At 66.4% G+C, this 112,665-nt stretch carries 96 protein-coding genes, 6 tRNA genes, 3 rRNA genes and 20 pseudogenes (1 of these 125 only partly in view); 59 read left to right on the forward strand and 66 right to left on the reverse strand.

Annotated elements, in window-relative coordinates; genetic code table 11:
• Positions 1–391 precede the first annotated feature (391 nt).
• Positions 392–961: a 7-cyano-7-deazaguanine synthase gene (locus AC5FRZ_RS00005; protein WP_493565064.1), complete on the forward strand. Its 570-nt coding sequence runs from the start codon at positions 392–394 to the stop codon at positions 959–961.
• A 319-nt stretch (positions 962–1,280) separates the two neighbouring features.
• Here AC5FRZ_RS00005 and AC5FRZ_RS00010 read toward each other — a convergent pair whose 3' ends face one another.
• The 3 genes from AC5FRZ_RS00010 to AC5FRZ_RS00020 form a co-directional block, all read right to left on the reverse strand.
• Complete coding sequence (locus AC5FRZ_RS00010) at positions 1,281–1,934, reverse strand: hypothetical protein (RefSeq protein ID WP_493563546.1); 654 nt, start codon at positions 1,932–1,934, stop codon at positions 1,281–1,283.
• A gap of 1,581 nt (positions 1,935–3,515) precedes the next feature.
• A tRNA-Ile gene (locus AC5FRZ_RS00015) sits at positions 3,516–3,591 on the reverse strand.
• A gap of 121 nt (positions 3,592–3,712) precedes the next feature.
• Positions 3,713–3,785: transfer RNA gene (locus AC5FRZ_RS00020), tRNA-Asn, on the reverse strand.
• Positions 3,786–3,877: 92 nt separating this feature from the next.
• Between AC5FRZ_RS00020 and cca the strand changes: the two are divergent.
• Positions 3,878–5,214: pseudogene (gene cca / locus AC5FRZ_RS00025) on the forward strand (CCA tRNA nucleotidyltransferase).
• Here the strand turns inward: cca and AC5FRZ_RS00030 are convergent.
• From AC5FRZ_RS00030 to AC5FRZ_RS00050, 5 genes and pseudogenes are all read right to left on the reverse strand, one after another.
• Positions 5,193–5,801, reverse strand: coding sequence for a hypothetical protein (locus AC5FRZ_RS00030; protein ID WP_493563547.1), 609 nt, complete (start codon positions 5,799–5,801; stop codon positions 5,193–5,195). The pseudogene cca and the gene AC5FRZ_RS00030 overlap by 22 nt on opposite strands.
• A gap of 55 nt (positions 5,802–5,856) precedes the next feature.
• Positions 5,857–6,111 (reverse strand): annotated as a pseudogene (locus AC5FRZ_RS00035) (histone deacetylase family protein); the annotation flags it as partial.
• A 79-nt stretch (positions 6,112–6,190) separates the two neighbouring features.
• Positions 6,191–6,627 (reverse strand): annotated as a pseudogene (locus AC5FRZ_RS00040) (histone).
• 55 nt (positions 6,628–6,682) lie between these two features.
• Positions 6,683–8,127: pseudogene (locus tag AC5FRZ_RS00045) on the reverse strand (single-stranded DNA binding protein).
• A 203-nt stretch (positions 8,128–8,330) separates the two neighbouring features.
• Positions 8,331–8,534 (reverse strand): hypothetical protein, encoded by a 204-nt coding sequence (locus AC5FRZ_RS00050; RefSeq protein WP_493563548.1) that lies wholly within the window; start codon positions 8,532–8,534, stop codon positions 8,331–8,333.
• Positions 8,535–8,923: 389 nt separating this feature from the next.
• On the opposite strand from AC5FRZ_RS00050, the gene AC5FRZ_RS00055 reads away from it, so the two are divergent.
• Positions 8,924–8,996: transfer RNA gene (locus AC5FRZ_RS00055), tRNA-Arg, on the forward strand.
• Positions 8,997–9,099: 103 nt separating this feature from the next.
• Here AC5FRZ_RS00055 and AC5FRZ_RS00060 read toward each other — a convergent pair.
• Positions 9,100–9,654: a phytanoyl-CoA dioxygenase family protein gene (locus tag AC5FRZ_RS00060; RefSeq protein ID WP_493563549.1), complete on the reverse strand. Its 555-nt coding sequence runs from the start codon at positions 9,652–9,654 to the stop codon at positions 9,100–9,102.
• Positions 9,655–9,734: 80 nt separating this feature from the next.
• Here AC5FRZ_RS00060 and AC5FRZ_RS00065 point away from each other — a divergent pair, with 80 nt between their 5' ends.
• The 5 genes and pseudogenes from AC5FRZ_RS00065 (at position 9,735) to AC5FRZ_RS00085 (ending at position 11,328) form a co-directional block, all read left to right on the forward strand.
• Complete coding sequence (locus AC5FRZ_RS00065) at positions 9,735–9,881, forward strand: hypothetical protein (RefSeq protein WP_493563550.1); 147 nt, start codon at positions 9,735–9,737, stop codon at positions 9,879–9,881.
• Positions 9,882–9,968: 87 nt separating this feature from the next.
• On the forward strand, positions 9,969–10,151 hold the full coding sequence (locus AC5FRZ_RS00070) for a twin-arginine translocation signal domain-containing protein (protein ID WP_493563551.1): 183 nt from the start codon (positions 9,969–9,971) through the stop codon (positions 10,149–10,151).
• 107 nt (positions 10,152–10,258) lie between these two features.
• Positions 10,259–10,381 carry a hypothetical protein gene (locus tag AC5FRZ_RS00075; protein WP_493563552.1) on the forward strand — a complete coding sequence of 41 codons (123 nt, stop codon included), beginning with the start codon at positions 10,259–10,261 and terminating at the stop codon, positions 10,379–10,381.
• 37 nt (positions 10,382–10,418) lie between these two features.
• Positions 10,419–11,026, forward strand: a pseudogene (locus AC5FRZ_RS00080) (DUF309 domain-containing protein).
• A gap of 58 nt (positions 11,027–11,084) precedes the next feature.
• Positions 11,085–11,328, forward strand: a pseudogene (locus AC5FRZ_RS00085) (DUF8593 domain-containing protein).
• 87 nt (positions 11,329–11,415) lie between these two features.
• Here the strand turns inward: AC5FRZ_RS00085 and AC5FRZ_RS00090 are convergent.
• Together AC5FRZ_RS00090 and azf are read right to left on the reverse strand one after the other, a co-directional pair.
• Positions 11,416–11,538: pseudogene (locus AC5FRZ_RS00090) on the reverse strand (NAD(P)-dependent oxidoreductase); the annotation flags it as partial.
• Positions 11,539–11,633: 95 nt separating this feature from the next.
• Positions 11,634–12,395: pseudogene (gene azf / locus AC5FRZ_RS00095) on the reverse strand (NAD-dependent glucose-6-phosphate dehydrogenase Azf).
• Positions 12,396–12,482: 87 nt separating this feature from the next.
• Here azf and AC5FRZ_RS00100 point away from each other — a divergent pair.
• The 5 genes and pseudogenes from AC5FRZ_RS00100 (at position 12,483) to AC5FRZ_RS00120 (ending at position 14,469) form a co-directional block, all read left to right on the forward strand.
• A pseudogene (locus AC5FRZ_RS00100) lies at positions 12,483–12,829 on the forward strand (dihydroneopterin aldolase family protein).
• A 61-nt stretch (positions 12,830–12,890) separates the two neighbouring features.
• Positions 12,891–13,028: pseudogene (locus AC5FRZ_RS00105) on the forward strand (DUF7544 domain-containing protein); the annotation flags it as partial.
• A 158-nt stretch (positions 13,029–13,186) separates the two neighbouring features.
• The gene (locus tag AC5FRZ_RS00110; protein WP_493565065.1) at positions 13,187–13,324 is read left to right on the forward strand and encodes a DUF7544 domain-containing protein; all 138 of its coding nucleotides are present in this window, start codon (positions 13,187–13,189) and stop codon (positions 13,322–13,324) included.
• Positions 13,325–13,338: 14 nt separating this feature from the next.
• Positions 13,339–13,899 carry a DUF7544 domain-containing protein gene (locus tag AC5FRZ_RS00115; protein WP_493563553.1) on the forward strand — a complete coding sequence of 187 codons (561 nt, stop codon included), beginning with the start codon at positions 13,339–13,341 and terminating at the stop codon, positions 13,897–13,899.
• Between the two features lie 98 nt (positions 13,900–13,997).
• A pseudogene (locus AC5FRZ_RS00120) lies at positions 13,998–14,469 on the forward strand (DUF5790 family protein).
• Between the two features lie 54 nt (positions 14,470–14,523).
• On the opposite strand, the gene AC5FRZ_RS00125 reads toward AC5FRZ_RS00120, so the two are convergent.
• The 5 genes and pseudogenes from AC5FRZ_RS00125 to AC5FRZ_RS00145 form a co-directional block, all read right to left on the reverse strand.
• Positions 14,524–15,243 carry a creatininase family protein gene (locus AC5FRZ_RS00125; protein ID WP_153554692.1) on the reverse strand — a complete coding sequence of 240 codons (720 nt, stop codon included), beginning with the start codon at positions 15,241–15,243 and terminating at the stop codon, positions 14,524–14,526.
• 54 nt (positions 15,244–15,297) lie between these two features.
• Positions 15,298–15,812 (reverse strand): annotated as a pseudogene (locus AC5FRZ_RS00130) (DUF6789 family protein).
• Between the two features lie 169 nt (positions 15,813–15,981).
• Positions 15,982–16,890, reverse strand: coding sequence for an outer membrane protein assembly factor BamB family protein (locus AC5FRZ_RS00135; protein ID WP_493563554.1), 909 nt, complete (start codon positions 16,888–16,890; stop codon positions 15,982–15,984).
• 450 nt (positions 16,891–17,340) lie between these two features.
• A pseudogene (gene trpB / locus AC5FRZ_RS00140) lies at positions 17,341–18,492 on the reverse strand (tryptophan synthase subunit beta).
• A 70-nt stretch (positions 18,493–18,562) separates the two neighbouring features.
• Positions 18,563–19,085: pseudogene (locus tag AC5FRZ_RS00145) on the reverse strand (GNAT family N-acetyltransferase).
• A 151-nt stretch (positions 19,086–19,236) separates the two neighbouring features.
• Between AC5FRZ_RS00145 and AC5FRZ_RS00150 the strand changes: the two are divergent.
• Positions 19,237–20,254 (forward strand): annotated as a pseudogene (locus AC5FRZ_RS00150) (NADP-dependent oxidoreductase).
• A gap of 237 nt (positions 20,255–20,491) precedes the next feature.
• Positions 20,492–21,074, forward strand: a pseudogene (locus AC5FRZ_RS00155) (mechanosensitive ion channel domain-containing protein).
• An 8-nt stretch (positions 21,075–21,082) separates the two neighbouring features.
• Here the strand turns inward: AC5FRZ_RS00155 and AC5FRZ_RS00160 are convergent.
• Together AC5FRZ_RS00160 and AC5FRZ_RS00165 are read right to left on the reverse strand one after the other, a co-directional pair.
• Positions 21,083–21,286 carry a hypothetical protein gene (locus tag AC5FRZ_RS00160; RefSeq protein WP_493563555.1) on the reverse strand — a complete coding sequence of 68 codons (204 nt, stop codon included), beginning with the start codon at positions 21,284–21,286 and terminating at the stop codon, positions 21,083–21,085.
• Between the two features lie 38 nt (positions 21,287–21,324).
• Positions 21,325–21,667, reverse strand: a pseudogene (locus tag AC5FRZ_RS00165) (deoxyuridine 5'-triphosphate nucleotidohydrolase); the annotation flags it as partial.
• A gap of 262 nt (positions 21,668–21,929) precedes the next feature.
• On the opposite strand from AC5FRZ_RS00165, the pseudogene AC5FRZ_RS00170 reads away from it, so the two are divergent.
• The 9 genes and pseudogenes from AC5FRZ_RS00170 to AC5FRZ_RS00210 all read left to right on the forward strand — a co-directional run bounded on the left by AC5FRZ_RS00170 (position 21,930) and on the right by AC5FRZ_RS00210 (position 31,109).
• Positions 21,930–23,902: pseudogene (locus tag AC5FRZ_RS00170) on the forward strand (aconitate hydratase).
• A 368-nt stretch (positions 23,903–24,270) separates the two neighbouring features.
• The gene (locus AC5FRZ_RS00175; RefSeq protein WP_493563556.1) at positions 24,271–25,392 is read left to right on the forward strand and encodes a GNAT family N-acetyltransferase; all 1,122 of its coding nucleotides are present in this window, start codon (positions 24,271–24,273) and stop codon (positions 25,390–25,392) included.
• Between the two features lie 365 nt (positions 25,393–25,757).
• On the forward strand, positions 25,758–26,249 hold the full coding sequence (rimI, locus tag AC5FRZ_RS00180; RefSeq protein ID WP_493563557.1) for a ribosomal protein S18-alanine N-acetyltransferase: 492 nt from the start codon (positions 25,758–25,760) through the stop codon (positions 26,247–26,249).
• 1,228 nt (positions 26,250–27,477) lie between these two features.
• Entirely contained in the window at positions 27,478–27,864 is a 387-nt protein-coding gene (locus AC5FRZ_RS00185) for a DUF5810 domain-containing protein (RefSeq protein ID WP_372480075.1), read from the forward strand.
• A gap of 23 nt (positions 27,865–27,887) precedes the next feature.
• The gene (locus AC5FRZ_RS00190) at positions 27,888–28,301 is read left to right on the forward strand and encodes a DUF5809 family protein (RefSeq protein ID WP_170092814.1); all 414 of its coding nucleotides are present in this window, start codon (positions 27,888–27,890) and stop codon (positions 28,299–28,301) included.
• A 431-nt stretch (positions 28,302–28,732) separates the two neighbouring features.
• Positions 28,733–29,275: an NUDIX hydrolase gene (locus tag AC5FRZ_RS00195; RefSeq protein WP_493563558.1), complete on the forward strand. Its 543-nt coding sequence runs from the start codon at positions 28,733–28,735 to the stop codon at positions 29,273–29,275.
• Positions 29,272–29,841 (forward strand): NUDIX hydrolase, encoded by a 570-nt coding sequence (locus AC5FRZ_RS00200; protein ID WP_493563559.1) that lies wholly within the window; start codon positions 29,272–29,274, stop codon positions 29,839–29,841. The genes AC5FRZ_RS00195 and AC5FRZ_RS00200 overlap by 4 nt, the downstream gene beginning before the upstream one ends.
• 87 nt (positions 29,842–29,928) lie before the next feature.
• A complete protein-coding gene (locus AC5FRZ_RS00205) occupies positions 29,929–30,360 on the forward strand; it encodes a rhodanese-like domain-containing protein (RefSeq protein ID WP_493563560.1) in 432 nt (143 codons plus the stop codon).
• A gap of 3 nt (positions 30,361–30,363) precedes the next feature.
• Positions 30,364–31,109 (forward strand): annotated as a pseudogene (locus AC5FRZ_RS00210) (MBL fold metallo-hydrolase).
• 281 nt (positions 31,110–31,390) lie between these two features.
• Here AC5FRZ_RS00210 and nucS read toward each other — a convergent pair.
• Positions 31,391–32,129 (reverse strand): annotated as a pseudogene (nucS, locus tag AC5FRZ_RS00215) (endonuclease NucS).
• On the reverse strand, positions 32,126–32,692 hold the full coding sequence (locus tag AC5FRZ_RS00220; protein ID WP_493563561.1) for a DUF6735 family protein: 567 nt from the start codon (positions 32,690–32,692) through the stop codon (positions 32,126–32,128). Before AC5FRZ_RS00220 ends, nucS begins: the two are co-directional and overlap by 4 nt.
• Before the next feature lie 96 nt (positions 32,693–32,788).
• On the opposite strand from AC5FRZ_RS00220, the gene AC5FRZ_RS00225 reads away from it, so the two are divergent.
• Complete coding sequence (locus AC5FRZ_RS00225; protein WP_493563562.1) at positions 32,789–33,076, forward strand: DUF7577 domain-containing protein; 288 nt, start codon at positions 32,789–32,791, stop codon at positions 33,074–33,076.
• A 125-nt stretch (positions 33,077–33,201) separates the two neighbouring features.
• On the opposite strand, the gene AC5FRZ_RS00230 is transcribed toward AC5FRZ_RS00225, so the two are convergent.
• Positions 33,202–33,813: a transcription antitermination protein gene (locus tag AC5FRZ_RS00230; protein ID WP_493563563.1), complete on the reverse strand. Its 612-nt coding sequence runs from the start codon at positions 33,811–33,813 to the stop codon at positions 33,202–33,204.
• Positions 33,814–33,891: 78 nt separating this feature from the next.
• Between AC5FRZ_RS00230 and AC5FRZ_RS00235 the strand changes: the two genes are divergently transcribed.
• Positions 33,892–35,061 carry an MBL fold metallo-hydrolase gene (locus AC5FRZ_RS00235; protein WP_493563564.1) on the forward strand — a complete coding sequence of 390 codons (1,170 nt, stop codon included), beginning with the start codon at positions 33,892–33,894 and terminating at the stop codon, positions 35,059–35,061.
• 84 nt (positions 35,062–35,145) lie between these two features.
• Here the strand turns inward: AC5FRZ_RS00235 and AC5FRZ_RS00240 are convergent, their stop codons facing one another.
• Positions 35,146–35,439 carry a DUF6432 family protein gene (locus tag AC5FRZ_RS00240; RefSeq protein ID WP_170092825.1) on the reverse strand — a complete coding sequence of 98 codons (294 nt, stop codon included), beginning with the start codon at positions 35,437–35,439 and terminating at the stop codon, positions 35,146–35,148.
• Between the two features lie 116 nt (positions 35,440–35,555).
• Between AC5FRZ_RS00240 and AC5FRZ_RS00245 the strand changes: the two genes are divergently transcribed.
• On the forward strand, positions 35,556–36,449 hold the full coding sequence (locus AC5FRZ_RS00245; protein WP_493563565.1) for a DUF7093 family protein: 894 nt from the start codon (positions 35,556–35,558) through the stop codon (positions 36,447–36,449).
• A gap of 26 nt (positions 36,450–36,475) precedes the next feature.
• A complete protein-coding gene (locus AC5FRZ_RS00250; RefSeq protein WP_153554729.1) occupies positions 36,476–36,868 on the forward strand; it encodes a DUF5611 family protein in 393 nt (130 codons plus the stop codon).
• 272 nt (positions 36,869–37,140) lie between these two features.
• Here AC5FRZ_RS00250 and AC5FRZ_RS00255 read toward each other — a convergent pair whose 3' ends face one another.
• The 3 genes from AC5FRZ_RS00255 to AC5FRZ_RS00265 all read right to left on the reverse strand — a co-directional run bounded on the left by AC5FRZ_RS00255 (position 37,141) and on the right by AC5FRZ_RS00265 (position 39,314).
• Entirely contained in the window at positions 37,141–37,908 is a 768-nt protein-coding gene (locus AC5FRZ_RS00255) for an ABC transporter permease (RefSeq protein ID WP_015761596.1), read from the reverse strand.
• Positions 37,905–38,864, reverse strand: a complete 960-nt coding sequence (locus tag AC5FRZ_RS00260; RefSeq protein WP_493563566.1) for an ABC transporter ATP-binding protein — start codon at positions 38,862–38,864, stop codon at positions 37,905–37,907. Before AC5FRZ_RS00260 ends, AC5FRZ_RS00255 begins: the two co-directional genes overlap by 4 nt.
• A 93-nt stretch (positions 38,865–38,957) precedes the next feature.
• Positions 38,958–39,314: a cell division protein SepF gene (locus AC5FRZ_RS00265; protein WP_153554732.1), complete on the reverse strand. Its 357-nt coding sequence runs from the start codon at positions 39,312–39,314 to the stop codon at positions 38,958–38,960.
• Positions 39,315–39,420: 106 nt separating this feature from the next.
• Between AC5FRZ_RS00265 and AC5FRZ_RS00270 the strand changes: the two genes are divergently transcribed.
• Positions 39,421–40,152, forward strand: coding sequence for a DUF1028 domain-containing protein (locus AC5FRZ_RS00270; RefSeq protein WP_493563567.1), 732 nt, complete (start codon positions 39,421–39,423; stop codon positions 40,150–40,152).
• Positions 40,153–40,176: 24 nt separating this feature from the next.
• On the opposite strand, the gene AC5FRZ_RS00275 is transcribed toward AC5FRZ_RS00270, so the two are convergent.
• From AC5FRZ_RS00275 to AC5FRZ_RS00295, 5 genes are all read right to left on the reverse strand, one after another.
• The gene (locus AC5FRZ_RS00275; RefSeq protein WP_170092829.1) at positions 40,177–40,917 is read right to left on the reverse strand and encodes an SIMPL domain-containing protein; all 741 of its coding nucleotides are present in this window, start codon (positions 40,915–40,917) and stop codon (positions 40,177–40,179) included.
• Between the two features lie 64 nt (positions 40,918–40,981).
• On the reverse strand, positions 40,982–42,265 hold the full coding sequence (locus tag AC5FRZ_RS00280) for a TIGR00341 family protein (RefSeq protein WP_170092830.1): 1,284 nt from the start codon (positions 42,263–42,265) through the stop codon (positions 40,982–40,984).
• Positions 42,266–42,335: 70 nt separating this feature from the next.
• A complete protein-coding gene (locus tag AC5FRZ_RS00285) occupies positions 42,336–45,509 on the reverse strand; it encodes a PKD domain-containing protein (RefSeq protein WP_493563568.1) in 3,174 nt (1,057 codons plus the stop codon).
• A 190-nt stretch (positions 45,510–45,699) separates the two neighbouring features.
• Positions 45,700–46,947: a Gfo/Idh/MocA family protein gene (locus AC5FRZ_RS00290; protein WP_493563569.1), complete on the reverse strand. Its 1,248-nt coding sequence runs from the start codon at positions 46,945–46,947 to the stop codon at positions 45,700–45,702.
• Between the two features lie 66 nt (positions 46,948–47,013).
• Positions 47,014–48,162 carry a Gfo/Idh/MocA family protein gene (locus AC5FRZ_RS00295; protein ID WP_170092833.1) on the reverse strand — a complete coding sequence of 383 codons (1,149 nt, stop codon included), beginning with the start codon at positions 48,160–48,162 and terminating at the stop codon, positions 47,014–47,016.
• Positions 48,163–48,365: 203 nt separating this feature from the next.
• On the opposite strand from AC5FRZ_RS00295, the gene engB reads away from it, so the two are divergent.
• Positions 48,366–48,983, forward strand: coding sequence for a GTP-binding protein EngB (gene engB, locus AC5FRZ_RS00300; RefSeq protein ID WP_208628907.1), 618 nt, complete (start codon positions 48,366–48,368; stop codon positions 48,981–48,983).
• 43 nt (positions 48,984–49,026) lie between these two features.
• On the opposite strand, the gene AC5FRZ_RS00305 is transcribed toward engB, so the two are convergent.
• The 6 genes from AC5FRZ_RS00305 to AC5FRZ_RS00330 form a co-directional block, all read right to left on the reverse strand.
• Positions 49,027–51,036: an ATP-binding protein gene (locus AC5FRZ_RS00305; protein WP_493563570.1), complete on the reverse strand. Its 2,010-nt coding sequence runs from the start codon at positions 51,034–51,036 to the stop codon at positions 49,027–49,029.
• A 446-nt stretch (positions 51,037–51,482) separates the two neighbouring features.
• The gene (yciH, locus tag AC5FRZ_RS00310; protein ID WP_015761607.1) at positions 51,483–51,776 is read right to left on the reverse strand and encodes a stress response translation initiation inhibitor YciH; all 294 of its coding nucleotides are present in this window, start codon (positions 51,774–51,776) and stop codon (positions 51,483–51,485) included.
• A 43-nt stretch (positions 51,777–51,819) separates the two neighbouring features.
• On the reverse strand, positions 51,820–54,036 hold the full coding sequence (locus AC5FRZ_RS00315; RefSeq protein ID WP_493563571.1) for a transglutaminase TgpA family protein: 2,217 nt from the start codon (positions 54,034–54,036) through the stop codon (positions 51,820–51,822).
• On the reverse strand, positions 54,033–55,010 hold the full coding sequence (locus AC5FRZ_RS00320; RefSeq protein ID WP_208628904.1) for a DUF58 domain-containing protein: 978 nt from the start codon (positions 55,008–55,010) through the stop codon (positions 54,033–54,035). The genes AC5FRZ_RS00315 and AC5FRZ_RS00320 overlap by 4 nt, the downstream gene beginning before the upstream one ends.
• On the reverse strand, positions 55,007–55,969 hold the full coding sequence (locus AC5FRZ_RS00325) for an AAA family ATPase (RefSeq protein ID WP_170092838.1): 963 nt from the start codon (positions 55,967–55,969) through the stop codon (positions 55,007–55,009). The genes AC5FRZ_RS00320 and AC5FRZ_RS00325 overlap by 4 nt, the downstream gene beginning before the upstream one ends.
• Before the next feature lie 204 nt (positions 55,970–56,173).
• On the reverse strand, positions 56,174–56,428 hold the full coding sequence (locus tag AC5FRZ_RS00330) for a DUF7573 domain-containing protein (RefSeq protein WP_493563572.1): 255 nt from the start codon (positions 56,426–56,428) through the stop codon (positions 56,174–56,176).
• A 102-nt stretch (positions 56,429–56,530) separates the two neighbouring features.
• On the opposite strand from AC5FRZ_RS00330, the gene AC5FRZ_RS00335 reads away from it, so the two are divergent.
• The 9 genes from AC5FRZ_RS00335 (at position 56,531) to AC5FRZ_RS00375 (ending at position 61,971) form a co-directional block, all read left to right on the forward strand.
• Positions 56,531–56,887, forward strand: coding sequence for a hypothetical protein (locus AC5FRZ_RS00335; protein ID WP_170092840.1), 357 nt, complete (start codon positions 56,531–56,533; stop codon positions 56,885–56,887).
• 211 nt (positions 56,888–57,098) lie between these two features.
• Positions 57,099–57,587 carry a GNAT family N-acetyltransferase gene (locus tag AC5FRZ_RS00340; protein WP_493563573.1) on the forward strand — a complete coding sequence of 163 codons (489 nt, stop codon included), beginning with the start codon at positions 57,099–57,101 and terminating at the stop codon, positions 57,585–57,587.
• A gap of 56 nt (positions 57,588–57,643) precedes the next feature.
• Positions 57,644–57,717, forward strand: a tRNA-Phe gene (locus AC5FRZ_RS00345).
• 414 nt (positions 57,718–58,131) lie between these two features.
• The gene (locus AC5FRZ_RS00350; RefSeq protein ID WP_493563574.1) at positions 58,132–58,617 is read left to right on the forward strand and encodes a hypothetical protein; all 486 of its coding nucleotides are present in this window, start codon (positions 58,132–58,134) and stop codon (positions 58,615–58,617) included.
• Positions 58,618–58,765: 148 nt separating this feature from the next.
• Complete coding sequence (locus tag AC5FRZ_RS00355; protein WP_493563575.1) at positions 58,766–58,972, forward strand: hypothetical protein; 207 nt, start codon at positions 58,766–58,768, stop codon at positions 58,970–58,972.
• A 195-nt stretch (positions 58,973–59,167) separates the two neighbouring features.
• Positions 59,168–59,317, forward strand: coding sequence for an HD domain-containing protein (locus AC5FRZ_RS00360; RefSeq protein ID WP_493565066.1), 150 nt, complete (start codon positions 59,168–59,170; stop codon positions 59,315–59,317).
• Entirely contained in the window at positions 59,280–59,555 is a 276-nt protein-coding gene (locus AC5FRZ_RS00365) for a hypothetical protein (protein WP_493565095.1), read from the forward strand. Before AC5FRZ_RS00360 ends, AC5FRZ_RS00365 begins: the two co-directional genes overlap by 38 nt.
• Before the next feature lie 104 nt (positions 59,556–59,659).
• On the forward strand, positions 59,660–60,328 hold the full coding sequence (locus tag AC5FRZ_RS00370; protein WP_493563576.1) for a hypothetical protein: 669 nt from the start codon (positions 59,660–59,662) through the stop codon (positions 60,326–60,328).
• A gap of 269 nt (positions 60,329–60,597) precedes the next feature.
• Complete coding sequence (locus AC5FRZ_RS00375) at positions 60,598–61,971, forward strand: sulfatase (RefSeq protein ID WP_493563577.1); 1,374 nt, start codon at positions 60,598–60,600, stop codon at positions 61,969–61,971.
• A 12-nt stretch (positions 61,972–61,983) separates the two neighbouring features.
• Here AC5FRZ_RS00375 and AC5FRZ_RS00380 read toward each other — a convergent pair whose 3' ends face one another.
• Positions 61,984–62,496, reverse strand: coding sequence for a hypothetical protein (locus tag AC5FRZ_RS00380; protein WP_493563578.1), 513 nt, complete (start codon positions 62,494–62,496; stop codon positions 61,984–61,986).
• An 86-nt stretch (positions 62,497–62,582) separates the two neighbouring features.
• On the opposite strand from AC5FRZ_RS00380, the gene AC5FRZ_RS00385 reads away from it, so the two are divergent.
• The gene (locus AC5FRZ_RS00385; protein ID WP_493563579.1) at positions 62,583–63,617 is read left to right on the forward strand and encodes a Gfo/Idh/MocA family protein; all 1,035 of its coding nucleotides are present in this window, start codon (positions 62,583–62,585) and stop codon (positions 63,615–63,617) included.
• Between the two features lie 6 nt (positions 63,618–63,623).
• Here the strand turns inward: AC5FRZ_RS00385 and AC5FRZ_RS00390 are convergent, their stop codons facing one another.
• Positions 63,624–63,968, reverse strand: a complete 345-nt coding sequence (locus AC5FRZ_RS00390; protein ID WP_493563580.1) for a hypothetical protein — start codon at positions 63,966–63,968, stop codon at positions 63,624–63,626.
• Complete coding sequence (locus AC5FRZ_RS00395) at positions 63,965–64,159, reverse strand: hypothetical protein (RefSeq protein WP_493563581.1); 195 nt, start codon at positions 64,157–64,159, stop codon at positions 63,965–63,967. Before AC5FRZ_RS00395 ends, AC5FRZ_RS00390 begins: the two co-directional genes overlap by 4 nt.
• Positions 64,160–64,264: 105 nt before the next feature.
• Between AC5FRZ_RS00395 and AC5FRZ_RS00400 the strand changes: the two genes are divergently transcribed.
• Both AC5FRZ_RS00400 and AC5FRZ_RS00405 read left to right on the forward strand, forming a co-directional pair.
• Positions 64,265–64,609, forward strand: coding sequence for a winged helix-turn-helix domain-containing protein (locus AC5FRZ_RS00400; RefSeq protein WP_170092849.1), 345 nt, complete (start codon positions 64,265–64,267; stop codon positions 64,607–64,609).
• Positions 64,610–64,906: a DUF7521 family protein gene (locus tag AC5FRZ_RS00405; RefSeq protein WP_153552269.1), complete on the forward strand. Its 297-nt coding sequence runs from the start codon at positions 64,610–64,612 to the stop codon at positions 64,904–64,906. It begins immediately after the preceding gene.
• Positions 64,907–64,924: 18 nt separating this feature from the next.
• Here AC5FRZ_RS00405 and AC5FRZ_RS00410 read toward each other — a convergent pair whose 3' ends face one another.
• From AC5FRZ_RS00410 to AC5FRZ_RS00420, 3 genes are all read right to left on the reverse strand, one after another.
• Positions 64,925–66,139, reverse strand: coding sequence for a Gfo/Idh/MocA family protein (locus AC5FRZ_RS00410; protein WP_493563582.1), 1,215 nt, complete (start codon positions 66,137–66,139; stop codon positions 64,925–64,927).
• 49 nt (positions 66,140–66,188) lie between these two features.
• Positions 66,189–67,001, reverse strand: coding sequence for an aldo/keto reductase (locus AC5FRZ_RS00415; RefSeq protein ID WP_493563583.1), 813 nt, complete (start codon positions 66,999–67,001; stop codon positions 66,189–66,191).
• 81 nt (positions 67,002–67,082) lie between these two features.
• Positions 67,083–67,835: a DUF429 domain-containing protein gene (locus AC5FRZ_RS00420; protein WP_493563584.1), complete on the reverse strand. Its 753-nt coding sequence runs from the start codon at positions 67,833–67,835 to the stop codon at positions 67,083–67,085.
• A gap of 208 nt (positions 67,836–68,043) precedes the next feature.
• On the opposite strand from AC5FRZ_RS00420, the gene AC5FRZ_RS00425 reads away from it, so the two are divergent.
• Both AC5FRZ_RS00425 and AC5FRZ_RS00430 read left to right on the forward strand, forming a co-directional pair.
• The gene (locus AC5FRZ_RS00425) at positions 68,044–68,238 is read left to right on the forward strand and encodes a cold-shock protein (protein WP_018256778.1); all 195 of its coding nucleotides are present in this window, start codon (positions 68,044–68,046) and stop codon (positions 68,236–68,238) included.
• Positions 68,239–68,408: 170 nt separating this feature from the next.
• A complete protein-coding gene (locus AC5FRZ_RS00430) occupies positions 68,409–69,098 on the forward strand; it encodes a carbonic anhydrase (protein WP_493563585.1) in 690 nt (229 codons plus the stop codon).
• On the opposite strand, the gene AC5FRZ_RS00435 is transcribed toward AC5FRZ_RS00430, so the two are convergent.
• The 4 genes from AC5FRZ_RS00435 to AC5FRZ_RS00450 form a co-directional block, all read right to left on the reverse strand.
• A complete protein-coding gene (locus tag AC5FRZ_RS00435) occupies positions 69,088–70,350 on the reverse strand; it encodes a glycosyltransferase family 87 protein (RefSeq protein ID WP_493563586.1) in 1,263 nt (420 codons plus the stop codon). The two genes, AC5FRZ_RS00430 and AC5FRZ_RS00435, sit on opposite strands and share 11 nt — an antisense overlap.
• Complete coding sequence (locus AC5FRZ_RS00440; protein ID WP_208628888.1) at positions 70,347–70,529, reverse strand: hypothetical protein; 183 nt, start codon at positions 70,527–70,529, stop codon at positions 70,347–70,349. Before AC5FRZ_RS00440 ends, AC5FRZ_RS00435 begins: the two co-directional genes overlap by 4 nt.
• A 58-nt stretch (positions 70,530–70,587) precedes the next feature.
• A complete protein-coding gene (locus AC5FRZ_RS00445) occupies positions 70,588–71,094 on the reverse strand; it encodes an archaellin/type IV pilin N-terminal domain-containing protein (RefSeq protein WP_493563587.1) in 507 nt (168 codons plus the stop codon).
• Positions 71,095–71,164: 70 nt separating this feature from the next.
• The gene (locus AC5FRZ_RS00450) at positions 71,165–72,166 is read right to left on the reverse strand and encodes a glutathione S-transferase family protein (RefSeq protein ID WP_493563588.1); all 1,002 of its coding nucleotides are present in this window, start codon (positions 72,164–72,166) and stop codon (positions 71,165–71,167) included.
• Between the two features lie 136 nt (positions 72,167–72,302).
• On the opposite strand from AC5FRZ_RS00450, the gene AC5FRZ_RS00455 reads away from it, so the two are divergent.
• Together AC5FRZ_RS00455 and AC5FRZ_RS00460 are read left to right on the forward strand one after the other, a co-directional pair.
• Positions 72,303–72,833, forward strand: a complete 531-nt coding sequence (locus AC5FRZ_RS00455) for a 50S ribosomal protein L16 (protein ID WP_015761633.1) — start codon at positions 72,303–72,305, stop codon at positions 72,831–72,833.
• Positions 72,834–72,934: 101 nt separating this feature from the next.
• Positions 72,935–73,801: an ATP-grasp domain-containing protein gene (locus tag AC5FRZ_RS00460; RefSeq protein ID WP_170092859.1), complete on the forward strand. Its 867-nt coding sequence runs from the start codon at positions 72,935–72,937 to the stop codon at positions 73,799–73,801.
• Positions 73,802–73,810: 9 nt separating this feature from the next.
• Here AC5FRZ_RS00460 and AC5FRZ_RS00465 read toward each other — a convergent pair whose 3' ends face one another.
• A complete protein-coding gene (locus tag AC5FRZ_RS00465; protein WP_018256786.1) occupies positions 73,811–74,203 on the reverse strand; it encodes an Hsp20/alpha crystallin family protein in 393 nt (130 codons plus the stop codon).
• A 560-nt stretch (positions 74,204–74,763) separates the two neighbouring features.
• Between AC5FRZ_RS00465 and gap the strand changes: the two genes are divergently transcribed.
• The gene (gap, locus tag AC5FRZ_RS00470) at positions 74,764–75,771 is read left to right on the forward strand and encodes a type I glyceraldehyde-3-phosphate dehydrogenase (protein WP_493563589.1); all 1,008 of its coding nucleotides are present in this window, start codon (positions 74,764–74,766) and stop codon (positions 75,769–75,771) included.
• A gap of 116 nt (positions 75,772–75,887) precedes the next feature.
• Here the strand turns inward: gap and AC5FRZ_RS00475 are convergent.
• The 6 genes from AC5FRZ_RS00475 to AC5FRZ_RS00500 all read right to left on the reverse strand — a co-directional run bounded on the left by AC5FRZ_RS00475 (position 75,888) and on the right by AC5FRZ_RS00500 (position 82,275).
• A tRNA-Cys gene (locus AC5FRZ_RS00475) sits at positions 75,888–75,963 on the reverse strand.
• A gap of 268 nt (positions 75,964–76,231) precedes the next feature.
• Positions 76,232–76,353 (reverse strand): 5S ribosomal RNA (gene rrf / locus AC5FRZ_RS00480).
• Between the two features lie 107 nt (positions 76,354–76,460).
• Positions 76,461–79,380: ribosomal RNA gene (locus AC5FRZ_RS00485) — 23S ribosomal RNA — on the reverse strand.
• A 208-nt stretch (positions 79,381–79,588) separates the two neighbouring features.
• Positions 79,589–79,660 (reverse strand) — tRNA-Ala (locus AC5FRZ_RS00490).
• A 109-nt stretch (positions 79,661–79,769) separates the two neighbouring features.
• A 16S ribosomal RNA gene (locus AC5FRZ_RS00495) occupies positions 79,770–81,242 on the reverse strand.
• The 16S, 23S and 5S rRNA genes sit together here with 2 tRNA genes alongside, the layout of an rRNA operon.
• A gap of 721 nt (positions 81,243–81,963) precedes the next feature.
• Positions 81,964–82,275, reverse strand: a complete 312-nt coding sequence (locus AC5FRZ_RS00500) for a non-histone chromosomal MC1 family protein (RefSeq protein WP_015761640.1) — start codon at positions 82,273–82,275, stop codon at positions 81,964–81,966.
• A 224-nt stretch (positions 82,276–82,499) separates the two neighbouring features.
• On the opposite strand from AC5FRZ_RS00500, the gene AC5FRZ_RS00505 reads away from it, so the two are divergent.
• A complete protein-coding gene (locus AC5FRZ_RS00505) occupies positions 82,500–82,697 on the forward strand; it encodes a hypothetical protein (RefSeq protein WP_015761641.1) in 198 nt (65 codons plus the stop codon).
• Positions 82,698–82,754: 57 nt separating this feature from the next.
• Positions 82,755–83,807: a quinone-dependent dihydroorotate dehydrogenase gene (locus tag AC5FRZ_RS00510; protein ID WP_170092926.1), complete on the forward strand. Its 1,053-nt coding sequence runs from the start codon at positions 82,755–82,757 to the stop codon at positions 83,805–83,807.
• Between the two features lie 48 nt (positions 83,808–83,855).
• Here the strand turns inward: AC5FRZ_RS00510 and pheT are convergent, their stop codons facing one another.
• The 7 genes from pheT to AC5FRZ_RS00545 form a co-directional block, all read right to left on the reverse strand.
• Positions 83,856–85,655 carry a phenylalanine--tRNA ligase subunit beta gene (gene pheT / locus AC5FRZ_RS00515; RefSeq protein ID WP_170092927.1) on the reverse strand — a complete coding sequence of 600 codons (1,800 nt, stop codon included), beginning with the start codon at positions 85,653–85,655 and terminating at the stop codon, positions 83,856–83,858.
• A complete protein-coding gene (gene pheS, locus AC5FRZ_RS00520) occupies positions 85,655–87,163 on the reverse strand; it encodes a phenylalanine--tRNA ligase subunit alpha (RefSeq protein WP_493563590.1) in 1,509 nt (502 codons plus the stop codon). Before pheS ends, pheT begins: the two co-directional genes overlap by 1 nt.
• Before the next feature lie 180 nt (positions 87,164–87,343).
• Complete coding sequence (locus AC5FRZ_RS00525; protein ID WP_493563591.1) at positions 87,344–89,119, reverse strand: tryptophan--tRNA ligase; 1,776 nt, start codon at positions 89,117–89,119, stop codon at positions 87,344–87,346.
• 79 nt (positions 89,120–89,198) lie between these two features.
• Positions 89,199–90,209 (reverse strand): tRNA-intron lyase, encoded by a 1,011-nt coding sequence (endA, locus tag AC5FRZ_RS00530; RefSeq protein WP_493563592.1) that lies wholly within the window; start codon positions 90,207–90,209, stop codon positions 89,199–89,201.
• Positions 90,210–90,266: 57 nt separating this feature from the next.
• Entirely contained in the window at positions 90,267–91,034 is a 768-nt protein-coding gene (locus AC5FRZ_RS00535) for a DUF91 domain-containing protein (protein ID WP_493563593.1), read from the reverse strand.
• 93 nt (positions 91,035–91,127) lie between these two features.
• A complete protein-coding gene (locus AC5FRZ_RS00540; protein WP_240936930.1) occupies positions 91,128–91,367 on the reverse strand; it encodes a DUF8028 family protein in 240 nt (79 codons plus the stop codon).
• A 182-nt stretch (positions 91,368–91,549) separates the two neighbouring features.
• On the reverse strand, positions 91,550–91,804 hold the full coding sequence (locus tag AC5FRZ_RS00545) for a DUF8028 family protein (RefSeq protein ID WP_170092931.1): 255 nt from the start codon (positions 91,802–91,804) through the stop codon (positions 91,550–91,552).
• A 355-nt stretch (positions 91,805–92,159) separates the two neighbouring features.
• Between AC5FRZ_RS00545 and AC5FRZ_RS00550 the strand changes: the two genes are divergently transcribed.
• Positions 92,160–92,816 carry an HAD family hydrolase gene (locus tag AC5FRZ_RS00550; RefSeq protein ID WP_372480031.1) on the forward strand — a complete coding sequence of 219 codons (657 nt, stop codon included), beginning with the start codon at positions 92,160–92,162 and terminating at the stop codon, positions 92,814–92,816.
• A gap of 112 nt (positions 92,817–92,928) precedes the next feature.
• Here the strand turns inward: AC5FRZ_RS00550 and AC5FRZ_RS00555 are convergent, their stop codons facing one another.
• On the reverse strand, positions 92,929–95,310 hold the full coding sequence (locus AC5FRZ_RS00555; RefSeq protein ID WP_493563594.1) for a DEAD/DEAH box helicase: 2,382 nt from the start codon (positions 95,308–95,310) through the stop codon (positions 92,929–92,931).
• Positions 95,311–95,564: 254 nt separating this feature from the next.
• Between AC5FRZ_RS00555 and lipA the strand changes: the two genes are divergently transcribed.
• The 7 genes from lipA (at position 95,565) to AC5FRZ_RS00590 (ending at position 103,275) form a co-directional block, all read left to right on the forward strand.
• Positions 95,565–96,491, forward strand: a complete 927-nt coding sequence (gene lipA / locus AC5FRZ_RS00560; protein ID WP_170092934.1) for a lipoyl synthase — start codon at positions 95,565–95,567, stop codon at positions 96,489–96,491.
• Between the two features lie 58 nt (positions 96,492–96,549).
• Complete coding sequence (locus tag AC5FRZ_RS00565; protein ID WP_493563595.1) at positions 96,550–97,134, forward strand: DUF8054 domain-containing protein; 585 nt, start codon at positions 96,550–96,552, stop codon at positions 97,132–97,134.
• A gap of 123 nt (positions 97,135–97,257) precedes the next feature.
• Positions 97,258–98,364, forward strand: a complete 1,107-nt coding sequence (gene pdhA, locus AC5FRZ_RS00570; protein ID WP_493565067.1) for a pyruvate dehydrogenase (acetyl-transferring) E1 component subunit alpha — start codon at positions 97,258–97,260, stop codon at positions 98,362–98,364.
• A complete protein-coding gene (locus tag AC5FRZ_RS00575; RefSeq protein ID WP_493563596.1) occupies positions 98,361–99,344 on the forward strand; it encodes an alpha-ketoacid dehydrogenase subunit beta in 984 nt (327 codons plus the stop codon). The genes pdhA and AC5FRZ_RS00575 overlap by 4 nt, the downstream gene beginning before the upstream one ends.
• A 3-nt stretch (positions 99,345–99,347) precedes the next feature.
• Positions 99,348–100,877, forward strand: coding sequence for a dihydrolipoamide acetyltransferase family protein (locus AC5FRZ_RS00580; RefSeq protein WP_493563597.1), 1,530 nt, complete (start codon positions 99,348–99,350; stop codon positions 100,875–100,877).
• A 63-nt stretch (positions 100,878–100,940) separates the two neighbouring features.
• Positions 100,941–101,702, forward strand: coding sequence for an ABC transporter ATP-binding protein (locus AC5FRZ_RS00585; protein ID WP_170092938.1), 762 nt, complete (start codon positions 100,941–100,943; stop codon positions 101,700–101,702).
• Positions 101,689–103,275 carry a hypothetical protein gene (locus AC5FRZ_RS00590; RefSeq protein WP_170092939.1) on the forward strand — a complete coding sequence of 529 codons (1,587 nt, stop codon included), beginning with the start codon at positions 101,689–101,691 and terminating at the stop codon, positions 103,273–103,275. Before AC5FRZ_RS00585 ends, AC5FRZ_RS00590 begins: the two co-directional genes overlap by 14 nt.
• On the opposite strand, the gene AC5FRZ_RS00595 is transcribed toward AC5FRZ_RS00590, so the two are convergent.
• Positions 103,272–104,633 (reverse strand): oxidoreductase, encoded by a 1,362-nt coding sequence (locus AC5FRZ_RS00595; protein ID WP_493563598.1) that lies wholly within the window; start codon positions 104,631–104,633, stop codon positions 103,272–103,274. The two genes, AC5FRZ_RS00590 and AC5FRZ_RS00595, sit on opposite strands and share 4 nt — an antisense overlap.
• 142 nt (positions 104,634–104,775) lie before the next feature.
• Between AC5FRZ_RS00595 and leuS the strand changes: the two genes are divergently transcribed.
• Both leuS and AC5FRZ_RS00605 read left to right on the forward strand, forming a co-directional pair.
• Entirely contained in the window at positions 104,776–107,415 is a 2,640-nt protein-coding gene (gene leuS / locus AC5FRZ_RS00600) for a leucine--tRNA ligase (RefSeq protein ID WP_493563599.1), read from the forward strand.
• A gap of 159 nt (positions 107,416–107,574) precedes the next feature.
• A complete protein-coding gene (locus AC5FRZ_RS00605; RefSeq protein ID WP_493563600.1) occupies positions 107,575–109,827 on the forward strand; it encodes a bacterio-opsin activator domain-containing protein in 2,253 nt (750 codons plus the stop codon).
• A gap of 218 nt (positions 109,828–110,045) precedes the next feature.
• On the opposite strand, the gene AC5FRZ_RS00610 is transcribed toward AC5FRZ_RS00605, so the two are convergent.
• From AC5FRZ_RS00610 to AC5FRZ_RS00625, 4 genes are all read right to left on the reverse strand, one after another.
• Positions 110,046–110,840: an NAD-dependent epimerase/dehydratase family protein gene (locus AC5FRZ_RS00610; RefSeq protein WP_493563601.1), complete on the reverse strand. Its 795-nt coding sequence runs from the start codon at positions 110,838–110,840 to the stop codon at positions 110,046–110,048.
• A gap of 112 nt (positions 110,841–110,952) precedes the next feature.
• The gene (locus AC5FRZ_RS00615) at positions 110,953–111,738 is read right to left on the reverse strand and encodes a DUF7089 family protein (RefSeq protein WP_493563602.1); all 786 of its coding nucleotides are present in this window, start codon (positions 111,736–111,738) and stop codon (positions 110,953–110,955) included.
• Entirely contained in the window at positions 111,739–111,828 is a 90-nt protein-coding gene (locus AC5FRZ_RS00620) for a hypothetical protein (RefSeq protein WP_018256810.1), read from the reverse strand.
• A 110-nt stretch (positions 111,829–111,938) separates the two neighbouring features.
• Positions 111,939–112,665: the final stretch of an MATE family efflux transporter gene (locus tag AC5FRZ_RS00625; RefSeq protein ID WP_493563603.1), read on the reverse strand. It continues 770 nt past the right edge of the window; only the last 727 of its 1,497 coding nucleotides appear in the window; the start codon falls outside the window, past its right edge; the stop codon is at positions 111,939–111,941.

Here is a 112,665-nt window from a genome sequence, read left to right on the forward strand (position 1 = left end):
CGCATATGACCTATGATGTCATTCATACGATCTCATTCAGCAGCCCAAAGCCACTGCCCAGACTAACGGCTTTTTCGATACCCCACGCCCACTAAGGACACGGTGAGCCTGTTCTCTGATGGATTAGACAGCGCGGGCGGAGTCAATCAGAACCAAGCTGAGAATATCAATAGCAAGTACGTGAGTCTAAATTATGGGAGTGGACTCGGAGCCCGTCACGAGGAACTGCAAAGACTACTTGATGTGAGACCTCACATCTTCCGAGCTCGATTACGAAGAAGAAACAAACGAGTACACGACGTTTTCTCGCGGATTCCTCCACTGGGTGTTTGCCGCAGCCACCGCAACCGCTCACCGCATCGAAGAAATCCGCGCATTCGAAACCGGACTAATGGCGCGATTTGCCATTCTCAACGAAGGTTGGCACACTACCCGAACCGTCTCACCAGTTGCAATCGACTTGTTCAACACCTTACTAACCGAGGAACTAAACTGGAATACGACCGTTCAAAACCCGTTCCTCAACGATACCAAACGTGAGGTCGTAAATCGTATTTCTAACGAAGCGGTTATTCGAACTACAGTCTCTTGCCCACACCACGGAAGACAAGGAAAGTACCAACTCGACAACTGTGGCCAATGTGTACCATGCATCATCCGCAACATTGCTATCCTCACCAGCAGATTCGACTTATCTACCAAAGACTTGAGCATCTGTGACTGGAGTACAATTGATTTCGAGGGACGAGAACTCCCAGACAAAACCCCATTTGAACTCCCCATCGAAACGATCGTGACACCTTCTTCCTCGCACTGGGCGAAATTTCACATCTCTGTCGCCTCCTCCGAGACAAAAGCACTTCCACAGTCGTCACGGAATACCCTAAACTCGCCTCGGAACAGACCTACGATTTACATTCTCGATTCGCCATCGAATTTACACAAACATTCGAAGAGTTAGCAGAAAGGAACCCCTCCGTAGAAGCGATACTGTGACCTGAAGAGACAGGAGTTCACCAGAGATCAAATCTACAGTGAATCGTTGATCGATGGTCGCAGTCATGGCATCGGGAGTCTCACTTCTGTATGACTCAAATTCAACTGTAGAGCTTAGCGTTCCACACATCAGCAGTGAGGGAATTGACATCGTCATTCAATATCGCAACCAATTGTCCCGATTGAGTGAACTTTCGAATGATCCTGGCAACTATAAATCAGGGTTGCTGATAAACAGATCTCGTATCAGGTCTCATCTATTGGTTCAGTTGAGGTATTCTTCTCTACTCTGAAGCAGATTCTTCCTTAACTGGTTCTACTGTCTTTAGTTCTGCTTCCACTTCGCCGCCAGCACGCCGGAACAATTGGGATAGGGCGCCTCCAAGCGTCATTCTGTTTACTTTCGCGTATCGATACCACAATTTTGGATAATTAGTCCATGACCAGAGGAAGTCAAGGAAATGCGTTATCCTCGAGACGATAGAATCGATATCAAGCTCCCTGGAGTACATCACGAGTGTAGTTCCAGCAAATAACCACGCCATCGCTGATGCTGTCCCAATTCCAGCGAATACGAAGTAGACACCCATCATCAGAATCGTTCCAATGGGTGTCTGAATGTTTGGGTCTGTGGTGAAATTAGATAGAGCAAACAGCATCCCGAAGACGCCCATTAAGACCCAGAGGGTGGCGAATATCGGGTCCAGTATACCCCAGGCGTAAGTTGAGGATCGATTGACGCGCTTAGAAACCCATCGAAGGCCTCGAACCATCGGGACAATTAGTATGAGCGTGGCAACCAGCATGATGCCCTTTGAGACAATCCACGAAATAATCGCCCCTTCGTCCCCTCCGAGTGAGAGCACGGTTGTAAACGCTATTAGGAGCGAAATAGCAGAAATAACCACTCCGAAAAGTCCAGTGAAACTGATAGCCACAGGCCCTTCTTTGCAGTCTCATGGAGGTCTTCAGCGTCTATCTGGAGAAGGTCAGATAGTTTATCTGTGACGGACACAGCTAAACCTCTATGCAGCGGGGGTAAATAATATTGTTCAAGTTGGGTATTCTATACATAGAAAATTCATCTACACTATCAAGCCGTCTAAGGAACTATAACTGGCTATAACGAAGAACTGCTGAAGTACATACGCGGTGACTCAGTTAACCAGGGGGCCGAAAGGAGATCACAGGCCGGCGAAGACCTGATACAGAATACCGACGCCCCAGAGTGAGAACCCGACAAACAGTCCGGTGAGCTTGAGACCAGACCAACTGAGAAGACCTCGCTCTGCTACCTTCTCAATCCTGGTTCGTACGTACCCTTCCGAGAGGAATAACAGATTCCGTGCAGCAATCGAGAGAAAGATTCCAGGGATGATGAAGAGTAGAATAGAGTAGATGACCCACGCCTGAGAGACGCTAGTCGAAACCGTACCGAACAGCCCTCAATGTTGATTACCCATACTGCTGCATTCACTACATCGCCAACTGACGATAGCTCGGGATTCGAGACGACTGCGTGGAGTTGATTCGGATAATTCAACTCCAGCCAGAGGAGGGTCGGCATGATAATCATAAAGAGGAGAGTACCTTTTCCAGCGAAATTGCGGAATTTCTCCCGCGCTTTATTCACCTCTTCCTCCGACGGCGGCCACGGGGAGTAACTGACTCCGTATCCGATTCGGGGTGTCGAGGGGTATGCTGGTTCCAGTAGTTCTTCGTCACGTCACGAACCCACAGTACCAGGCGAACCACGGAAACGGTCGCTACACTGAACATTCCGATGCCGGCTGAAATACTGTAATGAACCCGAGAGTGCTAATATGAGAGACGAGCCACGGAGCCTGTGTCGGCTATTACGGATACACTGCTGGCCCGTCTCGTAGCCTCGACCAGCATCAAGCCACCCCAACCTACGAATATTGTGAGCAGGAAAGCGTACCAGAACCCAATCCACTTCTCTACCGCGAGAGCGATACCAATCTGATTTGGTCTTCTGCCCACTGTTTGCCGTCCCGTATGTCGAGTACGATGTCCCGCACGATTCGGTTTACTCGACGTGTGAACGCGCACTGTCGAGAATCGTCTCGCCCAGCCCCGTCATGTTATCACGTAGAGTGGAATGGCCAAAAGTTGTTCCGGTGAAATAAAATGTGCGAGCATAGCAATCGTATTCAGCAGATGGTGTATGACATTGTGTTACCATCTATTAGTAGTTGCTGACTGCGATAGTTCATCATACTCTTTTTGCTGACTCAAATCAAGAGCACTCTCTTGTATTGGTAGATAACGTAGTCTGAAACACTCCTTCGAAATCTAATGTGTGAGAACTAATCAGCCATTGTGACTTTACCCTGCCTTCAGCGATCAGCGAAGGCATGACGACAGCGGCGCGCAACCATCGTTTGAATGAACTCCAGACGCGACCTGCGACCTGGACCCCACCCGAATCGAGAAAACGGCTGTATCAGACGTTGTGTGGCACGAAACCGTCGGCCACGAACCCTGCAAACTGTGGATGGGCCCTGGCGGATTTGAACCACCGCTCAATCGGTTATGAGCCGATCGCTTTGAACCAGACTAAGCTAAGGGCCCTGGTACGTTCGTATCCCACCGGCCGACAAAATTCTACCGTCTCCGGCAGCGGCGAGACACTCGCCACGGGCCGCTCGACGGAGGCTGAGCGACTGGCTCGGGGAGTCGACGACGGGAGAAGCGCCACCGCCAGGGCTCGAACCTGGGACAACCACGTTAACAGCGTGGTGCTCTACCAACTGAGCTACGGCGGCTCTGTCCCACCATAGCCCGAGTTGTTAAATAGGACTTTCGCTTTCCGTCGTCCATCGACACGCTTTCACGCACTCCTCGCAAAGCCGGGGGCATGAGCGACGAGGTCGACGCCGTGGTCGAGCGGGTTCGCGAGCGGGACCCCTGGCGACGACGAGCGCGCGGCGTTGCAGGCGGTCGCGGACAGACTCACCGAGCGGGCCGAGGACGCGATCGCGTCGTTGCCCGTCGACGCCCACGTCGTGCGGGTGGGCTCGACGGCGCGCGGGACGTGGACGGCGGGCGATCGGGACCTGACCTGTTCGTCTGTTTCCCGCCCGAACTCGACCGCGAGGAGTTAGAGGAGTACGGCTCTCGGTCGGCCACGCCGTGTTGCCGGCGGGCCACGAGGAGTACGCCGAACACCCCTACGTCAAGGGCACCGTCGACGGGTACGACGTAGATCTGGTCCCGTGTTACGACGTCGCCGACGCGGCGACGATCCAGTCGGCGGTCGACCGGACGCCGTTTCACACGCGCTATCTCGCCGAGCGACTCGACGAGACGCTGGCCGCGGACGTGCGGGTCTGCAAGCAGTTCATGAAGGCGATCGGCGTCTACGGCAGCGACCTCAGGACGGAGGGGTTCTCCGGCTACCTGACGGAGCTGCTCGTGCTCGAACACGACGGGTTCCGGCCGCTCGTCGAGCCGCGGCGGCGTGGACGCCGCCGGTGAAGTTCGATCCGGCCGACCACGGGCGGGAGAGCTTCGACGATCCGCTCGTCGTGATCGATCCCACGGACCCGAGCGAAACGTCGCGGCGGTGCTGTCAGCCACGCCTGGCGACCTTCCAGCACTACGCACGCGAGCGTGGCCGAGCCACGAGCGGACCTGTTCGAGCCCAGCGAGTCCGAGCCGGTCGACGCCGAGACAGTCCGGGCGTGGTTCGAGCGGCGGGGGACGACGCCGGTGGTGGTTCGACGCGCCGGATCTCGTCGACGATCGCTTCTGGCCCTGCTCGAACGGTCGCTGTCGGGAGTGACCGACGCCTTGAATCGGCGCGGATTCGACGTCCTCCGCTCGACGGCGTTCGCAGACGAGACGGCCGTCTTGCTGGCGGAACTGGAAGTAGCCGAGCGGCCCACGATAGAGCGCCACGAGGGGCCGCCGGTCCACGTCCGGGACCACGCAGCGGGATTCTACGAGAAGTACGCCGCCGCCGACGCGACGGGGCCGTACGTCGACGGGGATCGCTACGTCGTCGAACGCGACCGCGAGTTCGCGACGGCGTCGGCGTTCCTGCGAAGCGACGCGCTGTCGAACGTGGCGCTGGGGACACACGTCGCGTCGGCGCTCGAAGCGGAGTACGAGGTACTGGTCGGCGAGGCGGTCGCGTCCCTGGCAGGCGAGTTCGGCGTCGAACTCGCGGACTACGTCGACCCGAAGCCCTGATCGACCAGGGCGTCGAGCACGTCGCGGGCGTCCTCGCTGACCGACCCGTCGGGCTGTGAGGGCTGGTAGCCGTCGAAGACCTCGTGGACGGTGGTGAGGCTGTCGGTCAGGGTGTCGAGGCTGTAGCCGCCTTCGAGAACGAAACCGAGGCCGGCGTCACAGCGGTCGGTGCTCGCGCATCCGCTGGGTGATAAGTCCGTACCCTCCGAGGAGACCCGCATCCGGGAGATCGGATCGTGGCGATGGGCGTCGAAGCCGGCGCTGACCAGCAGGAGGTCGGGATCGAACGACTCGATCTCCGGGGCGATCGGCCGTCGACGGCAGCCAGGTAGTCGACGGTGTCGGCACCGGGGTCGTAGGGGACGTTGAGTGTCGTCATCGCGCCGTCGCCGGTTCCCGTCTCGTCGACGTCGCCGGTGCCGGTACAGGCCGTCTTCGTGGATCGACGCGTAGAAGATGTCGTCGCGGTCGTAGCAGATGTCCTGGGTCCCGTTGCCGTGGTGGACGTCCCAGTCGAAGATCGCGACCCCTCGGCACCCTCGTCGAGTGCCGACTGGGCCGCGACGACGGCGTTGTCGACGAAGCAAAGCCCATGGCGTCGTCCGCGACCGCGTGGTGGCCGGGCGGACGGCCCAGCGCGAACGGCGTCTCGCGGCCGTCGTCGCCCTCCAGCGCCGAGAGCGCCGCCCACTCGGCGAGGCCGGCACTGGCGAGTGCGGCCTTCCAGGTGTCCTCGACGGCGACGGTGTCTGCGTCCCAGTTGCCCCCACCATCCTGACAGAACGTCTTGATCTCCGCGACGTAGTCGGGATCGTGGACCTTGCAGATCAGTTCCTCGTCGGCGTCGCCCGCGGCGACGTACTCGACGCCGTGGTATTCCGCGAGACCCCGCCTGATCGCCCGGAGGCGGTCGGCACTCTCTGTGGCGCGGACCCGTGTCGTGGTCGAGGCAGACCTCGCGGTAGCCGAAGTTCATTCAGTAGTACTGCCGCAGTTCGAAGTACGTCTCGACGTCCTCGGCCTTGATCGTCCGCCGGTCGGCGTGGCGGGCGAGCGTCGCGGCGGCGGCCGCCACGTCGTCGGCGTACGCTTCGAGGATGTCGGCGAGTGCGACCCGGCGTCCATCGCGACCCGGTAGCTGTCGTCGATGTCGAGCCGTGCGATCCGGTCGACCGGCGCGACCGGCAGCTCCAGTTCGTCCTTGTCTCGGACGCCCTCGGCGTCGAAGTCCTCGGGCATCAAGGTCTTTCGTCCGTCCGCCGTCGCCGTCTCGGCGGCGGCGGCGGCCAGTCGTGCCCCGTACTCCTGGATCCGGCGAGCCAGTTCCTCGGCGGCTTCGGCACTGACACGCAACCCACCCGCGTTCCGCCGGATCACCGAATCGACCGGCGCGAACGGTAGCTCGACGCTCATACACAAAGGCGGGACTGTCGCAGCCTTAAGAGTTTCCGTAACTGCGCTCGGCGCGTCAGAACACGTCGTCGGCGTCGAGTCGGTCGTCTCGGAGGGTCCCGCGGGCCGTGACCTCCTGACCGAGCTGGACGCGTTCGGCCGTCTCGACGCTCATCGTCTCCTCGCCGTCGTCGAGTACGACCGGGTCGCCGGTCTGGACGACCGTCCCGGTGAACTCGATCGTCTCGCCGGCAGTGGTCTCGTCGTCGCTTTCGTCGGTCGCCGTGGCGGTGCCCCCGTCGGCGAAGTCGTCGAGCCCCGCCGAGGCGCTGCCGCCGTCGGCACTCGTGGCTCCGGTCGCCTGTCCCCCGCCACCAGCGCCGCCGTTGCCCGGAGCACTGGCGGCACCGTCGAGGACGACCACGGTCGACTGCCAGCCGGCCGACGCTTCCTTGTCGTCCTGCCAGCCGTCGTCGATCTCCACGTCGGCCGCGAGGATCTCGTCGCCCGGTGCGATCTCCTTGTCGGCCTTCTCGCCCCAGAGCGCGACGCGGATGTCGCCGGTCGCGTCCTGAATCCGGACGTTGCGAACCTGGCCCTCGCTGCCGTCGTCGCGGTCGAACGTCCGCTTCGGATCGGCCGAGCGAACGACGCCGGCGATGTCGACGGTCTCGCCGATCTCGACGTGCTCGATCGCGGCGGCGTCGGGCTCGAAGGCGACCGCCTCGTCGATCTCGTCGACGGCACCGTGGTCGCCGACGTGGAGTTCGAGACTCCCTTCGCGCTCGCGGACGTAGCCGTCGACGATCTCGACGGCCGTCCCGGGATCGATCTCTCGGCACGGTCGGCCCGGTCGTCCCACAGGGTCACCCGAACCCGACCGGTCTCGTCGCCGATCGTCAGGTTCGCGACCCGGCCCTCGCTGCCGTCGTCGCGGTCGAACGTCCGGATCGAGTCGGTGTCGAGGACCACGCCGCGCACGTCGACGTCGGACTGGCCCATGCTCAGGGCGTCGATGGTCGACCCCGCCGGGCTCGACGTCGACGGTCGCGTCCTCGTCGGGTTCGGCCTTGTCGACGGAGACCTCCAGCCCGTTGTACCCTCCTGGGCCGGCCGGCGACGCGCAACACGTCGCCCACGTCGAGTTGTCCTTCGTCGATCGACTCGGCTTCCTGGTCCCAGAACGCCAGCCGGACCGAGCCCGTCTCGTCGGCCGCCTCGACGTTGATCACGCGACCCTCGTTCGTCCTCGTCCTCGCCGTCGCCGTCCCGTTCGAAGGTGCGCAGATCGCCGACCGACATCACCTTCGCGATGAACTTCACCTCGTTCATCCCCGGCTCGATGTCGGCGACCGCGTTGACCTCGTTCTCGTTGAGTTCGTGTGCGAGCAACATCGCGGCGGTCTCCTCGTCTGCGAGCCCGCCCATCTGCTCGACCTTCTCCTCGACGGCCTCGCGGAACTCCTCCTCGGAGACCTCGTCCGTCTCGAGGTCCGCGTAGATGTCTCCTATCGCACCCATTGATGTACACAAGGCAAGGTTGGCCGCCGCTTAAGCGTTGTCGTTACGAGAACGCACCGCTCGCGTCCGGTGGTTTCCGCCCCTCGGCTCGGTAGCATAGCGGCGATGGGTCGCGTTCCGGGATAAACGCACGGACCGCCAGGGTGGTCACGCCGTCGCCGTCGCGACCGTCGCCACGCCCTCGTCGGTCTCGTGTGTGACCGTCACGCTCCCGGCAGGCCGTCGGAAAAGGTCGCCGTGACCCGGTACTCGATCTCGGCGATACACTGGACGACCGGACCGCTGTCGTCCCGTGGTTCGACACCGACGGCGACGGTCAGTTCGTCGTCGTCGGCGTCGTAGCTGGCCGCCGACAGGACTGCCGTCCAGCCGGGGTCCGGAGCCCAGATCGTTCCCGAGACGGCCACGTGCTCCCGAACGACACCGTCGCGTCGCTGGTCGTCTGGCCACAGTCGTTGCGCTGTACCACGATCGTCGCGTCGTCCAGTGTCGGAGTCATGGCTGTCTGGGTCGTCCGCTGTCGCCGGTCACCGCCGTCGCTGCCGGACACACAGCCCGCCAGCCCCGCCGCCCCGAGCCCGACGAGCCGGATCAGTGTCGTTCGACGGTTCACGTTCACCACGAGAACGGCTGAAAGTAATTAGCTTGTGGTCGTTCGTACGGTGGACGCCCTCGCCGCGTGGCCGTGGGACGCCTCGAGTCGCGTCGACGACGCCACGGCGACGACACTCGTGGTACCGTCCCGCAGTGCCCGATCGAACCGTAACCCTTTACAGCACCTCTTCGGTTAGAGTGAGTCCGGGTAGGGTAGTGGACTATCCTCTTGGCTTGCGGAGCCAGGGACCAGCGTTCAAATCGCTGTCCGGACGTTTTCCTTTCACTACACTGCGAGTGACGACTGTCCGTTCGTGCGACGACGAGAAGTGACGGGCGATATCGCTGTCAGGACGTTTTGCCGGTCAGAGAAACCACCTACACACAGCCGGGGAACTCTTCGCCCCGGATGTGGACGGAGTCCACCCAGTCGGGCCGGTCCTCGGCCGGCGTCGTGAACCGCGAGCGGGCGTCCATGTAGGACACGATGAGCGCGCGCCGCCACTGGTCGGTCGTGTTGGGGGCGGTGAAGTGTGGAACCAGGCAGTGAGCGAAGAGTGCGTCGCCCGGTTCCATCGGCACGGCGACGGCGTCAGAGCGGTCCACGTCGTCCTCGGCGATGACGATGTCCGTGTCGTAGTCGGCGGCCTCGTGGCCCAGCAGGCCGTCCGTGTGCGCGCCCGGCACGACGTTCATACAGCCGTTCTCGGTCGTCGCTTCGTCCAGCGCGATCCAGACGGTGACGTGGTCCATCGGCTGGATCGGGTAGTAGGCCGCGTCCTGGTGGAATCCCTTCTCGCTGCCGACCGCCGGTGGTTTGAACATCGCGGCGCTGCGCAGGAGCTTCAGGTTCGGCCCGAGCAGTTCGGCGGCGGTGTCCGTGATCGTGGCGTCGTGGGCGACCGAGCGGAACACGTCGTCGGTCTCGACCATGCCCAGCCCCTCGAACTTCCGTACCGCGTCGCCCGTGTGCTCGACCTCGATCTCGCCGCGCTCGACGGCCGGCTCGATCTGTGACTGGAACCCTCGACGGCGCGGTCGCCGTGAGTGTACGCTCGCAGGCGACGCTTCACGCGGTCGACCGTCTCGGCGTCGAGGGCGTCCTCGACGACGACGTAGCCGTCTCGCTGGTACTGTTCGAACTGCGCGTCGGTGAGTGACATGCCGTCGACTCTGTGGTACCACCAACTAATGCTTGCGGTCCCGGCCGACAGAAAGCACTTGTCCGGGCGGCCGGATCGACCGGCGTGAACAGACGTGCCTTCCTCCGAGCGGCCGGTCTCGGCGTCGCGACCCTCGCCGGCTGTGTCGAGTCGCCCGATCCCGACGTGACGCCGACCGCCGAACCGACGACGAGTCCCACCCCGCCGCCGGACGATCCGATCCTGCTGGTGCTCGCGAACGGAGCGGCGAGGCGACGGTCACCGTGACCGTCGCGCGGCGGGGAAACGATCTCCGAGGAGACGGTGTCGCTGGACGCAGACGAGCGGCGAGAACTCGACCCCGGTATCGACACGGCGGGCGAGTACGAGCCGCGGTGTCGGTCAAGGACGGCCCCGACCGGACCGTCTCGCTCCCGATCGACGCCTTCGACGTGCGCCAGGGGTCGAACGTGATCGTCGGACTCGGCGGCGACGTCGAGGTGCTGATCGAGGAGTAGACCCAGGCGTTTTGCCCGCCGGGATCGAAGCCCGTGCATGCGCGATCACCTGCGGGCGGGCGTCGCGATCTACAACGAGGGCCGGTACCACGCGGCCCACGACGCCTGGGAGGACCACTGGCTCGACCTGTCCCAGGGGACCGACGACGAGCGACTACTCCACGGGCTGATCCAGTTCACCGCGGTCGTCCACCACCTCGACGACGGGAACCACCCGGGGCCACGGGGCTGGCCGAGAGCGGTCGGGCGTACCTCGCCGACCTGCCGGCGACGTATCGAGGGATCGAACTGGACGCCGTCCGGTCGTTCCTCGGTCGCGTCGCGACGGCCCCGCGGGAGGTGACACCGGACGACGCACCGCCGCTGGTCTACGAGGGCCAGCGGTTGACCTACGACGATCTTGACTTCGCGGCGACGGCCGTCGCCGCGAGAGTCCTGGCCGAAGGCGAGGACGAGCACGCCGTCGACGCCGGCATCGAGTACGCCCGCGAGGAGGTCGCCGCCGACGAGAGTGGTCCCTACACCGGACTGATCTTCGCGTTCGTGCGCGAACCCGACCGCCGGCCGATCGTCGCGACCAGACTCGGCGAACACGTCCAGCGCCGCGAACACCGCGAATCGGACGTCGACGGGCTGTTCGAGTGATACTGCCGCCCTCCCCTTCGAGAAGATTCTTGTAGGACGGCGATGCAGTACAGATGCTATGTCAGTTCTATCGACAGCAGACGAGGGAAGTTCCTGATGGACAACGAAGCCGAGCAGATCGGCGTCGTCACCGAAGTCGACCCCGACGAGCAGGTGGCCTACGTCGAGCCGGACCCGGCATCGCCGAGAGCGTGATCCAGGGCTTTGGCTTCGGCGACGCCGACGAAGACGACATCGAGGTCCCCGCCGACTCCGTCGAGACGGTCACCGACACGGAGTTGCGCGTCGCGATCGATCTGTGAGCCCGCCGCGCCGAGCGGTGTGACAGAGGTCGTCTCGTTCAGCCGTCGTGACCATCAGCGTCGGTCACCGGGAGCGAAAAGAAGGCTTCAGCCGTCGGTCTCGACCCGCTCGCTGCCGTCGAAGTGCGCGGAGTTGTCCCGCGGTTCGTAGCCAAGCACCTCTTTGGCTCGCTCCAGCGAGTAGTACTTGCGGTCGTTGTCGGAGACACCGACAGACTCACCCGTTCGTCTGTCGAGCTCTGCTCGCTCCGCTCGCGAGGATGCCGTAGACGATCTCGACCCGCTCTCCGGGCGCGCTGTGGACCTCACTCCGCCCCGGCTACGCGCTCCTCGCCGTCGAAGTGCGCGGAGTTGTCCCGCGGTTCGTAGCCCAGCACCTCTTTGGCCCGCTCCAGCGTAGTACTTGCGGTCGTTGTCGGAGATGCCGTAGACGATCTCGAAGTCGTAGTCGGCGACGAGGGCCCGGTCGTGGATGTGGGCACAGTCGCGGTAGGAGAGCCACATGGCCTGCCCGCGCTCGTAGTCGATCGGCGGGTGTCCCTTCGTGAGGTTGCCGATGCGGACGTTGCACACGTCGATCCCGTACTCGTCGTGGTAGTACCGGCCGATGACCTCGCCCGTGGCCTTCGAGACGCCGTAGAGGTTCCCCGGCGGGGGAACTCGGAGCCGTCGAGACGGAAGTCGTCGTGCGTGCGATACAGGTCGGGCTTGCGCTCGTCCTCGTAGGCCCCGACGGCGTGGTTCGAGGAGGCGTAGACGAACCGCTCGACCTCCTCGTCGATGGCCGCCTCGTACATCTTCTGGGTGCCGTCGATGTTGTTCGCCAGCACGGAGTTCCACGGCGCGTCGGGTCGTGGATCTCCGGCGAGGTGGATGATCGCCCCGACGCCCTCGACGGCGGCCCGAACGTCCTCGTCGTTCGCCACGTCACCGACGACGTAGTCGTGATCGGGCTCCTCGACGGGCGGACTGTGATACATGAGCTTCCACTCGTAGTCGTCTTCGAGCCCACCGAGGATAGCCCCAACCGCACCGCCAGCGCCCGTGAGCAGAACAGGCTCGTTCATTCAGGTAGATGCTACGGCGGGGGCGATACGTACCTTGCGGTTTCGGCGCTCTCTCGACAGTCTTTCGTCAGGTCCCCACCGACGGGTATGGACCCGACAGATCCACAGGTCGCGTGCTTCGAGGCGGGCGTGAAGTTCGGCTCGCTGTACCACCAGTTCGCGGGGACGCCGATCAGCCCAGACAGCGCCGACTCGCTGGCGGCGGCGATGGCCGAGGCCATCGAGAACCAGCCCCACTGCGAGGACGTGCGTGTCGACATCCGCGAGGAGGCGCTCCGTGCAGAGATCGAGGCGCAGTCGGCCGACTACACCGAGTTCACCGTCGGTAGGTAGAGATGACTATCGACTACGAGGGCGTCGCCGTCGAGACGAGCATGCGGATGGACGGCGACTATCCGCTGATGGCGGTCGACGACGTGGCCGCCCCCGAGTAGCGTCCGCGAGGTGTGTTCGAAAAGCGATAATTTTAGTGCCGTCGTCGCTGTACCGTCGTACATGGGATACGCTGCCCTGGATGCTATCGACGACGCAATCGAGGCCACGAAGGGGTTCCTCCTCCCCTTCGATCGCGGAACGTGGCTTCGTCTCGCAGTGATCATGTTCTTCGTCACCGGCGGCGGTGGCGTCCTGAACAACGCAAGCAACGTACCGCAGTTCGCCGGCAACGGTGACCTCGGGACCGCGCCGAGTGCCGGAGCAGGGAGCGTGACGCCCGACGCCGCGATCGGCCTACCGTCGCTCTCATCGGGGTTGCCGTCCTGTTTGCCCTCCTGCTGCTGTTTGCTTCGCCGATCATGGAGTTCGTCTTCGTCGAGTCGCTGTTCGAGCGCGAGGTCCACGTCCGGCGGTACTTCTCGCGCAACGTCGGCAACGGCCTCCGGCTGCTTGGCTTTCAGGTCGCGATCGTCCTCGCCGCGGGGTGTTCGTAGTCGGACTGTTCCTGGTGGGACTGCTGGTCGCTGGCGGCGTCGACAACGTCGCGGCGTCGCTGGGCCTGTTCGCGTTGGCGATCCCGTTGATCGTGCTCCTGGTGATCGGCACCGGGATCGTCAACGGGTTCACGACCGTGTTCGTCGTCCCCATCATGCTGGCGGAGGACCGCGGCCTGCTCGCTGCCTGGAGTCGGCTGTGGTCGTCGATCACCAGTAACCTCGCGGAGTACCTCGTCTACCTCGTCGTCAGCGTGTTACTGGGGATCGGCGTCGGGATCCTCGGCAGCATCGTCATGCTGTTCGCGCTCGCGCTCGTGGCGATTCCGTTCGGGCTCGTCGCCTTCGGCGTCTACACGTTCGCGGCGTTCAGTACGGCCGCGATCGCGGTCTATGCCGTGCTCGGACTGGCCTTCTTCGTGGTGGCGCTGCTCGTGGGCGGACTCGTACAGGCACCGCTCCAGTCGTTCCTGCGCTACTACGCGATGCTGGTGCTCGGCGGCGTCGACGACGATCTCGACCCGATCCCCGAGGTTCGCGAGGAGTTGCGAGCCGACGAAACCACGGTCCGGTAGCGTCTTTCGGTTTCGTCGCACCTGGACCGCTACCCGCTTGCGGTTACACTTTCACTTTCAGGCGGGCTTTTAATTCCCCGCCGTGTGAACACGTGACCATGAGCCAATCGACGCTCGACGACGACGAACTGTTCGGCGAGGCCGCCTCCGAGATGCGCGACGACGTCGAGGCCTCACTCGACGAAGCACGCGCGGTCCTCCGGTGGCCGACGACATCTGGGACGTCGACGCCGACAACACGCTGGGCGTGCTCAACGCACTGAAAGGCGCACTCGACGTGGAAGACGCCGAAGAACACCTCAGAGACGCCAAGAAGTGGTACACGATGGGCGAGCGTGCCGACGCCTTCGAGGACGCCGGTGACCTCGAAGAAGACATCGCCGCGCTCGAAACGCTGCTCGAAGACGTGGAGACGGCCCGCGAGCAGGTGGGCGAGCTGACGAGCACGATCCCATTGCTCCGGGGACCCTCGAAGAGTTCGCCGAAGACGCGGACGAGGAGACCGACGACGCCGAGGCCGACGCCGACGCAGACGCCGAGGCAGAAGCCTGCGGCTATAGTAGCCAGTGAAAATCGATGCACACCCGATCGCACGACAGCAGTGCGATCGGTGTGTCGATCGTTTCAATTGGTACTATCGCGGTCTCTGACACTCGCCAGCACGTCCGCCAGCGCCTCGCTCGCCGCGTCGAGCAACGCCGCGCCGCGGTCGGCACTCGCCGCTCGCGGATCGCCGACCGTCCCGTTCTCGCTGAACTCGTCGGTGTCGTAGGCCAGATTGACGCCGTGTTCGAACTCGCCCCACGAGTCGGCGGCGTCGGCCGCGCTGGCTTCGAGGCGGTCGCTCCGGACGAGTTCGGGGTCGGTCGCCAGGAGGAGGCTCGTCTCGACCGGGCCGCCGTGGCCCATGTCCGGCGCGTCGACGGCGTCGAACCAGGTCAGCGGGACCGCGTAGGCCGTCCCGTCGCGGGTGACTCGCCCGCAGATCTCCCGGAGCGCGTCGACGTTGCCGCCGTGGCCGTTGACGACGACGACCCGATCCCAGCCGTGGCTGGCGAGGCTCGCGATCGTCTCGCCGACGTAGTCCCGGAAGGTGTCCTCGCCGACCCACAGCGTCCCAGCGAAGTGGCGGTGTTCCTCGGCGACGCCGACCGGGATCGCGGGCGCGACGACGACCTCGCCGTCGTAGGCCTCGGCCCCGGCTTCGGCGACGGCCTCGGCCGTGAGAACGTCGGTCCCCAGCGGGCCGTGGGGGCCGTGCTGTTCGGTGCTGCCGACCGGGAGGACGGCCAGGTCCGTGTCGAGATCCGCGGCGTCGGTCCAGGTGGCCTCGGAGAGGTGCATACGCGTGTGTGGCCGGCGAGGGAGACAAGCGTACCGCTCTCGGCCGCCGCGAGATCAGACGATCGAGTTGGGCCGGGTCCGGAAGTACTCGAAGACGAGTCCGAGGCCGACGCCGTAGACGACGTGTGCCAGCAGCGTCAGGACGGCGTAGCCGACGAGCGCGAGGCCGGACTGGCCGGTGTAAAAGCCCAGTACGAAGCCGGTCCAGATCGCGAACCCGAAGAACGCGCCGCTGACCGGGTCTCGACGACCGGGCAGGTACTCCTTCAGCGAGGCGTACAGCAGCGGCCAGGGGCCATCCCACCGGCGAGGAAGATGAGATAGCCCGCGAGGATCGGTGGGACCAGTTCCTCGATACCGACGAGTTCGGTCAGCAGCGCGAACGCCGACCGTTCGAAGACGCCGAGACTCTCCGCGATGAGGAAGACGACCGTCGACAGCGCCGTCCCGACGAGCCCGCCCGCCGCGCCGACGACGCCGTCGCCGACGATACCGATCAGGCTGTCGAACTCCTCGGTTTCGCTCAGTTCGTCGACCGGATCGTCGACGCCGTGCGATGGACCAGACATGCCGTGGTATACCGTACCAAGCAGTAAAAATCCCCCGAACGTGTTAGACGGTTCACGAGTTTGCCGGAGATCGGGCGCGAGAGTTCGAAGGGGTCGGACCGTCGGCCGTTCGTCTGTGGCCCGCGTCGTCACCCGGAAGGGCGAGTCGTCCCGCAACGTATCGGCGGTGTCACTCCGGAACGTCTCCGATGGCGACGAGGCCGTCGGTGCTGCTGGTCGCGAAGAACACGGCACCGTCGGCGAGGATCGGTCCGATCGAGGGCGTGTGGAAGCCGTCCATCACGTAGTCCCAGCGCGCCTCGCCCGTCTCGCGGTCGAACGCGGTGATCGTCCGGTCGGTGGACTCGCCGCCGTCGGCCATCGCGACCACGGTCTCGGTCCCGACCGAGAAGCCGTCGGTGTACACCCACTCGTCGTAGTGCCACCGGGTCGTTCCGTCGGCGATGTCGACGGCGGTGAGTCCGTCGTCGCTGGTCACGAACGCCGTCGTGCCGTCGGTAGCGACCGTCGCGTCGAAGGTCGTCCCGTCGTAGTCGAACGAGTGGAGTTCGCTGCGGCGGTCGCCCGTCTCCCGGTCGTGGACGACGAGCGTCCGGTCGTCGACGACGAGGAGGCCGTGGTCGGTCACGACCGGCGCGCTCGGGGCTCGTCCGTCGAGCGAGCGCGTCCAGCGGACCGATCCGTCGGCGAGCGCGAGCGCGGCGAGCGTGTCTGTCCCGTCGACGCTGCCGACGGCGTAGATCGTCCCGTCGGCGATGGCGGGTGTGACCCGCTGGCCCGGCAGTTCGGGCGCTTTCCAGCGCCGTTCGCCGTCCGTCGCCCCGAACGCCTTGAGGCCGTCGGCGTACGGAACGACGATCGTCCCAGACGCCGCGACGGCGAGCAGTTGCGCAAGCGACGTGTCGATCCTCGACGGCGCGCTCCCAGTCGACGCCCCTCCTGTCGGTCGAGGGCGACGAGGCCGGAGTCGTGTGCGACGACGAACCGGCCGTCGACGAGGGCGCGTCCGTGACGGCCTCCCTGTCGAGCGTCGTGCGCCACTGTTCGGTGCCGTCCTGTGCGTCGAGCGCGATGGCACTGCCGTCGTTGCTGGGATCGAAGTTCGTCGTGTAGATCGTGCCGTCGGCGATAACCGTCCCAGCGCGTGAACGCCGAAGACGTCCACGCGAAGGCCGCCCGCGAGGGCGCGGAGACGGCCGGGGCGAACGTGTTGGCGGCGTCCGCCCCGTGCTGTGTCCAGGAACCGCCGGGGACTCGGGCAGTGGCGTGTTCCCCGCTCGTCCACGGAAGCGCCGACAGGCATCCAGAGAGGGCCGCCGTGCCAGCGCAGGTCGTCGTCAGGAACGTCCGTCGATCCATACAGCGCTTGAAATAATATTTTGATAAATCCGGCGGAATCGAACAGCGGAGCCGCGACAGCGGGCGGCGAAGTCGGCCACCCGGCAGTGTCATACTGCCGGCTGTCGCTGTTTCGAGAGAGCGCGACCACGGGGTCGCGAAATGCTGCACAGACGGACAGCCGGCAGTATCAGGCGAGATCGAACTGCTCTGCGGCCTGTGCCATGTCCTTGTCGCCCCGGCCGGAGAGGTTCACGAGGATCGTCTCGTGGTCGCCGTCCTCGGCCAGTTGCTTCGCGAGCGCGAGGCCGTGGCTCGTCTCCAGTGCGGGATGATTCCCCGGACTCGGAGAGTTCGCGGAACGCGTCGAGCGCTTCCTCGTCGGTGATTCCGCGGTACTGTGCGCGGCCGAGTTCGCGGAACATGGCGTGTTCCGGGCCGACGCCGGGGTAGTCCAGGCCCGCCGAGACGGAGTGGACAGACACGTCGTCGTCGATGACCCGCGTCTTCATCCCGTGGAGGACGCCCTCGGAGCCCGCCGCGAGCGGCGCGGCGTGGCGCTCCGAGTCCGCGCCCTCACCGCCGCCCTCGCCGCCGTAGAAGGCCACGTCGTCGTCCCGGAAGGCGTGGAACAGCCCCATCGCGTTCGATCCGCCGCCGACACAGGCCACCGCGGCGTCGGGCAACTCACCCGTGCGTTCGCGGAACTGCTCGCGGGCCTCCTCGCCGATGACGCTCTGGAAGTCCCGGACCATCCGCGGGAACGGGTCGGGGCCGACGACACTGCCCACGAGATAGTGGGTGTCGTCGACGTTGTGAGCGAAGTCCTCCAGAGCGACGTCGACGGCCTCGGCCAGCCCCTCCTCGCCCTGGGTCACTTCGTTGACTTGCGCACCCATCAGGCGCATCCTGAAGACGTTCATCCGCTGGCGCTCGACGTCTTTCTTGCCCATGTAGATCTCCGTGTCGAGGTCCAGCAACGCGCCGGCCATCGCCGTCGCCGTGCCGTGCTGGCCCGCGCCGGTCTCGGCGATCAGTCGCTCCTTGCCGGCCTGTTTGGCCAGCAGCGCCTGTCCGAGCGTGTTGTTGATCTTGTGGGCCCCGCCGTGGAGCAGGTCCTCGCGCTTGAGGAAGATCTCCGCACCCCAGCGGTCGCTGAGCGTCTCCGCGTGAAACAGGGGCGTCGGTCGCCCGGCGAACGATTCGAGCAGGTCCCGGAGCTCCGTCTGGAACGCCGTCGTCTCTCGAATGTCGTCGTAGGTCGTCGCGAGCTGTTCGAGCGGTGCTACCAGCGGATCGGGACGTGGCGGCCGCCGTACCCCGCGAAGTCGCCGTCAGACATATGCGGACCCTCTACCGCCCGCGGTCTTAAATCTTCTATCGTGAGACAGCCCGCCGCGACGGCGGCGCGCTCACAGCGTCTTCTCGAAGTGGATCGGCCGTACTCGCCCTGTACCGAGCGGTCGACCTCGCGATAGCCCGCAGCGGGGTAGAACCGTGCCGCCGCTTCCTGCCGGACGGCCGTCGTCGCCAGCAGCGTCTCGGAAACCTGCTGGGCCGCCCGTCGTTCGAGAGTCGCCAGCAGGTCTCGGCCGTGGCCACGGCCCTGCATCGGCGGGGCGACGCGCATCCGGTGGAGTTCGGCAGCGCCGGGGACCGTTCGCTCGTCGTCGTGGCCCGACTCCGAGGGCAAGAGCCCGCCCATCGCGACCACCGGCCCGTCGAAGGTCTCGGGGACGGCGACGTCGCTGTCGTCCTCGCCGTCCCCGATACCGACCAGAAACTCCCCGCCCGCGTCGAGGTACTGCGTCTCGATCGCCCGGAGGTCGTCGGTGCCAGGCACGTCCGCCGGATCGGTGCCGGCGACCCGCATCGCCCACTCGTGGAGCCCCAGACGGCGTGGGCGTCTCGCGGGTCGTACTGTCGGAGGGTCAGCCGCTCGCCATCGCTCTGTCAGGGAGTGTTCGGCGAGTGGCTTCAGAGTGCCGACCGGCGCTGGGCAGTGATTCACTTCCCGCCCAACAACGCACACAAACGGACGTGCGGTGTCCGAAGCCACTTCCGGGTGCCCGCCGAAGTGAGGCCGATGTCAGACACCAACCGCGTCTTCTTGCTTGCGGAGCGACCCGACGGACGACCGGACGAGGACACCTTCGAGCTGGCAGAGCGCGACGTGCCGACGCCAGGCCCCGGCGAAGCACTCGTCCGGACGCTGTACCTCTCGGTCGACCCTACATGCGCGGTCGGATGGACGCCCGCGAGTCCTACGCCGATCCGTGGGGCGTCGGCGATCCGATGGAGGCCGCCGTCGGGGAAGTCGTCGAGTCCAACGGCGCGGGCCTCGAAGCGGGGACCGTCGTCACGGGTGAACTCGAATGGGCCGACTACGCAACCGCGCCGGGGACGGAGCTGTACCCCATCGACCCCGAGCTGGCCCCGATCTCGACGGCGCTGGGCGTGCTGGGCATGCCCGGCCGAACGGCGTACTTTCGGGGGACTAAAGAGATCGCACAGCCGACCGCGGGCGACACGTTCGTCGTCAGCGGCGCGGCGGGCGCGGTCGGCTCGGTCGCCGGCCAGATCGCGGGCCTCCAGGGCGCTCACGTGGTCGGCTTCGCCGGCTCCGACGAGAAGGTCCAGTTCCTCGAAGACGAACTCGGCTTCGACGCCGGGATCAACTACAAGGCCACCGACGACTACGGAGCGGCACTCGACGAGGCGGCCCCGGCGGCGTCGACGCCTACTTCGACAACGTCGGCGGCCCGATCACCGACGCCGTCTTCACCCGACTCAATGTCGACGCTCGCGTCGCCGTCTGTGGGCAGATCTCCCAGTACAACGCGACCGAACTCCCGACCGGCCCGCGCAAGCTGGCGACGCTGGTCGAGAAACGCGCCACCGTCGAAGGGTTCCTCGTCGGCGACTACCAGCCCCCGCTTCGAGGCCGGCGACCCGCCCGGCTGGGCGGGTCCAGACCGGCGACGTCCAGTACCGCGAAACCGTCACCGAGGGCCTGGAGAACGCCCCGACGCCTTCCTCGGCCTCTTCGAGGGCGAGAACATCGGCAAAAGAGCTGGGTGAAAGTCGCCGAGCGGGACGCCTGACACAGCCGCAGTCGTCCGACAGCGGTTCGCGCCTCGTCACGACACATCGCGGGACCGTGCCGACCGTCACGGAGCGTGCGCCGCTGGCGTCGCGTGATACTGCCGGTTGTAACTTCGTGACGATCTTCGCCACCCCGGGTGGCGAAATCGTTCACAGATGTACAGCCGGTAGTATGAGGAGTCGGCTCGCTCGCCGACACCCCCACGCTCTTTCGGGCGTGAGGCGTAGTCGAGGCCATGTTGCAAGAAGCGACGCAAGCGCCGACCGTCGAGCCGTCGACGAGCGCCATCCTCTCGGAGTTCGTCGACGGGATCGTCGCGGCAGTGCCGCGGCTGCTGTCGGGACTGCTTCTTTCTCGTGCTCGCCTATCTCACGATCAAGCTCGTACTGGCGGTCGTCCGGTCGGTCGTCGATCGGCTCTACCGGGACGAGGAGCAGCTAATCGTCGACCTCGTGGTCACCGTCGTCGGGATCTTCCTGTGGTTCGGGGCGATCCTGGGGCTCCTGAAGGTCGTGGGCTGGGCGATGTCGCTGCCAGCCTCGGCACCGCCAGCGGCTTCATCGGGCTGGGTGTCGCGTTCGCACTCAAGGAGATGATCGCCGACACTGTCGCAGGGTGTACCTCCTGCAAGACGAGGACTTCTCGGAGGGAGACCGCGTCGAGACCGCGTCGGTGACGGGCCGGCTCGTGAGTATCGACCTCCGGAAGACCCGGATCGAGACCGACGAAGGGAACTCGTGGTCGTCGCCAACCGCGACGTCGAGAAGCGCTGGACGCGCCACGCTCGGGCCGACCAGGACCTCGATGCGGGCCGCTGAGGCGCGGACTACGCGAAGTGCGATTCGGCGTCGGCTTTCGCTCGATCGACGACGAACGCCTCGGCCTGGGTCATCGCCCGCAGCGCCTCGTCGGTGTAGTCGACCGTGATCGACGGGAGCGCGCGTGCCAGCCCGCCCAGCAGGTCGCCGGGGTCGATGTCGATAGTCAGTGCGTAGGCCTCGGGCGAGGCGTGCAGGTTCGGTGAAGGCAAACTGGGCGTCGATCAGGTCCGTCGTCGCCTCCCAGTCGTAGGCGGTCGCCGCGGCCCTCGTACGGCGTCCCAGACGGCAGTGTGGAGCAGCAGGAGTTGCGCATCAGCGACGAGCGCGGGTAGACGAAGCCGACGTGGCCCTCCGGGGACGGCGACCCGTTCGCCGTACTCTGACGTGTCGCGCCGGTTTCGAGCCGGTAGACGTCGTCGTCGCTCGATCTCGGTCCGGTCACCGACGTGCTTTGTCGCCGCGTTCGATCCGACCCGGCTCGACCTGTTCGGACACCGCCGCGAGCGTCAGGTCGACGCCGTTTGGCTGGACCCTTGTTCGGGTCGCAGGTCACCCAGCGCCTCGGCGACGAAACGTCCGCTCTTGTACATGCCCGATCGGTCGGTAACCAGCGTCATGAGCCTTCCGAGACCGCCACGTCGAACCGAGGGACGCGAGACGGATCCGGATGAACAATGGTTCGGATTTCCCGAGCAGTATCGAACGATCGGCAAAGATCCTCGGCGAGAGTCGCGAGAAACTGAGCAGATCCGGTGGCTTACCGGCGCAAAGGCCACAATTCGGCAGACACCGCTCGAAAACTCGCGGGAATACGCGGGATTTATACGCGCGCGCCGTCGACTCACGGACGTTATGGGACAGACGCTCACGGAGAAAATCCTCGACGATCACCTCGTCGAAGGCGAACTCACGCCCGGCGAGAGATCGGGATCGAAATCGACCAGGTGCTGACACAGGACACGACTGGAACGCTCGTGTGGCTCCAGTTCGAAGCGCTGGGACTCGAAGAGGTCCAGACGGAACTGGCCGCCCAGTACTGTGACCACCAGACCTACCAGTTCGACTTCAAGAACACGGACGACCACCGCTTCCTGCGCTCGGCCGCTGGGACCTTCGGTGCCCACTTCTCCCGGCCCGGCAACGGTATCTGTCACAACGTCCACAAGGAGAACTTCGCCGCGCCCGGCAAGACGATGCTCGGCTCGGACTCCCACACGCCGACCCCGGCGGCCTGGGCGAACTGGCGATCGGTTCGGGCGGCCTCGACGTGGCCGTCGCCATGGGTGGCGGTGCCTACTACATCGACATGCCCGAGGTCGTCAACGTCCGCCTCGAAGGCGAGCCGCCCGAGTGGGCGACCGCCAAGGACGTCATCCTCGAACTGCTCCGCCGGCTCGGTCAAGGGCGGCGTCGGCAAGGTGCTCGAATACACCGGCCCCGGCGTCGAGAGCCTGACCGTCCCCGAGCGGACGACCATCACAAACATGGGGACCGAGCTCGGTGCGACCACCTCGATCTTCCCGACCGACGAGCAGACCGAGGACTACCTCTCGCGCCTCGGTCGCGAAGACGAGTACGTCGAGCTCCAGCCCGACGACGACGCCGAGTACGCCGACGAGATCGTCGTCGACCTCTCGGACCTCGAACCGCTCATCGCACAGCCGTCCATGCCCGACAACGTCGTCCCCGTCGAGGAGGTCGAGGGCGTCGACGTCGAGCAGGTCATGATCGGCTCCTGTACGAACGGTGCCTACGAGGACATCCTCCCGGCCGCGAAGATGCTGGAGGATCGCAACGTCGACAAGAAGACCGAGATGATCGTCGCGCCCGGCTCCAAGCAGGCCTCCGAGATGCTGGCTCGCGAGGGCTGGACGGCGGAGATGATGGCCGCTGGCGTCAACTTCTCGGAAGCGACGTGTGGTGCCTGTATCGGCATCGGCCACGTCCCGGCTTCGGACTCGGTCTCGCTGCGGACGTTCAACCGCAACTTCGAGGGTCGCTCCGGTATCGAGGACGACTCCGTCTACCTCTGTTCGCCCGAGGTCGCCACCGCGGCGGCACTCAAAGGCGAAATCGTCGACCCGCGCAACCTCGCCGACGAGCTCGGCGATCTGGACGCCCCGGGCATCGAGCTGCCCGACGAGTACATCGGCAACTCCGAGTCGGACCTCATCGCGCCCGACGAGGCCGTCGACGACGAGCTCATCAAGGGCCCCAACATCGGCGACGTGCCGCTGAAGGACCCGCTGGGATCGGACATCGAGGGTGAGGCACTCCTCAAGATGGAGGACAACATCACCACCGACCACATCATCCCGGCGACGGCGGACATCCTCAAGTTCCGCTCGAACATCGACAAGCTGAGCGACTTCACGCTCTCGCGTGTCGACGACACCTTCGCCCAGCGCGCCAAGGACAACGACGGCGGCGTCCTCGTCGCAGGCGAGAACTACGGACAGGGCTCCTCGCGCGAACACGCGGCCCTCTGTCCGATGTATCTCGGCATCGACGCCGTCCTCGCACAGAGCTTCGCCCGCATCCACAAGGCGAACCTCTTCAACTTCGGGATCGTTCCCCTGGAGATCGACGCGGACACCTACGAGCAGATCGAGCAGGGCGACGACGTCGAGATCGTCACCGACGTGGCCGACGCCATCCAGTCCGGCGAGACGGAGTTCACCATCCGTGTCAACGACGACTGGGAAGCGAGCGCCACGCTGGACGCCTCCGAGCGCGAGCGCCGGTTCCTCGCCTCCGGTGGCAAGCTCACCCACACGAAACAGCAGTACGAGGACGACAGCGGCGCGGCACCCGCAGACGACTGAAGCGAGGTTCTGAGCGTAGCGAAGAACCTCGTTATTGCGAGCGGGAACAAAGCGACACGCGAGCAGCGAGACGCCGAGCGCAGCGAGGGGTCTCCAACAGCCGAACGGCGCATGCGCGGCGCGTTGCGCCGCGATGCCGAGGCGGTGAAACCGCCTCGCACGCGCCGTGAGGCGAGCGAGGTTCTGAGCGTAGCGAAGAACCTCGCCCTCGTGATCGGAGCAGCCAGGAACCGCGTCCGATCGGGACGACACGAACCGCGCACATTTTTGTCGGAGTCCGGTGACGGGAAGCGACGGCCATGCGGCGACGAGACGCCCACGGATCGGTAGATCCCAACGCTTGTTGACCTCGCCGCCGCCTCGACACCATGGGCACGTTCCGCAGCGTCACCGAGGACGAACGGGCGACACACCAGCGAATTAAGGACCACGTCTGGGGCGACGGCGGCGTCCCCGACCCGGACGAGACGGTGCCGCGGGCGCTGGGCGAGCGGTGGGCCTACGTCGAAGACGGGCGGTTCCGCTCGATCTGTGCGCTGCTGGAGATCGACGTGCGTCTCGCGGGCGCGTGGCGGACGATCGGCGGGATCAGGGGGTTCGTCACGCCGCCGGAACACCGCGGGCAGGGATACGGACGGCGACTCCTCCGTGCGGCCGTCGCGGAGTTCGCCGACCGCGGACTGTCCTACGCAGTCTTGTGGCCCGCGTCGATCGACTACTACCGGGAGCGTGGGTGGGGACTGGTCCACACCGAGACGGCCTACGCCTTCCCACCGGCGGCGATGGCAGATCCCGGCCCGGCGGGACGCTTCGAGCGCGTCGGACCGGACGACTTCGGACGCCTCGAAGCGGTGTGGGAGGCTGACGCCAGCGACTACGAGCTGGCGCTCCGACGAACCGAGCGGTGGTGGCGCGAGCGGGTGCTCGACGACGCGTGGGCCTACACCTGGACGCCGGACGAGGACGACGGGCCCGCGGGCTACGTCGTCTACAGGCTCGACCGCGACGCCGAGACGCTGACCGTCGAGGATGGGCCACCCGGGAGCGAGCGGGCGCGCCGACAGCCGCTTGGCTTCCTCGAACGCCACGCTCCACAGGCCGACCGCGTGGAGTGGGCGTGTCCGCGGGAACGGCGGCTGCTCAGAGAGGCCGCCGACCCCGACGCCGTCGAGGCGTCGGTCGAGCCGGGAGCGAGCGGGTACGTCGTCGACGTACCGACGGCGATCGAGACGCTCCCCGCCGAGCGAGGGCCAGCCGAAGCGGTGACGGTGGAGGTGACCGATCCGCTCGCGTCCCGCAACGACGGGCAGTTCCGAGTCGAACCGGACCTGACGTGCCGGCGACTCGAACCCGGAGCGACGACCGACGAGCCCGGTCTCGTGGTCGACTCGGCCGTCCTGGCACAGCCTCGTACGTCGGGACGCTGTCGATCGAGACGGCGGCGGCCCGCGAGAACGTCACTGCGACCGACGACGCCGTGGCTGCGCTGAGCGGGACGTTCGGGGCGCGAGACGTGTACGTGAGCGATTTCTTCTCAGCCGGCGAAAACGAAAGTGGGGTGGGATGGTTGGGGGGATGTGGGGGTAGCACCCAGTTGGGTGCGTTTACTCTTGCGTCCTTGATAGTTAAGAGCTTTTTGGCACGATGTGAGACGTACACGCCGGTCGCAGGAGCGAACATGTCCCGTGTCCCAGGACCAAAGAATAGAGGGTCTGTCGTACTACCGGCTGTACATCTGTGAATGATTTCGCCACCCGGGTGGCGAAGCTCGTCACGAAGTGACAGCCGGCAGTATCAGTCACCGGGAACCCCGAGGCCGCCATCCATTAGTGAGCCCGCGACGTAGAGAGCGGCAGTGACGACCGTTCCCGACAGCGATACGGAGCCGCCGACGGTCCGTCCCGCGACGCGGTCGGACCTGCTGGCGGTCCATCGGATCGAGTCGGCCGCGTTCCCACAGCCCTGGCCGTTCTCCGCGTTCGAGAGCTACGTCGGCGAACCCGGCTTTCTGGTCGCCGTCGACGAACGCCACGACGAGCCCGAACTGCTCGGTTACGTCGTCGCCGACACCGTCCCCAACCACGGGACGCCGCTGGGCCACGTCAAGGACCTCGCGGTCGAGGAAGCGTACCGCGGGCAGGGGATCGGTCGACGACTGCTCCGGCGTGCCATCGACGTGCTCGAAGACGCCGGAACGGGCTCGGTCAAGCTCGAAGTCCGAGTCGGTAACACGGCCGCACGCTCGCTGTACCGGTCGTTCGGCTTCGAACACCGCCGGACGATCCCCAACTACTACGGCAACGGCGAGGACGCGCTGGTGATGATCCGGGCGCTGGAGCCGGAGTGAGACCGCGAGGAGACCGCCAACGCTTTCGCCCCCACCCGACGAACGCTTCGCATGGACACCGAGGCGACAGTCCTCGCCGAGCACGACGGCCTCCGCGTGGTCGGTGGGTACCCCGGTGCGAACGCGACCGACGTGACGATCGAAGACCGGACAGTGACACTCGCACCGGATCCCCGCGACGCCGGCCACGAGTGGTTCTTCTACTGGAACGTCACCGTCGAGAGCGATACCGAGCGGACGGTCGACGTCGCGTTCGATCGCGAGGTCGTCGGGCCCTGGGGACCAGCAGTCAGTCGGGACCGGCGGACCTGGTCGTGGCTCGGTGCCGACGCCACCGACGACCGGCGTGGCTTTCGCTACGGGTTCGGGGCCGACGAGCGGGCCGCGTTCGCGTTCTCGGTACCGTACGTCCGCGCGGACTTCGAGCGGTGGTGGAGCTCGATCGAGCAGCACGAACGCGTCCACCGGGAGCGGCTGACCACGACGGCGAACGGCCGAGCGGTGCCGCTCCTACGGATCGGCGATACAGCGGCGGGAAACCCACGTCGTCGGCGCCTGCCGCCACCACGCCTGCGAGTCCCCGGCCTCGTACGCGCTCGAAGGGTGGCTCGGGGCACTGGCAGCGGACCCCCCGTCGGAGTGGTGCGCCCACGTCGTGCCACTCGTCGACCTCGACGGCGTCCAGCGCGGCGACCAGGGCAAGGCCAGACTCCCTCACGATCACAACCGGGACTACGGGCGCTCGAACGGCGTGCTCGGCGACATCGAGCCGCTGTACCCGACGACGGCCGCGATCACGGAGTACGTGGAGACCCTCGCGGGCGACGTCGCGCTCGCGCTCGACTTCCACTCGCCGTACAAGTGGGGCGATCCGCACGATCGCGTGTTCTTCGCCTGCTCGCCCGAGGACGCGACGGCGGCCGACCGGCGGTTCGCCCGATTCCTCGACGAGGCCTGTGATCGGACCGACGATACAATGGCGTTCGCGGCCGACGCGGGGTTCGCCGAGCCAGGTGGGCGAAGTGCCGGGTCGACGTTCACGGCGTTTCTCGACCGTGCCGGAGCCACGTCCTCGCGAACGCTCGAAGTACCCTACTTCGGGACCGAGGGGAACCGGGCGACACCGGACCGGTGGCGGGGGCTGGTCGGGCGACCGACCGCGCGACGCGGCAGTTCGTCGCACCGATCGAGTGAAACGCCTATTGGTCCGGGTGTGCTTTCGTTCCGTATGGGCTATGCCTGCCCCGTCTGCGAGGAGCCACAGGCCGACGCCGGCCACCTGGCGAACCACCTCGCGTTCACGGCGCTGACCGGCGGCGGCGACCACGAGGACTGGCTCGACGAACACGTCCCCGACTGGGGGGACCACGGCGAAGACGAACTGGCCGCCGAGGTCGTCGAACTGGCCGCGGAGACGGAGTTCCCCTTCGAGGCCGGTGGCCACGACCACCAGCACGGACAGGGCCACGGCATCGATCCCCAGCAGGCCCGCGAGCGCGCCAGCGGGGAGCTCGACGACGAGGCAGCTGAGATTCTCGAAGAAGCGCGCGAGATGACCGAGGCGATGCGAGAGGCGGACGCGGAGCGGTCCGAGTCGGCAGACGAAACCGAGTAGTCCCCGCCAGACCAAGCGGGGGTATGCACACCGAGGGGACGTTTCTACCGGAGACCGCCCGAGAGGCACGCGAGCGCTACGAGGCGCTTGGCTCGACGGCACAGGTCGTCGTCAAGGCCGTCGCCAAGTCGATGGCGTTCGACAGCGAGGAGTACGACGAGCGGGTGACCAGCGACGTCGTCGAGACGGCCCGCGAAGCCATGTTCGGCGAGGCCCTGCAGGTGCGAGTGGGTACCCGTGAGGCGTTCGACGAGTGGCGCGAGTCGGCCGACCACGAGGTCGAGGTCGTCGGTGCCGACAACGTCGAGAACGTCGCCTGGCACGCCCCGCCGTTCGCCGAGCAGGCCGTCGCGGCGACGTTCCAGGCGGAGGAAGCGGCCGCCGTCGCGACGCTGCGTCGACAGGCCGTCGCTCGGATCTACCAGGACGTGGTCTGATGCGGACGGTCACCCGGAATCTCCTGCTGGGCATCGGGGTCGTCCTGGTCCTCCTGCTCGCGCTGGGGCAGCGCCGTCGCTGCTTCGCAGCGGCGATCCCTACTACGTGAGTGCGACGCCGGTCGGCGAGGTCGACGCCAACGAGACGAACGTCACCGCCGGACCGAACGCGACGGCCGTCGGTGGCGACACGCTCTCGGAACGGACCCACCCGTTCACGGCGGCGGCCATCGCCGACGCGGGCGCGAATCAGACCGGCTACCCGAACCCTACTGGCGCGGTCCCGTCGGGATCAAGGGCGCGTTCACGCACTCGCCGTTCGACGAACTGGCGGCGCTGCGCCAGCGCAACCCACGGGCGGCCGACGGCGAGTCGGTGCGGCTGGCACACAACGGGACGCTTTATCGTATCGGCGTCACACAGGACCGACCATGACACGCGAGCCGACCCACGAGTGGCCGATCGTCGACTCCGAGACCGAGTACGAGACTGGCTGGTACACCGGCGGCTACGATCGCGTCCAACAGCCAGACGGGAGCGAGAAGGCGTACTACTGGGCGGAGCTACCCGACGCCGTCGTCGTGGTCGCTCGCAGCGGCGACGAACTGCTCCTGGTCGATCAGTACCGGCCGACGATCCGCGAGCAGTGTCTGGAGCTGCCGGCGGGCATCGTCGAGGACGGCGAGTCCTACACCGAGGCTGGCCGGCGCGAACTCCGCGAGGAGACCGGCTTCGAGGCCGCTGGCGTCTCGCTGCTGGAGGAGTTCTGGTGTTCGACCGGCGTCCTCAGACACCGGCGAGGGATCGTCTTCGCCGAGGGACTGGAACCGGTCGAGCCGGACCTCGACGACAACGAGTTCCTCACAGTCACGACCGTCCCCATCGCGGACGCACTGGACGTGGCCCGCAACGAACCGGCCAACGACGCCACGATCGAGGGGATCTTGCTCGCGCGAGCGGAGGGGCTGTTGTGAGCGAGGAGCCACGAGATCCCTGGGACCGACCGGATCCCGAGTGGCCGGTCCGAGAGAGCGTCGTCGTCTGGGAGACCCCCTTCTTCGAGGCCGGCTACGACCGGGTCGAGCGGCCGGACGGAGCGCTCGCGGACTACTACTGGCTGGAGCCGTCCGACGCCGTCATCGTCGTCGCGCCGACCGAGGACGACGAACTCGTCTTCGTCGAGCAGTACCGCCCGCGGTTCCGGCTGCGGTCGCTGGGACTCCCCGCTGGCGGGATCGACGACGGCGAGGAACCCATCGCGGCCGCCCGCCGCGAACTCCGCGAAGAGACCGGCTACCGCGCCGAGGAACTCAGCTACGTCGACTCGTACGTCCCCTCCGGATGGACCCGCTACGTCCGGCACGTCTTTTTCGCGACGGGCCTGGTGGCGGGTGAGCCCGACCCGGACGAGGGCGAAATCATCGAGACCCTGACGGTCCCCGTCGACGAGGCCGTCGACGTGTTGCGGTCCCGAGAGGGGCCGGTCAACGGCTTCGCGCTCACGCCGATCCTGCTCGCTCGCGAGGACGGACTGCTGTAGTCGTCGGCGACGCACGCTCCCAGAACAGCCACACAGTGCAAGTATCGACCGTGAGGCGTAAGGGATCTCAGCACCCAGCGTTCGCTAATGGACGGGGAAATCGGCCACGAGGAGCTGGAAGCGATACTCGAAAACGGCACCGACGCGCGCGTCGTGGACATCCGTTCGCCCGGCGCGTACGAGCGGGGACACATCCCCGGCAGCGAGAACGTCCCGCTCCAGCAACTGGTCGACGACATCGAGCAGTTCGCTGGCGCGGAGCGGGTCGTGACGGTCTGTCCACACGGAAAGTCGAGCGTCCAGGCCGCGCGGCTGATCGCCTCCTACGAGGAGTTCTCCGGCCGAGCCGAGAGCTTCGGCCCCGGCCTGTCGGCGTGGGACGGACCGATCGAGAGCGGACGCAGCGAGGCGGAGACGGCGGAGGGAGACGCGGGAGCGCCCGACGACGAGGGGCCAGACGCCCCGTTTGCCGCCGGCCGGTCAACGGCCGACTTATGTGTTCTGCCCGCCGTACCGTAGGCAATGACTGTTCGACACGACGGGCTCGCCGTCGAGTGGCTCGGCTACGCCACGATCCGGCTCGCGGGCGAGGAGACGGTCGTCTACTTCGACCGGGACGGTACGGCGTCCTCACCGGCGAGTGGGAGCCCGACGAGGAGGGACTGAACCACCCGCCGGGACGCGACTACCGGCCGGAGGACGGGGACGTGATCTGTGTGAGCCACGTCCACCACTACGACCCCGACGGCATCGAGCGGGTGGCGAGCGAGGACGCGACCGTCGTCGCCTTCGAGGGGATCGACGGGCAGGACCGCGAGCGCGGGCTCGCGCCGATCACCGAACTACCCTACGAACTGCGGACGGTCGACGCGACGACGAGCCTCTCGGTCGACGGCGTCTCCGTCTGGTCGACGCCGGCCCACAACGAGCCGGACGGCCCCCACACGCGCCCGGACGGGACTCCCTACCACCCGGAGGGATTCGGCTGTGGATTCCTCGTCGACGTGGAGGGGACGCGGGCGTTCTGGCCGGGGGACACCGACGTGTTGCCGGGCCATCGCTCGGTCGACGTGTCGCTGTTCTGCCCGCCGATCGGCCAGCGGTTCACGATGGACCGCCACGAGGCCGCGGGGCTGGCCGCGACCATCGAGCCGAACCTCGTCATGCCGGTCCACTACAACACGTTCTCGACGCTGGCGACGGACTCGCGGGCCTTCGCGGCCGACGTGGCGGCCGCTGGCGTCCCGGTCGTACTCGACGAGCAGTGACCGCCCCTCGCGAGTCGAGAGTGGTGGCTCTGGTGAAAGCTCTCGTCAGAAAGGGCTCAGAGGGGGTAACGTTTCGTCATTGCCACCGACGAGGGGTAGCGGGTCACCGGTAAAAAGGCCAGCGTGTTCGAGAGCCGGCATCGACTCGGCGACGGTACCCGGTCGAGGAGTCTCGATACCCACAAGAGCCCGTCGAGACAGCCACACTATCGGCTACACGTCTTTCGAGGAGTTCGTTGGCTGGACGGGCCACGATCTTGTACCAGTGACAGCCGACAGTATCAGTTCTCCGGCGGTGCCAGCGAGACGAACTCCAGTCCCTTCTGTGCCAGGAGTTCGCGGGCACGGTCGGTGACCGACGGAGCGACGAGGATCCCCGGATCTCGGCCTCGTCGTGGAGATCGCGCCCGAGCGCCTGGACGTACCGGTCGAGCTGTCCGACCGCGTCCGGTCCGACGCGCCGTCGTTTCGAGCCTCCACGACGACGGTCCGCCCGTCCGCGTCCTCGCCGTAGATGTCGATCGCACCGGCGGGCGTCGACCGCTCCGTGGCGAGCGGGGTAAACGCGGGTTCGAGGAGGTCGGGATCGTCGAGGATCCGCTCGCGCAGATCCGCCTCCGTGCCAGTCAGCGACAGGTCGGTGGGGTCGGTCACGTCGAAGACGCCGACGTGGGCCAGCGACTCGAAGGCGATCGCGAGCAGTTCGTCGGGCGAGGACCGCTCGCTCTCGACGACGAACTCGCCCTCGACCACGCGGACCGCGTGCTCACAGCCCGGCGGCTGCCAGTTGACCGGCTGCTGGCCCTCGTCGGTGTGGACCAGCGCCGCCCCGTCGGGTTTGAGCATGACGTGGCGGTCGCCCGGACCCAGCGTACTCGTCGCGCGTCCGTCGTAGTCGACCCGACAACGGCCAAACAGCGTCACCAGCGCTCCCGCGTCGATCCCCCGCTCGACGAGGTCACCGGCGGCGTCGACGTCCGGGTCAGACAGCGTCTCGGTCGCGTCCCCGTGGGTCGTCACGCTCGGCCGTAGTCAGTCGGGTCGTAAAAAGGACGCGTCGTCGATCGGGTACAGCGGTGCCAGTCGCGCGAGCGTCTCCCAGAGCGCACGGCGTGCGCGCTCCGGAGACAGTTCCCCGGCGTCGACAAGCTCGCCGAGTCGGTCCTTGGCAGTGACCAGCGTCCGACGGAGCCGTTCCTCGTCGGCCGTCGGGCCGGCGACGGCGAGGGCTCACCGCCGTCGAGACCGAGCGGACAAACGAGGTAGGTGCTGGTCTCGTCGGCGGGTCCGACGACGACGAGAGCCTCGATCGTCGGATCGACGGCCGCCAGCACGTCGGCAGGGGCCAGCTGCCGGGCCAGCGGTCGCGGATCGACGCGTGTCCCGACGGCGTCGTCCCGGCTCGAAGCGAGGTCGAACTGGTGGGCGATCCGGTCGGGAACGGGCGGGACCCGTAAGCGGTCCCGTCGGCCACCGAACGGCGTCTCGGGCGTGATCGCAGCGGCCAGCCCCGTCCCCCAGTGTGCGTAGTGGAGACGGTAGCCGTCGCCGTCCCGGTAGGCGACCAGTGCGCGGTGTGCCATGGCGTCGCTGGGCGCGTGTTCGCTGATAAACCCGCGCCGCCGATCGTGACACTGAATGGCACAATCCTCAAGTACGTACCCGTCGTAGTCGTACGTATGTTGGGGACCGAGTGGGTGTACGCCGCGATCGCGGGCCTGCTCTTCGCGCACCTTCTGACACTGCTGTATGCCTACCGGTCGAGCCGATCCGAGCCGGCCGCCGACGGCGTGTCCGACACCTCGTCGGTCGAAGTGGCCGATCGAGCCGACCGGAGCGTCTGTCGGTGCCCGGAGTGTGGCACCGAAAACGACCGTGCGTACCGCTTCTGTCGGCAGTGCGTCGCCGAGCTACCGAGTGCGCGGCTCCACGTCGAGCACCCCAGCGAGCAACAACAGCCCTACTGATACGACCGGCTGTACATCTGTGAACGATTTCGCCACCCCGGGGTGGCGAAGCTCTTCACGAAGGTACAGCCGGCAGTATGATCGCCGTCCCGAAAGTGGCGCTCCGGGCGAATCCGAGCCCCGCGTCAACACACCGGTCGCGGGTCCAGCCCCATGGTGTCGAGACGCTGGGCGTAGTCGTCGTACGCGACGGCGATCGTCTCGGCGGCCGCCCGCTGGGCGCGGTCGGGCTCGACTCCGAGTGCGACCACTAGCGCCGCGCCGTCGTCGGCATCCTCGCCGTGGGACGACCGGACGGTGCGACACGCGTCGGCCGTGGCGTCGTCGCCCTCGTTGACGAAGAAGTTGATCACCTGGAGGGTCGTCCGATCACCGACGAGGCCGGTCGCGACCAGCGCACCCGCCCGCTCGGCGTCGGCCGCGAGCCCCGGAGGTGTTCGACGACCGGCCACGCCGTCTCCGTCGGCGGCTCGTCGAGGTCGGCCGAGAGTCCCGTATCGCGTTGCCGCGCGTTCGCTGGCCCGTTCGAAGGCGTCCGCCGCCGGGCTGTCTGCCTCGCCGGCCCACGCGTCGAAGACCGCTCGACGGCCCGCCTCGCGTCCGGACAGCGTCGCGCGGACGGCGGCAGGTTCGAGATTCGCGTCCGTCGCCGCGAGCAGTACCTTCTCCGAACCGAGCCGGTCGAGTTTGGTCGCGCTGTCCGCACGGACCCGCTCGACGAACGTGTCGGCGTCCATACCGGAACGACGCGTCGACACACCTTAACCTCGGGGCCCGTGTCACATCTTATCACTCGTGGGGTCGTACGCACGGCTATGTCCGAGTCCTTTCCCGACCCACCGGTCGAGCCGTCGACGATCACCCCGGAGACGCTGGCCGGACGGCTGGCCGACGGCGAGGCGGTTCGGTTGCTCGACGTGCGCGACCGCGACGAGTACGAGCGATGGCACATCGCCGGGCCGTCGGTGACGGCGACACAGCACTCGTTCGCGAAGGCCCTGCAGGCACAGGTCAGCGGGTCGGTCGACGAGCTGGCCGCACAGGTCGCGGGCGAGGGGCCGATCACCGTCGTCTGTGCCCGCGGGGAGGCGAGTGCCTACGTCGCCGGGCTGCTGACGGAGGCCGGCGTCGACGCGCACAACCTCGCGGGCGGGATGGACGGCTGGGCGCGCGTGTACGAGGCACACGAACTCGACGCGGACGAGGCGACGATCGTCCAGTACCAGCGACCGGCCTCGGGTTGTCTGGGCTACCAGATCGTCGCGGACGGCGTGGCGGCCGTCGTCGATCCGCTGCGCGCGTTCGCCGATCGGTACGCCGCGGACGCGACACGACGGGACGCGACGATCGAGTACGTGATCGACACCCACGTCCACGCTGACCACGTCAGCGGCCTGCGGTCGGTCGCGGCGGCGACCGGCGGCGAGGCGCTGCTGCCCGCGAGAGCCCACGAGCGCGGCGTCGTCGACGACATCGGAACGCTTGCCGACGGCGAGACGCGCAGCCTGGGCGAGACGACGCTCCGGACGGTCGCGCTGCCGGGCCACACGACGGGGATGACCGGCATCGCGGTCGGGGACGTACTGCTGACCGGCGACAGCCTCTTTCTGGAGAGCGTCGCCCGCCCCGACCTCGAAGCGAGCGACGACGCGGCGGCGTTCGCCCGAGAACTGTACGCGACGCTGACCGAACGGCTGGACGCGTTCGACGACGAGACACTGATCGCGCCGGGTCACGTCGGCGAGCGAACGATCCGGAACGACGACGGCAGCTACGCGGCGACGCTGGGCCAGCTCCGAGAACGGCTGTGGGCCTTCGCGGTCGACGAGGCGACGTTCGTCGAGCGCGTCACGGAGAACGTCCCGCCGCGTCCGGCCAACGCCGAGGCCATCGTCGCAGCCAACCTCGGCCGACGGACGCCGAGCGACGACGACGCCTTCGAGTGGGAACTGGGGCCGAACAACTGCGCCGCGACGGCGGATTGATCGGGGTCGTCGTCGGTCCGTACCGGATCGATGGCAGACGATGTGCGGTCCCCGGGAAACGACGACAATAGCCGTATAGCAGGGCTACAGCGAGAAGCGACGCCGGATCACGTCGACGAGTGACTCCTCGTCGGTCGGTTCGTGCTCGCCGACGACGCCCGACCGGGGCGAGAAGACCGTCCGCTCGCCGTCCCGTGTCACCTCGATGAGCGTGTCCGCCTTCAGTTCGGCGAGGGCGTCCTCCAGGTGGTCGATGTCGGCGTCGACCCGCGACCGGAGTTCGAAGACGGTCATCCCGTCCTCGGGGCGATCTGCGAGGGCATCCAGCACCGCGACCTGCGTGTCGGGACGGTCGCGGTACTCCGGTTTCGCTCTCATACCGGGAGATAGTCGTGGAACCCCCTTGTGTTTGTCCCCGAGCGAGAAGTCGGGCGGGCAACTCGCAGTCGTCCCAAGCAGTAGGCTTATCACTCGGAGCGGGCCATGTCGTGACAATGGGTCTCAAATGCTCCGTGCTTGGGCACGCGTACGGAGAAACGACTGTCGAGCGCGACCGCGAAGAGCAGGGTAGCGAAGTCGTCATCACGATCCGAGAGGTCGAAACCTGCGAGCGGTGTGGCACCGAGCGCGTCGTCTCCGAGAACAAGGAGGTCACGGCGATCGAAACACCCGACGACGTCGAGACGACCGAAGAGACGGCGGCGTCGGAGGCCGAAGCGACGACGCCGGACGCCGAAAGCGAGTCCGAGTCCGACGGGGCCGAAGCGAGCGAGCCGTCGGACGAGGAGCCCGACGACACCGAGGACGTTCCGGCGGCGGGCGAAGAGCTGTCGGCCTCGGAGATCGTCGGCGGCGAAGAGACACCATCGACACCCGAGGCAGAGCCCGATACCGGCGCGGAGATCATCGACGCCGAATCCGACGAGCCGGTGTCCGAGGAGGCCGTCGACGAGGAACTGGCCGACCCCACGGTCGACCCCGAGATCGACGAGCAGGACGGCGACGAGCAACTGGGCAGCGGGTCCTCGGCCGTCGATACCGAGGAGATCGACGCGGACGACCCCGACGCCGACGACGCCATGATCATCGACGAGGACGACGACGATCCCGTCGAGCAGGGCGGCCGCCAGCCCGGCGAGTGGCCCGAAGAGCCCGACACGGGCGACGACGAGTGGCAGCCCGACACGATCGGGACGATCGACGAGGACGACGAAGAGCAGGCCACGGAGACGACGACGCTGACCGTCCCCGACGGCCAGTTCCGCTGTCCGGAGTGTGACTTTACGACGCTGGTCGAGTCCTCGTCGCTGCGGCGTGGCGACTTCTGTCCGGAGTGTCACCGCGGCACACTCGTCCACGAGCCAGAAGACGAAACGCGAAAAGAGTAAGGCAGGGCCAGCACAAATCGACTTCTATGCGAGAGTACAAGATGCGACGCGGCGAGCACCTCGAAGATCGGGTTCCCGACATGGAGGCGTTCGTCGAGGACTACTTCGGCGAAATCACCGACACGCAAGAACGCAAGGGGAGCGACCTGCTGGTCGTCGACGACCCCGACAATCCGGTCTTCGATCGCGTCGTCGCCGGCACCGTCGAGTACAGCGGCAAGAAAGACAAGCTCGCGCTCCACATCGACGAGCGCGACGCCGAGGACGTCATCGCCGAGGGCAACGCCGACGCGGCACAGGAGGCCGTCACGGCCAAGAACGACTTCCTCGAAGAGGCGACCGGGCGCGACGCCAAGGCCCGCCGAGACTCGATGAAACGCTCCGTCGAAGACGACGCCGAAAAGCCCGACAGCGTCTAAGGACTCTTCTCAGCTCGTCGCACGCTATCGATCGGTCGCGGACAGCCACGCTGCCCGTCAGGTTCAAGTACTCCCGTGCCAAAGTGTACCATACGCCACGCCCGGAGGCGATCGAGAAGTATCCGGGTCACAGCGCACAGAGCGCGTGCGTGGCCGGCTGGCGCGGGTAGGGCCAGCCCGCCACGGCCCTGTCATAGTTTGGGGCGTCGCCCGTCGATCGGGGGACGCTCTTTCTCGTCGCTCGCGAGTCCCTGCCCTGGCCCGCGAGCAGATCACTCGGTGAGCCCGTAGCCCCGTTTGAACAGCGCGAGGTCGACGGCGAGGACGGCGACGGCGGCCCCGGTGAGCACGAGCAGCGAGGTCGTGGGCTCGATCTCGGTGACGCCGATCATGCCGTACCGGACGCCGTTGACCATGTACACCATCGGGTTGAACAGCGAAACGGTCCGCCACAGCGGCGGCAACACCTCCAGCGAGTAGAAGACTGCGCCGAAGAACACCAGCGGCCGGAGGATGAACTGGTTCATCACCGTCAGGTAGTCGAAGTCGCTGGCCCACAGCCCGCCGATCACGCCGAGTCCGCCAAACAGCGTCGTGATGACCAGGACGAACGCGATCAGGTACAGCGGGTGAGCCACCGAGACCGACGTAAAGACCAGCCCGACGCCGACGATCAACAGCGAGGTGACGATCCCGCGCAGTGCGCTGGCCGAGACGTAGGCGGCGACGACGCTGCGATGGGACATCGGCGAAGTCGTGACGGCCTGGATGTACTCGTTCCAGCGGCCGTGGAAGATCGTGAACGACGCGTTCTCGAAGCTGTCCGAGATCGCGCCGAGGACGACCAGGCCCGGCAAGACGAACTGGATGTAGCTGACGCCCGCGATCTCGCCGATCCGGCTGCCGAGGATGACCCCGAAGACGGCGAAGTACAGCGCGTTCGTGATGATCGGCGGCAAGAAAGTGTTGTACGGCCGCCTGACGAACCGCAACACCTCCCGGCGGACGAGCGTCAGGAGTTGCGTGGCGGTTCGATTCACGCGTCGACCTCCATCTCGACCTCGGTGTCGCCGCCGTGGTCCGCCCGCGTCATGTCGACGAACACCTCTTCGAGGGAGGCCCGGCGCACGTCGAGCGACGTGACGGTGTGGCCCGCCCCTTCCAGTTCGCGCATGATCGCCGGGGCGAGGGAGCTCCCGCCGGCCGCGGAGACGAGCAGCGTCTCGTCTTCCATGCGGGCGTCTCGCGCGCCCTCGACAGAGAGGGAGGGGGCGGTCGCGGGCGGCGATTCGAGGCCGATCTCGACCGTGTCGGTGCCCCGTTCCATCAGCTCGTCGGGGGTCGCGACCTCGACCTTCCGGCCGTCGTCGACGATCGCCACCCGGTCACAGAGGCGCTCGGCCTCCTCGATGTAGTGGGTCGTCAGCAGGATCGTCGTCCCGCCGTCGTTCATGCGGTTGATGATCTCCCAGAGGTCGTGGCGCAGCTGTACGTCGACGCCCGCCGTCGGCTCGTCGAGGATCAGCAGGTCTGGGTCCGACACCAGCGCGCGGGCGAGCATGAACCGCCGTTTCATCCCGCCGGAGAGCCAGTCGAAGCGAGTGTCGCGTTTGTCCCAGATGCCGACGGTCTTCAGGGCGTCCTCGGCCCGTTCCTCGGCCTCGGCCTCGGGGACGCCGTGGTAGCCAGCCTTGTGTTCGAGGACCTCGTGAATCGGGAAGAAGCGGTCGACGTTGTACTCCTGGGGGGCGAGCCCGATGGCGTCGCGTGCCTCGCGGTAGTCGGCCTCGACGTCGTGGCCGAAGACCGTCGCCTCGCCGCCGTCGGCGTCGACCAGTCCGACGAGCGTGTTGATGAACGTCGTCTTCCCGGCACCGTTCGGTCCGAGCAGGCCGAAGAACTCACCGGACTCGACCGTCAGCGAGAGTCCGTCCAGCGCCTGCACGTCACCGTAGCGTTTCGTCAACTCGCGGGTGCGAATTGCGGGTGCAGTCATTACCCTCACCAGTCGTTCGAGGCGGTTAAGGGGCGTGAAACGCTCGGTGGCGTAGATCGTACGCGACAGAACGACGGCGAAAGGAAGAGCGAGTTACTGGCCGAGACGTTCGCGGCTGATCCCGACGCCGGCCGGCGTGATGATGAGCTGGTCGTCGTCTTTCTGGACGATGTCGCCCCCGACCTCGTTGACGACCCGTTTGAGTTCGTCGGTGATGTGTTCCATCGTGCGGTCCTGCGTGCTGTGGCGCGTGATGTCGGCCACGACGATGTCGCCGTCGTAGACGGCGTCTTTGATCTCGACGACGTCCTGTTTCTCGCCGATGCGTGCGATTCGGACCTGTCGGTCGACCTCGACCGCGTCGTCGAGGTCGTCGGCAGACAGTTCGACGTAGTCCTCGGTGGCCCGCGAAGAGCCCGACTCGCCCAGTATCTTGCTCATCAGTCCCATACCCACTGTGGGGGTCGCCGGTGGTTTAGGCTTTACGTCAGACGGAACGATTCGGCCACCGAGATATCGCCCGACCGCTTTTGCCGGTCGCGACCAACAGGGGCCTGTGACCTTCAGCATCTGCGTCCGAGAGGAGTACACCGACGAGGACGACGACGAACAGACCCGCTTCGGCGTCGCGGTGACGACCCGACTGGCCGCGGTCGGGACGCTGTGTCCGTTCGTCAGCGAGAACGGCGCGGTCGCGACACAGAGCCGCGTCAACGTCGACCTCGGGCGACGCGGGATCGAGTACGTCGACGACGGGCTGGCCGTCGAAGATGCCTTGCAGTCGCTGCTCAACGCAGACGACGGCGAGCCCGAACGACAGCTCCACGGCGTCGACGCCGACGGGGAGTTCGCCTTCTCCGGCGCGGAGTGTGGCGAGTGGTTCGGCCACGAGATCGGCGACGACTACACCGTCGCGGGCAACCTGCTGACCGGGGCCGACGTGCTCACAGACACCGCCGCGGCCTACGAGGACGGGCGCGACGGCGACGCGCCGCTGGCCGAGCGGCTGATCGACGCGCTCGAAGCGGGCCACGCGGCCGGGGGCGACAAGCGCACGGAGCTACAGGTCCAGAGCGCGGCCCTGCTGGTCGCGACGACCGAAGACCGGCCCGCAGATCCCTACTACGACGACCTGCGAGTCGACGCGACCGAGACGCCGATCGAGGACCTGCGCGAGACGTACGAACTGGCCAGAGAGAGCTACGAGCAGGCGCTAGCGAGAGCAGCAGAGACAACGGACGACGAGGACGAGAGTCCCGACGAAGAGACGGACGGCAGCGGGTCGTGATCGGTAGCCGGTCGGACGACGGCGTCAGGCCGACTCGGCGGCCTCGTAGGTGACCTGGACCTGTGCCGTCACCGTGACCGGTCCGCTGTCGATGTCGGTGCTGGCACCGTCTGTGGCCGCGGTCGCCGTCGCCTCGGCGGCGTAGGGCCGGTAGCCTCGGTCGACGGTCGTGACGGTCTCGACGCCCTCGATCGTCAGGTCCGCCCGCTCGGCGATCGTCGTCGCCTTCGTCCGGGCGCGGTCCATCGCGCCCTCCAGGGCCTGTTCTTCGAGCTCGTCACGGCGGTCGGCCGACAGCGTGAACTCGACGTTGTCGACATTGTTCGCCCCGTTGGCGACGGCCGTATCGATCACGGAGCCTGCCTTGCTGGTGTCGTTGACAGTGATCTCGAAGGACTGGCGGGCGACGTATCGGGGCTCGGGATCCTCTTCTTCGGCGGGCGGGCGGCGGTAGTCCTGCCCGATGTCGTAGCCGTTGGTCCGCACCTGTGCGCCCTCGACGTCGGCGAGGGCATCTCGAAGCTGGGTGACGTTGTCGGCGAGTTGCTGTCGAGCGGTCGCGGCGTCGCCGGCGCGGGTCTCGACGCCGACGCGCACGACGGCCTGGTCGGGCTGGGCGCTGACCGCGCCGGTCGCGCCCACGTCGACGGTTCGGTTGTCGGTGGCGGCTGTCTGTGCGCTGTCGCCGGCACCGAGCGCGCCCGTACAGCCACTGAGGAGCACGAGCGTCGCCAGCACGGCGATCGCGGGGATTGAACGTCGCATACACGGTCACCGACGACCCCCACCTTCAAAGCCCTCGGGGACGGTCAAAACGCCGTTTGAACGATCAGCCGGCCTGGTCGACGGTGACGAAACGAACCTCCGTCGTCACGTCGCGGTCGGCGATCCGGTCGGCCACCGCGTCGATGTCGTCTGCGAGCGTCGGGAACGCCTCGCCGGGCGGGACGCCGACCGTGACGACGACGCGGGTCGGCTGCTGGAACACCGCGGTGTTGGTCTGCTGGACCTCGATCTCCAGCAACGTCGCGCCGGCCTCGGCGACGATCCCGCCGGCCTCGGCCCGGATCTGCTCTTCCGTGTTTGCCCGCTCGAACGTATCGAGCGTGACACCGCCGAGAAACGCCGAGAGGACCAGGATAGCGACGACGAGCACGCCGATCCGGGAGGCCGTTGCGCTCTTTGCCTCGTCGGTCCGGAACCACTGGCTCGGCTGGTACCCCTTGTACCACAGCACGACGAGCGCCGCGAGGTTGATCGAGAGGACGTTGACGGCGAGCAACACCGCAGAGCCAAGCGAGACCAGTGGCTGGCCCCACGCCATGCCGATGCCGACCGTCGCAGCCGGCGGGATCAGCGCGACGGCGATCATCACCCCGACCAGCGCGGTCGAGACGCCCGACGAGAGGCTGACGACGCCCGCGACCCCCGCACCCAGCGCGACCACCAGCGAGAGGAAGTCCGGGGCGACGCGCTCGCGGATCTCCGGGATCGACGTGACGTCCGCGAGCGGCGGGATGAGGTGGACCGAACGCACGAGGAAGGCAAAGAGGCCGGCGCTGACGACGGCCAGCACGAGCCCGATCAACTGGAGTTTGACGCCCCGTCGGAACATCTCCTGGTCGTCCATGACGGTACCGACGCTGGTCGCCATCGCCGGGCCGATCAGCGGCGCGATCACCATCGAGCCGACGACGACGGCGGGCGAGTCGAGCAAGAGCCCGGCCGTCGCGATCAGCGCGCTGACGACCGTCATGACGACGTACGTCGAAAAGGCGGGTGCCATGTCGCTGGCTCTGGCGGTCAGTTCCTCGCGAGCGATCCGGTCCTCGTCTTCTTCCTCGTCGTACCGCTCCTGGAGTTCGTCGAACTGGCGGGAGATGACGGTGTTGGCGTCGACGATCACCGTGTACCCGTCCTCGTCGATCCCGACCGCTCGGAGCTGTTCGAGCACCGGCTCGACGGCCGCACTGGGCAGCGGGAAGTACGCGACGCCGGTGTACTCCCGACCGCTCGTCTCGTCGTTGACGACGTAGTCGATCCCCTCGTCGTCAAGAGCTTGGAGGATAGCGTCGCGCTTGCCCGCCGGTATCGTGACCTGTACGAGTCGCACGTCACCTGCTGTGAGCCCGAGGAGCAAAAGACGGTGGGGTCCGCGCGTCGAGAGCGAGTGCCGTGGGCGTCTAGTTCCCGTAGCGGTTCCGCATGTCGAGTGCGTCGACCAGCTCGGTGTTCTGTTCGAGGCTGTCCATCTGCGTGCGGAATTCGAGGTGCAGCGTGTCGAGCATCACGTCGACCAGATCGTCGACGGGCCAGTCGTACTGGCTGGGGCCCGTGACGTTCCCGTAGGTCATCGAGAACTTCTGGTTGGGGTAGAGGACCCGGTACATGTACGGGTTGTCGTGGTGGGTGACCCGGATGCCGTACGCCGACAGCGGCGCGTCGGTCCCCTCGAAGGGACCCGGCTTGGCCCCGTCGGGCAGCGCCACCTCGATCACGTCGCGCTGTGGGTGGCCCACCGAGAAGTTCTTGCGCTGTGCGTTGTCGTACGAGAACTGGTCCAGCCCCGTGGCCTCTTTCGACGGCGCGACGTACCACATGATCGCACCGTCGATCAGCAGCGGCACCTCGGTGCGGTTCTCGAAGATCAGCGACGTGTCGAACAGCCAGCCGTCGCCGTGGAGTTCGGCAGTCGCCTCGACCGGGGCGTTGGCGGTGAAGCCGTCGCCGAGGGTCTCGCCCGTGACCGGGTGGACCTTCTCCGTCGTGGCCTCGATAATCGGGTTGTCGCTGTTGTTGTACTGGCTGTCGCTGACGCCGCTACTCCACTCGACCCGATCGGGCTGGAGGTAGTCGTCGTCGAACCGCTCGCCGCTGGGCCAGGCGTCCTGGATCAGCACCGAGGGATCGTTGTCCGGCGACACCGGCCCGGCGTCGGCGGTCAGGCCGCCGTCCCGTCCGCCGCCGTCGTTGAACGGGATCGGTTCGGTCTCCTCGGGCAGTCCGACCACCCAGGGCATGATCCGCGCGTTGTTCTCTCGGGGCACGCCCGCCGCGTCGAACTGCTTGACCAGTTCGAGCCCGCGGTCGCCGAGCGAACCGAGTTGCATCGAGCCGTCCCCGGCGTTGTTCTGGATCGCGTCGACGTCGGCACCGTACTCGCTGGCGTCGCCGTTCAGCTCGCTTTTGAGCAGTCCCTGGACGCCGCCTTCGGTGTACTCCGGATTGAAGTCCTCGTCGTACGCGGGGTAGAACTCTTCGAGCGTGGTCTCGGCGGTGACGTCGCTGCCGTCGCCGACCTGGACCGTCGTCGTCGTGGTGGCGGTCGCGCCGCCGTCGTCGGTGACCGTCAGCTCGACGGAGTAAGAGCCCGCTTCGGCGTAGGTGTGGCTGGCCGTCTCGCCGGTGGCCGTCGAACCGTCGCCGAAGTCCCACTCGTAGGAGGCGATCGAACCGTCCGGATCGGCCGACTCCGAGGCGTCGAAGGTCGCTTCCTCGCCGGGTGACAGCGAGGCGGGATCGACCGAGAACGACGCCGTCGGCCCCTCGTTGACGGAGCCGACCGTGATGTCGGTGCGGGTCACCGCCGACGCGCCGCCGTCGTCGGTGACCGTCAGCTCGACAGTGTACTCGCCCGCCTCGGCGTAGGTGTGGCTGGCCGTCTCGCCGGTGGCCGTCGAACCGTCGCCGAAGTCCCACTCGTAGGACGCGAGCGAGCCGTCCGAGTCCGAGGACTCTGAGGCGTCGAAGGTGACTTCCTGGCCGGGGTCCGGATTGGCCGTATCGACCGTCAGGCCCGCCATCGGCGGGGCGTTCCCGTCGATCGCGAGGTCACCGACCATCGACTCCGGATGGACCGTACAGATGTACTCGACCATCTCCTCGGTGGCCTCGAACTCCAGGGTGCGGCTCTGGCCGTCCTGGCCGACTCGCTCGGTCGCCAGCAGCTCCTCGCCCGCGGCGTTGCGGATCACGAGGTCGTGGGGGATCCCGTCGACGTTGTTGTAGGTGAACGCGTAGGACTCACCGGCGGTCAGCGAGATCGTCGGGTTCCGCTCGCCCTCGATGGCTGCCGGTTCGACACCGAGCCAGCCGTCGATGCTGCTGTCGATCGTGATCTGGGTCGGGTTGTCGGCGTCGCTGACCGACACCGTCGTCGCCGTGCTGTCGGTCGCGCCCGCGTCGTCGGTGACCGTCAGCTCGACGGTGTACTCGCCCGCCTCGGCGTAGCCGTGGGTCGCCATCTCGCCGGTGGCCGTCGAGCCGTCGCCGAAGTCCCACTCGTAGGACGCGATCGAGCCGTCCGGGTCCGAGGACGCAGAGGCGTCGAAGGTGATGTCCTCGCCGGGTGCGGGCGTGCTCGCGTCCGTCGTGAACGACGCCGTCGGCGTCTCGTTGCCCTCGCCACAGGCACCCTCGTTCTCCCAGGGGCCGTACTCGCTTGCGCCGGGTTCGTCACCCGAGGTCCACCAGCTGGCTTCCCACAGATCGCCGTCGTGGGTGACCTGATCGCCGCCGCTGTAGGTCCCGTCCGCGTCCCAGGCGTCGACGCCGTCACAGCTGCCGCCGTCCGAGCCGGACGCAGAGACCGTGACGGTGGTGTCGTTGGAGTCGCTGGCACCGTCGTCGTCGGTGACGGTCAGCGAGACGGTGTAGTCGTCCGCCGTCTCGTAGGTGTGGGTGACGGACTCGCCGGTCGCCGTCGCGCCGTCGCCGAAGTCCCACTCGAAGCTCGCGAGCGAGCCGTCCGAGTCCGAAGAGTCGGCCGCGTCGAAGCTGACCGTCTCGCCCGTGGCGGGCTCGGCCGGGTCCACGGTGAACGTGGCGTCGGGTGCCACGTTCGATCCCTCGCCGACGGTGACGGTCTTGGTCGCCGTGGCCGGTGCCTCCTCGTCGTCTCGGACGACCAGTGTGACCGTGTACTCGCCCGCTGCGTCGAAGCTGTGCGTGACGGTCTCACCGGTGGCAGAGCCCCCGTCGTCGAAGTCCCACTCGTAGGACGCGATCGAGCCGTCCGGGTCCGACGACGCCGACGCGTCGAAACTGACCGTCTCGCCCGGCGCGGGCGAGCGGCCGTCGATCGTGAACGACGCCGTCGGCTCCTCGTTGTCCTTGTCACAGTCGTGCTCGCGGGTCCAGGCCCCGAGGTCGGCGTCGGGTTCGCGCTGGGTCCACCACTCGGCGGTCCACAGCGCGCCGTCGTAGACGACCTGATCGCCGCCGCTGTAGGTTGCGTTCGAATCCCAGTCGGGCGCGTCGCAGTGGCCCGAGTGTGCTGTTGCGGTCGAGCTCGCACCGAGTGCGAGCGCCGACAGTGCCGATGCTTTCCGTAACAGATCGCGTCGTGTGTGTCTCATAGTATCCCCCAAACTGCGTGCTGATTCCGTTGCGATGCCCCCAACCAACCATCAGATTCTTCGAACAGGAGCCTTGATTCTATCGTCAGCTACGGGATATTTCCATATATAGATTTATCACTAGTGCACGTACTAGTTTAATTAATTCGTGCTGAGACGTGGCGTCGGCTTCGGCAGCCGGCCCGTCACCTCACCGCTCGACGCCGGCCGGGCCGGCCGCGAACTCGCCGCGGGCCGGTTCGGGGACGTAGTCGGCGAGGTCGGCGTCGTCGAAGTCGACGCGTTCGCCCCGCTCGGCCGCGAGGTAGGAGGCCGCGACGAGTTTCGCCACGTCCAGTCCGTCCCGAAGGTCCTCCCGTGCGTTCTCGCCGGCCCGGAACGCCGAGACGACGTGCTCGTTCTGGTCCAAGTAGCCGTAGGTCGCGCCCTCCTGGGGGAGGACCGGCATCTGCCCGCGGTCGGCGGCCTGCTTCTCGACGACGTAGCCCGCTCCCTCCGCGGCCCGGTCCGAGAAGAACACGTCGGTGCCCGATTCCAGCGTGTTGATGGTCCCCGAGTACTCCGGGCCGAGCAGTTCGATCGTGATGCGCAGTCCCGAGCCGACGAAACACCAGGAGTTGGTCGCCTCGCCGACGACGAGGTCGCCCTCGGGGGTCTCGTAGAAGACGCTCGCGGAGGCGTAGTCCTCGCCGGGCGACTCGTGGTAGTCCACGTCGTACTCTTCGGCCAACTCGGCGGCGTAGTCGTCCCGTCCCCACTTCAGCGTCGAGATGTCGCAGGTCACCGCGATCGGTTCCAGATCGTCTTCGCCGGGCCGACTGAGGAGGTGTCTGTTGACCTTGTGGGAGTGACACATCATGTCCGAGAGGACGCCGCCGCCCTGCCGTTCGGGGTCCCAGAACCACGAGGAGTGAGGGCCGGGGTGTTCTTCGGCCGAGCGTGCGAGGTACGGTCGCCCGGCACCCTCGGCGGAGTCCCAGAGTAGCTCCTTCATCCGGTCGACGCCGGGCATGTACACCTGGTTTTCGAGGTAGGCGTGGTTCAGGTCGGTCCCCTCGACCAGGTCGACGATGCGCTGGGCCTCGCCGACGGTGCGGGCGAGCGGTTTCTCCATGGCGATGCCCGCGAGGTCGGCCCCGCCCTGCTGGACCTCCTCGACGATCGCTTCGACCGTCTCGACGCGGGTGTGGTTGGGCGAGGTCACCCAGACCGCGTCCACGTCCTCGTGGGCCACCAGTTCGCGCACGTCGCCGGTCGCGATCGGGTCCCCACTGCCGGCCTCGCGACAGGCGTCCGCGACCGCCTCGGCCTTGCTGACCGTGGGATTCATGACCCCCGTCACGTCCGCGTCGCGAATGCGTTCGAAGGTCGCCGCGTGGAACTCCCGCGTGATGAAACCGGCACCCACGAAGCCGACGCCGAGTCTGTTCGTTGCCATGGCACACGGTACGACGGGGCACGGTAAATAGATTCGTTCGATAGTCCAAACAACGGTGGCCGTACCCTACAGGTCGACGGATCGTGACACCGACGCCTCGGCGATCTCTTCGGCGGTGACCTCGCGGCCCCGTTCGGCCGAGAGGTAGATCCCCTCCATCACGAGCATGGAGTTGAGCGCGATCTCGTCGGTCCGGATCTGGTCGACCTCGCCGCGGACGGCCGCGACGAAGTGGTCGTACTGGTTCGGTCGCTCGTCGACCTCGTAGCCGCTCTCGCCCCGGATCAGTCCGTGGCGGGCCTCGAAGCCGTCCACGTCGATCTCGACGGTGGTCTCGTAGTCGTTCATCGTCGTCAGGAGTTCGACCGGATCGAAGGCGATCCCGCCCTTGCTGCCGACGACGACGCCGCGCTCGTCGGGCTGGTAGGAGTGCCAGGCGGCCCGCACTTCAAGGCGAGAGCCGTCGGCGAGTCGAGCAGCGCCGGTGCCGGCGTCCTCTACGTCGTGGCCGGACTCTTCGAGACGCTCTCGATAGAGATCGGCGTTGTCGCCGGTCAGCTCCTCGCTGAGGCTGTCCTCAGTGTAGTCGAACGTCTGGCCGTTGACGCGCTCGACGGCGGGATTGCCAAGCAGGTAGAGGTTGCGACCGATCTCGTAGGTGCCGATGTCGAAGACCGGCCCGCCGCCGGCCGACTCCTTCGAGACGAACGCGGGCGTGCCGTAGCCGTCGACGTAGGGGCGGCCGCGCCGCCGGGAGTACACCGACCGAGCGAAGGACACGTCGCCGAGATCGCCCGACTCGACGAAGGTCCGTGCCGCCTGTGTCTCCGGCGTCAGCAACTCGACGTTCTGGACCGCCAGGAGCTTGTCGGCCGCCTCGGCCGCGTCGACGATGTTCTTGGCGTCGGAGTAGCTGCCGGCCAGGGGCTTCTCACAGAAGACGTGCTTGTCGGCCTCGAAGGCGGCGACCGCCATCGGCTCGTGGAGGTTGTTGTGGACACAGACGTTGACTACGTCGATCTCCGGATCGTCGAGCATCGCCTCGAAGTCCTCGTAGACGTCCGGAATCCCGAACTCGTCGGCCAGCTCTCCCGCGGCCGCCGTGTCGATGTCCGCGATCGCCTTGACGGTCGCGCCCTCGACGCCGCGATACTTCTGGATGTGTTCTTCGCCTCGATTCCCCGCGCCGATGATGCCGATGGTAACTGTCTCCATGATGGTGTTCGTGTCCGGACTCGACCGCCACTCGTCGCGACGGCGGCCCGGCGATCAACTGCGAGTATCGAGAGTATCATCGAAGATACTGTTAAATCCACCGATGAGAACAACAGCAGGTGTTAATCCGATCGCTGGCCGGGACGAGTAGCCCGGTCGTTCGCGACCGGCGAGGATTTCAGGCTCCGCCGTCTACCGCGGGTATGTTCGAACAGCGACCGAACCGGGACAGCGAGATCGTCCTGGTGGGCCGGTCCAACGTCGGCAAGTCGACGCTGATGCGCGAGATCACGGGCCACAGCGTCGACACCGGCCAGAAGCCCGGCGTCACCCGTAAGCCCAACCACTTCGACTGGGCCGGGCCGGACTTCATGGTGACCGACCTCCCCGGCTTCGGGTTCATGAACGGCGTCCCCGAGGACGTCCGCGAGCAGATCAAGACCGACGTTGTCCGGTACGTCGAGGCCAACGCCGACAAGATCCTCGCCGGCATCCTCGTCCTCGACGGGAAGGCGGCCGTCGACATCATCGACCGCCACTCCGGCCCCGACGAGATCCCCCACGACGTAGAGCTGTTTCACTTCCTGCGAGACATCGACGTAGAGCCCGTCGTCGCCGTCAACAAGATGGACAAGGTCGACGACGAGGACGAGCGGCTGAACGACATCTGCGATCGTCTCGGCCTCTATCCACCGTGGCAACAGTGGCAGGAGACGATCGCCCCGATCAGTGCCAAGCGGGGCTCCGTCGACGCGCTCGACGAGGCCGTCCGCCACCACCTCCACGAGGCCGGGCGAGACGATCTGTTCCAGTTCTTCTAGACCCGCGCTCCGCGCCGGGTGGTTTCCCGCACCACTGGCGCGGTCACTCCGGGTCGAGACGCGTGACGGTGAGGTGTTCGACGGTCGACCGGGCCAGTTCCTCGGGCTGGACGCTACAGACCGTGGTGCCGACCCAGACGGGGTCGGTCAGCTCGATACGGCGCTGGTCGAGTGGCCGCCACGACCGACCGTCCGTCGAGCAGTAGATCGTCAGCGTGTCGTCGATCCGGTCCACGCGGTACCACGGGGCATCGAGCGACGACTCTTCGAGATGGCGGGTCGTGCCGCTGGCACCCTGGCTCGTCCGCCAGTCGATTTTCGTCCCGTGGCCCTCGGTGAGGCCGACGTGTCCGTACGACGCCTCGTCGTCGAGTCCGTCTCTGATCATCAGCCCGGCGGTGCTCCACTCGTTGGCACCGTCGAGGTCGGTGAACTGCCCCTCGATCCGCACCGGTCCCTCGACGCGGGCACAGCGGTAGTGAAACTCGTTCCACTCGCCGTAGATGTTCTTACCGGAGCCAGTGACGTGCCAGCGGCCCTCCTCTGCCGTCGACTCGCCCGCGACGAGCACGTCGCCGACGTCGACCCCCTCGGTGAGCGCGATCGTCTCGTCGGCGGTCGGCGCGACCGACGGATCGGGGACCACCAGCGTGTTGCGGAGTTCGATGCGGGCTCCGCCGGCCCAACTCTCCGTGAGAGAGAGCTCCCAGTTGCGCTGTTCGGCGATGTTCGTGACGATGCTCAGCCCCGTCCCGGTGCCGGTTCTGGTCGTCGTGTACCCGTCTTCGAAGACGCGCTCGCGCTCGGTCTCGGGAATTCCCGGACCGTCGTCGGCGACGTACAGCCCACCCGACGGCAGCGGTCCGACGCGGACGGTCACGCCCGAGCAGCCGTGATCGACCGCGTTCTTGAGCAGGTTTTCGAGGACCGGCCGGATGCTCGATCGGGGCGCGTTGACGACGGCGTCCGGCCCGAACTCGACCTCCAGCGACGCGGCGTCGAAGCCGACCAGTTCCCACACGTCCTCGACGAGGGCGGGCAGGGACACCGGGCTCGACTGTCCGACGCCGACCCCCTCCGGCGAGAGCGACGAGTTCTCCAGGACCGTCTGCGTGAGGTCGTCGAGGATCTCGTCGATGCGCGTGATCGCCTCGCTGGCCTGTTCGAGCGTCGTCACGTCGCCGGTCTCGCGGGCCAGGGCGATCCGGCCGCTGGCGATCTGGATGGGGCTCTTCATGTCGTGTCGGATCGACCGGACGAACTCCTCCATCCGTTGGTCCTGGCACTTCAGGCGCTCCCGACGCTCGACGATCTCCGTCACGTCGCGAGTCCAGCCGACGAGTCCGACGACCTCGCCGTCGTGTTCCCAGGGCAGTTTCGTCGTCCACGACCAGTGGGTGCCGTCGGGGGTCGTGTAACTCGCCTCCTTGTCGTAGAGTGGCTCACCCTCCTCGATGACCCGAAGGTCGTCCTCGTAGGACTCGACGGCGTTGTCCGACTCCCCGTACATATCCACGTCGGTCTGGCCGATAAACGCCTCCGAGCTGAAATCGCCCGGACTCGTCGACTTGCGGAGGTGGCGAGCCTCGCGGTCCTTGACGTACACCGCACCCTCGACGCCGTCGAGGAGCGTCCTGAACATGCTACTCTCGGCGGCCTGGTCGCGGCGGCGTTCGTACCGATCGACGGCGGCGGCGAGGCGATCGGGCAGGTCGTCTTCGTCGAGGACGATCTCGCTCGCGCCGGCCTGCGTGGCGCGTGCCGCCGTCCGACCGGCCGAGTCGTCGAGCGACAGGAGGATGGGGCGGTGCTCGTCGACTGCGTGAATCCGTTCGCATGCCTCGACGACCGACGCGTCGGTCGGGGCTGCCGTCACCAGCACGCAACCCACGTCGCGGCGGTCCGACAGCGTCGTGAGTGCGGCCTCGACGCTGTCGACGACGACGACCTCGCCGATCGAGCCCGCCGCCGAGGCAGACCGAGTCGGGGCCACCGCCCGCTCGCGTCCGCCGACCACGAGAACCGTGGTCGGGTCACTCAGTAAGTCGTCCATCGGTCACCTGTTCCGAGTGATAGCACCAGCCGACGCGTCTTAATTCCCAGCTTTTCTTTCGATAATCGGACGTAGTATGAATTGTTCTCGCTCTGAAATTGGACAGAAACGCGGTGCAGCGTCCGTCGAGGACGGCCCGGAACGCCGACCCCGAGTCCGTGACGGCGACACGACGCCACTGAGACTGGCAGTGCTATCGTAGCCATTGAAAATCAATGCACACCCGATCGCACGACGGCAGTGCGATCGGTGTGTCAATCGTTTCAATTGTTACTATAGACGGGCAAAAGACGAGGGCGACCGAGACGGTCGCCACGAACGCACCCGCTGCGCTCGCCGTGCGGGCCCGGCGACAAGTCGTCCGGTGTCGGACGGCAGTCGTAGCGACGGTCCGGAGAGGTCTATGCCGTGGCGACACCCCCCATCAGCAACGACTGCCGGCCGTATCAGGCGACGTTGAATCCCTTATCGCGCAGGAAGTCCTCGACGCGGCCCGTGTGGTTACCCTGGAGTTCGATCTGACCGTCCTCGACGGTCCCGCCGCAGGCGAACTTGGACTTGAGATCCGACGACAGGCTGTCCATGTCCACGTCCGATGGATCGAACCCTTCGATGATCGTTACCTCCTTACCGTAACGGCGCTCGTCGATGCGGATGTTGATCTCCTGAGACTCCTTGGCCACGTCTTCGCAGACGCAGAGTTCCTCAGGGAGCCCGCACGTCGAGCAGACTTCCGACATTACACTGCGGGCTACGAAATCAACGTATTAAATACTGTCGGGGTTATTTCGCCGTGCCACGCGAGCGAACGATCTCGTCGACGAGCGAGACGGCCCGATCGGCCGCCGCCTCGTCGACCGTGCCGGCGTAGCGAGCCCGTTCTCTGATCGACGCCACTTCGCGTACGCGCTCGTCGGCGTCGACGGCGTCGAGGTACGCTCGGACGGTCTCGTCGGGACGGCGCGGCCGGTCGTGTGCGCGGCCCAGATAGTACACAAGCCGCTGAAAGGCCCGCTCGGTGTCTCGCTCGGGGGTCGACCGGGGCTGGTAGTAGAGCCACACGCTCCGGTAGACGCGCCGGCCCAGGTCGCTCCGGCGCACACCGATCACGGTCCCGACGATCGCGAGCAGTCCCAGTGCCGCCTCCCGACGGGACGGCAGCGAACTGGCCGGACCAGGGCGATCCGTCGTCGCATCGGCAATCTCGGTGCGGGACTCGCCGACCCGCGTCGCGGTCGAGATGCTGTCTTCCGGGTTGACGCCGGGACGGGTCTGTGGACCGAGCGGCGTTCCCCCGGCGTCGGTAGCGCTGTCGACCGGTGTGAGCGGCTGGGGAGTCGCCGTCGGCGTCGGCGACCACTCCGGGCCGCCGCTCTCGTTGGTGTCGACGGACGGGCGATCTCGTTGCCGGGCCGACTCGACGTTCCGGTCGCGGGCACTCTCGCGGTCGCTGGCGGGCGTCGGGTCGAACCGGACCCAGCCGTACTCTTCGAAGTAGACCTCGACCCAGGCGTGGGCGTTCTGTCCGCGCACGACCCAGCGGTCCTCGGCGACCCGTTCGCCGGACGTGTAGCCGACGGCCATCCGTGCCGGGATGTCCTGTGTCCGCAACATCGTCGCCATCGTCGTCGCGTAGTAGGTACAGTAGCCGGCCGACATCTCGAAGAGGAACGCGTCGGCGACGTTGCCGTCGGGACGGCGCACGTCAAGCGAGTACTCGCGGTTGTTCTCCAGCCAGTTCTCGATCGTCAGGGCCGTCTCGTAGGGCGTGCGGGCCTCGCGTGTGAGCCGGTCGGTCCGCTCGCCGACGCGGTCTGGCGTGCTCGCCGGCAGTTGCGTGTACGTCTCCTCGATCTGCTGGGGGTACGCACGCGTGGTGTCGTTGAGCTGGGCCGGCGTGGCCGCGGGGACGGCGCTGGTGACGCGATAACTGTCGCCCTCTCGAATGGGTGCGCCGGTCGCGAGGCCGCCGTCACCGCCGACGCGTGTGGCGGGGTTGCCACGGCTCTGGATCGGTTTCCAGGCCGCCGGCATCACCCCGGCGTCCGTTTCGGCCCGAAAGCGCTGCTCGACGATCCGGGTCGGGCCGGGCGGCTCGTCCAGTCGGCCGCCGCCGTACGCGCGGCTGTTGGTCTGACTGACCCACCCGTCGCCGGTGTACCGGTCGAAGCTCCCGATCCGCCAGTAGCGAGGCTCGCTGCTGGTGACCGTAAAACGGACCTCGGGCGAGAGGCTGATCGAGCCCTGGACCGAGAGCTGGTCGCCGCTCTGGAGGAGACTCGCCTCGACGGTGTCCGAGCCGGTGCCGTCGACGTTCAGCGACAGTCCTGCAGTGGCGGGGACGACCGACACCAGCGACGGGACGACGACCATCAGCGCGGCCGTCACGAGGATCGTCTCGGCGTCGACGATCGGTTCGCCGCGGCGGTCGAAGTCGCCAAAGCCAAGCGCCGCCACCGCGGCGACGACGCCCGACAGCGTCGTCAGCAGGTCGGCGTCGCCGGTCAGGACCAGGAATCCCAGCGTCCCGCCGGCCGCGGCGACGGCCAGGGCATACCGGCGTCGCATCGCGAAGTACCACGTCAGGAAGGTGGGTGCAGGCGTGACACCGAGCACCCACGCCCGGATGTTGGAGATCCGCAGGAGCGTGTTGCCAGTCAGCAAAGAGAGCGTATCGGTCAGCAACTCCCCGATCCGCGGCGAGCCGCTCAGTTGCTGGACGTACCACCAGAGCCCGACCAGCAGGAGGACGCCGCCGAGCGCGACGGCGCTGCGCGGGGTCAGGAGACGGGCCAGCACCGTCGCGGCGACCAGCGAGGCGGCGACGACCGCCAGAAACCGCGCGGGGAGCCCGACCACGTCGATGAAGAAGTACAGCACTTGCAGCGTCGAGCCGAGCATCGCCGCGACCGCGACCAGCGCCGCGATGCGTGTCCGTCCGGGGACGCCGACGCCACCGACGGCGGGCCAGTCGATCCCCAGCCGATCTGCCGTACTCACGAGACACCCTCCGCGACCAGCGGATTGTCGCGCGTGGTCGTCAGTTCCGCCAGTTCGTGGACGGCGTCGCCGAGCGAGACGCTCACGCCCGTGGCGTCGGCACGGATGCGTACGTCGGCACGGTTCCAGGCGGTCTCGTCGACGTCGCCGCTGCTCGTCCGCGCGAGGAGTTCGAGCGCCCGCTGGCGGTGGCGCTGGCCGTGGCCCGCCTCGATCGAGCCGGCCGGGACCGTCATCGCGGTGGTCAGCCCCGCCCGGAGCGCGCCGACGAGGACCGTCGCCGCGCCAGCGGCCATCTCGTCGGCGTGGCCCTCGGTCGACTGGGCGGCGATCGAGAGCCCCTCGTCGCCGACGGGATCGGAGAACTCCGTCACCAGCAGGTCGTCGTGCTTGGCACTGGACTTCCAGTGGACGTCTCGCAGCGAGTCGCCGGGCACGTACTCGCGGAGTCGGTCGAACTCGCTGCGCTGGCCGCTGTCCAGTCCCAGCGTCCGCTCGAAGGTCGCGCCACCCAGTGAGTAGACCGGCGGATAGACGACGACCTCCGTGCGCTCGGTGACCTCGTGGCGCTGTTCGACCAGTCCGAGCACGTCCCGGACGGCGACGGTCGTCCGGGTGAGTTCGTAGACGCCGCGCGCGTCGTACGCGAGGTCGTAGCTGACCGTCGCCGGCAGCGTCCGCTCGAACTCGGCCGCCGCCGACAGGCCGTCGGCGAGTTCCTCGGAGATCGTCGCGACGCCGCGTCCCTCGACCGTCAGCGAGACGGTCCGGGACTCGCCGGGAAAGCCACGGCGGGGCTGGCTGCGCTCGACCGTCGGTGCCCCCGCACGCTTCACCTGGAGCGCGCCGACCGCGAGGGCAATCGACAGCGGCGCGGCGACGGCGTTCAGCGACCGCGGGCCGGACAGCCACGCCATCGTCACTGCCAGCCCCACGACGGCGAGCGTCGCGACGCCGCGGCGTGTCGGTCTCATTCTTCGATCGGGACAGTGTCGAGGGCCGTCCGGACCAGCCCCGCGCCGGTCTGTTCGGCGGTGTCGGTTCGGATGCGGTGGGGCAACACGACGCGTGCTTCCGCGCGCACGTCGTCGGGGACGACGTAGTCTCGGCCGTCCAGCACCGCGCGGGCCTGTGCCGCCCGCAAGAGCGCGATGCTCCCGCGGGGGCTCACGCCAAGCTGGCCGTGTTCGCGGGTGTAGCGTGCCAGTCGCGTCGCGTACTCGCGCAGCGGTGCCTCGATCGTCACGTCCGAGACCGTCCGCTGGGCCCGGCGAAACTCCGCGACGCTGGCGACCGGCGAGAGGCGCTCGATGGGGTGGTCGCTGACGACGCGAGCGAGCATGGCCGCCTCGTCGTCGGCGCTGGGGTAGCCGAGGTGGAGCTTCTTCATGAAGCGGTCCAGCTCCGCCATCGGGAGCGCGTAGGTCCGGTTCTGCTCGACGGTGTTCTGGGTCGCGATGACGGTGAACGGATCGGGCACGTCCCGCGTGTCCCCGTCGACCGTGACCTGCTCTTCTTCCATCGCTTCCAGCAGCGCCGACTGGGTCTTGGGCGGCGCGCGGTTGATCTCGTCACCCAGGACGACGTTCGCGAAGATCGGCCCCTCCTGGAACGTGAACGTCTCGGTCTGCTGGTTGTACACGTTCACACCGGTTACGTCCGACGGCAACAGATCCGGCGTGAACTGGACGCGCTTGAACGTGCCGTCGAAGGAGGCTGCGACGGCCTTCGCCAGCATCGTCTTGCCGACGCCGGGAACGTCCTCCAGGAGGATGTGGCCCCGCCCCAGCATCGCGGTCAGGATGTGTTCGATCTCCTCGTGGTGGCCGACGATGACCCGCTCGACGTTCTCGATGACCTGAGTCGCGACTCGGTTCGCCTCGCCGAGGGCAGACTCGGAGTGGGACCCTCGTGGTGTGTCGGTATCTGTCATTGTTGTCAGTGTCCACCGCAGGCACGCTGTCACGGGACCACGCCCCCGGCAGTGGCCCCGTCGGCGGACGGCCTGGCACTGCCGCCGCCGGGCGCGATGCCAGTCGTGACCCCTCCTTAGGGATCAGCGCTTGTAATACTGCTGCCTGTTAGCTCGACACATACACGACCGCAGACAGACGACACGGTCCGCGGGACCGTCGATCTACCACTCCTTGCAGTCGGGACAGACCAGTCCGTCCTCGCCCTGCCAGCGGTACGAAACCGAGGTCCCACACCGGCGGCAGGGCTCGCCGTCGGGCGACCAGGCTGCCGTCGTCACCGCCGGTTCGATGCTGTCCGGCGATACCCGACCGCCCTCCGCGTCGGCCTGCTCGTCCCCACTCGTCGACGACTCGTCTCGGGGCTCGTCGTCCGTGGCGTCGCCGACGAAGTCCGTCAGCGAGGCGTCGTCACTCATACCAGCCCGTTGGGACGGGCGAACATTGGACCTGTCGGTGGGGACCGAACCGCGCCCGGAGCCGCCGACAGCGATTTCGGCCCCGGCGACCTCCGACGAGACGTGACCGCGACGGTACGCCGAGACGCACTGCTGGCCGCCCTCGCGTCGGCCGGACTGCTCGCGCTGTTGGTCGCCGAGCGAGCAGTCGACACGCTCACCACCCCGACAGCGATCGCCAGCGGCGTCGCGGTGGCGCTCCTGGTCGAAGTTGCGTTCCTGCGATCGTCGGCTGTCGCGCGCCTGTGGACGCGCCCCGTGGTCCAGCTGGGCTCGACGGCCGGACTCCTCGCCGTGGGACTGGCTGGCTACGCGCTCGCCGGACCACTCGTCGTGGCGGCGCTGTCCTGGGGACTGGTCACCTACTTCGCCCTGCTCTGTGTGCTCCTGGCGAGCAATCGCCGCCCGGCGACCGAGTGACGAACGACGGCGGCCGAAAGAGCTTTGTCGTGGTACCCGGTACCACGGGTGATGATCGACGGCTCCACGTGCCCGAACTGCGACGGCCACGTCTCCACGACCAACGGCACCGACTACGAGTGTGACGACTGCGGGAGCAAGTTCGACACCGCCGACCTCTTTCTGCCCTGATCCCCGACAGTTTTGCCGACGCCCGACCAAGCGGTGAGCGATGGTCACGGTTCGCCCCGCCGAACACGGCGACGTCCCGGCGATACAGCGCGTCGCCCGAGAAACCTGGCACGCCGCCTACGATTCCGTCCTCGGCCCCGAAGCCGTCGACGCGACGGTCGAGGAGTGGTACGCCGATTCGGTCGTCGCCGACGGCGTCGCGAACGACGCGACCACCTACCTCGTCGCGGTCGACGACGGCGTCGTCGGGTACGCCTTCGGTGGCCAGATCGAAGCCGACCTCGCCAGCCTGTCCGCGATCTACGTCCAGCCCGACCGCTGGGGCGCGGGCATCGGACACCGACTGTTCGTCGCCCTCACCGACCGGCTCCGAGAGCGCGGCCGCGAACGGCTCCAGATCCGCGTGCTCGCGGCCAACGACCGAGCACGAACGTTCTACGAGCGCCACGGCGCGACCCTCGTCGACCGCCAGCAGATCACGCTCGCCGACGTTCCCGTCGACGAAGTGACCTACGAACGACCGCTGTGAGTCGCCGCCCGCTTTCGAAATCCTTTTTGATACCCTCGGCCTCGTCACGAATGCGCGCCGCCTTAGCTCAGACTGGGAGAGCACTCGACTGAAGATCGGGCTGTCCCCGGTTCAAATCCGGGAGGCGGCATTTTCCTGCGACCGAAGGGAGCAGTGAAAATACTCCCGAGCGGATTTGAACTAGACCGAGGTTCTGCGAGCGGAGCGAGCAGGTTCTCGGGCGTAGTTCACAATCCGGGCGGCGGCATACCCTTCTCGGTATGGTGTCGGTTTCGGCAGCGGTCGTCGACGCCGAGTCGAGACTGAAAGCCAACACGCTGGCGCTGGCCGGCGGCTTGCGTCGACGAGATCGACAGGGGCCGGCGCTCCTCTTCCGGTTCGACCCTCGGTGTCCGATCAACCGAATCTGGCAGACGACGCCGAAGTCGTCGATAGCCCGGCGTCGACGGGCTGCCGGTCGGCATACTCGGAGCGAGGAACCGAGCGCGGAGGAAAGCGACGGGCCGAGCCCGCGGTCGATCGGTGATGCGCCTCTCCGTCGCCTATGGGGGCGGTACGTCGTCCGACTATCGAGGGCGACGAAGTCGCGGAGCGGCTCAAGCAGTTCTTCGTTGAGTTCCGAGCGAGTGCTGGTGAGCAAGACGACGACTCACCGATCCCGCTGACGTTCAGGAAGGTCGAAGCGATCCAGCGGCTGGCGGAATCAAGTGCTCGGGTTCGGCTTTCGGATACTGTGGAGATTGACGACGTGGAGCGTGCGATCAGGCTCGTGACGAAATCGATGAAGCAAGTCGGATATGATCCTGAAGGGGGAGAGTTTAACGCCGATATTATTGAGAGTGGCCAATCGAAGAGCCAGCGTGAACGAAGAGAGAAGATTTTGCAGTTGGTTGGAGAGATGAGGGGGACAACGACCAGTGAGCTATCAGAAGTAATAGACTGCCACAATACTTCGCTTGAACACGACATCAAGCGACTGAAAGAGGAAGGTAGGGTATATTTAATGAATGGAGAGCTCAGGAGAGCGTGACGATAGATAGATCATAGCTAAACGGGACACATCAAAATGGGTTAGGGAGACATCTAGTATAGAATCCTTTGCGTAAAAGAGTGTGGTCTAGAACAGCTATCTGCCTGAGTCAACTAATTATAATAAGAGGGGGCCGTGTAGTTCTGGTATGAGCGTTGAGTCTGTCCGGCCCTCGGAAGAACTAAAGAAAAAGGTCAAAGACGCCTTAGATGAAAGAGGTCCCCTTGACCATAGTGAGATCGTCAGTATGATCTCAAGCTCGAAGATTCCCAAAGTCCAGAGAGCAATTAATGAACTCTGGCGTGAGGGAAGGGTTTCTCACACGCTTGATCGGCGTTTTGAACTGAAAGAATAATTCTATAATGGGGAAGTAAGCCTTCGCGAGAAGCGTAGGAGTGATAGCAAGGCCGACGATCAACGGACTCGATTCGAACGGGATCGAGATCGCCTGCTCTATACTCGGGCTTTTCGAAGGCTTGCTGGAGTGACGCAGGTGGCCCGAGCAAATGAGTCCTACACATATCATGATAGGCTGAGTCACTCACTCAAAGTGGCTCAGATTGGGAGACGCTTGGCCGAATATTTCAACAAGGATAGTGGCCCAGATATACCCTCTGATGTGTCGATAAATCCAGATGTTGTGGAAACAGCGGCCTTAGCTCATGATATTGGTCATCCCCCTTTTGGCCATGCAAGCTGAGCAGGAGCTTAATAGAAAGATATCAGATGAAAAAGGGGTCGAACAAGGATTTGAAGGAAATGCCCAATCATTCCGGGTAGTTACCCGTCTGGCAATAAACGACCCAAATGAATCAGGGCTTGATCTGACTTTTGCATCCCTGAATGCAATCCTGAAGTACCCCTGGCAACGAGGAGAAGATCTGAATCAATGGAAAGTTGACGAATCGAAAAATGGGGAGTCTATGAATCAGACTTAGATGCGTTTTATGACGCGAGGAAGCTATCCTCTGTCGAAAAACGTCGCAGTGCCGAAGCGGATCTTATGGACTGGGCAGATGATCTAGCATACGCGGTTCACGATATGGAGGACTTCTATCGTGCTGGGATTATTCCACTACATCAGTTGCTCCACAGTGAATCAGAGGAGAGAGACGAGTTTCTGAATGATTGGGCAAACAAGACAGATGGTGTGTCGGTTGATGATGGTGAAGAGATTTTAGAATATTTAAAAGAGATATCCGGTGATACGCTCCAAACATCATTCAGCGGAAGCGAGTTGGAGAGATATGATCTGAAGGAGCTATCGTCTAGACTAATAAGTAGATATATTGGTGTAGATGGTGGAGGCCTTAGTCTGCAAAATAAACACAAAAAGAGACACTTTCTCCAGATTGGTGAACAGTTGAGGAATGAGGTTAGCCTCCTCAAACATATGACTGTGTACTATGTTATCCTAGATAACAGTCTTGCTGCTCAACAGCGTGGACAAAAGAAGGTCATAGGTGAGTTATTTGATGTGGTATATAATGCGACACTTCCAGATAATGACCCGGAAAGTGAGAACCTTCGTATTGTACCCAACAGGTATCATGAGACTGCAGAAGAACTGGTACAAAATGGCAATAGCAAGTCAAGGTCCAGATTTGCAGCAGATGTGATAACAGGAATGACAGAAAAGCAGGCGATACAACTACATAAGCGGCTAATGGGTGAAACGCCAGGTTCGCTACAAGAGAGAATACTGCAGTAGACCATCGGAAGTAAACCAAGGAGATCTACTAGATCATAATCCGATCTACAGTCATAGTAACTGTCTCAGTCCACCAAGAACCACGACACGAACCCCGTCACATCGCGATAGAGCTCCGCTCTCGGACCCAGACGGTAGCTGCTACTGTCGCAGTGCGTACTGCGAGCGATCTCTCCGGGCAAACGCAGCGGTTCCGCGCACGTCGGCGGTCCTCCGACCGCCGGCCACGAGCGAAGTTTGTATGACGGACGGCCGAAAAGGGACGCGTAATGGGATCGCCGAACGTCTTGCTCGTCGTGCTCGATGCGACCAGGAAGGACCACCTCTCCTGTTACGGTTACGACCGGCCGACGACGCCGGAGTTGGAGGCGTTGGCGCAGGCGGGGACGCGCTACGAGCAGGCGATCGCGCCGGCACCGTGGACGCCGCCCTCCCACGCGTCGATGTTCACGGGGCGGTATCCGTCCGGGCACGGGAGTTTCGGCACGCAGCCGCTGGGAGAGTACGACGGGCCGACCGTCGCCGAGTTGCTCTCGGCGGCGGGGTACGCGACGTTCGGGTTCAGCAACTCCCACCACACCAGCATCGAGCAGGAGTTCGACCGCGGGTTCGACTACTACCACGACATCCTCGCGTTGCCGCGGTTCATGGACACGATGTACGAGCCCAGCCTGGATTTCCTCCGGTTTCTCCCGCGGTACTTCCGGGACGGCTACGACATCTCGGACTTCCAGCGGCGCAAGCTCGAAACGCAGGTCCGGCGGGCCGACGACCCCTTCTTCGGGTTCATCAACTTCAACGCCGCACACGCGCCCTACAGGCCACCCGAGGAGTTCAGAGCGCCGTTCGAGGAGCGGTTCGACGACTGGGACGCGGTCGACGAGACGGCGGCCCGGAAGGTCGGCGACGACGAGGGGTACGAGTACATTCTGGGCGACGTGACGATGTCGGCGACGGAGTGGGAGCTCGTGGAGTGCTGGTACGACGCCGAGATCAGGTACGTGGACGCGCTGCTGGGCGAGCTGTTCGACTGTCTGCGACGGCAGGGGGTCTACGACGACACGCTCGTCGTCGTCACCGCGGACCACGGCGAGCACTTCGGCGAGCACGGGCTGGCCTACCACCAGTTCTCGCTGTTCGAGGAGCTGCTCAACGTCCCGCTGCTGGTCAAGTGGCCCGAGAGCGACCGGCCGTCGCCGGCTCCCGGGACGGTGTCGGACCGGCTCGTGTCGCTGGTCGATCTCGTCCCGACGATCTGTGAGTGGGCCGGCGTCGGGGTGCCAGACGAGGTCGACGGCCGGGCGCTGACCGGCGACGACGACCGCGATGCGGTCTTCGCGGAGTACGACCGACCGTATCCGCCGCTGCGCGAGCGGCTCCAGCAGTACGACAGCTTCGAAGCCTACGACAGGGGCTTGCAGGCGGTTCGGACCGAGACGCACAAGCTGATCCGGCCGACAGTCGGGGAGAGGACGCTGTATCGCCTGACCGACGAGGGCGAGGTCGAGGTCTCCGACGACGAGCGCGAGGCGGCACTGGCCAGCCGGCTGGACGAAACGCTCGACCCACTTCCCGATTCGAGTCGAACCACGGAGCTAGACGATCACGTCAGCGACCACCTGGAGAAGATGGGCTACCTGTGAGGGCCGGCGGTGTCAGTAGTCCCGGACCGCGGCGACGATCCCCGCGGTCTGGCCGACGCCAGCGACTGCGAGGCCGGCGACAAGCACCAGAGGGTCGCCGCTCACGACGGTCCCCGCGACGTAGACGATCGCGCCGAGAGCGCTCAGGACCGCACCGCCCGTGTACGCCAGCGGCGAGCGGTCGACGTGCCGGCCGGTGTACGCCAGTCCGCCAGCCGGGACGAGCAGCCAGCCGACGACGGTGAGCCACAGCAGCGACGACGCGGGCGGCGTCTGTAAGAGGCCGGTCGTCCCGAGCAGCGTGAGCGCGAGCCCGACGAGCAAGACGAGTCGCCACGCGCGCAAGACGCCGCGGCGCATCGCCGACCACGAGAGCACGGTGAAGGCGACGAGGACGGCGTCCATCACCAGGTGAGCGATCAGGACCGTCCGGAGCGCCAGCGCGTCCAGGTGTGCGGCGATCGCGAACGTCCAGGCCAGCGGCACGAGGACGACGGGACCGTTCTCGCGGAGGCGACGAAGCATACAGAGCGCATTGTGATCGGCCCACAAGAACGTGGTGTGACACTGGCGCGCACAATCCTTTTGCCGTCCCGCACTGATGGTCGAGTATGACATACCGGGTCGTCGGCGCGAACTTCGACCAGATGCACATGAACACGAATCTCGGCTGGGCCCACGACCACCCCGAGATGGAGGTCGTCGCCGTCTGCGACGAGGCGCCGGAGACCTCGACCGGCTCCGTCGAGACGGCGGTCGAAGAGTGCGGGCTCACCGAGGACGACGTCTACGACGATCTGGAGCAGTGTCTCGAAGCGACGACGCCGGACGTGGTGTTTGGCTGCCCGCGAAACTCGGAACACGCCGCGTTCGTCGAGCGGGTCGCGGCCTACGACGTACACCTCGCCATCGAGAAGCCCATGGCCGTCACGCTCGCCGACGCCGATCGGATGCTCGACGCGATGGCCGACACGGACCGGCGCTTCGTCGTCAACTGGCCGGTGATGTGGGACCCCGTGAAACACACCGTCGAGGACCTCGTGGCCAGTGGCACCGTCGGCGACGTGATCGAGGTCCAGTACTACGGGGGCAACGCGGGCGCGCCGCCGGACGACAGCTGGTTCTACGATCCCGAGGACGGCGGCGGCTCGATGCTTGACTACCTCGGCTACGGTGCGACGTTCTCGACGTGGTTCCGCGGGGGAGAGCTGCCCGAGTCGGTGACCGCCGAGCGGTACGTCCCGGAGGGGATGGACGTCGACGTACAGAGCTCGACGATCTGTCGGTACGAGGAGGGGTTGTCGACGCTCCAGACCTCCTGGCGGCTGCTCACCAATCCCTGGGAGATCCAGCCCCAGCCGGTGAAGGGGTACGAGATCGTCGGGACCGAGGGGACCGTCAGCACGCGCACCCCCGACGCGGCGATCCGCGTGACGACCGCGGATCGACCGAAGGGGTACACCGTCGAGCCGGAGCCGCTGCCCGACCGCTTCGAGAACCTGGCAACCTACCTCGTCGACCTGATCGAGACCGACCGGGAGCCGGAGGGGCCGGCCGATCCCGCCTTCTGCCGGGAGGCCCACCGGATCATCGAGACGGCACGCCGGAGCGCACAGCGGGGCGAGCGGCTGGACCTGGTGGAGTGACCGACGTTACTGGAGGTTCACGGTCAGCAGCCACGCCTGCCCGAAGGCGATCGCGCCGAGCACGAGGTGGACGAGCGTCTCGTAGTACCGCGGACGGACGGCCGTCTCCAGATCGAGGAGGAGGCGGGCCGGTCGCAGGCAGAGGTAGGCCGTGACCGACAGCGCGGGGAGCACGGTCAGGCCGAGCAGCCGCGGGCCGCGAGTGATCGAAAGCTCGCCGTCGACGCCGATGTGCCAGCCGACGATCATCGTCTCCGGGAGCGACGGGGCCAGCAGGAACCCCGAGACGGCCGTCGCGAGGACCAGCCCGAGCGACGTGAGTTCGGGGAGAGCGCGACGGGAGACAGTCACGGCTCGCTCACGACCGTTGGGTCGGCGCTGGCGCTGTCTCGATTCGACGGTCCCGTTCGGGGCTGTGTGGAGGTCGGGTGGGCGGCCGGCGAGGTGCGTCCGTATCGCCAGACGAGGCCGACGGCCAACGCCGAGACGGCGGCCACGAACAGCGGTCCGAACGCGCCGGGGACGATAGCGGTGTCTGACATCGGTAGGGCACACTGGGTCGGCCGGGAGCATAGGAACACGACCAGTGCTTCACGCGCTGAAGCACCGGAGTCGTTTTTACGGTCGCCTCGCGCGTACCGACTACCGTGAGCGAGGACCCCGATATCGGGACTGTCGCGGGGCTGCTCGAAGACGAGACAGCGCGACGCATCCTCACGCAAACCAGCCAGGAACCCATGTCAGCGAGTACACTCGAACAGCGGTGTGACGCGTCAGGACCGACGATCTACCGTCGGCTCGAACAGCTCGAAGCGTCCGACCTGATCGTCGGACAGACCCGGCCCGACCCCGAAGGAGGCCACCACCGGACGGTGTACGAGCCGAACGTCCGGAGCGTGACCGTGGAACTGGTCGAGGGGGAGCTGGAACTGTCGATCGACCGCCGGGAGAACATGGCCGACCGGCTCACGCGGTTCGTGGAGGAGATCTAGATGACGATAGAGACACTCGTGACGGTCGGACTGTTGTTACAGGGCTACGAACTGGTCGGTGCGGCGCTTGGCCTGTTCATCGCCTACCTGGCGTTCAGGGGCTACCGGCGCAACGACAGCCGACCGATGCTGTTCTTCGCGATCGGATTCGGCATCATTCTGGGGTTGCCACTCCCCGTCGTCGCGTTGTCACTGCTGTTCCCGTGGCTGTCCGGTCCGGGGGGACAGGCGATCATCCAGACGTTCGAACTCGTCGGTCTCCTCTGTATCATCTACGCGCTCCGGATGGATCCCTGACGGTCACACCGTCGGCTATTACTCCCGTGCGGGCGGTGGGGTGTACTCCTCCAGATCGGCGTCCCGCAGGTCGACGTCGGCCCCGTCTTCGGCGGCCTTGTACGCGGCCATGCAGAGCCGGAGGATCCGGACGCCGTCGGACAGGTCGAGCCTCGCGTTCTCGCCGGCTCGGAACGCCGCCACTGCGTCCCGGTTCTCGGCGACGAACCCGCCCGTCACCACGTCAGCGGCGGCGATGGGCATTCGCCCGCTGGTGGCGGTCTGTTTCTCCGCCCACCCCTCGCCCTCGCCCAGTTCGTCCGAGAAGAAGACGCTGGAAGACTCGTCGTCGGACAGCACCTGCCCGGAGTACTCCGGCCCGAGCAGCTCGATCGTCCGTCGGACGCCGGAACCGACGTAACACCACGAGCCCGTCGCTTCCGAGACGACGGTCCGTCCGTCGCCGTCCTCGTAGCGCACCGTCGTCCGGGCGTAGTCGTCGACCGGGTTCGATCGGAAGTCGACGCCGAAGTCGGCTTCGAGCTGGTCGGCGTAGTCGTCCTGTTGCCACTTGATCGTCTCCGTGTCGGCGGAGACGCTGACCGGTTCGAGGTCGTCCTCGCCGTCCGGGTCCGACAGCAGGAAGTCGTTGCCCGCGAGCGCGTGACACAGCATGTCCGTCAGCGCGCCCCCGCCCTGCTTGCGGCCGTCCCAGAACCACCCGGAGTGGGGACCGCCGTGTTCGGCCTGCGATCGGGCGATGTAGGGACGGCCGGCCCCGCGGCCCTGCTCCCACAGCAGCGTCCGGAGCTTGTCGATGTCGGGCTCGTGGGGCCAGTTCTCCAGATAGGCGTGAGGGAGCTCCGCCCCCTCGACGAGGTCGACGATCCGGTTGGCCTCCCGGAGGTTCCGCGCGACCGGTTTCTCCAGGGCGATTCCCTGTAGCTCGGCCCCGTCTTCGACCGCCTCGACGGCGGCCTCGACCACGTCGACGCGCGTGAAGTTCGGGCTGGTCACCCACAGCCCGTCGACGTCGGGGTCCGCGACGAGGTCGGCGACGGCGTCCTCGCCGTAGACGCTCGGATCGCCCCACCCCTCCTCGCGGCAGGTGTCGGCGAGCGATTCCGCGTTCTCCCGCGTGCGGTTCTGGATTCCCGCGACGTGAACGTCCGGGAGGTACCCCACGCTGGGTGCGTGCGATTCGCGCGTGATGAAGCCCGCGCTGACGAAGCCGATGCCAAAGGAGTCGGTCATACAGGAAGGCAGTGAGCCAACGACTAAAACGCTCAGGGTCGGCTGACCGTTACCAGTTCCAGGGCCCGTGGTCGGCGTCGATCACGCGCTCCCGGCGGTCGATCGAGTCGATCAGGGCGAGATCGTCGTCGTCCAGTTCCAGATCGAGCGCGGCGAGGTTCTGCTGCATGTGCTCGCGACTGCTGGCCTTGGGGATGGCGGCGACGTTGTCGTGGCTGGTGATCCACGCGAGGCTGACCTGGGCGGGCGTGGCGTCGTGTTTCTGGGCGACCTCTCGAATCTCGGGGACATCGAAGACCGCGCCCTTGGCCAGGGGCGAGTAGGCGACGAACGTGTAGTCGTGTGCCTGGGCGTGGGCGACGAGGTCTTCCTGTGGGAGCAGGGGATGCATCTCGGCCTGGTGGGCGAAAAGCGGCGCGTCGAGCACGTCCATCGCCTCGTCGAGCAGTTCGGGCGTGAAGTTCGACAGCCCGACGTGGCGGGTCTTGCCCGCGTCGTAGGCGTCGTCGTAGGCCGGCAGCACTGTCTCGTGGTCGTAGACGCCGGAGGGCCAGTGGACGTACAGCAGATCGACGGCGTCGACGCCCAGCCTGTCGAGACAGCCGTCGATGGCGTCGGGCACCTGGTCGGCCTCGGGGGGCACGTCGTGGTGGACAGTCTTTGTCGAGAGCCACACGTCGTCGCGATCGACGGCCGAGGAGCGCAGTCCCTCACCGACGTACCGCTCGTTCTCGTACACCTGTGCGGTATCGACGTGGCGAAAGCCAACGTCGAGCGCGGTGCTGACGTTGTCGGTCCACTGCTCGCGGTCGTCCTCCGAGTAGGTTCCCAGACCGAGCGGCGGCATGTCGTCTCGTGGCATCACCCGAACCAGTGGTTGGGACGACTTGCCGCTGGCGGTCGCGGACGACACGTGTTGTTCCCGGCGTAGCTCAAGCGCAGGTCACGCCGTCGGCTCGACCAGCGCCGCGTCGGCCCGGTAGACGATCTGCATCGGCAGGCCGTTGTCGTCGAGCGGTGGCCGAGGCGGGAGCGAGCGCAGTCGCCCCTCGTGGGGGAGTGCCGTGTAGGCAAGCGCCACCGCGTCGAGTACGTCGGCGACGGTGACCGGTGCGTCGTCCACCGCCTCGGCGGCGGACTGGACCGCGGGCGGAGCGTCCCGATCGATCGACGCTAGCGTGCGCAGGCGTTCGGCGTACCCGCCGGCAGTCCGGCGGTCGTGCTCCATGCGCTCGCCCGCGAACGCGAGGAAGGCGACTTCTGGGTGGGCGGCGGCGAGGAGATCACGGGCCTCGGAGAACTCCCGGAGCAACTGATCGACCGTCGCGATCGTCTCGCTGAGTTCGAAGGCCCGCTCGGAGAGGGCGACCCCGGTCGCGCGCTCGTGCGTGCGGTTCGCGACGGGGTAGCGCCGCTTGCGCAGCGCCTCGCGTGCCGGCGGGGAGACGATCTCGTCGGCCCGTGGCCCTACGAGGGTGCGGGCCAACTCGTCACACTCGCGCTCGCCCTCGGCTTCCTCGACCAGTCCGATCGGCACGTCGACGAGGATCGCGGCCGCGTCCTCCTCGTAGCGAAACCAGAGGTCACCGATCCCGTCGAAGGTCGCCGCGTGGTCGAACCCCGCCCGGTCGAACGCCACCGCGATCCAGGTCCCGTCGGCGACGTGTGCCCCGACCCAGACGCCGTCGTCTGCCATACCGGCCTCTGGCGGTGAGAACACAAAAACGTACGCCGCGACGACCCGGCACAGATACACTCGTGTGGTGGATTGCTGCCGGACCGGGGTGCAAACCAACGTCGGGCGCGGCGCTGGGAGGGCGGGACGAACCCCATCGGAGACCGTGGTCCGTGGTACACCGACCCTCGGAAGTATTATCCGTCCCCCTCTCATGCGTACAATCGCAATGGCAACCGGTACTGTTGATTTCTTCAACGACACGGGCGGTTACGGCTTTATCGAAACTGAGGACGCTGACGACGACGTGTTCTTCCACATGGAAGACGTGGGCGGCCCGGACCTCGAGGAAGGCCAAGAGATCGAATTCGACATCGAACAGGCCGACAAAGGCCCCCGCGCGACGAACGTCACCCGACTGTAAGTCGGTCGCTTTCGTCAGCGGTCTCGGAGTGCGCGCTCGGCCGTAATCGCCGTTCTGCGTCTCTCCGGCAATTTTCGTTTCTATGAACCGGCCAGCGACGCCGAAGCCGTTCGGTGTCTCACGCCCGGTTCGCCAGTGGACTTAACAGCGCGTCGTGAGATCGTTCGAACATGTCCGAACACGTCCGCGCGAGACTACTGGCGGGAAACCGGGCCCACGTCGAGAGCCGGCCGGCGGACTACTTCGACGGAGTTCAGGAGGAACAACACCCGGCCGCCGTCTCGATTTGCTGTGCCGACTCGCGGGTCTCACAGGAGGGGATGTTCGACATCGACGGCCCCGGCTGGCTCTTTACGCCGAGCAACATCGGCAACCAGGCGTGGGACGTCGTCGACGGCCAGAAGGTCGTCAACGGCAATCTCCTGTATCCGATCGAGTACACCGGCACGAGGACGATCGCGGTCGTCGGCCACACCGGCTGTGGAGCGGTGACGGCGGCCTACCACGCTGGCACGGGATCGAGTCACAGCCACCCCAGCGGGATCGCGAAGTGGATCGACACGCTGGGTTCGGTCGTCGCGGACGGTCTAGAGGCCGTCGACACGGACGCCGACGAGGCGACTGTCGTCAACCGACTCGTCGAGTACAACGTCGACCGACAGGTCGCCTTCCTCCAAGAGGCCGAGGCGATCCCAGACGACGTGTCGGTGTACGGGTTCGTCTACGACCTCCACGGCGCGTACGACGGCCCGCGCGGGCGGACGTACCTCGTCAACGACGACGGCGAGACCGATCCGGCGGCAGTGCGGGCAGCGCTCGACGAGGGAGACGAGGAGTACGCACAGCGGCTCACTTCGTAGTCGGGCGCTCCGTCGGCTCGGCCGCGTCGGACCCGCGAGCGGCGTGTTCGTGGTGCCAGTACACGCAGCCGGCAAAGAGGAGGACGACGCCGACGAGGGGCGGCTGGGCGATCGAGAACAGCGCGCGTGCCGTGGCCTCTAGCGTCGCGGCAGTCTCGGCCGGGAGCGGTGCGACGACCAGCAACTGCTCGACTGACGGGTACGAGATGATCGCGGAGAGGCCAAGCGTCCCGGCAAGAAAGAGCCTGCGGACGCGCCCCGGCTGCAGGCGATAGAGAACGACCAGCAGCGGGTAGTACAGCAGCGAGTAGTAGAACGGCTCCAGTGGCAGGTACGCGAGCGCGGCCAGCAGCGTCGCGAGGAGCCCGACCAGCCGTCCGACCTCGGTCCGCAGGTCGCGAAGCGACGCCAGCACGACCGGGACCAACAGCACCAGCGCGCCGGCAGCGAGCGCGTCGGGAGACAGATCCGGAGCGAGTGCAGCCAGCGGCCGCCGAATCGTCACGAACATCGCCGACGGATCGAGGCCACCCGAGAAGGCTTCTGCCTGCCGCTCGCCGGGGACGACTTCGGTGAAGAAGGTCCACGTCGGCCCGACGCCGAACACGACCAGCCCGGCCGCGATCGTCCCCAGTCCGGTCGCGACCGCAGCGCCGACGGCACGCCAGGACCGCTGGGCCAGGAGCCAGAGCCCGACCACGGCCGGGAACAGCTTCACCGCCCCGGCCAGCGCGAAGGTCCCGCCGGCACGCAGCTCACGGTCACCCGCCAGCAGTCGCGCGCCGACGGCGATCGCCAGGGCCAACTGGAGGTTCACCTGTCCCATCACCAGCACCGGCACCGAGTGGATCGAGCCGAGGACGACCCCACCCACGAGCAGGCGGTCCCGCCGAGCCAGCGCGACACCGGTGTCCTCGATGGCACGGACGATCACCGCCGCGAGGACGGCCGCAGTCACGAGGTTGCACGCGGTCTGGAGCAGGTACGCACCCAGCGGGCTCCCGGTCAGGACGTGCGGGACGAACGCCAGCAACACCAGCGGCGGATAGATGTAGTGAAAGGTCGGATGAGAGGGGGGCGTCACGGCGTAGGGGTCCCCGCCGGCCAGCAGCGTCGTGCCGGCGTGGTAGTACACGTCGGTGGCGACCGCCACCTGTGCGGGGCGAAGCAGCGGCACGGCGAGCAGGTAGACCAGTCCCGCGACGATCGTGGCCGCGAGCGTCGCCCGCACCGCTCTTCGCTCGTCGGTCACTGTGAGTACTTCGTGAGTTCCGTCAGCGGAACGAGCCGGTGTTCGACCGTCGGCTTCGTGTATCCGGCCGACTCCTCGGTGACGCCGGCAGTGTACACCTCGACTTTCTGCTGGAGCACGTGGGGCTCACCCTGCTTGTTCTTGATGATGTCGACCGATTGCCACGCCTCTGATTCCATGCCCGTTCTGAGAGTGGCGACCTACCTCATACTTGCGGTGGTCACTACCCCCGACCGATCAACGAGTCGGCTCCCAGCGCCAGATGATCGCCGACTCCTCGCGGTCGGGCTCCTGTGGGTTCCAGACCAGGAGAATGCGTGCGTCGCCGAGATCGAGGTATCCGCCAGGAGCCGGCTGGGGCGTCACCTGGTTCGCACCGATCGAGATCGTCTCGCCGGCTTCGAGGGCCGAGCCGGCCTGTGTCCCCAGCGGGTCGACGCTCTCGTCGACGGAGACCGGCGTCCCCGTCGCGTCGACCGCACCACGGAGCTGCAGAGACAGCTGGCGGGTCTCGATCCGGTCCCCGCTCCGAACGGTGAGATGGAAGTACTGACCGTTCGGTGTCGTCTGTTCGTCGTACTGTGCCGTCATCGCGACCGACGGCGCGGGCTCCTGGCCTCGGTCACCGAACTGAAGTGCGAAGACGCTGATCGTCGCCGCGAGTACCACGACGATCGCGACCAGTACCACCACGCCGACGACGGGACTGACGCCTCTGTCACCCCGACCACCCACGGTCGTCATCGTTCCGTCCGTCGGCCTCGAACGGGTTAAACCATCGTTCGAGATCGAACGGTGAGACCGTCAGCCGCGGTTAGTCGGCCGTTTCCAGCAACGCCTCTGGTGGCTCGCCGGGAAGGTCGTCGCGGTCGTGGGGCGCGTCGAAGTCGGGCTCGGGGCCGGCCGGGACGATCCGCTTGGGACTCACGTCCGGGTGGGTCGTGTAGTAGTGCTCTTTGATGTGGTCCATGTTCACCGTCTCGCTCACGCCCGGCGTCTGGTACAGGTCGCGCAGATACGGCCAGAGGTTGTCGTACTGCTCGATGAGACGGCGATTGCACATGAAGTGGGTGTGGTACACTTCGTCGAACCGCACCAGCGTCGTGAACATGCAGATGTCGGCCTCCGTGAGTCGGTCGCCAGCGAGGTACCGCTGGTCGGCCAGCACCGCGTCCCAGTGGTCCAGCGCGTCGAACAGTTCGTCGACGGCGTCGTCGTAGGCCGCCTGACTGTCGGCGAAACCGGTACGGTAGACGCCGTTGTTGATCGGCTCGTAGATCTCGTCGATGATCCGGTCGACCGCCTCGCGGTAGCCCTCCGGGTAGAGGTCCACGTCTCGGGTCGCGATCGCGTCGAACTCGGTGTCGAGCATCCGCAGGATCTCTTCGGACTCGTTGTTGACGATCGTCTCCTCGCGTTTGTCCCACAGCACGGGAACGGTCACTCGACCCGTCATCTCCGGGTCGGCGGCCTGGTACACCTCCCGCAGGTAGTCGCTGCCGTTGACGCTGTCCTCCGTACAGCCGGCCTTTTCTGGCGTGAACTGCCAGCCGTCGTCGCCGCGGAACGGATCGACGTAGTCGACGGAGATCGCGTCTTCGAGCCCCTTCAACGACCGGATCAGCAGCGTTCGGTGAGCCCACGGACAGGCCAGACAGACGTAGAGGTGGTACCGGCCGGCTTCGGGCTGGAAGCGTGCGTCGGGATCGTCCTCGATGCAGTCTCGGAACGACGTGGTACCCCGCTCGAACTCCCCGTCCTCGTTCGTCGTCTGATAGGCGTCGGTGCGCCACTCCCCGTCTACGAGCATGTTCATCGTACTCTCTCTTGGGGCTACACGTTCAAAAACGGCCCAGTGACACGCGGGTTACCGTGCAACAGCGACACACGGAGACGCCGGGAGTTCGAAGGCTTAATACGCTCGCTCGGCCACGTATCCGCCAAGAGTATCTATGTCGGACAAGCCAGCCTCGATGTACCGGGAAATCAACAAGCCCTCGTACACGCGCCGCGAGTACATCACGGGCATTCCCGGTTCGAAGATCGCACAGCACCAGATGGGTAACAAGGACGCCGACCCCGAGGACTACCCGGTCCAGATCTCCCTGATCGTCGAAGAAGAGTGCCAGCTGCGCCACGGTTCCATGGAGGCCTCGCGCCTCTCGGCGAACCGCCACCTCATCAAGGAGTTCGGCGAAGGCAACTACAAGATGACGCTGCGGAAGTTCCCCCACCAGGTCATCAGAGAGAACAAACAGGCAACCGGTGCCGGGGCCGACCGTGTCTCCGACGGCATGCGCCAGGCCTTCGGGAAGATCGTCGGCACCGCCGCCCGCGTCCAGGCCAACGAGCGTCTGTTCACGGCCTACTGCGAGGTCGACCAGGCCGAGGAAGTCAAGGAAGCGTTCCGCCGTGCGTACAACAAGATCACGCCACCGTGCCGCATCAAGGTCGAACGCGGCGAAGAGCAGCTGATCGCCTGAGCTAAAGCGGCGCTGGCAGATTTCTTCCACCTCGGGCTTCGGTAGTCGGTTTTGTCCACGCCGAGCGTCAGATTCAGGGGCACAGCACCGAAGAGCAACGTATGCTCAGGCTGGCCGTGCCGACGAGAGCCGAGACGTTCGATCGCATGCGCGAGCCACTGGCCCAGCGTGGGATCGAAGTCTCGCACGTCCGGACCGACGAGCGGACGGTCTCGCTCGCCGACTCGCCGTTCGACGAGTACGACGCCGGCTTCGTCTTCCCGCCGCGACTCGCCGAGGGCGGCGTCGCCGATGCACTCCTGGACGTGCCGTGGGTCAACGACCGCGAGGCGATCTTGCGTTCCCGACACAAGGGCGAGGCACTCGCCCACCTCTCGCAGGCCGGCCTCCCGACGCCCGAGACCGTCGTCGTCTCCAACCCGGTCGACGAAGCCGACCTCAGAGCAGCCTTCGAGCAGTTCGATCCGCCGGTGGTCGTCAAGCCCAACGCGACGACCCGCGGGGTCGGCGTCGCGAAGGCCCACGACCTCGACTCGTTCCTGGGCGTCTGTGACTACCTCGATCTGGTCCACGACTATCGGGCGACCGGCGACCAGTCCTTTCTCGTCCAGGAGTATCTCCCCGACGCACGGGACTACCGGGCGATGATCGTCGACGGCGAGTACGTCGGCGCGGTCGAGCGCCGCCTCCCCGAGGACGCACTGGCCAGCGGCCAGTGGAAGCACAACGTCCACCGCGGGGCCGAGGCCACCGGCGTGACGCTCGCGCCCGAAAAACGGGAACTGGCACGGCGAGCAGCAGCGGCGCTGGAGATCGACTATCTCGGCGTCGACCTCCTCGTGACCGACGAGCGGACGGTCGTCAACGAGACGAACGCACGCCCGACGATCGACAGTGCCACCAAGTACGAAACGGGATTCTGGGACGACGTCGCGGCGCTGATCGAGACGACGGCAAAGAGCCAGTAGGCCAGCGATTCAGTTCAGACTGATGTCGCTGGGATCCTCTGCACGGTCGAACGTGACTTCGAGAATACCGTTGTTGTACGTCGCGTTCGCGGAGTGCTCGTCGACGCGGGCGGGCAGCGTGATCTGGTCGTCGTAGTCGCGGTGGGTCCCGGCCGCTTCGATCGTCAAGACCGTCCCGTCGCACTTCAGATCGATGTCGTCCTTGTCGACACCCGGCACGTCGGCGACGACCCGGAGCTGATCGTCCGTCTCGTGTACGTCGAGGTGCATATCTGTGCCTCTCGAACCGCCGCCACCCTGTTCGATGTGGACGTCGCCCTCCGGTCCCATCACGTCGTTCATCATCCGCTCTAGCTCGCGGAAGAACTCGTCGAAGGGGTCGTCGCGGTCGTCGCGTCTCATCCTACCTACCCTAGACGGACGTTGGGGAATAAACCTTCGGCCCACCCGTTGGAGAATCAGACGCAGGTCTACAACGAGGACGACCGAGGGCGACAGTGAGCGGCCCGTATACGTGGATACGCTGATGGCCCCACGTCGACGACCGCCTCTGCCGAGACGGTGTCTCTGACGGAGTATCCAGGCACCGACACCGAAACGAATATTAGGGACATCGACACGAGGAACGTGAACGAAACGATCCGATTGCGATTGTTTGAGATCGGTTTTGATCGGGATATATCACCCGGATTGCGTTCAGAGACGCAGCCACGAACCCACACCATGAATAGCAGTATAACGTCGACACGCTCCGCAGATGCAACCCCATTGCCGGCGGGGAACAGAATTATACTACCAAACGAACTATCTTGCACCCATATATTGACAATCGGAATAGAATACTGGTCATTTCAGTGTGGACAATGACCAGTTGCGGTGCCAGACGTTGACAACGAGTGAGAACAGTACCGAATCACGTCCACTTCGAAAACCATTTACTGACGGTGGACGGGCTATGTACCATGAGCGAAGAAACCGTTCGCGTCGGAGTCAACGGCTTCGGCCGCATCGGTCGCAACGTGTTCCGCGCATCGCTGGACAACGACGCCGTCGAGATCGTCGGCATCAACGACGTGATGGAAGACGAGGAGATGGAGTATCTCGCCAAGTACGACTCCGTCATGGGACGACTCGACGGTGCCAGCCTCGACGACGGGACTCTGACCGTCGAGGGAACCGACTTCGAGGCGGGCGTCTTCCACGAGACCGACCCGACCCAGCTTCCCTGGGAAGAGCTGGACGTCGACATCGCCTTCGAGTCGACCGGCATCTTCCGCAGTCACGAGGACGCGAGCCAACACCTCGACGCCGGTGCCGACAAAGTCGTCATCTCCGCGCCGCCGAAGGGCGACACGCCGGTCAAGCAACTCGTCTACGGCGTCAACCACGACGAGTACGACGGCGAAGACGTCGTCTCGAACGCGTCCTGTACGACCAACTCCATCACCCCGGTCGCGAAGGTACTGCAAGACGAATTCGGGATCGAGTCGGGACAGTTGACGACGGTCCACGCCTACACGGGCACCCAGAACCTCGTCGACGGCCCCAACAGCAAGCCCCGCCGTCGCCGCGCTGCAGCCGAGAACATCATCCCGACGACGACGGGCGCTGCTCAGGCCGCGACCGAAGTCCTCCCCGAACTCGAAGGGAAACTCGACGGGATGGCCATGCGCGTCCCGGTCCCCGACGGTTCGATCACCGAGTTCGTCTGTACACTCGAAACGGACGCCACGGAGAGCGACATCAACGCCGCGTTCGAGGCCGCTGCCGACGGAGAACTCGAAGGCGTACTGGGTGTCAGCGACGACCCGATCGTCTCTCGGGACGTGCTGGGCCAGCCGTACTCGACGATGGTCGACCTCGAGAACACGAACGTCGTCGGCGACCTCGTCAAAGTGCTGACCTGGTACGACAACGAATTCGGCTTCGCCAACCGCATGCTCGATCTCGCCGAGTACGTCGCCGAGTAACGCACCTTTCCAGCGGATTCTACCGTCTTCTCGATCGAATACACTGACCCGTCACTAAGAGTAACCGAGCCAACGGTCGAGGTTCGAACCACTCTCACCATCTGTGCGTCGTAGAAAGCCAAGGGCCGGATTTGAACCGGCGATGGGCGGCTCTGCAGGCCGCTGCGTTAGGCCGAACTCTGCCACCTTGGCGCAGTTTCAGGTAACGGGGTGGTTCGCTTAAGCGTAGCGGTCTCGGCTCGACACCCCTCCGTCGACGACTGCCGAAGGCGCTACGTCGACACTCGTTCGATAGACGAAATCGCGACCGCTGCTGTGGCGTCGACCACAGAGCCGCGCCGGAGCTGCCGATAGACACGGCGTCGCCACTTCTCGGCACGGAGAGATCGGGCACCACCGCTCCCCGATCGATATGAAAAAAGCCCACAGCCACCACGGCTGTGGGCTCTGTAGTATGAATAGCAGGCGGCGAACCGGCTTTCCCAGGGGTTCGCACACCCCAGTACTCACCGGAACGCTGGCAGGCTTAACCGCCGTGTTCGGGATGGGTACGGGTGTTTCCCTGCCGCTATGGCCGCCTTTACGCCGAGTCACGGAATCGAACCGTGAAACTACCACTCTCGGTCTCCGCGTAATACGTGCGATCCAGTAAACGCCTGGACTCGTGCAAATCGAGTCACAGTGCAATGAGTGTGTGGCTTCGGTCGATTAGTGCTCGCGGGCTCAACGTCTCGTTGCCTCGACGCGTACACCCCGAGTCTATCTATCTCGTCTTCTACGAGTGACCTCTGCGGTATCTCTTTTCCAGGTGGGTTTCGAGCTTAGATGCATTCAGCTCTTACCCCGTGTGGCGTGGCTGCCCGGCACGTGCCCTCTCGGACAACCGGTACACCAGTGGCCACCAATCGGAGTTCCTCTCGTACTATACGATCGTTCCCGTCAGATACCTTTACACCCCCAATAGATAGCAGCCGACCTGTCTCACGACGGTCTAAACCCAGCTCACGACCTCCTTTAATAGGCGAACAACCTCACCCTTGCCCGCTGCTGCACGGGCAGGATGGAGGGAACCGACATCGAGGTAGCAAGCCACCGGGTCGATATGTGCTCTTGCCGGTGACGACTCTGTTATCCCTAGGGTAGCTTTTCTGTCGTAGATCGGCCCGCATCAAGCAGGCGCATCCGTTCGCTAGACCACGCTTTCGCGTCAGCGTCACCGTGTTGGTAGTGACACTGTCAAGCTATCTTTTGCTCTTGCGCTCTTCGCCGCGTCTCTGTCACGGCTGAGATAGCCTTAGGGCGCGCTCGATATTCTTTCGAGCGCGTACCGCCCCAGTCAAACTGCCCGGCTATTGGTGTCCTCCGCCAGGAGTGAGGGTCACAGTCACTACCGGGTAGTGTTTCATGTCTGCCTCGGTGGCCCGCTAGCGCGGGTACCTGTGTAACGGCTCCTACCTACTCTGCACAGTAGCGACCATGTCCCAGCAACAGCCTGCAGTAAAGCTCCATAGGGTCTTCGCTTCCCCTTGGGGGTCTCCAGACTCCGCACTGGAACGTACAGTTCACCGGGCCCAACGTTGGGACAGTGACGCTCTCGTTAATCCATTCATGCAAGCCGCTACTGAAGCGGCAAGGTACTACGCTACCTTAAGAGGGTCATAGTTACCCCCGCCGTTGACGGGTCCTTCGTCCTATTGTACTAGGTGTTCAGATACCCGCACTGGGCAGGATTCAGTGACCGTACGAGTCCTTGCGGATTTGCGGTCACCTATGTTGTTACTAGACAGTCGGAGCGTCCGAGTCACTGCGACCTGCTCCTGTCAGGAGCAGGCATCCCTTATTCCGAAGGTACGGGACTAACTTGCCGAATTCCCTAACGTCGGTTGTTCCCGACAGGCCTTGGCTTTCGCCGCCACGAGCACCTGTGTCGGATCTCGGTACGGATCATATGCTCCCTTTTCACGGGCCCCAGGTTGAACCAATTTTCACTTTCCCGCCGTTCGTCCGCTTCCTGCCATTACGGCTTCCACGGATTTGGACGGTTCGACCGGGCGAAGGCCCGGCTTGGTCGACCCCGAGGCGTCGGTTTCACTGCATACGAGCGCTGGAATATTAACCAGCTTCCCATGTCGTCCCCTTCGAATTACGGGGGGACTTAGGACCGGCTAACCCTCAGTTGACGAACAGTGCTGAGGAACCCTTGCTCGTTCGGCCGTCGGAATTCTCACCCGACTATCGCTGCTACTATGGCCAGAATTGTCGTCACCGATCGGTCCACAGGAGTTCTCACCCCTGCTTCCATCCAATCGGAGCGCCAACCTACTCGATCTCCCTTTCACGGGAGCGGCCAGGTCTCGGTGGTGGATTTGAGTCCCGATCATTTTCAGCGCCTCAAACCTCGGCCGGTAAGCTGTTACGCTATTCTTAGAGGGTAGCTGCTTCTAAGCTCACCTCCCGGCTGTCTAGGGCTTGAGACCACTTTCGATCACACTTAATCCACACTTTGGGACCTTAACCCGGCGCTGGGTTGTCTCCCTTACGGTACACAGGCTTACCCCGCATACCGGACTGCCCACGTCGACGGCGTTCGTAGGTTCGGAGTTTGACAGAAGTGTTCACTTCTCTCGAAGTGAAGCACCTCAATCGGTCGCTCTACCCCACGAACTACCTCGGCGGACGTCATGCTTCGACATGTTTTGGTTGGAACCAGCTGTTTCCGGGTTCGATGGGCCTTTCACCCCTACACGTAGGTCACGGGAGGGTATTGTAGGACACCATCCCTAACGGGCCTCCACGTGCCTTTCGGCACGCTTCACCCTGCCCACGCGTAGATCACCCGGTTTCGGGTCGTGCCCGTTTGACTCCCCGCCCTTGAAGACGGCGGCCCTCGCAATGCTGCGGCCATGTCGGTTTCCCTATGCCTTCCCCGATTATCGGGTTAGACTCGCCAAACAGGCACACTCTCTGGCTCGTTTTTTCAAAACGCACGACGGAACTTCGGCTTCCTGTAAGTCCTACACACGGCTCGCGCCGCTTTCGTTTGTTACAGGACCTTTCAAGCCCCGTCGCTCGATCGCCACCTGATTTCAAGCCCTATTGCAACCCCCGTCTGAGGGTGCTTTTCAGCGTTCGCTCACGCTACTTGTTCACTATCGGTCTCGGAGAGTATTTAGCCTTGGCAGTCGATGCCTGCCATCTTGACGAGGGATTTCCAACCCCCGCTACTCTGGAGCTACCGCACGACGTACTGATCTTCACTACGGGGTTGTCACCCTGTATCACGCTTCGTTCCAGAAGACTTCGTGAAGATGGTCGGCCGATGAAAGGTAGTCCGTACACCACATTGCCCGTGAGGGCTTCGGTTTGGGCTGTGTCGCGTTCACTCGCGGTTAGTAACGACATCGCATTGCGCTTTCTATTCCTCTCGATACTAAGATGTTTCAATTCTCGAGGTTCCCCATTGCGCGAAGCAATTGTTGAAGGGATTCCCATTCGGAGATCCATGGTTCTTTGCCTCCGTGCGGCTCCCCATGGCTTTTCGCAGCTTGGCACGTCCGTCATCGGCTTCCGAGCCGAGCTATCCACCAGGCGGCACAGTAGCCAACGTCAAATTTGGTTGTGACTCGATGAAATTGCACGAGTCCAGTGGACGCCTGGATCGCACGTACACGCGGTGTCATCAGTACAGCCGGTGCGACCCGGTCTGTACATCGACCCTTCCTACCCGCGCTTGCACGGGGTAGTGCACTGGTCTGCCGTACGTCGTTCGAACGCCGTCCCACACTTAAGGGGCTCGGTTCGAACACGGTACGGAGTATGGACCCACTGGGATTTGAACCCAGGGCTTCCTCCTTGCAAAGGAGGTGCTCTGCCGCTGAGCTATGGGCCCGACGCCTCGTCCGCAACGTTAGCCCTAGTAGTTCATAGGTGCCCGGTCGACGGGTGTCGGTGGACGCTGCCAAAGGTGGGCCAGGCGCGTCGGCCTGGTCCCGATCGTTAGGAGGTGATCCAGCCGCAGATTCCCCTACGGCTACCTTGTTACGACTTAAGCCCCCTTGCGAAGCCCAGATTCGACCATCGCATGATGGCCTCATCCGGACCTCACTCGGGTGCTTTGACGGGCGGTGTGTGCAAGGAGCAGGGACGTATTCACCGCGCGCTTCTGACACGCGATTACTACCGAATCCAGCTTCATGTGGGCGAGTTTCAGCCCACAATCCGAACTACGACCGAGTTTAGGGGATTAGCTCTACCTCTCGGTACCGCATCCCACTGTCTCGACCATTGTAGCCCGCGTGTTGCCCAGTCCATTCGGGGCATACTGACCTACCGTTGCCCGTTCCTTCCTCCAACTTAGCGTTGGCAGTCCTCCTAGTGTACCCAACTACCACAAGGGTATTGCTGGCAACTAGGAGTGCGGGTCTCGCTCGTTGCCTGACTTAACAGGACGCCTCACGGTACGAGCTGACGGCGGCCATGCACCTCCTCTCAGCAGCGTCGGGTAAAGTCGTCAACCTGACCGTCATTACTGCTGTCGGGACTGGTGAGATGTCCGGCGTTGAGTCCAATTAAACCGCAGGCTCCTCCGGTTGTAGTGCTCCCCCGCCAATTCCTTTAAGTTTCATCCTTGCAGACGTACTTCCCAGGCGGCTCGCTTCTCGGCTTCCCTACGGCACAGCGCAGGCTCGTAGCCTGCGGCACACCTAGCGAGCATCGTTTACAGCTAGGACTACCCGGGTATCTAATCCGGTTCGAGACCCTAGCTTTCGTTCCTCACCGTCGGGTCCGTCTTTCTGAGGCGCTTTCGCTACCGGTGGTCCGTCCAGGATTACGGGATTTCACTCCTACCCCGGACGTACCCCTCAGATCTTCCGGCCCCAAGCCAGTCAGTTTCCGCTGGACGCCGACGCGTTGAGCGCGTCGATTTCCCAACAGACTTGACTGGCCGGCTACGAACGCTTTAGGCCCAATAATAGCGGCCATCACTCGTGCTGCCGGTATTACCGCGGCGGCTGGCACCGGTCTTGCCCAGCACTTGTTCCTGTACCACCTTACGGTACAGAAAAGCGAGGGCTATATGCCCTCGCACTCGGAGTCCCCCTATCGCACTGTCGTGCAGTGTAAAGGTTTCGCGCCTGCTGCGCCCCGTAGGGCCCGGTATCTTGTCTCAGATACCGTCTCCGGGTTCTTGCTCTCACAACCCGTACCGATTATAGGCACGGTGGGCCGTTACCCCACCGTCTACCTAATCGGCCGCAGCCACATCCTATGGCGCCGGAGCGTTTCCAGCTCTCGACACTCCAGTCTGAGAGCTGTATCGGGGATTAGCCTCAGTTTCCCGAGGTTATTCCCGTCCATAGGGTAGTTTGGCCACGTGTTACTGAGCTATCTGCCGCGGGTCTAAACCCGCGCGACTAGCATGGCTAAATCGGACTCCGATAGCAATGGCCTCCGGCAGGATCAACCGGAATGTCCCCTGCAGAGCAGGGGGGTTAGGCGGGATCACACCCATAAGGGTGTGGTCGCTATCGAAGAGCGTCCGACGACACTCGTCGACCGAGTGTCACCGAACTACTAGGGCTAACATCAGATTCCATCTTGACGGCGGACCGCAGGGGTGGAATCCTCATTCTTCCGGACCTGAACGTTCTCCCGAAGACATCATAAAGCCTTCGAGTCGTGTTCGGCGAGAGGGGCTCGCCGTGTAGTCCGAGTGGCCAGGGGTTCGTCCCCGGCCGGGCATCGGTTGCGTCCAACCCGAACACCCTGTTACACTTAAGGGCGTCGGATGGACGCAAAGCCCGGCAAGGGCGGTCTGCCCTGCGCCGCTTCGTATTACGTCCGAGGAGCAGGGACAACTTAAGGCCGTCGAACGACCCCCGCTACGGCATGCGATTACATGGGTACGTCGGGTGTCGTACAGTGGCAGACGAAAGGCGACCAGCAGGTTGGCGAACAGAGATACCGTCGACTGTCACGATGTCGGGATCGTCCCGCACCACAGATGATGGAACACATCAGAGACGGACGACAAACAGTGTATGAGTATCGCGCGGCTGGAGGTCAGCCGATCATCCCGCGCAGCGTGCGTCGGTCGGGCCGAGTGTGGCCGCGCACGTGTATGTGAGCGCCCGGGTTGTAAATGTCTCTCGGCACGGAACGACCGGCACAAAAATAGCGGGGCTCGAACGGTTAGATCTCGTCGAGGTGCTCTACGCCCTCTTTAGAGACGTTCCCCTTGGTGATGTCGCCCGGCATCCAGCCGGGCTTGTCGTCGGGAGCCTCCTCCTCCCAGGCCCATCCCTCGTAGATGTGGACCTTGTGGGTTCCCTTCTCGCGGAGCCGAATCTCTTCGGGATCTGCGTCGTCTTCGCTGTCGGCGGGATCGAGACGCCGGGCGGCCTTCAGTGCCGCCTGACGTGGTGTTCCACCCGAGAAGACGCTCGTTTCGTCACCGTCCTGTGTTCGGAGCGCAAAATTGCGCTTGTCCTTGTCGCGTGCCATGGTTCTCACCGCTCCATGTCAATGGAACACATGGCTCAACATAAATATACCCCCAAATCGACCGCTCCCGCCACGGTACATTTATATGTGATAACGAACCGAGGCCCGAAACCGGGTCCAAAAACGGCCGTGTCCCGTGCTCGCGCGCGGTGACGCGTGAACGGTACGCCTCGCACGGTAGACTTAAGTATATCCTACGGCGATGCACGGAGTAGGATAGCGCGATGGTGCGAAAGAAGAAGCTCAGCCCAAGTGGCGCCAAAGACGACGATGGCGAGTACCACAACGTTCACATCAACATCCACGAGGACGAACTCGCAGTCGCTGGGATGGAGATCGGTGACGAAGTGTTCGTCCGCGTCCGAGACAACAAGATCATCATTCAGAAGGCAGACCCAGAGGACGTCGAACACGAGTTCTAGCAGCACCATCACGGCGGATCGCGGTCCACCTGAACCGCGACTGCCGGACGGAGACACATGAACCCCTACGACATCGTACGACCGCTGTTGTTTCAGTTGCCGGCAGAGACCGCCCACCGGACGGTACACCGACTGCTCGAAGTGGCCGACGAGACGCCTGCGACGGCGTTGCTCGAACGACGGTACCGGATCGACGACGACAGACTGGCGGTCGACGCGTTCGGCCAGCAGTTCGACAGCCCGGTCGGCGTCGCGGCGGGGTTCGACAAGAACGCCGAGATACCCGGTGCGCTCGGTGCGCTGGGCTTTGGCTTCGTCGAGGTCGGTGGCGTCACGGCCGAGCCACAGACCGGAAACGCCCGCCCGCGGATGTTCCGTCTGCGCGAAGACGAGGCGATCATCAACAGGATGGGATTGAACAACCACGGCGCAGACGTCGTCGGCGAGCGGCTGGCGGCGACGGACGCCGCAGTGCCCGTCGGCGTCAACATCGCCAAGAGCGAGCACGTCGGCACCGACGACGCACCCGACGACTACCGTTACACCTACGAACAGGTCGCGGACGGCGGCGATTTCTTCGTCGTCAACATCTCCTGTCCGAACTCGCAGGGGTTCGAAGAGCTCCAGAACAAGGAGTCGATGGCGGCGATTCTCGGCGAACTCAAAGACGCTGGCGCGGCTCCGATACTGGTCAAACTCGCGCCCGACCTTCCGGAGCCGGCGATCGAGGACGCGCTGGCGATCGTTCGCGAACTGGATCTCGACGGCGTCGTGGCGACCAACACTTCCACCGAGCGGCCCGCATCTCTGCAGAGCAAGCACCGCGTCGAGACCGGTGGCCTCTCGGGCAAACCCATCGAGGACCGGGCGACGCAAATGGTCAGGTTCGTCGCCGAGCGCGTCGACGTACCGGTCGTCGGCGTCGGCGGCGTCTCCAGCGCCGAAGGGGCCTATCGGAAGATACGGGCCGGCGCGACGCTGGTCGAGTTGTACACGGCACTGGTCTACGAGGGGCCGACGCTGGCCCGAGAGATCAACGAGGGGCTGGTGGCGCTGCTCGAAGCGGACGGGTTCGAGACGATCGAGGACGCCGTCGGTGCCGATCTGTAAAGCGGCGTCGGGATCGTGACACGGAGACGGTTTGGGGGCCAGTGAAGGCTACTCCAGAGCGTCGAGTCGGAACTCGAAGGCAGCCACCGGCACTTCGAGGTCGTGTTCGACGAGCACTGCTGGGTCGATCTCCCCGACGACGCCCACGGTCTCGCCGTCGAGTTCGACCGCCGCAGTCCGGCCGTCGATGAACGTCGGGTGGTCGATCGGTGGCGTCGCGAGTTCTTTGCCGAAGTTGGCGGCGATGGCCTGCAGGCGCGTCTTGGCGTCCTCGTAAGAGGCGTCGTGGCGCGCGACCGCGGCCGCGACCGTGCGGTGCTCGGCGACGTTGGTGTTGGTCGACTCGTCGACCTCGGCAGCCAGACCGATCTCCGCGAGGTCCTGTGGGTACGAGCGGTGCGTGTTGTTTTCGAGGACGAGCATGATGGAGGGCAGCGCCCACGACCGCAACATCGTGTAGTCCTCGCTGTAGGGCTCCTGGATCGTCACGGGATCGCCGCCGCCGACGGCGTCGCTCCCGGGTGTCACCTGCAGGCGCTCGTAGTTCTCTTCCTCGCTGATCATGTAGAAGTTCAGCAGGTCCTCGAAGCCCAGACCGACCAGCACGTCTCGGGTCGCCCGTTCGAGCTTCGAGCGGTCGTGACGGCCGCCGACCGTCGACACGTCGGGGTACCTGGGTTCCAGCGTGTTGAAGCCGTAGGCGCGACCGAGGTCGTCGATCACGTCGATCGGGTGGAGCACGTCGACGCGGTAGGGCGGAATCTCGAACTCGTAGACGCCGTCGGTGTCGGTCTCGCTGGCGTCCAGACCGGCCCGGTCGGCGAGATCGCCGATCTCGCGCTTGTCGAGGTCGACGCCCAGAATCGTCTCGATGCGGTCGTGGGATACGGTCTTGGTCTTTGTCCCGAGATCCGGGCGGACGAACGACCGACCCGCGTACTCGCCGGGCGCACCGTCCGTGTACTCGACGGTGACCTCCTCGACGGTGCCGCCGCGAGCGTCGAGCGCGTAACAGACGATCGACAGCATGTGGTCGATCGTCCACTGGTCGGTCCCGGTCATCTCGATGAAGAGGTCCCGCGAACCGGTGTCGACTTCGGTCCGCTTGCCGTTGATGACCGGCGGGAACGAGAACAGCCCGATCGAGTCGTAGATCGCCGGGACGCGATCCATCTCCGCGACGAGGTCGGCGTACTCGACGCCGATGTGGTGCTCTTCGGTCACCTCGGCTGGGGTCATCGCACGGTCGCCTTCGAGGGGGACGAACTCCTCGCTGTCGGGGTCGATGCCAGTGTAGGTGATCGTCTTCTCGACTGCCTCGCGCTCGTCGTCCTCACCGGCCGGGGTGTCGAGGTCGCCGACCGCTTCGTCGCGAGGCGTCGACGCCGTCACGTTCGCTGCCCCGCCTTTCAGCATCGTCAGGTCGTGGACGCCGATCGCGCCCTTGGCGCGCTTGCGTCCCATCGTGGCGTGGAGCTTCTCCTGGAGCTGGATCAGCGAGTCCAGCGACGACTCGTCGAGGTCCAGCCCACGGACGATCGCGCCGGTGACGTAGGGCCGTTCTGGCGGCGTGTCTTCGACCTCGATAGTCCACTCGGGGTCGTTGGTGCTGGGGACGTACACGCCGCGGTCGTCGCCGTAGTCGTAGCGCAGCGAGCGGGCGATCCCCTCGACGGAGAGTCTGTCTAGCCGGTCGGGGGCAAACTCCAGTTCGAAGTGGCCCTCGTCGGTCTCGCCTTCGTACTCCAGGCCCAGCGAGAACAGGTCGTCGCGGAGTTCGTCGTCGCTCTTGTCGCTGTGGCCGGTCAGTTCGCGCAGTTCGTCGGGATCGATATCGACAGTTGGCATCAGTAGAGCACCTCCTCGGATCGCAGGAAGTCGAGATCGACCAGCGTCCCGTGGACGTCTCGGATGTCCTCGGCACCGGTCACGAGCATCAACAGGCGTTCCAGGGCCAGCCCCCAGGCCATCACGTCACAGTCGACGCCGAGCGGTTCGAGCATCTCCGGGCGGAAGATGCCGGAGTTGCCGATCTCGATGAGTTCGCCGGTCTCGGGGTGGCGACCGAACAGCTCGAAGCTCGGTTCGGTGTAGGGGTTGTAGTGGGGCTTGAACTGGATGTCGGTGATCCCGAACTGCTCGTAGAACTCGGTGAACGTCCCCATCAGGTCCCGGACCGACAGCTCCTCGGCCATCACCCATCCTTCGATCTGGAAGAACTCCAGCAGGTGGGTCGCGTCCAGCGTGTCGTTGCGGTACGCCTTCTCGATCGAGAAGAATCGCTGGGGCGGTTCCAGCTCGCCGAGCGCTTCGCCAGAGAGGTGGCGGGCGGTCAGAGACGTGGTGTGACCCCGCAGAGCCAGGGCCTTGGCGAAGTCGAGGTCCCACGGCGAGTGGTACCCCTCGCCGTCGGGACCGACGCCCTCGCGGTGGGCCGATTCGACGCGTTCGACCAGTTCCTCGGGTAGCTCGTCGATCTGAGCCGGCTGCTCCAGCGCGAAGCGGTCCCAGTGATTGCGCGCGGGATGGTCCTGTGGCATGAACAGGCAGTCGTTGATCCAGAAGTCCGCGTCGACCGTCGGGCCCTGCATCTCCTGGAACCCCATGCCGACCAGGGTGTCTTTGACGTTCTCGGCCTGCTGGCGCAGGACGTGGGTCTTGCCGGTCCTGACCTCGTCGGCGTCGGCTTCGACGTTGTACTCGGCGAACTCGACGTTCTGCCACTCGCCGGACGTGAGCAACTCGGGCGTGACCTGCCCGACGGTCTCGGCGACCTCGACGCCGGCCATCAGCGTCGTCACGCCGTCGTCGGTGAGCCGCGCGGAGCGCACGGTGGTCTCGGAGATCTCGACCAGTCCGCGGCGATCGAGTTGTCCGAGCACGTCCTCGTCGTCGACCGACTCGCCGTCGGCCAGCGCGGCCAGTGCCGCGGCCTCCGGATCGCTGTCGGGATCGGCCTCGGGGTCGGCCGACACGGCACCGCTGTCGATCTGGCCGTACCCCTTGCGTGCGAAGTTCGAGAGCGCGATGTCGACGGCCGCACCGTCGAGGCCGGCCGCGCCGATGACCGGGCCCATCTCCGCGGGTTCGTCGTCCGCACCGGCGTCGATCGCACCGCGGTAGAAACGGACTTCGGGGAGTCCTTCGTCGAGGTACGCTCGACCTTCGTCGGTCAGTGTGGCGGACTCGACGGTCTCCTCGGAGAGTGCGAGCAGTCCCTCGTCTTCGAGTGCGAAGGCGGCACCGGTCGCCGTCTCCGGTTTCAGGCCGGCCTCGTCGGCCAGCGTGTCGATACGTCTGGCGTCGTCTGCGTCGGCAGCCTCCAGCAGGGCCACCTGCGCGTGTGGTAATCGCATGTTCGTTGTCGGATACACGGCGGGTTCGTCAGTTAACGGTTCTCACTTGCCGCGGACGGTTTCGTCGGGACCGGCCGGCTATAACGTGCCGGCTCCGCCGTCACGCAGCACTCGCCCTTTCGGTGAGTTGTTCGCCGCCAATTCGATCACCGTACCCGAAAACACCCCTCGATCAGAGAGTTAGCGCTTCCGGTCGCTGTCGAGGTCGATGTCGAGCTCGTCGAGCTTCGCTTCCCACTCGGCGCGTTTCTCCTGGTGATCTTCGAGGAACGATTCCATCAGTTCGGCGGCCTGTTCCTTGCAGCCCCCACAGAGCCGCTCGCCCCCGACACACTCGTCGTAGACCTCCTTGGCGAACTCGTCGTCGTCACCGGCGAGCAGGTAGGCGTACAGCTCGTAGACCGGGCACTCGTCGGCCTTGCCGCCCTTCTCGCGCTGTTCCTCGGCGGTCGAGCGGCCGCCGGTCGTCGCCGACTTCACCTTGTCGTAGCCGTCTTCGGGGTCGTCGAGCAGCGAGATGTGTGAGGCCGGAATCGAGGAGGACATCTTGCCGCCGGTCAGCCCCGTCATGAAGCGGTGGTAGATCGACGACGGTGCGCGAAAGCCGTAGCCGCCGTGGTCGAGCGCGACCTCGCGGGCCAGCTCCGTGGCTGCCTCGCGGTCCATGTCGAAGGCGTCGACGTGCTCGTCGTAGACGCGCTTCTCGCCCTCGACAGCCTCGATGAGCGCCTCGAAGGCTTCGTCGGTGGCGTTGCGATCGAGGAAACGAGTCCGGGGACGAAGCGGTTCCTTGCCCGCCGCGCGGAGCTTCTCGACGGTGCGCTGTCGCACGTCGTCGGGGGTGATCTCGGCCTCGATCCAGTCGGCGGCCGCTTCACAGCGAACGCGCTCGTCGGCCGAGCGGTCGGCCTGCAGGGCCTCGTAGGCGGCACCGAGCAGCTCCCGCTCGGCGTCGTCGGCCTCGAAGCTCGCGTACGCGCTGGTGACGCCGAAATACCCCATCCGAGCCGCCAGGTCGCGGGCGAGTCGCATGTGTGGGTCCTGGTCGGGGCCGACCGGGATCACCGTCGGCTTCGGCTCGTCGAGTTGCGGGTAGAGGATGTCGGCCATCTGGGTGACGACCGACTGCATGTGACTCACGTCGGTCTCTCCGTCGAAGTCGTAGATCGCCTGGAGCTCCGAGAAGTTCGCCTCGGCACCGAGTTCGAAGGCAAGATCCTGTACGTCGCGGTTCTCGGACTGACGGTACAGCTCCCCGTCCTCGGGATCGAAGCCGAGTGCCAGCAGCGAGAGAACGTAGTTGGTCGCGTGCTCGTCGATCTCCGCCCAGGTCAGGCCGCGGGCGCTGTGGGCCTCCAGGTCGGCGATCAGTCCGTACGCGTCGCCGCCCTGCTCCTGGTGCCAGATGATCTCGTCGAAGACGAGTTTGTGACCGATGTGCGGGTCGCCCGTCGGCATGAACCCCGAGAGCGCGGCGAAGGGCTCGCCCTCTCGCATCGCGCGAGCGACCGGTCGGTAGTCTCGATGGCCGAAGATGACGCCCCGGCGCATCAGGTAGTGGGGGTCGGGCACCTCCGGCAGCACCTCGTCGAAGGCCTCGATGCCGAACTGATCGAACAGTTTGCGGTAGTCCGAGACCGTCGAGGAGCCCCACGGATCCAGCGCCACGTCGTCGGCTCCTTCGACCTCGGTACCACCGTCGGATCGAAGATCCGACGTGGCTCGGCTCGCTTCGCTCGCCTCACCGCCGTCGGATCGAAGATCCGACGTGGCTCGGCTCGCTTCGCTCGCCTCACCGCCGTCAGAGCAAAGCTCTGACGAGGCTCGCGAATCTCCGATTCGCTCACCGCCGTCCGGTCGGACGGGGGTCCCCGAACGCTCGCGCCAGTCCGAACCCGACGCGGCGCTGTGGTCGTCGGGCGATCCCTCGTCGCGGGTACGATCTGGGTCACTCATGGTCGAACTGACTGGCGCGAGCCAATCTATTCATCCGTAGGTGGTCGTCGGCGCAAAAAGGGTTCGTTTCGGGCTGCAGTCAGGGCGTCAGGCGCTCGACGGCCAGCCAGTCGATCCCCTCGTCGCCGACGAACGCGTAGGCCATCGTCTTGCGCACGCCGTGGGCCAGGCGCACGTCCAGTGCGAGGTCTCGGGGCTCGAAGACGTGGCCGGCGTCGAACGCCCGCACGAGCAGTTCGGAGTGACCCAGGTCCGCGACGCTCTCGACATCTGCGTAGGTCCGGAAGTCCGCGCCGAACTTGAAGCCCGTCTTGGGTGCGATCCCCTGCTCGCGAAGCCGTTCGTACACCGCGAGCCGGCGGTCGAACCGATCGCCCTCGACGGCGCGACCGCGTTCGATCACCGCGTCGGCATCGCCTTCGACCTGAAGCGTGCCCGCCCCGGCGAGGTACGCGGCCTCGACCAGCGAGAGCTGGATCGCCTGTGCGTCCTGCTCGTCGAGCGGTTGCCCGTAGAAGGCCGCTTCGTAGAGTTCGGCGGGCGGGTCCCAGCAGACGACCCGATCTGCGAGCAGATCGCCGTCGGTTTCGGGGACGGACGACCGACTCGTCCCGGTGACATCCGGACGGTGGGTCTCGAAGTAGCTGATCTCGCTCTCCTCGTCGACGACGGCCAGCGCACACTCCCCCAGATCGGCTGCCGGGACCGTCTCGCGCTCGCTGACGACCCGAATCCGGTGGGCGACCGCGTCGTCCCACGGCCCCTTGCCCCGCGGGTAGACGACGAAGTCACAGCCGTCGGGGTCCTCGACGCGGTCGGGGCGTGCCGGCGAGCAGTAGAACCCCCGGTCGCGCAGGTCCTTGTAGACGAAGAAGTCGACCTCCGACAGCAACGCGGAGTTCAGTAGCTCCCGAAGTCCCATCCCGTCGACACCGTCGAGGTCACCGCGATACAGCAGGTGTGCCGCCTCGACGGGTGCCAGTTCGAGCTTCCCGGCGTCGACCGGCCGGCCGTACCCGCTGGAATCGTAGAACTGCTCGCGGGCCCGCTTGCCGGCCCGGACGACCCCATCGGAGAGCGTCGCGTCCATACTCCTGCCTGCGCGTGGGCGAGTAAAGCCCCTGCGGGTCGTATCGAGGACGGAGCGTCAGGGTCCGGAGTACGTCGCCGGCTCGCTCGCCTGCGCCTGCGAACACGTCGCGTCGAGACAGCGACGGCCCCCCGAAGTCTCGAACAGCGGGAGCCCGCAGGCACAGGTGTCGACGACCACGCCGGTGGGGATGGCGAAAGCGGTCTCACAGTCGGGGTGGTGCTCGCAGCCGGCGAACAGCCCGCCCTTCCGGACGATGCGGAGGTCGCCGTCACACGCCGGACAGTCCCACTCGCGGTCGAAGGCCTCGGTGACGCGGTCGTCCAGCGATTCACACTCCCGGTCCAGACACAGTTCGAACGCTCGGCCCCGTTCGGTGCGGATGGTGGGGAGGCGACAGTCCCGACAGCGACCGCCGGTGATCGTCGCGTCCGCGGGGAGGCCGTAGCGCTCCGCACAGTCCGAGCACCGGACCGCGCCGTTCGACCGGACCAGCGTGCCCGCACACGCCAGGCAGTCGCCGACGGGGATGCCGGCCTCCGAGACCGGGTAGCTGGCGCTGCCGTGTTCCTCGTGGGTGACCACGCGCAGGAGGTCGTCGCCGTCGCGGGCGACCACGGTGCCGCCCTCGATAGTGACGCTGTCGGGCCGCGTGAGCCACGCGACCGGCTGGTAGCCGTCGGCGTCGTGGACGAGAACGGTGTTGTCGGGCTTGACCACTACGAGGACCTCGCCGCGTTGCTCGCGGGTCCGCTGGGTCTGTGCGCCGGTCGTCTCGAACAGCGTGGTACAGTCGCCGGCCAGCACGCGAGTGTCGTCGTGCATGGGCGGGGCTGGTCGCGTCTCGATACTTGAACGCTCGGACGGGGGCGGGGACCACTGGCGGGAGGAAAGCGGGGAGTCGGGCGGCCGGCGGTATTAGCCGTCCCGGCCGTGTCCCCGGCCGAGACGGAGAGCGGCGACGTGGAGCGCGAGCGCCGCCACGAGGAGGAACGGCTCCTGTCCGTCGAATCCACCGAACATGAGAGCGGGGTAGACCAGCGGGAGCGCCACAGCGGTCCAGAACGCCGTCGCTTCGACGGGGCGGAAGGCGAGCGTTCGGATGGACTGTGCGTCGAGGGCGACCGTGTCGGAGTCGAAGGGCGGTGCGATGGACATTGGAGCGTTCTCCTCGCTCGTCGCTATGCCCGACACCAGCATATAATGGGCCGACGGTTGGGTAGAATTTAGCTCATTTCAGCGGAGGTAGTCGGTATTTTACACCGCCGCGGCGGTGTTTCACGCGTTTCGAAACCGATCGAGAAGAGTCGGGAAAATTTATAGGCGCTTCTAACACTGTATCAGCCGTTCGGGTCGTAGCCACTGCCGGCGAGGACCACGAGCACGTGAGCGACGAGCAGCGCCGACACGGCGAGCGTGGCCCAGTGACCGTCGACGAACAGGAGCGGAACGTAGACCACTGGCAGGACGACGGCCAGCCAGAACGCCAGTCGGCGAGCGATCAGGACGGAGGTACGGAGGACCGTCCGCGCCCGACAGACGAGCGCGGGTGCGCGGTCGACCCCACGCCGCTCGGTGGTTTCGGGTTCCGACATCGTGGACGATTACATATTGTCTGTCCAACCATTTAACAGTGAGGTGTGATATCAAGGAGCATGCAAAAGCGATCGACGCCGTCGGGAGCTGGGACGTAAGTTGCAGTGACCGAGCCAGTGTCGGGCTACCAGACGACCGATACTGCCGGCGACGACTTCGTGATACGACCGGCTGTACATCTGTGACCGATTTCGCCACCCCGGGGTGGCGAAGATCTTCACGAAGGTACAGCCGGCAGTATGAGGACAGCCGCCGTCCCGAGGCGGCGAGATCGGTCACGGCGACAGCCGGTAGTGGGGCGGACACGCAGGCGCGAACGCTACACATTTGTCACTGCGAGAGAACCGGGCGAGTATGGACGCCGCGTGTTTCGACATGGACGGAGTGCTGGTGAACTCGGAGGACTACTGGATCGAGCTGGAGCGCGAGGAGATCCTGCCGACAGCGGTCCCCGACCAGGAGGTGCCGGTCGAGGAAGTGACCGGGATCTTCTACGAGGAGCAGTACGACGTGCTCGACGAGACGTACGACCTGGCCGTCGACTACGAGGCGTTCGTCTCGCTGTATGAGGGGGCAGCCGACGAAATCTACGGCGAACAGGTCGAGCTCACGCCCGGCGTGCGAGCACTGCTGACGGAGCTGCGCGAGGCCGGCGTGCCCGTCGCCATGGTGACCGCTTCCCCGCCCGAGTGGTACGAGATCGTCCTCGAACGGTTCGATCTCGGGGACCTGTTCGACACCGTCGTCAGCGCCGCGGACCTCGACGGCCCCGGGAAGCCCGAGCCGACGATCTACGAGCGCGCCGCCGCCGAGCTGGGCGTCGATCCAGCGACTGCGCTGGCCGTCGAGGACTCCCACCACGGGACGACCGCGGCCCACCGCGCGGGGATGACCGTCGTCAGCTTCGGCGTCGGGGCGGCCGAGGGTGCGACCGAGAACGCCGACCTCGTCGCCGAAACACCGACCGAGATGGCCGAGATCGTCCGATCGAACGTTCTCGCCAGCGAGTGAGCCACACACACGACGCCAACTGGGAACGCTCATACGGACAGTTGTAGCGCTGTCCCAGATCGACTGCACGACAGCGTGCGGTCGACTGGATAAACGTCTACAACCGTCCGTATCACCCCACGCTGACGGTGCGAGATTCCCGGATCGGCGGGATCGGCAACTCGGGGAAAGTGACCTCGATCGTGAAGGTGAGTTCGTCGGCGTCACCGCCGAACGCGGCGACCGGGACCGTCGCCTGTCCGAGGTACGACGGTTTGGCCGTCATCTCGTGGCCGTTGACAGTCACGCGGATGCCGGCGCGGGCGCTCCCGGCGACCGAGCGGACCGTCACCTCGTGGAGTTCGCGCTCGCCGGCCGCGATCTGGTCCGGGAACTCGCCCCACTCGACGACGACTGTTGGCAGGTCGGTCGCGTTGTCGTGGACCCGCTCGGCGACACTCTCGCTCAGGCCGGCCGTGACGAGTCCGGCGACGCCAGCGTCGACCACGTCCGCGGGCGTCCGGAAGCCCTCGGCGGCGAGCGTGCGCGCCCGTCCGGGACCGACCCCGTCGATCGCCGTGAGCCCCGCCGCGTCCGCGCTGACGCCGTTCTCGACGCGCGCCTCGACGCGGCGGGCGAGGTTCGCGCCGCGAGCGCCGGCAAAGCGATCGAGGAAGGCCCGCAGCGCGGCGAGCATGCGGAGCGCGTTCTGCTTGATGACCCAGGCGTCGCTCTGGAGTTCCGACGGCGTCGTGCCGGACATCGAAGAGCGGAGAATCGCGAGGACCTTCCGCTGGCCGGCGGTCAGCGCCTCGCCGCGAGAGCCGATCACCGCCGCGACGGCGTCTTCCTCGTCGCTGCGGGCGCTGACGCTGTCGAACTCCGTCGCACCGGCGACCGTCGAGAGGATCGCGTCCTCGTCGAAGCCGTCCGGGTCGGCCGCCGCCCGGTCGGCACAGTCTTTGAACCGACGGGCCGTCGCCAGCCGGAGGTAGAACTTCGAGGCCAGTCGACCGAGCGGGGTCCCCTCGACCGAGAGGTCGTCCATCTCGACGAACCCGTCGGAGACGAGCTCCCCGAGCGTGTCCGACACTCGCTCCCGGAGGTCGGTGCCGGCGGTGTACCGTTCGGGAGCGCGCTGGGCGCGCTGGTAGTAGAACGTGGTTTCGAGCCACCCCATCACGTCCTCGACGTCGCCCAGCGTCCCCAGCGCGATCTCGGCGTTGAGGTGGGCATCGAGGTCGTCGGCGAGCCTGGACTCGATCTCCTTGCCCTCGCGCAGGAGCTTGCGGTACTTGTCGGCGTCCGCCCGATCACAGACGATCCAGGCGTACCCCATGTCGTCGTAGCCCGGCCGGCCAGCGCGGCCGAGCATCTGGAGCACGTCCAGCGGGCTCATGTCGACTTCCCCCTCCAGGGGGTCGTGGAGCTTCGTGTCCCGAATGACGACACAGCGGGCCGGGAGATTCACGCCCCAGGCGAGCGTCGAGGTCGAGAACAGGAGCTGGATGAGTCCCTCCTTGAACCACTCCTCGACGCGGTCCTTGTCCGCCCGAGAGAGACCGGCATGGTGGAAGCCGACGCCGTCCAGGACGGACTGGCGGAGGGTGTCGTTGTCGAGTTCGGCGGCCTCGGTGTGGAAGTCGTACTCGCCGCGGGCACCCATCGGCACGTCCCGCTCGACGATCTCGTCACGGGCTTTCTTGGCTGCCTGGACGGTGTCCTGTCGCGAGGAGACGAACACGAGGGCCTGGCCCTCCTCGCGGATGTGTGGCTCGGCCAGATCCAGCGCCCGGTAGAGCCGCCGGTACTTGTCGGCGAAGGCGTTCTCGCCGTGGCTGTAGGTCTTCACGTCGGCGTTGAGCGGCACCGGCCGGTAGTCGTCGTCGAACTGGAAGGTCGTCTCGCTGGGGGCGTCGAGCCACGCCGCAACGTCCTCGACGTTCTCCATCGTCGCCGACAGCGCGACCACGCGGGGGTCACACAGTCGACGGAGCCGCGAGACGGTCACCTCCAGTACCGACCCGCGACGGTCCGAGTCCAGCAGGTGGACCTCGTCGATGAGACAGCAGTCCACGTCCGTGATGAACTCGTAGCGCCGGGAGTCGTGCTTTCGAGTGGCCGAGTCGGCCTTCTCCGGGGTCATCACGAGGATGTCGGCCCGCTCCGCGCGGCGGGGGTTGAGGTCGCGCTCGCCGGTGACGACGTACACCGAATAGCCCAGGTCCTCGAAGCGTTCCCACTCGCTCTCCTTCTCGTTTGTCAGCGCCCGCAGCGGCGCGAGAAAGAGCGCGGTCCCGCCGGCCTGCAGGGTCTTGCAGATGGCGATCTCGGCCAGTGCGGTCTTCCCGCTGGCGGTCGGTGCGCTGACGACGACGTTGTCCTCGCGGTTCAACAGCGCCGGGAGCGTCTCCGACTGCATTCGGTTGAACTCCTCGAAAGGAAAGGCGTCGGCGAACTCGGGGAGCACGTCCGCGACCGCGACGGCTGGCTCCCCGTCGGCGCTCCGTGACACGTCAGGGACCGGGGGCCGCGGTGCAATATGCGTTTCTATACCGCAGTCGCCGCCGCCACAGATCGACGGAGACGACTCACCCGATCGGCCGCGGTGGAGACACCGAGCAGTGCCGGCGGAGCCAGTACTCGGTGGCACCGACGACGGCGACGAACGCCGCCGGGACGAAGCACCGGGCAGGAGTCGGTCCGTCCGAACCGTCAGCTCTAACCGGCACCACAGCCGTTTTCATCGCCCGTTCCTAACTGTGGGCAATGAGTCGCGCCCGCAAGCCCGACTGGCTCAAGATGCGGCCGCCGTCGGGCCAGCGCTTCACCGAGATCAAACAGTCGCTGCGCGAGCGGGACCTCCACACCGTCTGTGAGGAGGCCAACTGCCCCAACATGGGCGAGTGCTGGAGTGGCGAGGACGGGCCGGGGACGGCGACGTTCATGCTGCTGGGCGATCGCTGTTCGCGGGGCTGTAACTTCTGTGACGTCGAGACCGGCGGGATGGAGCCGCTCGATCCCGACGAGCCCGCGAACGTCGCCGACGCGGTCGCGGACATCGGGCTGGACTACGTCGTGCTCACGAGCGTCGACCGCGACGACCTGCCCGACCAGGGCGCGGGCCACTTCGCCGAGACGATCCGGGCGATCAAAGAGCGTGACCCGTCGATTCTCGTCGAGTGTCTGATTCCGGACTTCCGGGGCGAGGAGCGGTTGGTCCGGAAGATTATCGACGCCGGCCCGGACGTGATCGCCCACAACGTCGAGACCGTCCAGCGCCTCCAGTGGCCCGTGCGCGACCGCCGGGCCGGCTACGAGCAGTCGCTGTCGGTGCTTGGCCAGGTCGACCGAGAGTCGGACATCTACACGAAGACGAGCCTGATGCTCGGCGTCGGCGAGTACGCCCACGAGGTCTACCAGACGCTCTCGGACCTGCGGGAAGTGGGGGTCGACGTGGTGACGCTTGGCCAGTACCTCCAGCCCTCCCGCTCGCACCTGGAAGTCTCGGAGTACGTCCACCCCGACGCCTTCGACACCTGGCGACGGGTCGCCGAGGAGGAGCTTGACTTCGCCTACTGCGCCTCGGGACCGATGGTCCGCTCGTCCTATCGCGCCGGTGAGCTGTTCGTCGAAGCGGTACTGGAGGGAAACGACCCCGCCATCGCACGGCGGCGGGCACGGGCCGGAGAGTGAGCCCGCCGGGCCGGCCGAGTGACAGCGCTACTATCCGTGTGGAGCCAGAGGGTCCCGTATGAGGTTGCCACCCGTTCGTCGTGACCGCCGCGTCGTCCGAACGGACGGCGGCGAGGACCGCACGGAGTCCGAACAGACCGACGACGCCGCCACAGTCGAGACGGTCCTGCGCGAGGCCAACGTCCTCGAACCGACGGCCGACGGCACCGACCTCCGGCTCACCGATGGATTCGCCGAGGCCTGGCACGAGCGGATGGCCCAGATGCGCGGTGGCGACCGGGCGCTGCGCTGGCTGGCAGCAAGCGAGGGGCTCGACGCCGACGCCCTCGACGTGACCGAGGCGGACGATCGGTACGTCGTCACACACGGCGACGAAACGGTGGGCGCGTGGCACTCCAGAGCGGGGTTTCTGGCCGCGATCGTCGCCGAACCGACGATCAGAGAGAGGGTCGACGAGGCCCGACTGGCACGGCTCCCGGACGTGCCCCGCGAAGAGCTGGCAGCGCGACTCGTCATGTGTCTCGAACGGTGTCCGACGTGTGACTCGGCGCTCGTCTTCGAAGACCGCCCCGACGGCGAGAGCGGCGTCGCCCTCCTGTGTCGCGGCTGCGGGGCGACAGTCGCGGTCAGTGCGATCGCGTGAGACGGAACAGTACCCACGTAGGAATTACCCTCGATAATTCCACCGAGAGAGATATTCGTCCGCACAAACCATAAGCCGACCCCGCGACAACGTATACCGTATGTCACACGGAAGGTGGTCCCACTGAGCGTCCTCCATCGCGACCCGACAGACCAGGTACAGGTACTCGACGAGAACGGCGAGGTACGGGACGGCGCGACGGTGCCCGACCTCACGGACGAGCAACTCGTCGCGATCTACCGCGAGATGAAGCTGGCTCGTCACTTCGACCAGCGGGCGGTGAGCCTCCAGCGACAGGGTCGGATGGGGACGTACCCGCCGATGGCCGGACAGGAGGGCGCACAGGTCGCGAGCGCCCACGCGCTGGCCGACGGTGACTGGGTGTTTCCGAGCTATCGCGAACACGCCGCGCTGCACGCACACGGGTGGCCGCTCGATCAGATCCTCTTGTACTGGATGGGGTCGGAGGCCGGCAACGATCCGCCCGAGGGTGTCGCCGCGTTCGCACTGGCCGTCCCGATCGCGACGCAGATCCCCCACGCGACGGGCGCGTCGTGGGCCGCGAAGCTCCGGGGGAAAGACGAAGTCCACCTGGCGTACTTCGGCGACGGCGCGACCAGCGAGGGAGACTTCCACGAGGGACTGAACTTCGCTGGCGTGTTCGACACCCCGACGGTGTTTTTCTGTAACAACAACCAGTGGGCCATCTCGGTCCCCCGAGAGCGCCAGACCGCCAGCGCGACGCTGGCCCAGAAGGCAAGCGCCTACGGCTTCGAGGGGATCCAGGTCGACGGTATGGACCCGCTGGCCGTCTATCAGGTCACCAGCGAAGCCGTCGAGAAGGCCCGCGACCCGGCCGGCGAGGACCCGCGCCCGACCATGATCGAGGCGGTCCAGTACCGCTTTGGCGCACACACGACCGCCGACGATCCCTCCGTCTACCGGAGCGACGAGGAAGTCGAGCGCTGGCGGCGCAAAGACCCCATCCCGCGCATGGAGGCGTTCCTGCGGGATCGCGGCCTCCTCGACGACGAGTCCGTCGAGGCCATCGAGTCGTCGATCACCGAAGAGGTCGCCGACGCCATCGAGACGGCCGAGCAGTACGAGCGGCCAGCGCCCGAGGAGATGTTCGCACACGTCTACGCCGAGATGCCACAGCGGCTGCACGAACAACTGGACTACCTCGAAGCGCTGCGCGAGCGCCACGGCGACGAGGTGTTGCTGGAATGAGCACCGAGACGCAGGATTTGACCCTCGTCCAGTCGGTCCGGGACGGGCTCTACGGCGAGATGGACCGCGACGAGGACGTGCTCGTGCTGGGCGAGGACGTGGGCGAGAACGGCGGCGTCTTCCGGGCGACACAGGGCCTGATCGAGGAGTTCCCCGACCGCGTGATCGACACGCCGCTGGCCGAGTCGGGCATCGTCGGCACCGCCATCGGCATGGCCGCCCACGGCCTGCGCCCGGTCCCGGAGATGCAGTTCTCCGGGTTCATGTACCCGGCTTTCGACCAGCTGGTGTCTCACGCCGCGCGACTGCGCAACCGCAGCCGCGGGCGCTTCACCTGTCCGATGGTCGTCCGCGCGCCCTACGGCGGCGGCATCCGCGCGCCCGAGCACCACTCCGAGTCGAAGGAGGCCTTCTACGTTCACGAGCCCGGCCTGAAGGTCGTCGTCCCCTCGACACCCGCCGACGCCAAGGGGCTGCTCGCGGCGTCGATCCGCGATCCCGACCCCGTCATCTTTCTCGAACCGAAGCTGATCTACCGGGCCTTCCGCGAGCCCGTCGACGCCGAGTCCTACACCGTCCCGCTTGGCGAGGCCGCCGTCCGCCGCAAGGGGTCGGACGTGACCGTCGTGACCTGGGGTGCGATGACGCGCCCGACCGTCGAGGCGGCCGAGGAGCTCGCCCCGGGGATAGACGCCGAGGTGATCGATCTGCGGACCCTGTCGCCGATGGACACCGACACCGTCGTCGAGAGCTTCAAGCGGACCGGTCGGGCCGTCGTCGTCCACGAGGCCCCCAAGACGGGCGGGCTGGCCGGCGAAGTGATCGCGACGATCCAGGAGGAGGCGCTGCTCTACCAGGAGGCCCCCATCCAGCGCGTGACCGGCTTCGACACGCCGTACCCGCTGTACGCCCTGGAGGACTACTACCTCCCCGAACCTGCCCGTATCAAAGACGGTATCACAGACGCCTGTGAGTTTTAGCCCATGTTCGAGTTCGAACTCCCCGACCTCGGGGAAGGCGTCGCCGAGGGGGAGATACTGGCGTGGCACGTCGCGACGGGCGACCGCGTCGAAGAAGACCAGGTGCTGGCCGAAGTAGAGACGGACAAGGCCGCCGTCGACGTGCCGTCGCCGGTCGCGGGCGTCGTCCGCGAGCTGCACTACGAGCCCGGCGACGTGGTCGAGACCGGTGCCGTCGTCGTGTCGATCGCGACCGACGACGGCGAGGACAGAGCGGCGGCGGCTCCGGCCACCGACGAGTCGAACGACGACGAGTCCGCTGGGACGGACGAGCGCGTGTTCGCGCCCCCGAACGTCCGGCGGCTGGCCCGCGAGCTCGGCGTCGAGATCACCGCCGTCGACGGGAGCGGTCCGAGCGGTCGGATCACCGAGAGCGACGTGCGAGCCGCCCACGAGGACGGCGAGGCCGACAGCGAGATCGAATCCGCCGTCAGTCGGGTCGACGACGGCGACGGTAGCGACGACGGCGGCGTGAAGTCGGCCGTCAGACGCGTCGGAGACGACGAATCGACGGACGAACCTGCCGTGAAGTCGGCGGTCTCGGCGGTCGACAGCGACGCCGACCGTGACCACACGCTGGCGACGCCAGCGACCCGCAGGCTCGCCGACGATCTGGGGGTCGACATCGACGCCGTCCCGACCGACGAGCGCCGCGACGGCGAGCCCTACGTCGACGAGGCGGCGGTGCGAGCCTTCGCCGCGTCGGCCGACGAGACCGAGCGAGAGCGAGCCACTGGCTCCACGGGACGGGGCACGGAGACCGAACCCGCGGACGGCGAGGGTGGGACGGCGGCCACGGGGGGCCGGCGCGAACCGTACCAGGGGATCCGGCGGACGATCGGCCAGCGGATGGCCGAGTCCCGCCGAGAGATCCCGCACGCGACCCACCACGACCGGGCCGTCGTCGAGGGGCTGGTCGACGCCCGCGAGCGACTCGAACCACTGGCCGAGGACCGCGGTGTCGACCTGACGTACACGCCGCTGCTCCTGAAGTGCGTGGCCGCGGCACTCGGACACCACCCCATCCTGAACAGCGAACTCGACACGGACGCCGAGGAGATCGTCTACCACGACCGGGTCGACCTCGGCGTCGCGGCGGCGACCGACCACGGTCTCGTCGTCCCCGTCGTCGAGCGCGTCGACGAGAAGGGACTGCTCGAACTGGCCCGCGAGGTGAACGATCTCGTCGCCCGCGCACGCGACCGCGACCTCGACCGGTCGGAGATGCAGGGCGGGACCTTCACCGTCACCAACTTCGGCGCGATCGGCGGCGAGTACGCCGACCCGATCATCAACGCACCCCAGACGGCGATCCTCGGCACGGGGGCGCTGAAGGAGCGACCCGTGGCACGGGACGGCGAGGTCGTCGCGAAGCCGACCCTCCCCCTCTCGCTGGCGATCGACCACCGCGTGATCGACGGGGCCGACGCCGCCCGCTTCGTCAACACGCTCAAAGAGTTCCTGGCCGAGCCCCGTCGCCTGTTGCTGGAGTAGCCGACGAGGGCGACACGGCGATCGACCCGAAGACATTCCTCGGAGACACCCGACGGACCGACAATGACAGTGTCCCCGGCCATCGCCACGGACGGACTGAGCAAGCGGTACGGCTCGACGACGGCCGTCGCCGAACTCGACCTGACGGTCCCGACCGGCGTCGTCTACGGCTTCCTCGGCCCGAACGGCGCGGGCAAGACCACGACGATGCGGATGCTCACCGGCCTGGTCGAGCCCAGCGATGGGACGGCCACGGTCGCGGGCGTGCCGAGTGACGACCGCCGCCAGCTCGTCGATCGGATCGGCCTGTTGCCAGAAGAGCCCCCGCTGTACGAGGAGTTGACCGGGCGGGAGCAACTGGCGTTTGCCGCCGATCTCCGGAGCGTTCCCTTCGAGCAGGTCGCCGACAGGGCGCTGGGACTGTGCGAGCGCCTGGGGCTGCGCGAGGACCTCGATCGGCGGGTCGACGGCTACTCGAAGGGGATGCGCCAGAAGACCGCCTTCGTCCAGGCCGTCCAGCACGATCCCAGCGTCGTCTTCCTCGACGAGCCGACCTCCGGGCTCGACCCGCGGGCGGCCAAGACGCTGCGCGAGCTAATCGTCGAGCTGGCGGCCGATGACACGACCGTCTTCCTCTCGACGCACATCCTCCCCGTCGTCGAGGAGATCGCCGACGAGGTTGGCGTGCTCCACGACGGCCGCCTCGTCGCGGAGGGGCCACCGGGAGAGCTGATCGGCTCGGTCGAGGCCGAGGGCGGTGCCGACCTCGAAGACGCCTTCCTCGCGCTGACCGGCGACGCCAGCGAGGCCTATGCGACGGAGTGACCTGCGGGACGGCGCGGTGCTTGCACGCACCGAGCTGCGGGCACAGATCCGCCGTATCGCGGGCAACCGCCGCCAGCTGATCGGCGTCGTCGTCGGACTGCTCTCGTTCGGGCTGTTCTTCCCGCTGACCTTCCTGTCGCAGGTCCTGGCGTTCGGCGCGGGGCTGGCCGGCGGCGATCCGCCGCTGGCGCGCTTCGGAACGGTCCTCGTGAGCGCGCTCACGATCGGGCTGTACTTCGGGGCCGCGACGGCGATCAACCAGACCCGCGTGGGGGCGATCGGGCCGCTCGTACGCACGTCGATCCCGCCGGAGGGGGTCGTGATCGGGCGGGTCACCAGCGAGACGCTCCAGGCGACGGCGTTCGCCGTCGTTCCGGGGGTCGTCCTGCTGGTCATGGTGGCGGCCGGCGCTGGGACGCCCCTGCCCGCGCTGCTCGTGCTCGCCGCCAGCCTCCCGCTGCTGGTGGCCGGACTCGTCGTCGGCCGGACGATCGGCGCGACGGTCCGCTATCTCGGCTTGCTCTCGCGACTCTCGGCGTGGGCGAAGGCGGTCGTGCTGGTCGTCCTCGCGGGCACCGTCTTCGTCGGTTTCCAGACGGCGATCCCCGCGGTGATGGGCGACGGCGACGGGCCGGCGCTGTCGGCGCTGCTGCCGGGACAGCCCCTACAGGCCTACGCCAGCGTCGTCAGCGCACCGCTGGGCGCGACGCCCCGGCCCCTGGGCGTCGTCGTGGCCGCGGTGACGCTGGCGGCGATCCCGGTGGGGCTGGCGACGACGCTGCGCATCGAGAGCGCGCTCCTGTTCGACGACCGCGGCGACCAGTCGGGCGACCAGCAGACGACGAGTCGGTCGGCCCCGCGCGTCCTGGCGGCGACGCCCTCGACGCGCATCGCCTGGCGGTACCTCCTGCGGACGCGCCGGAACCCGAAGCTCGTCTCGCACCTCTCGATGGTGTTGTTCGGCGGGCTGGCCTTCGTCGGGAGCCTCGTCACGCAGCCCGACCTCCTGACCGATCTCGGTCCCGGCGCCGCCGTCGTCGCCGGGAGCGTCCTCGCGGGCGCGACCTTCTGTCTGAATCCGATGGGTGACGACCGCGAGCAGCTCCCGCTGTTGCTGACGAGCACGGCCTCGACGAGACACCTCCTGCGGGGCCGGGTGGTGGGCGGACTCGTCGTCGGCGGGATCGTCGCAGTCGGCGTCGGGCTCCCGCTGGGGCTCGTGAGCGATCCGCCCCTCCGCGTGCTCGGACGGACGCTTCTCACCCCCGTGGTCCTGCTGGCGGCGGCCGGCACGGCGCTGGGCGTCGGGGCCGTCGTCCCGAAGTTCGAACGCAGCGAGTACATGAACGTCGAGCGCGCCCACCCCTCGACGCTGGGGACGCTCACCTACTTCTTCGGGACGCTGGTGGTGGTCGGCATCGGCCTCGCACTCGTCTGGCTCTCGGTCGACGGGGGTGGCCTGCTGCTGGTCGGAGCCTGGATCGTCTATCTGGCCGTCCTCGCGACGACCGGCGTCGGCGGCTACTACTACGCCGTCCGGAAGTTCGATCGGCTGACGCTTGACGACGTCTAGTCGCCGGACGGCCCCGACTCGTCGGTGGCGTCGCCGGGACGGTCGTAAGCACCCCGGTCGGCGAGTCGAGCGCGCTCGCGGACGACCGCTGGCGTCCGGCACCGACCCGGCTCGCCGGCCACCTGCGGGACGGTGCAGTTGTTGCAACTGGCACACAGCGCGTCCGCACCGGCGAGCAGGCGCGCGCCGAGTCGCGGCTCGGCGTAGAACGGTCGCCCCATCCCGACCAGATCCGCGGCCGGCGGCCGGTCGGCCGCACCGAGTAGCCGATCGCAGGTCGCGCGCTCGCGAATTCCGCCCTCGCACAGCACGGGCGCGTCGACCCGCTCGCGCACCGCCCGACAGAGGTCGGCGTTCCAGCCGGGCTCGCGGTCGAACCGGCGGGCCTGCAAGCGGTTGAGGAGCGCGACGACGCGCGCCCGGAGCGGGCCGCCGAACGCCGCCGCGTACTCCCCTCGCAGGTCCGCAGCCGACCACGCCCGCTCGGGGTAGGCCCCACGGACGATGCTCATGTCCCAGAACGTCGACACCGCGACCGGGACCACGGCGTCGTAGCCCGCCGCGACGAGATCGCTCGCCAGCCCGACGGCGTCGTCGAACGAGAGGTGCCGGCGGACGAAGGCCGGCGCGGCGGTCTCGGCGGGCACCTTCGTCACCAGCGCCACGTCGTCGGCGTGCTCGCGGACGGCGTCGTGGATCGCTTCGAGGAACCGCCGCCCGCCCGCGGCCGGTTCGCCGGGGTCGGGGCCGAACTCGTCGTCTCGCCGGTTGAAGAAGGGCGAACAGAACTGCTGGAGCAGGCTCATGTTCGCCCCCGAGAGGTGGATGCCGTCGTAGCCGGCGTCGGCGGCGGACCCCGCCACTCGGCCGAACTGGGCGGCCAGCTCGTACACCTCGCTGGTGTCGAGGACGTGAGGCGAGAGATCGATCAGCCCAGCGCGGTCGAGCACCCGGAGCGGCCACGGCGGCCGCGAGACGGCCAGCTGTTCGAGCTGCGGGTGCTCGCTGCGGTAGCCGGCGTGCCACACCGCCATGCTGCGGAGTCCGCCCTGTGCGAGCTGGAGGAAGATCCGACCCCCGTGGTCGTGGACGGCACCGGTGAGCCGTTCGAGTCGGGAAACGAACGCGGGGTCGTGGACGCGCGTCATGTTTGGCGCGGCACAGCCGCCGTCTGCCGTGACGATGCTCGCACCCTGAAACACGAGGCCGACGCCAGACGCCGCCGTCGGTTCGAGTTCGTCGATCAGCGTGTCGACGGCGTCGGGACCGTTGCCCGCACACTCCAGCAGCGGCGCGCGATACAGCCTGTTGGGCACTGTGACGCCGCCGATGTCGACCGGCTCGTCGAGTCGCGCCATCGTCCGACCGTCGGACCGAACGAGCGTAAGTGTGCGGGTCGTTGGCAGTCGTCCCGAAAGCGATCGGAGCCGGCGGGAGGCCCACGCGCGGGCGAACCAGCTACTCATTTAGTCCCCGGGACTCTTGGGGGCAACAAGAACGATGTCAGACAGTTCGAGCGGGTACGATCCGAGCGCGATCGAACCCAAGTGGCAGGCCGAGTGGGACGACGCCGAGGTGTTCCGGACCCCCGACAGCGCCGAGGACGTAGAGTACGTCCTGGCGATGTTCCCCTACACCTCCGGCAACCTCCACATGGGTCACGTCCGCAACTACACGATCACGGACGCCTACTCCCGGTACAGGCGCATGCAGGGCGAGGACGTGCTCCACCCGATGGGGTGGGACTCGTTCGGACTGCCCGCCGAGAACGCCGCCGAAGAGCGGGACACGAGCCCCGAGGAGTGGACCCGCAAGTGCATCGAGTCGATGAAGGCCCAGATGAGCGAGATGGGCTTTGGCTACGACTGGGACCGGGAGGTCACGACCTGCGATCCGGAGTACTACCGGTGGAACCAGTGGCTGTTCAAGCGCTTCCACGAGGCGGGGCTCGTCGAGCGCAAAGGGTCCGAGGTCAACTGGTGTCCCTCCTGTGAGACGGTGCTGGCAGACGAGCAGGTCGAGGGCGAGGCAGAGCTGTGCTGGCGCTGTGACACGCCCGTCACCCAGCGCGACCTCGACCAGTGGTTCCTGACGATCACCGACTACGCCGACGAGCTGGTCGACGACATCGACGAGCTGTCGGGGTGGCCCGAGAGCGTCCGCGCGATGCAGCGAGACTGGATCGGCCGCCAGCACGGCGCGCGGGTCCCCTTCGAGGTCTCCGGCTACGGCGAGGTCGAGATCTTCACGACGCGGCTGGACACGATCCACGGGGCGACCTTCTTCGCGGTGGCTCCGGACAGCGAGATCGCACAGGATCTGGCCGACTCCGACGAGGAGGTGGCTCACTTCGTCGAGGAGGAGGCAGATCCCGACGGCGACGAGCCAAACGGCGTCGCCACCGACCTGACCGCCACGAACCCCGCGACGGACGAGGAGATCCCGGTGTTCGTCGCGGACTTCGTCCTCTCGGACGTGGGGACGGGCGCGCTGATGGCGGTGCCCGCCCACGACGAGCGCGACCACGCCTTCGCGAGCAAGAAAGACGTGCCGATCGAGCCGGTCGTCAAGCCCGCAGACGGTGACGTGCCAGACGTCGAGGACGCGGCGTACACCGAAGACGGAGTGCTCGTCAACTCCGGCGACTACGACGGCTACACCAGCGCCGACGCCCGGAGCGCGCTGGAGGACGACCTGCCCGGTGCGCGCCACGACAAGCAGTACCGACTGCGCGACTGGGGGATCTCCCGGCAGCGCTACTGGGGGACGCCGATCCCGATGGTCCACTGCGAGGAGTGTGGCGCGGTGCCGGTGCCCGACGAAGACCTCCCCGTCGAACTCCCCGAGTTCGTCCGGACCACGGGGAACCCGCTGGACGAGGTCGACGAGTTCGTCCAGACGACCTGTCCCGACTGTGGCGGCCCCGCCCAACGCGAGACCGACACCATGGACACCTTCGTCGACTCCTCCTGGTACTTCCTGCGGTACACCGCGCCGGACCGCGACGACGGGCCGTTCGACACCGCTCGCGCGAACGACTGGATGCCCGTCGATCAGTACGTCGGCGGCATCGAACACGCCGTGATGCACCTGCTGTACGCTCGCTTCGTCACCAAGGCCATCTCGGATCTGGAGCTGCTCGACCACCGCGAGCCGTTCCAGAACCTCGTCACGCAGGGGATGGTCCAGCTCGACGGCGAGAAGATGTCCAAGTCGAAGGGCAACGTCGTCTCCCCGCAGAACATCGTCGAGGAGTACGGGGCCGACACCGCGCGGCTGTTCATGATGCAGGCCGCCCGCCCCGAGCGGGACTTCGACTGGAAAGACGAGGGCGTCGCCTCGAGTCACCGCTTCCTGACGCGGCTGTACGACGCCGTCGAGGCCTACGTCGAGTCACCGCCCGCTGGCGAGGCCGGCGACGTGACCGACTACGTCCGCCGCGAGATCGATCGGGTCACCGCCATCGCCGACGAGAGCTACGCGAACCTGACGTTCACCGAAGCGCTGCGCGAGACCAGAGAGTTGCTCTCCCTGCTGGACCGCTACGCCGAGGCCACCGAGCCCCACGCCGAGACCGTCGAGGCGGCGCTGTCGACGATCGTTCGCCTGCTCGCACCGGTCGCACCCCACGTCACGGAGGAGCTGTGGACGAAGCTCACCGACGCGGACGAGGGGTTCGTCGCCGAGGCCGACTGGCCGACCGCCGACGGCGATCTTGACCGCCACCAGCTGGAGCGCCAGCTGGTCGAGGACACCCGCGAGGACGTGCGCCAGATCGTCGACGTGGCCGACATCGAAGACCCGAGCCACGTCGAGATCGCCGTCGCGCCCGAGTGGAAGTTCGAGGCCCACGCGATCGCTCGCGAGTTCGACGGCGACAACCTCGTCGGCGAGATCATGAGCGACGAGCGGTTCCGCGGCGAGGACGGCGCACCGGACTACGCGAAGGACCTGCAGGCGGAACTGCAGAGCCTGACCGAGACCCTCGACGCCGCGACCGAGGCCGAGGTGCTCGCACGCGCTCGCTGGCTGATCGCCGAGGAGTTCGACGCCGAGGTGACCGTGCGGGCCGGCGAGGACGCCGACCCCGATCTGGTCCGGAAAGCCGAGCCGGGACGGCCGGCGATCAACATCGAGTGAGCGATTCCGACACGGGGGCATCGCTGGACGTGCGGACCGTCGGTCGAACGAACGGGACGGTTCGACCGGAACCGAAGGGGTGAATCGCGCTCTCTCGACGAGCGCACGTGCGACCGCCGGGGAGCCGCTTAAGTACTCGAACACACTAACGTATTAGGTATGAGGGCGGACGAGGAGGCGGCAGACGCCGCCGACGGCGAGGCCGTGGGGAAGAGTGACGCCGACGCCGGGGGGCGAGGCGAGCAAACGAGGACCGAACGCGGGACGGAAACGCGGGTCGTGACCGACGGCGGCGTCGATGCCGCCATCGAGGGCGCGAGCGTCGAGCAGTACGCCGGTATCGTCGGAGCGCTGGAGGACGGCGTCTACGTCCTCGACGCGGACGGCCACTTCACGTTCGTCAACGAGGCGATGGTCGAGCTGACCGGCTACGACGAGACGGAACTCCAGGGCGAGCCAGTCACCCGCATCAAGGATCGGGAGACCAGCGAACGGACCGAGACGGCGCTGGCGGCGCTACGCGACGGGGAGACGGAGGACCTCGATCGGACCTTCGACCTCTCGGTACAGCCAAAGCGGGGCGAGCCCATCGCCTGCGAAGAGCACGTGACGGCGCTGTTCGACGACGGGCGGTTCCGCGGCGTCGTCGGGATCGTCCGGGACATCTCCGATCGGCGGCGGCACCGAGAGCTGATCTCACAGCTACAGGAGACCTCCCGATCGCTGATGCAGGCACCGAGCCGGGAGTCGGTCGCGGACATCGTCGCGAACGCGGCCCGGCAGGTACTGGGCTTCGAGCTGAGTGCTGTCCGGCTGTACGACGCCGACGAGCGCGTGTTGCGACCGACGGCGACGACCGACGCCACCGACGACCAGCTCCCCGAGCGGCCGGTGTACGCTCTCGACGAGGGCCAGCCCGGCACCGTCTTCGCCTCGGGCGAACCCGCCGTCTACGACGACGTGCGAACGATCGAGGATCCCGACGGGGAGTTCGGGCCGGTGCGCTCGGCGATGTACTTCCCCATCGGCGTCCACGGGACCCTGACCGTCGCCTCGACGACGGTGGGGGCCTTCGACGAGAACGACCGGCAGGTGGCCGCGCTGCTGGCGATCAACGCCGCCGCGGCGTGCAACCGCGCCAAGCGCGAGCAGGAGGTCCGAGAGGCCCGCGAGCGCATCGAGACGATCCTCGAACGGATCAACGGGCTGATCCAGAACACCGTCGAGGTGCTGGTCGAAGCCACCACGCGCGAGCAGGTCGAGGCCGGCGTCTGCGAGCAGCTCGTCGCCGTCGAGCCCTATACCTTCGCGTGGCTGGGGCGGCCGGACGTGCGCGCCGAGACGATCAGCGCCCGCGAGTGGGCCGGCAGTCAGCCCAGCGGCCCAGCCACCACCGACGACGAGCGCGACGTACCTGCCGGCGAGCCACCCGTCGACGTCGCGGACGTGGCCGAACCGATCGACGGCGACACGCCGGGCGCGCAGGCCCTGGAATGTGATGGGCCGAAGGTACTGGAGGGAGCCGCGCTCGAAGACGCCGGTGGCTGGTTCCAGTCGGCCGCCGAGAACGGCGTCCGGTCGGTGATGGCGATTCCGCTGTCGTACACGGACTCGAACTACGGCGTGTTGTACGTCTGTGCCGACCAGACCGACGCTTTCGACCAGCGAGAGAAGGTCGTCCTGCAGGCGCTGGGTCGGGCCGTCGCGAACGCGATCAACGCCATCGAGAGCGGCCGAATCCTCAGTGCCAACAAGGTGATCGAACTGGAGTTCACCGTCGACGACCGGGACCTGCTACTGTCGCGCCTCTCCGGTCGGGCCGGCGGGACGATCACCTCCGCCGGGACCGTGACACAGGAAGACGGCTCGCTGCGGCTGTATCTCACCGCACAGGACGCCGACACCGACGAGGTGATGGCCGTGCTGGACGCCGACGACGCCGTCGAGTCCGCGAGCCGAGTGGCCGAACACGACGACGAGGCGCTGTTCGACGTGACCGTCACGGAGTCGCTGATCGCGACGCTCGTCGACCACGGGGCCGTCCCGAAGTCGATCGTCAGCGAGAACGGGATCGCCCGCTACAACATCGAACTCCCCTACGAGGCGGAGGCCCGCGAGGTGTTCGGGCTCGTCGAGGACAACTACGACTCGACGGACCTGGTCGGCTACCACGAGCACGAGCGCCCCGTCCAGACCCAACAGGAGTTCCGCGCCGCGCTGGCCGAACGGTTCACCGATCGACAGGAGACGGCGCTCCGGACGGCGTACCTCGGCGGCTTCTTCGAGTGGCCCCGCGAGGTCGACGGCGACGAACTCGCCGATGGGATGGACATCTCCCGACCGACCTACCACCAGCACCTCCGGGCCGCCCAGCACAAGGTCTTCGAAGAGTTGTTCGAGGGCGGCTACTAGGACGACTTGCTCTAGAGTTCGTCGCTGTCACAGAGACGAACACCTCGAAAGCCCTCGGCCCGCTCGACGCCGTCTGTGCAGGATATCCTCGCGAGGCTCGGATAGGGCCTGCACAGACGACGCGAGGCGCGCCTCGCCCTTTCATCCGCCAGGGCACGGTCGGTTGCGCGGGCTACGGGAGCGGTGGACGGAAGGGATGCGCGCCAGCGAGAGCGCAATTACTCCATCGCGGCCCGGATCTGCGAGCGCAGCGACGCCTCGATGGGTGTCGGCTCTCGCAGGCGGATGTCGTCGGCCGAGAGCTCCATCGGCGATGGCGGAGTGCGGTCGACGATCGACAGCGCGGGCTCGGTGCCGGTCTCCTCGGCGACGATCGACTGGATCGACTCGCCGACGGCGGCGTTCGTGAAGGTGTACGACGAGACCGCAGCGGGAGTCTCGACGGCGAAAGAGCCGGTCCCAAGTTCGCGGAGGAAGGCACAGAGATCGCCCACATCGACGTAGGGGCGAACGATCTCGCCGTCGCCCCAGACCTCGATCTCGCCGTCGAGGGCCTGTTCGATCATGTCCTGGGCCTGTCCGCGCGGGGCGGGACCGCCGACGACGTTGGGAAACCGGACGGTCGTGACTCCGTCGTACTCGCTGACGGCCCCCTCCGCGAGGTGTTTCGAGTGGCCGTAGCGGTTGACCTGGTCGGCGGCGGCGATGCTGGAGGCGAACACCACCGGCACGTCGCGTTCGCGGGCGACGCCGACGACGGTCGCCGTCCCCATGACGTTGTTCTCGACGAGGTGTCGCCAGTCGTCGGTCCACACGTCGGCGTCGGCCGCGAGGTGGTAGACTACGTCGAACTCCTCGGCCTCGAAGAGGGCCTCGACGCGGTCGGCGTCCCGGATGTCGTCGGCCGGGTCGGCCGCGTTGTCGAAGCCGACGACCTCGTGGCCGGCCGCCGAGAGTTGCTCTGTCAGCACACCGCCGATGTACCCAGCGTGTCCCGTAACGAGCGCGTTCATTGCTCGTGGTTGCGCTGGCGGTTATTTGAATCCAGTGGAGGGCGTCGCCCGGCCGTGCCGACCGTCGCCACTCCGAGAAGGCAGGTGTCGGAAGCGGAGATCGTGGGCGGCGTCAGCTCAGCTCGGCGAGGGTCTTCTCGGCCCACGTGACGGCGTACTCCGGGCCGTACTCGCCGTACGCGCTGGTGTCGAGGGCTGCGAACGGAGCCGGGACCTCGACGCCGTGTTTGATCGCCGAGCAGGCCAGTTCCGCGGCCGCGGGGAACTTCGTCTGGCCCATCGCGACCTCTCCGGAGAGGTCGCCGAGGCGCGGTTCGAGGCGCTCGCCCGCGTCGACCCACGCGTCGAACAGCGCCGGCAGGTCGCCCTCCCAGTCGGCGAACACCGGGCGCGTCTGCAGGCCGACGAAGGCGTCGAAGACCGCCGCCGCGAGCTGGTAGGTGCCGGCCGGCGAGAGGTGGTCGGCCGTCGCCGCCGCGAACGCCCGATACCGCTCCTCGAAGAAGCCGAGGAACTGTTCGGGAACCCCCAGCCCGGTGGCGACCAGCGCCTCGGCCAGCAGGAACTCGACGAAGTCGTCCGGCGAGCCCGCCAGGCGGGGCTTGACCAGCACGACCGCCGGGTCGGTCTGGCGCGTCCAGGCGACGCCGCCGTCGCCGGGCGTGCCGACGGTGAAGTCACTCGACGCGAAGGCGTGCAGTTCCGCGGGCGCGTCGTCGGGCACCCATTCGTCGGGATAGGACAGCGGAGCCACGTCGTCGGTGACCAGCAGGAGCTCCTCGGCGACTGCCGGGTCCAGCGTCTCGAAGTCCCGCTCGCAGTCCAGTACGAGCGCGTCGGGCGCGTGGCGCTCGCGGACGGTCGCCAGCTCCCCGTCGAGGGAGCGCTCGCTGAACATCTACGCGAGCGCGAGGTTCGCGATCAGTGCCAGGGACAGCAGCGCCGAGACGGCGATGGTCCCGAGGACGATCTTCGTTGGGTTGCTCATGGACGTGAGTGGGATGTGTCGGCAATTAAAGCTTGAGTTTGCGCCTGGTCAGTCATCGGCACCTGCGCTCCCGATGACTCCTGTTCGCACACGCGAAGCAATGCTCTCGGTCAATCGTCCGCACCGACCCCCGACGCACGGGCGACGGCACGCCACTTCCCCGTCCAGAAGCGCCCGGTGTTGACCGCGGCCTTGACGTAGTAGTCGCCGACGATGGCGGCGAAGATGGCGGGCAGCCCCCAGCCCATGCCGGGCGTGAGGGTGATCCCGAGGACGGGGATTGTCACGGCGAAGCCGACCGGTAGCGCGAGGACGGCGACGGGGATGCGATAGAGGTACGAACCGACGAAGGTGCCATAGAGGGGCCAGCGCGTGTCGCCGGCACCGCGGAGGCTGCCACGCATCGTCCGGGAGACGCTGAAGCCGGCGACCGCCAGCGCGAACACGCGGATGAACGTGACCGTCAGGTCCGGGTACTCCGTCCCGAAGAGCAGCGAGATGGGACGGGCAAAGACCACCAGCACGGCGGCGATCAGCAGCTGGGTGACCAGCGCGATCCGGACCGTCTGCCAGCCGTACTCGCCCGCGTCGGTGTCGTCGCCGGCTCCGACGTACTGGCCCACGAGCGTGCTCGCGGCCGTCGAGTACCCCCAGGCGGGCATCAGCGCGAGCAACATCACGCGGCGGCCGATCGCGAAGGCGGCGACCGTCGGCGTCCCGAGCACGCCCAGCACGAACAGGAACGGGAAGCGAGCGAACGTCTGGAGCAGGCGCATCCCCGAGAGCGGGAGCGCGACGCGGACGATCTCGGTCAGCAGGTCCAGATCCAGCTGGCGG

The organism is Halomicrobium sp. HArcht1-1 (assembly GCF_058933285.1).

Coding starts and splice junctions, on each gene's coding strand:
- AC5FRZ_RS00350 (WP_493563574.1), top strand. CDS start 58,132: ATGGGGGCGGTACGTCGTCCGACTATCGAGGGCGACGAAGTCGCGGAG.
- AC5FRZ_RS00325 (WP_170092838.1), bottom strand. CDS start 55,969: ATGACAGATACCGACACACCACGAGGGTCCCACTCCGAGTCTGCCCTC.
- AC5FRZ_RS00465 (WP_018256786.1), bottom strand. CDS start 74,203: ATGAGACGCGACGACCGCGACGACCCCTTCGACGAGTTCTTCCGCGAG.
- AC5FRZ_RS00405 (WP_153552269.1), top strand. CDS start 64,610: ATGACGATAGAGACACTCGTGACGGTCGGACTGTTGTTACAGGGCTAC.
- AC5FRZ_RS00240 (WP_170092825.1), bottom strand. CDS start 35,439: ATGAGAGCGAAACCGGAGTACCGCGACCGTCCCGACACGCAGGTCGCG.
- AC5FRZ_RS00500 (WP_015761640.1), bottom strand. CDS start 82,275: ATGGCACGCGACAAGGACAAGCGCAATTTTGCGCTCCGAACACAGGAC.
- AC5FRZ_RS00305 (WP_493563570.1), bottom strand. CDS start 51,036: ATGGACGACTTACTGAGTGACCCGACCACGGTTCTCGTGGTCGGCGGA.
- AC5FRZ_RS00380 (WP_493563578.1), bottom strand. CDS start 62,496: ATGCTTCGTCGCCTCCGCGAGAACGGTCCCGTCGTCCTCGTGCCGCTG.
- AC5FRZ_RS00615 (WP_493563602.1), bottom strand. CDS start 111,738: ATGTTCAGCGAGCGCTCCCTCGACGGGGAGCTGGCGACCGTCCGCGAG.
- yciH (WP_015761607.1), bottom strand. CDS start 51,776: ATGTCGGAAGTCTGCTCGACGTGCGGGCTCCCTGAGGAACTCTGCGTC.
- AC5FRZ_RS00595 (WP_493563598.1), bottom strand. CDS start 104,633: ATGGCGCGACTCGACGAGCCGGTCGACATCGGCGGCGTCACAGTGCCC.
- endA (WP_493563592.1), bottom strand. CDS start 90,209: ATGGACGCGACGCTCTCCGATGGGGTCGTCCGGGCCGGCAAGCGGGCC.
- AC5FRZ_RS00195 (WP_493563558.1), top strand. CDS start 28,733: ATGACACGCGAGCCGACCCACGAGTGGCCGATCGTCGACTCCGAGACC.
- AC5FRZ_RS00295 (WP_170092833.1), bottom strand. CDS start 48,162: ATGGAGACAGTTACCATCGGCATCATCGGCGCGGGGAATCGAGGCGAA.
- AC5FRZ_RS00175 (WP_493563556.1), top strand. CDS start 24,271: ATGGGCACGTTCCGCAGCGTCACCGAGGACGAACGGGCGACACACCAG.
- AC5FRZ_RS00505 (WP_015761641.1), top strand. CDS start 82,500: ATGGTGCGAAAGAAGAAGCTCAGCCCAAGTGGCGCCAAAGACGACGAT.
- AC5FRZ_RS00540 (WP_240936930.1), bottom strand. CDS start 91,367: ATGTCCATCGCACCGCCCTTCGACTCCGACACGGTCGCCCTCGACGCA.
- gap (WP_493563589.1), top strand. CDS start 74,764: ATGAGCGAAGAAACCGTTCGCGTCGGAGTCAACGGCTTCGGCCGCATC.
- AC5FRZ_RS00620 (WP_018256810.1), bottom strand. CDS start 111,828: ATGAGCAACCCAACGAAGATCGTCCTCGGGACCATCGCCGTCTCGGCG.
- AC5FRZ_RS00005 (WP_493565064.1), top strand. CDS start 392: ATGGCGCGATTTGCCATTCTCAACGAAGGTTGGCACACTACCCGAACC.
- AC5FRZ_RS00275 (WP_170092829.1), bottom strand. CDS start 40,917: ATGCGACGTTCAATCCCCGCGATCGCCGTGCTGGCGACGCTCGTGCTC.
- AC5FRZ_RS00355 (WP_493563575.1), top strand. CDS start 58,766: ATGAGCGTTGAGTCTGTCCGGCCCTCGGAAGAACTAAAGAAAAAGGTC.
- AC5FRZ_RS00235 (WP_493563564.1), top strand. CDS start 33,892: ATGTCCGAGTCCTTTCCCGACCCACCGGTCGAGCCGTCGACGATCACC.
- AC5FRZ_RS00430 (WP_493563585.1), top strand. CDS start 68,409: ATGTCCGAACACGTCCGCGCGAGACTACTGGCGGGAAACCGGGCCCAC.
- AC5FRZ_RS00420 (WP_493563584.1), bottom strand. CDS start 67,835: ATGGCAGACGACGGCGTCTGGGTCGGGGCACACGTCGCCGACGGGACC.
- lipA (WP_170092934.1), top strand. CDS start 95,565: ATGAGTCGCGCCCGCAAGCCCGACTGGCTCAAGATGCGGCCGCCGTCG.
- AC5FRZ_RS00220 (WP_493563561.1), bottom strand. CDS start 32,692: ATGGCACACCGCGCACTGGTCGCCTACCGGGACGGCGACGGCTACCGT.
- AC5FRZ_RS00455 (WP_015761633.1), top strand. CDS start 72,303: ATGTCGGACAAGCCAGCCTCGATGTACCGGGAAATCAACAAGCCCTCG.
- AC5FRZ_RS00205 (WP_493563560.1), top strand. CDS start 29,929: ATGGACGGGGAAATCGGCCACGAGGAGCTGGAAGCGATACTCGAAAAC.
- AC5FRZ_RS00320 (WP_208628904.1), bottom strand. CDS start 55,010: ATGAGACCGACACGCCGCGGCGTCGCGACGCTCGCCGTCGTGGGGCTG.
- AC5FRZ_RS00060 (WP_493563549.1), bottom strand. CDS start 9,654: ATGGTCGAGACCGACGACGTGTTCCGCTCGGTCGCCCACGACGCCACG.
- leuS (WP_493563599.1), top strand. CDS start 104,776: ATGTCAGACAGTTCGAGCGGGTACGATCCGAGCGCGATCGAACCCAAG.
- AC5FRZ_RS00230 (WP_493563563.1), bottom strand. CDS start 33,813: ATGGACGCCGACACGTTCGTCGAGCGGGTCCGTGCGGACAGCGCGACC.
- AC5FRZ_RS00125 (WP_153554692.1), bottom strand. CDS start 15,243: ATGCACCTCTCCGAGGCCACCTGGACCGACGCCGCGGATCTCGACACG.
- AC5FRZ_RS00585 (WP_170092938.1), top strand. CDS start 100,941: ATGACAGTGTCCCCGGCCATCGCCACGGACGGACTGAGCAAGCGGTAC.
- AC5FRZ_RS00340 (WP_493563573.1), top strand. CDS start 57,099: ATGGTCACGGTTCGCCCCGCCGAACACGGCGACGTCCCGGCGATACAG.
- AC5FRZ_RS00605 (WP_493563600.1), top strand. CDS start 107,575: ATGAGGGCGGACGAGGAGGCGGCAGACGCCGCCGACGGCGAGGCCGTG.
- AC5FRZ_RS00385 (WP_493563579.1), top strand. CDS start 62,583: ATGACATACCGGGTCGTCGGCGCGAACTTCGACCAGATGCACATGAAC.
- AC5FRZ_RS00190 (WP_170092814.1), top strand. CDS start 27,888: ATGCACACCGAGGGGACGTTTCTACCGGAGACCGCCCGAGAGGCACGC.
- AC5FRZ_RS00185 (WP_372480075.1), top strand. CDS start 27,478: ATGGGCTATGCCTGCCCCGTCTGCGAGGAGCCACAGGCCGACGCCGGC.
- AC5FRZ_RS00445 (WP_493563587.1), bottom strand. CDS start 71,094: ATGACGACCGTGGGTGGTCGGGGTGACAGAGGCGTCAGTCCCGTCGTC.
- AC5FRZ_RS00510 (WP_170092926.1), top strand. CDS start 82,755: ATGAACCCCTACGACATCGTACGACCGCTGTTGTTTCAGTTGCCGGCA.
- AC5FRZ_RS00225 (WP_493563562.1), top strand. CDS start 32,789: ATGTTGGGGACCGAGTGGGTGTACGCCGCGATCGCGGGCCTGCTCTTC.
- AC5FRZ_RS00440 (WP_208628888.1), bottom strand. CDS start 70,529: ATGGAATCAGAGGCGTGGCAATCGGTCGACATCATCAAGAACAAGCAG.
- AC5FRZ_RS00565 (WP_493563595.1), top strand. CDS start 96,550: ATGAGGTTGCCACCCGTTCGTCGTGACCGCCGCGTCGTCCGAACGGAC.
- AC5FRZ_RS00245 (WP_493563565.1), top strand. CDS start 35,556: ATGGGTCTCAAATGCTCCGTGCTTGGGCACGCGTACGGAGAAACGACT.
- AC5FRZ_RS00535 (WP_493563593.1), bottom strand. CDS start 91,034: ATGCACGACGACACTCGCGTGCTGGCCGGCGACTGTACCACGCTGTTC.
- AC5FRZ_RS00375 (WP_493563577.1), top strand. CDS start 60,598: ATGGGATCGCCGAACGTCTTGCTCGTCGTGCTCGATGCGACCAGGAAG.
- AC5FRZ_RS00550 (WP_372480031.1), top strand. CDS start 92,160: ATGGACGCCGCGTGTTTCGACATGGACGGAGTGCTGGTGAACTCGGAG.
- AC5FRZ_RS00450 (WP_493563588.1), bottom strand. CDS start 72,166: ATGAACATGCTCGTAGACGGGGAGTGGCGCACCGACGCCTATCAGACG.
- AC5FRZ_RS00575 (WP_493563596.1), top strand. CDS start 98,361: ATGAGCACCGAGACGCAGGATTTGACCCTCGTCCAGTCGGTCCGGGAC.
- AC5FRZ_RS00265 (WP_153554732.1), bottom strand. CDS start 39,314: ATGGGACTGATGAGCAAGATACTGGGCGAGTCGGGCTCTTCGCGGGCC.
- AC5FRZ_RS00425 (WP_018256778.1), top strand. CDS start 68,044: ATGGCAACCGGTACTGTTGATTTCTTCAACGACACGGGCGGTTACGGC.
- pheS (WP_493563590.1), bottom strand. CDS start 87,163: ATGCGATTACCACACGCGCAGGTGGCCCTGCTGGAGGCTGCCGACGCA.
- AC5FRZ_RS00290 (WP_493563569.1), bottom strand. CDS start 46,947: ATGGCAACGAACAGACTCGGCGTCGGCTTCGTGGGTGCCGGTTTCATC.
- AC5FRZ_RS00260 (WP_493563566.1), bottom strand. CDS start 38,864: ATGACTGCACCCGCAATTCGCACCCGCGAGTTGACGAAACGCTACGGT.
- AC5FRZ_RS00525 (WP_493563591.1), bottom strand. CDS start 89,119: ATGAGTGACCCAGATCGTACCCGCGACGAGGGATCGCCCGACGACCAC.
- AC5FRZ_RS00330 (WP_493563572.1), bottom strand. CDS start 56,428: ATGAGTGACGACGCCTCGCTGACGGACTTCGTCGGCGACGCCACGGAC.
- AC5FRZ_RS00370 (WP_493563576.1), top strand. CDS start 59,660: ATGGAGGACTTCTATCGTGCTGGGATTATTCCACTACATCAGTTGCTC.
- AC5FRZ_RS00590 (WP_170092939.1), top strand. CDS start 101,689: ATGCGACGGAGTGACCTGCGGGACGGCGCGGTGCTTGCACGCACCGAG.
- engB (WP_208628907.1), top strand. CDS start 48,366: ATGTTCGAACAGCGACCGAACCGGGACAGCGAGATCGTCCTGGTGGGC.
- AC5FRZ_RS00415 (WP_493563583.1), bottom strand. CDS start 67,001: ATGCCACGAGACGACATGCCGCCGCTCGGTCTGGGAACCTACTCGGAG.
- AC5FRZ_RS00250 (WP_153554729.1), top strand. CDS start 36,476: ATGCGAGAGTACAAGATGCGACGCGGCGAGCACCTCGAAGATCGGGTT.
- AC5FRZ_RS00395 (WP_493563581.1), bottom strand. CDS start 64,159: ATGTCAGACACCGCTATCGTCCCCGGCGCGTTCGGACCGCTGTTCGTG.
- pheT (WP_170092927.1), bottom strand. CDS start 85,655: ATGCCAACTGTCGATATCGATCCCGACGAACTGCGCGAACTGACCGGC.
- AC5FRZ_RS00580 (WP_493563597.1), top strand. CDS start 99,348: ATGTTCGAGTTCGAACTCCCCGACCTCGGGGAAGGCGTCGCCGAGGGG.
- AC5FRZ_RS00545 (WP_170092931.1), bottom strand. CDS start 91,804: ATGTCGGAACCCGAAACCACCGAGCGGCGTGGGGTCGACCGCGCACCC.
- AC5FRZ_RS00410 (WP_493563582.1), bottom strand. CDS start 66,139: ATGACCGACTCCTTTGGCATCGGCTTCGTCAGCGCGGGCTTCATCACG.
- AC5FRZ_RS00285 (WP_493563568.1), bottom strand. CDS start 45,509: ATGAGACACACACGACGCGATCTGTTACGGAAAGCATCGGCACTGTCG.
- AC5FRZ_RS00610 (WP_493563601.1), bottom strand. CDS start 110,840: ATGAACGCGCTCGTTACGGGACACGCTGGGTACATCGGCGGTGTGCTG.
- AC5FRZ_RS00365 (WP_493565095.1), top strand. CDS start 59,280: ATGATATTGGTCATCCCCCTTTTGGCCATGCAAGCTGAGCAGGAGCTT.
- AC5FRZ_RS00460 (WP_170092859.1), top strand. CDS start 72,935: ATGCTCAGGCTGGCCGTGCCGACGAGAGCCGAGACGTTCGATCGCATG.